The organism is [Mycoplasma] cavipharyngis, from assembly GCF_042984175.1.
Classification (GTDB): domain Bacteria; phylum Bacillota_I; class Bacilli_A; order Mycoplasmatales; family Mycoplasmoidaceae; genus Mycoplasma_N; species Mycoplasma_N cavipharyngis.
Window position 1 is genome coordinate 461372 of sequence record NZ_CP155569.1, and the last position, 115343, is coordinate 576714.

The window sequence follows — 115343 nt, forward strand, 5'->3', positions numbered from 1 at the left end:
ATTGTTCCTGATCTTCTAATTTTACGTAGTAAAAAAGAAGTCAATCAAGAATTAAAAGAAAAAATTGCCATTTCTTGTGACTTGTCAATCGATTCTATTTTTACTTGTTTAGATGTTATTAATATTTATTTAATTCCTGAATTATTGTATCAACAACAAATTGATAAAAAAATTTTTAGTTATTTTCAAATTAAACCAAAAATTAATGACAATAATTTAGAAGTGTGAATTAATTTCACTAAAAAAATTACTGCTAAAAAACAATATCAATGTCATTTAGCACTCGTTGGTAAATACACTAAATTAGTTGATGCTTACTTATCAATTATTGAATCATTCAAATTAGCTAGTTATGAACTAGAAATTGATTTAAAAATTGATTTAATTAATGCTGAAACATTAACTAATTCTGAAATAGTTCAAACTACTTTAGCGAAATATGATGCTGTTTGTGTTCCTTATGGTTTTGGTCATAGGGGTGTTGTTGGAAAAATTAATACGATTGAATATTGTCGGAAAAATAAAGTACCATTTCTAGGAATATGTTTAGGAATGCAATTAGCATGTATTGAATTTGCTCGTAATCAACTCAATTATCTTGATGCTGATTCGACTGAATTTAATTCTGAAACTAAACATCCGATTTTTCACCTTCAAAAAGATAAAGATGCTGAAATTAATTTAGGTGGGACATTACGTCTTGGTGCAGGTAATATTGAATTAAAAAAAGACAGTTTAGCTTTTAGAATTTATCAAAAACAATTAATTTCAGAACGGCATCGACATCGTTATGAATTCAATAATTTTTATTTAAAAGAATTTGAAGCAGCTGGTTTGATTTTTTCAGGAGTATCAGCAAACAATAAACAAGAAATTGTTGAACTAAAAGATCATCCTTTTTTTATTGCGTGTCAATATCATCCCGAATTTAATTCTAAGCCTTTAAAAGTTGGGCCCTTATTTAGTGCATTATTAAAATCAGCAAGAAAAAAACAGGTATAAACTTTGACAAATAATTTTCAAAAACCTCGTGGGACACAAGATTTATATGGTTTAAATTTAGTTAAACGTGATATTTTGATTAATTTACTTGAACAAATTGCTAGAAATTATGGTTTTGAAAAAATTGTCACTCCTACTTTTGAACATAAAAAAGTTTTTGTTCGTTCTTTAGGAGAAACTAGTGATTTAGTTAAAAAAGAATTTTTTGAATTATTATCACACAACTCAAAAGACCAATATGTTTTACGACCAGAAAATACTGCTAGTATTGTTCGTTTAGTTGCCAATGAAAAATTGTTAATGAAACATTCTTTACCATTAAGATTTTTTTATTATGGTTCAATGTTTCGTTATGAACGCCCTCAAGCTGGCAGATTACGTGAATTTAGTCAATTTGGCATTGAAGTTATTGGTACTAATTCATTTTTAGATGATATTGAACTAATTCAATTTTGTCAACAAATTATTAAAGAACTTAATTTATCTGATCATGTTGAATTAATAATTAATTATTTAGGTGATGAGCAAACTAAAATTGTTTGAAATGATCTTCTTAAAAAACATTTTGCTAACTATTATGATCAATTATCAGCAATTAATCAAGAACGAGTTAATACTAATCCATTACGAATTTTAGATGATAAGCATGATCAAGATTTAACATGTGTTAAAAATGCTCCAAATGTTTTTATGTGTTTGAGTAATGAACAAAAACAAACATTTAATCAAATTACTAATTGTTTAGAACAACTACAAATTAAATTTAGCATTAATCCTAATTTAGTGCGGGGTTTAGATTACTATACTGGATTGGTTTTTGAATATGTTTTTCATGGATCAGGACTTGAAGGTCAAAAAACGATTATAGGGGGTGGTCGTTATGCTAAATTATTATCTGAATTTAATGCTCCTGATCATGAAAGTATTGGTTTTGGATTAGGAATTGATCGTTTATTAGTGGCATTAAATTCATTAAATTGAAATCCAATAATTGATCAAAAAATCGATCTTTATTTAGCAACTTTAGTTGATCAAATTGATTGTCAATTATTAGAATTGATTGCTCAATTAAGAATTCATAAAATTAATGTTTTTACTAATTATAAAATTAAAAAACTTAATAAACATTTTAAGTTTTTTGATCATTTCAATAAACCATTATTATTAATTTATGGACCTAAAGAACAAGCTAATCAAACAATCATTTTCCAAAATCGTCAAAATTCATTTGAACAAAAATTTAATTTAAATCAAATTGAAGATATTGTTGTAGCAATTAATCAACAAAAACTTTTAAAAATAAAATAATTAATTAAAAAATCAAGCAAGATTTATGAATCCACTTTTAAAAAGACGAATTACGATTGCAAAAGCAGCAGAACAACACCAACTAAATCCAGAAGTAGTTTTAGCAGGGTTTATGAGAAAAATCCGTAAACTAGGCAAGTTATGTTTTGTTATTTTAGCTGATACTACTGGTGAAATTCAATTAGTTCTAAAAGATCATTTAGTTGCACAAGTATTACATTTAAATAAAGAATCAATCATTTGTGTCAAAGGTGTTTTTCAATTACGTAAAGATCAGGCTTCAGTAAAGAAAACATTTAGTTGTTATGAAGTTATTGTTAGTGCCATTGAAGTTATTAATGAGGCTAGAAAACAATTACCTTTTATTATTGATGATGTCATTCAGGCTAATGAAGATACATTATTAAGTTATCGTTATTTACATTTACGTAGTAGTTTGGCTGCTAATTATTTAATTCAAAGATCAAAAATTATTAATTTATTTCGAAATTTTTTATTAGAACAAAATTTTATTGAAGTTGAAACACCAATTTTAGGACGTTCAACTCCTGAAGGTGCACGTGATTATTTAGTACCAGTAAGAACTAAAAAAGCACCTAGAGGTTATGCTTTACCCCAATCACCCCAATTGTATAAACAGTTGTTAATGGTGGCAGGTTTTGAAAAATATTTTCAAATTGCTAAAAACTTTCGTGATGAAGATTTACGATCAGATCGTCAACCTGAATTTAGCCAACTAGATTTAGAAATGGCATACACTAACACTGAAAATTTTATGATTCTAATTGAAAAAATGATGGCTTATGTTTGAAAGCAATTTTTTCAAATTGATTTAATTACTCCTTTTCCTAGAATCAGTTATTTTGAAAGTATTGAAAAATATGGTAATGATAAACCTGATTTACGTTTTTCAACAATCATTAAAGTACATGATGATTTTTTTATAATTGATTGTTTCAATAAAATCAAAAACGACTTATCATGTCGTTCATTATTATTTGAAAATTTAGTACTTAATCAAATTCAACTTGAACAAATTAAAAAATGATTAAAAGATTTTTATCAAATTGATCATTTTTTTTGAGCAGTTAATGATAATAATGATCAAACTGGCAATTTATTCAATCAACAATATAGTGCCTGAATTGATCAAAACTTTAATCCATCAACTAATTTTGCAACTTTGTTAGTAATTGCTAATGATCAAAAAAATTTGCATCAAATTGCTGGTGCATTACGTAATTATGTGATTCAAAATTTTATTGATCAAAATCAATTAGATCCCAAATTTGTCTGAATTATTGATTGGCCATTGTTTGAATATAGTGAAACTGATCAGAAATGAGTTGCTGCACATAATCCATTTACTATGCCAGATCAAAAATCAATTGCAACATTTATCAATGATCCAGAAAATGCTAAAGCAGCATCATATGATTTAGTTTTAAATGGAATTGAATTAGGATCAGGATCATGTCGTATTACTGATCCAGATTTACAACAAAAAATGTTAGAATTTTTAGGTTTAGATTTAGATTCAGTGAACAAAAATTTTGGTTGATTTATTGAAGCATATCAATATGCTGCTCCGCCTCATCAAGGAATTGGTATTGGTTTAGATCGTTTATTACAAATTATGTTAAACGCCCAATCAATTCGTGATGTCATTGCCTTTCCTAAAAATAATAGTGGTCATGATCTAATGCAAAATGCTCCAGCAGTTTTTGAATCAGAACAATTAATGGCATTGAATTTAAAAAATAATAAAAATTAATAATGTGATGATAAGGTGATAAAAAATAATGATTTATAACCATAATTTAATTGAAGCAAAATGACGCAAATATTGAGATCAAAATCAAACATACCGTTTTGTTGATCAGTTAAATAATCCAAAATATTATGCTTTAGATATGTTCCCCTATCCTTCAGGAGCAGGATTACATGTTGGTCATTTAAAAGGTTATTTAGCAACAGAAATTTTATCTCGTTATAAAAAAGCTTTAGGTTTTAATGTTTTACACCCAATTGGTTGAGATGCTTTTGGTTTACCTGCTGAGCAATTTGCTCTAAAAACAGGAAATCATCCAGCTAGTTTTACTTTAAAAAATATTGATCATTTTCGCAAACAATTACAAATGGTTGGATTTGCTTTTGATTATCAAAAAGAAGTTTGTACAATTGATCCCAAATATTACAAAACTACACAATGAATTTTTCTTAAATTATTTGAACATGGATTAGCTGAAATTCAAGAAATTAATGTTAATTGATGTCCTGAATTAAAAATTGTTTTAGCTAATGAAGAAGTAATTATTAAAAATGGTCAAAGAGTTTCAGAACGTGGTGAACATCCAGTAATTTTTAAACCAATGAAACAATGAGTTTTAAAGATTACTCAATATGCTGATAAGTTATTAGAAACTTTAGATGATTTAGATTGACCTGAAGGCATTAAAGAACATCAAAAAAACTGGATTGGTCGTAAAGAAAAGTATACTTTTAATTTTGTTTTTAATGATAAAACGTTTGTAATTCATTTAGAATATGCTTCTAACTTCAATCAACTTGAAGGAATTTTAATTAATCAAAGTAGTTGAATTGCTCAAGATTTATTAACTAATAATGAAATAAAATCATTGATTGATGCTTATTTAACTGATCAAACAATACAAACACCTTTATTATTGCCAATCACAGTTAAAAGCATTGATTTTCAAAAAGAATTACCAGTTTTTTTATCAAAAAAATTAGATGATAAAAATCCTGAAATTTTACCTTACTTTCTTGATTTAGAAAATAAAATAGTTGATCAATCTTTAGAACAATTATTTTTAGAAAAAAATTTAAACCAAAAATGTCATAAAGTAGTAACTTATAAATTACGGGATTGAATTTTTAGTCGTCAGAGATATTGGGGTGAACCAATTCCAATCTATTTTGATGCTAATAATCAAGCATATCCTGATTATAATTTACCAGTTATTTTACCTGAATTAGAAAAAATTGAGCCATCTAATGATGGTCGATCACCACTAATTCACGCTACTGAATGATTAAACTTCAAACATAATAACCAAAATTATTATCGTGAAACTAATACGATGCCTAATTGAGCTGGATCATGTTGATATTATTTAGGATATATTTTAAAAAATGTTGTATCAAATGATTATTTAGATATTAATAGTGATCAAGCATTTCAATTAATGCAACGATGATTACCTGTTGATGTTTATGTTGGTGGTCAAGAACATGCAGTTTTACATTTATTATACGCAAGATTTTGACATCGTTTTTTATATGATTTAAAAATTGTACCAACAAAAGAACCATTTCAAAAATTAGTTAATCAAGGAATGATTTTAGGTCCTGATGGTCAAAAAATGTCTAAATCTAAAGGTAATGTCATTGCCCCAGATGAAATTATTGATTCTCATGGTGCTGATGCATTAAGATTATATGAATGTTTTATGGGCCCAGTATATCATTCAATGCCTTGAAGTGAATCTGGTTTAAATGCAATTCGCAAATGAGTTGATCGAGTATATTCAACATTTACTATTAATTTATCACAATGAACTCAAGTGAATGATGATGATCAACAAATGTTGCGCCTAGAAGCACAATTATTAAAAAATTTTGAATTATGTGCTGAAAGACTAAATTTTAATGTTGGAGTTAGTGAAATGATGATTTTCATTAATTATTTACATGATCATAAAATTTATTCATCATTAGCTCTAAAATCTTTTGTTCAAGTTTTAAGTCTTTATGCTCCTTTTTTAGCAGAAGAATTGTGACAAGTAGTATTAAAGCAACCACAATCAGTTTATTTAGCATCATGACCAAAATATGATCCTCAAATTTTAGTTGATGATCAAATTGAATTAGCAGTTACGATTAATAATAAATTTGTGACAACAATTAATGTGATTAACAATGCTTCAATTGACTTAGTTAAACAAAAAGTTTTTAGCGATCCTAAAATTCAAGCAAAAATTAAGCAAAAGTCATTAGTAAAAGAAGTTTATGTTCCTAATAAAATTTTTAATTTAACAATCAAATAAACAACAATTATGCAATTTAATAAATTTAGTATTAATGATTTTTTGTTTCAAGATCAAAAAATTATTTTAAATGAAAAAGGCAAACAAAAAATATCACGACCTAAAAAAATTACTGGTTCAAGAATTGGTGCAATATTAGGTGTTGATCCTTATACCACACCCTTTCAAGCATGGTGTCAAATGATGGGATTTTTTGAATCAACTCCTGATCCATTTTTTTTAAATGCAGGAATTATTATTGAACCGAAATTACGCTCATTTGTTGAAAAAAAATTAAATTGTAAATTTCGTTTTTATGAAGGTAAAGATGTTGGTTTTGATGTTTTTAAATCAAATCCGGTTTTTGGTGGAATGCCTGATGGTGAACCAATTGATCAAAAAACTAATAAAATTAATTATCATCAAAAATTACCGATGTTAGAAATTAAAACAACTTCTTTAGATGAATATTTTTGAACGACTGTAGAAAATGAATTAGCATTAGTTTATGAAAATGATTTACCTAAAATCAAATCAGTTGGCACACGTTTTAGTAAATGAGTTGATGACAAACATATTAAAATACCACTGAATTATTTATACCAATTAGGTTTATATTTATACTTGCGTAATCAAACTAAAGGTTTATTTTGTGTAGCTTTTTTATCAACACAAGATTATTTAAATCCTGAATCATTTAATTTAGAAAAAAGTTTAGTGCTTCTTGAAGAATTAGAAATTGATTTAAAGTCATTTCAAAAAGTAATTGATTATGCAATTAATTGGTATCAACAACATATTCTTAGTGGTATTAGTCCAAAAATGACTAATACTGATTTAGAGTGATTTAGTTTTGGTTATCCAGATATAAAGAAAAAATAAAACAGCAATTATGTTGCAAATCGATTTCCTTAAGAATTTTTTAGAAAAAATTCAACATTATAAAAAAATCGCTATCTTTTGTCATTGTCAACCTGATTTTGATGCGCTTGGATCTGCTTATGCACTTTATCAATGATTAACAGATAATTTTCATCAAAAAGAAACTAAACAAATTTTTTTAATGATTCCTAATGAAGTATTAAAAACTCAAGATGAAGCTTTATTTGCTAAAAATAATAAAGTTGCTAATAAAAAAGAATTAGTTGATGCTTTAGGAATTATTGTTGATACAGCGAATGAAAATCGTGTTTTAACAGCAATGCATGCTCATTGTGCTGAACTAATTGTGATTGATCATCATCCTCGTTCTGAATCTTTTAGTCAATTAGAATTAATTGATCCAACTTATCCAGCAACTTCACAAATGTTAGCTGAAATTTTTGAATATTTTGAATCAAAAAATAATTTTATTTTTTGTTCAACTGTAGCACAATATTTATATGCAGGTATTATTACTGATACTAATAATATGTTAAGCCCTACAGTATTACCATCAACTTTTGAAATAATGGGTAAATTAGTTTTACGTGGAATTAATCGTAATTTAATTCATGATACGATTTTCATGCAAAGTTTATTACAAAAAAAATTTAATGGTTATGTTTTAGATAAAATTCAAATTACTCATAATGGTTTAGCATATGTAATTATATCTAAAGATGCTAGTCGTAAATATATGATGGAAGACATTCCAACTGTTGTACAAATGTTGCAAAACATTAATGGAGTTCAAATTTGAACTAGTTTAATTTATGACTTTGAATTTAAAAAATGAAAAGCATCAATTAGATCACGTGATGTTCCCATTAATATTATTGCTCGTGAATTTGGTGGTGGTGGTCATTCTAAATCAGCTGCTACTGTTTTTGATAATATTCGTGACTTTTATAAATTATTAGCAAGAATTAATCAATATCTTTGTAAATTAGGCTACACTAATAGTTCAAAAAATGATGCTAATGTAAAAAGTTGACAATTAAAGTGGTATCAGAAATATTTATTTCCAATTGAAAAAAAATAAATTGTAATTATGAAATGATTGCAAGTTGAATTTGTTAATAAATTTATCACTTATTTTCATAAAGCGTTTTTTTTATTGACGATTAGTTTTCCAGTATACATTTTTCATTTTTATCAAAATATTTTTATTGATGCTCAAAAAAAAGTAGCAAGTAATTTTCAAATTCAAAAACACTTAAATTTTTCAATTAAATTTGATCTTATTCAACGTATTAAAAAAATTAATTGGTTTCATTTACTTGCTTTTTTTGGATCCTTAATTTTATTATTAGGTTTAATTGTTGTTCAATGAGATGGAATTATTTTTTTATGAATCACTTTAACATCATTATTAATTACTTGTTATTATTGATATCAAAAAATTGATCAATGATTAATTAATAAAAAAAATAAATTACAAAAGCAAATATTAGACATTAATTATTATAAAACTTATATTTTTTCTAGTGTTTATTTAATATTAACGATTTTAATTGCACTAATTTTATTAATTTTATTTTTTCAATTAAACAAGCAATCCAAATGAGAAATTGACAATATTATTTTTGATCATAGTTCAAGTTTACTAAGTTATGATGGTACTAATAATTTTGTTACAATTTCATCTTTTGATTTATCATCTTTTTTCTTAAAATTAGATGCACAATATGGTCATTTAGGCATTAATGTTGTTATTTTAATTAGTGCTATTTTAGTTGGTTTAACTTTTTGATGATTAGGCATTAGTAGTATTATTTTTTTATATCTTACTAAAACTTATCAACCATTAGTTTATTGATTAACATATCATTTAAATGATGTTACTACATGAGGTTTGCTAACTTCTTTTTTTCTTGGTTTTATTTTTGGAGTTACAATCTTTTTTTGATTAAAAAATTTTAAACCAATTGAACAAAAATTATTAACTAATTTTTATTGATTATTAACTACAAGCAATTTTGTTTTTAATTTAATTTTATGAGGTAAATCATATTTTTTTATTTATCATTGAATGTGATATTACATCATTATTGCTTTAGGATTATTTATAATTTTTCTTGTTTTAAATTTTTGGGTTTGATTTAAGAAAAAACAATTATTGATCATTGAACAAAAAATCACTTAGTTGAATAATACTTTCTTATTAAAATAAACAAGAATTTTAATTTTATCAATGTTAAGATTAAAATTATAAATGAAGACTAAGATCATTTTTAGTACTATTAATCATAATATTAGTTGCAATTTAGTGTTAATTTCAATAATTAAATTTATTAATAAGTCTTTTAATTTTGATAATATTAATCTAGTGATGAGTTTTTAAATAGTTCTGATTTTCAAAAAATTGTTGTTGCTGATCAAGTTTTTAAAAAATGCTTTAGGTAATAAATGATCAATTACTAAATCAGAAGCTGAAAAAAAATAAGAAAATCAATCATAACTTATAATAAATTACTGAAACAAAATAAGAAAAAACAATCATTTCAAAAAAATTAAATGAGTTGGTTTTTTAATAACAAGTTCACTAATTCTTAGTGCTTGTTCAAGTATTATCAACCCTAGAATTGATCTTAATGCTAATACTACTAATCAATTAGTTAATAATTTTAATTTAACTAATTTAAAGCAAAATAATTTAACAAAAGCAATTTTATTAGCTGATTTAAATAAAACACGAACTAAGTTAATTGATGTTATTGCTAATAAACTAAAATTCAATTGAGTTAAAGATTTTGCCCAAGACACAACAGTTGATCAAGGTAGTAGTTTATTTGCAACTCAAACAACAATTAAAAATTTTGTTGAAAAAGGTGAAGAAAGTTTTGATAATTCTTTAAAAAGTTATCAAAATGGTAATAGTTCTAATTGAGATCAATTATTTCAAAGAGTTATTAATCCTTTTGGTGGGACTAAAGATGGTTGAATTATTAATCATGTTGGACCTGCAGTTAATAAAAGTTTAGTTGAAGCAATTTTTAATCAGTTGTTTTTGAATTATAAAAAAACAGAAAATAATACTACAATTATTACTAAAACTGCTAGTGCAAGTGAAATTAATAATCCAAGTAATTTTAATAATTTTGTTTTTGAACCAAGTCAAGAAGATTTAGAAATTGGTAATCAAAAATATCAAAAAATGTTTGCTAATTTTCAAGCCTTTGTTTTTAATTATTGGTTTGAACATGAACGACCATTTTTAGGTTGAAATGTTGAATGAAAATATGGCACTTCAAGTATTAATAGTTTAACTAATATTTATAGTACTAATCAATTAGCTAAACAAGATGTTAATTTACCAACTGATCCTAATTATAACTTTCCTGCATTTGATATTGGTGATAGCAATACCACTCAAGGGATTTTACCATCTTTTAATCGTTGACAAACTGGAGTAAAAAGTGGTTCATTATTTAACAATCAAACTGGTGGACTTAGTTTAACTAGTGTTTTTAATGATAATAAACCTGATTCAACAGCTCTAACTTCTTGAAGAATTTATACTAATGAAGAAATCGCCAACATTAATGATGGTTATTTATCATCAGCAATTGTCCATCAGTACAATAAATTATTTGATACTAGTAGTACTGATAAAAGTGGAAATTCTAATCAATTAATTAATAAAATTGATTTAACTGGAAACAATAATTGAACTAGTAATAAATATGACAAAGATCCCTTAAATTTATTTTTAAAAAAAGATAGTAATCAAGTAGTTACTACTGCATCAACTCCTACTACAAATTCTGAACCTGGAATTAAAATTGATCAGCAAATTTTCAATCAACTAAATGATAAAAAAGATACTAGTTTTATTTATCCTTTAAGAGATATTGAAACTGAATCAAAAAATTCTAATCAAACATTTAGTAACAATAAACATTCTTATTGAACTGTTGCACGATCACAAACTGGTTTTAATGCACTTACAATTGATGGTGCTCCATTAATTGCTAAAGAAACTACTTTAGTAAATAAATTAGAAAAAGTTAAACAAAATTTATTATGACGTCAAGCAGCATTTAGTTTAAATCCACGCAAAGATGTTAATGCTGTTTTTGATCCTAATTTATTAGAAGTACTAAAAAAATATGCTGAAGATAATTTCAATCAAATTTTAGTTGCTTATACTCTTAGTCAAACAACTAATCCAAATACTAAGTTATCACAAAACACTAATAACGATTATTTTTTTAGTCAACAACAAAATTATTTAACTAATACAACAAAATATCAAACATTAATTGCTTTAGTGCAAGAATTAGAACAATTAAATCAAGGAATTAATAGTCAAAAAATTCTGATTGATTTTCGTAATAAATTAGCTCAAACAGTTTCTAGTTTAGCAACTAGACCGTTTCGTGATTCATCTAGTTCTAATGTTGTTAATAATCAACAACAATCTAATGATTTAAAACCACCATATGCTAATGGTTTAGCAACTCCATTAGCCTTTAAACGAAATTTAAATACAAATCAGGATGATCCAGTTTATCAACCATCAGACAAAAATAATCAATTGACTAAAAATAAGCAAACGAATCAAACTTATCAAAATGATGGTGATTATCCTGAAATTACTAAATTTTATAAGAGTGAAAAAATTAATACTAATGCTAAATATTTTGGAATTAATTTCTTATATCAAAATAGTAAAACAATTGCAACAAAAGTTGAAAATTGATTAAAAACTTTAAAAAATTCTAATGATGGTTTATTTTTCAATCAAGATTTGATTCATTTAGATAGTTTAGAATTTAATTATTTACTACAATCATTATTAGATGAGCAAGATAGTAATTTAAAAACTTACATTCAAAATTTGTATTTAGCAAATGAAATTAAATATGATTATCAAACTGATCGAATTGATTATGATTTTGAGAATAAAACCTCATTAGCAACTGATTTTTCTAGTGAAAAAGATAATTTAAAAACTGAAGTGGAAAATGCTATTGCTGAAACTGTTTATTCAGAAGCTTATTTAGGATCAGTTAATAACATTAATAATGGTCGGGATTTTATTGGTGGATATAAAATTGAAGAAGTTACTACACCTAAATCTCAACCAATGATGCCTATGGCTCAAGTAACTAATGATCCTAATCAAAATAACATTAAAAGTTATAATGACAAAGTTAAATCTTATTGAAAACAAATTTTATATTCCTTTAGTAATCAAGGTTGAGAACTAGGTTCAAACTATACTTCTAAATACATTAGAACACTATACACCATACAATGATTATTAGAAGATAATTATGCCAATTTACTTAATTATTTACAAAGTCAAATTGCTGCTAATAGTTATGGTGCAATTGTTTGAGCTCAAGAAAAATCATTAAATGAAGATGCTAAATCTGGTGAAGCAAAAACTAGTGGAACTAATAGTGTTAATAGTGAATTAGCAGATTTTGCAACTAATTTTCAGTTTAATCCAAATCCTAATAACGTTTTATCTAATCCTTATTTTAGTTATAACTTAAATGCACCAACAACTAGAGCATCTAATAGTAGTTTATTTAATTATGTAACTGCAAAAGCACCAACTCAAATTACTAATTCCAATACTGCTAACACAACAAGATTAAATGGTTTTTATGGTTTAGTATTAGATAATAAACCATTACCTAATACTCTACCACAAGTAGTTCAAGATGCTTTATTTAAAAACTTTGCTAAAGCTAATCCTGATGGTAATTTAAGTGCTTTTGATATTAATAATAGTTCTAATAAAGAAGTAATATCGCGTGGAAAGTTATTTGGTTCAGCCATTAATAGTAAAACTTCTAATGTTAGTTCAACTTTAAACTTTATTTTTGAATCAGTCAAAAACATTAGAACATTTAATGCTTTTAATCAGTTAGGGCAAAATTTAAGTAACTTGTTTCCTAAAATTGCTAATTACATTAATGATGTAATTAATACTAATCAAGTTAGTCAATTAGAACCTAAAAAAGATAGTAATGGTCAAGTAATTAATAACCAATTTCAAGATTCAAAAACATTGCCACCACTAAAAATTAATTTAAGTCAAAAAATTAAAGCCTTAACTAATGTTCTAAATGGTATAGAATATAAATTAGATCGAACTAATAATGATCGATTAATTGCTTCATTTAAGAGTATTTATGATCAAATTCAACCTAAAAAAGCTAATTTTAATTTAATTAATTCATCAGATTTAGAACGGTTTGTTGGAACATTACAAAATCCTGATAACCAAGATTCAATTTATACTAATTTAAAGTATTTTCTACCAAGTTCAAAAAATTCGCGAATCGGTTATGTTGCTTATGCATTTCAAATTAATAGTAATGATGTTAGTGATGTAACTAATTTTAGAAATTTTATTAAACTATTAGGTTTTGATGCTTTTATTAAAACTGTTGTTAATTTAGCGCGGTCTTCTGAAGTACAATCACTAGCTTTTGATAGTTTCATTTTAAGACCTAGTTTCAATCGTTTAGTTACAAAAGATGAACGAATTGTTAATCTATTAGGTTTAAGTTGAGCTACTTTAGAAAAAGATAAAAAATAAAAAGAGATTAAAAAACAAACAATGAATCAATTAGAACAATCAGTTTATGAAACAAGTTGTATTTTTTGTCAAATTATTAATAATCAAATCGCTGCTAAAAAATTATTTAATAGCGATCATGGTGTGTGTATTTTAGATGCTTTTCCTGCTGCTAATGGTCATTTATTAATTATTAGTAAAAATCATTTTGCTAATTTATTACTAACTCCAGATCAAGTTTTGTCAGATTTAATTATTTTAGCTAAAAAAGCTGCTGCAACTTTACAACAAGCATTTCCTGAAATTCAAGGTTTTAATTATGTGTGCAATCAAGAAGCAGTAGCAGGACAATCAGTTTTTCACACTCACATTCATGTTATTCCTAAGTATGATGTTGTTCATGGTTATATTTTCAAACATCATCATGATCAAACCAACAAAAACGATCTTGATCTTGTTTATCGCAAAATCTTATCAGTAATTAATCAATAAATTAGTTTCTGAATTTAATCAATCATTCTTAAAACAACAAAATTGATTTTTAAATTGATTTTTGTTGTTTTATTTTTTTAAGATTTAAATTATTTCAACTTTCAACATTAATTAATTTATTTTGCTTGATTGCTTTTTCCATAATATCAACTATTAAAAATTCAGCAGCAATCATAACACGAACATCGTTTTCACAATATTGTTTCATTAATTTGGCATTATGTTCTCAAAGTTGATTATTAATTCGGTTTAAATATCTTTGATTGCATAAATTTTGACAAATTGAACCATTGCGAACTTTTTCAATTTGATCATAACTAATTGCTTTTGCTTGAGTTAAAAATTGTTCTGAAATTAGGTTAATCACTTTTTTAATCGAATAATAACCTTTTAACTTTTGACATAAAATAGTTGTCTTACGATAATCAAAAAAATCAGCTAAATCAATTGTATTTTCAATGATATTAATTATTTTATTAAAATAAATTGGCTCATTAATAATTTTGGCCATTTCTTTTAAACGAGTGTTTTCAAATGATTTGTTATAAACAATGTATTTAGCGTTTTTATTAGGTTCAACATAAATTCGATCAATAATTTCTTTAAACATTGCTGTTTTTAGATTTAGTGGATCAAAAAGAATATTTTGACAATGTTCAATGCCACTATTATCAATGTTTTTAATAATCGAAACTTGATTAACAATTTGCTGGTATGGATATGTTTGTTCCATTATTGAAAATGGTAAACAAATTGATTCAAAATCATAATATACTTTATTTGGAAAACTTAAATATTCATAATATAAATTAGCAGCTTTTTTACTAACTAAATATGCTTGATCAATAGCATACTGATTATTTTGGAATAATTCTTCAAAAAATAAATTTTTGAAACGTTCGTTCACGGTTTTTAAGTCATTATCTTCTTTATTTAAAAAATTTATCGCATAATTAATAATACTTTTAGTTAAACTAAATGTACCACTAAAATTAGCTTCAGGGAAAAATGCAGTAACAATTTTTTTTCATAAAAGATTGTCATTAAACGGATTATCATCTAAATAACTAAAAATTAAATCAGAAGTAATTTGTGTTGTTTGATCTTCTGGAACTTTTAAATAATGATAAAAATCTATTGGAAGGTTTTTATCAATTTGATATCATTCACGACACTTTAAAACTGCTTGAGAATCAAAAAAACCAATAATTAAACTATTAACATAACTTTCTTTTTTATTAATCTTTTTATTTTTTATCTCTTGAGTAGTTTTTGTTTTTTTATTAGGGTTTTTATTGGCATTACTTTTTTTATAAACAGCATCATATTGACTTCATTGGTTTGTGATAAAAGCTTGATAGAAAAAAAGATCGTTATTAGTATAATCATAAAAATCAAGATCTTCATTTTCTAAAAAAGTTAAATTAAAATCACTTAATTGTAATTTCTTATTGAAAAAATTATTAATATTAATTAAATTCCGTTTACTTCAAGTTTTAATTTTAGTAAGATCAATTGGTTCATTTTTATTTTTCTTTACTGATTTAGCATCAAAACTATTACCAATTACTCTAATTGATCAATCTAATGGTTTAGCAGTAGAAATTTGAGCAGCAATTTCAGTTCAATCAAATGCTGATTTAGGTTGAAAATAAAAAATTTTTTTAGGATGATCGATCTGATCATAAAATTCAGTTTGATATTTAATGATTTTACTTAATTGATTATTAACTTTTTCAGCATAACATGTAGCACTTGTTAATAAAAATTGAACTTGTGGATCATTTGGTTTTTTAGGAACATTTTTAATTAAAGCATTTAAATAACAATCAACTTGAAATAATTGAGCATCACTAATAATTTTTTCAAAAAAAACAAAATCAAATAAGTTAAACAATTTTTGGGTTGTACCTAGTTTAGCTTCAATAACATAAATTTTATTGTTTTTTTTAATAATAGCAGTAGGATTTAAGCAAAAGTTTTGATAAATAATTTTTGGTTTAATATATAAAAATTCTTTTGCATTTAAATTTCTAGAATTTAAAAAAATTTTTGAAGATATTTCAGCACTTCTTTTACTATGATCAAAAATGCGAACAAAGGGAATTTTAAATTTTTCTGCTAAAAAATTTTTAAGATTTTCAATAATTAAACCATAAACAAGAAAATGATTTTTAATAAAATCAAAATTTGGTTCATTAATAATATTTAAAATAATATCAATCGTTTTTTGTTGTCTTGATTGACTTTTAGTTTTTTGATTGAAATTAACTGCTTCTTTTTCTAATAATTTAATAATTTCATTACTTTTATCATGATCAAACAATAATTCATAAATCGTTTCATCTAAATCTTCTTTAGTAAGATCAGTTTCACTAATTTCATCATCATCTTGATGTAATGAATCATTAATTATTAGATCTTGTTCAACAATAAAATTTTTTCTAATTGATTTTAAAATAGCATTAATTTCTTCATCAGTTTTAAACCAAAAACATTTTGGTATTTTTAAATTTTTTTTAAAATCAATTTTAGAGATTAATTTTTGATTCATAATTGCTAAATTTAGTGTTATTTTTAAAAATTGTTTTACCATTAATCAAATCTTTAATTGCTACAGGGTTTTTGTTAGGTAATTGAATTTTTTTTAATAGAATAACATTTTGATCACCTGTTGATACAGCGATGCCATTTTGATCAATGGCTAAAATTGTTCCTGGAACTTGATTAACTGGTTTTTGGTTTATAGAAATTGCTACTTGATGCACTTTTATACTAATATTTTGATAAATTGTTTTAGCAAGTGGTTTATTATATAATCCTCTAACTAAACAATCAATTTTTTTAGCTGGTTGGTTTCAGTCAATATAAGTTTGTTCAATTTGAATATTATAAGCAAAACTAACATCATTTTCATCTTGGACAATTTCATAATAATTTTCAATAATAATTTTTTCAAAATGTTTTTGTAATAATTGTTTAGTAGCAATATTGCATTTTAATAATAATGATTGATAAGTTTCATTAGGGTCGATATTAACCACTTCACTAGCAATTATATTTCCTGCATCCATTTTTTTAACCATCTTCATTAAACAAACACCAGTTGTTTGATAATCATTAATAATCGCTCATTGAATTGGTGCACCACCACGTAATTTTGGTAAAAGTGAACCGTGAATGTTTCAAGCACCTAGTGGACAAATTTTTAAAATTTTTTCAGGAATAAATTGACCATAAGCAGCAGTAATCATTAAATCAGGCTGCAAATCAATTATTGTTTGATAAACTTGATTAATTTTTTCTGGTTGTAAAATTGGAATATGATGCATTAGAGCCAATTTTTTTACTGGTGATAAAATAATCTTTTTTTTTCGATCAAAATGACGATCAGGTTGACAGATTACTAAAATTGGTTTATATTTTAAATCAATTAAAGCTTCTAAAGCATTAGCACCAAATTCGGGAGTACCTAAAAAAATGATTTTTTTCATTTGTGAATAATTCTGATTCTAAATTAGTTTAATTAATGTTAATCAATATTTAAAAAATTGTTATAATTATTTAAGATATTTAAAAAGTTGCCTAAGTGGCGAAACTGGCATACGCAGCAGACTCAAGATCTGCCGGTAGCAATACCATGGGGGTTCAAGTCCCTTCTTAGGCACCAAATTATTAAAATAAAAAGACACTATGTGATTAATGTTTGCATAGTGTCTTTTTTAATTTTTGTTATTGCTTATTCTTCAATTTCTTCAGAATCATCAACTTGAATTTCTTCATCAACTTCAAAAATTTGACTATTTAATGTTTCATCTTGATTATTTTGGTTATATTCTTCATAACCTTCTTCAAATAAATCATCTTTTTCATATAAAAACATTGTATTAGCAATTTTTTCTGCTTTTTCTAAAGTAATACTTTCTTTTAAACATCAAGTAGTTGGACCACAAACTAAAAAGCGCGCATCTTGACATAAATCAGCATAAAAAATGCCAATTCAATCTGCTACATTTTCATTTTTAAAATCAGTAGCTTTATTTCAAACTTTAGATCATAAGGTTTGGAAAGTAAAATTTTTTTGAAAAAAATGTTTACAAGCAATTTTATATGCTAAATCTGTTAACATTCTAGGATGTAATTCTTGTTTTAATTTTTTGTTATTTTTTTTGATTGGAGTTGAAGTTGTTGTTGGATTGTTTTTCATAATTTTTTATTAATAATTACAATTTTTCGATTTGTATATAATTCAAATTTTTTTAATTTTTTTAAATTGATTGGACTGCGTTCTAGAAAATCATTATACAATAAAATTAAATCTGAATCAATATTGTAGTTTAAAATTGGTTGTTTTTTATCATAAACGACTGTAGTTGAAGTGTTATCAAAAGATAAAAAAGCATTAGTATTTTGCTGATCTAAATTTAATTTTTTCATTATTTGGATTACATCTGCAAATTGATCTAATTTTAAAATTAAATATTGGTGTTCTGATTGACTAATATTACCATGTAATAAATTAGTTAGAGATTTTAAATCAGGATGTGATGCTTGACAAAATGAATCAAGAATGATATTAAAAGTTTCATCAGTTAATTTTAAGAATTGTTGATAATTAAATTGGTTTGGACTTTCAAGTAAATAAGGTTTTAACAACTGATAAAAATAAATAAAAGGTTGTAATTGAGGATCATCAATAATTGTTTGATAATTTTGTTTAAAAATTTTAATAATTAAACTAATTAAATTTTCATAAATTGTTGAATAACTATTAGTATACAATTCAGCATGCATTAGAAAACGGTTAATGAGAAAATCAGTAATTAAATAATTAGCTTTTTGATAAAAAGCAATTTTATTTAAAAATTGTTTTTTTTCTGCTAGTGAGTTGTTTTTTAAATGCTGATCACGGACAATAATTGATCATTTAATTAATAAATCAAATTTATTTTTACCATAATCAATTCCTGAAAAATATGAATCACGTAATAAATAATCCAAACGATCTGCATCTAATTGTGAAGATATTAAATCTTGAACTCATCTTAAATTAGGATCATCATTTTTTTTGTTAATAATTTTAATAATATGTTCAATATAAAAATCTTCATCTAAATGATCATTAATTGCTTTTTCAACAAGAATTTGATGAATTTGAGTTTCTTTAGAACGCAAAATTTTAGTTGCAAAAAACTCATGATTATAATTTGTGTATAATTCAAAAGCGTGTGAATGAGGTCCATGACCAACATCGTGCAATAATGCAGCAACTAATGCAATATTAATTGCTAATCGATCATGATCAGGGTCTAAAATTTTCCTTCGAATGAATTCTTGAATGAATTGGTTAGTAACATAATAAACACCTAATGAATGAGACAATCTGGTATGGGTTGCAGTTGGGAAATTATTAAAAGATAAACTTAATTGTAAGATTTTACCTAAACGTTGAATTTCTGGTGTATTAACTAATTGATAAATTCATAATTGGTTTTGATCAAAACTAATTTCATGATGAATTGCATCTTTAATAAAATAAAGTTTTTTCTTATTATTAATTTCCAAATGCAATTTTGAATAAAATCGTTTATTTGCCACTGTTTACTATATTTTGTCTAAAAATTCTAAAATACGAGTTAGACGTTGCTGACAACGATTAAAACCCATTAGTTTAATAACGCGAAATAATTCAGGACCATGATCTGAATAAGTTAATCCTAATCTTAAAACCATAAAAAAATCAGCACCCTTTTTATTAGTTTGAGCCATAATTTGTTTTAAATAAGCTCTTAAATTAGCCTGATCTCATTCATCATGATGAGATGGTAATAGTTTTAAACTAATTTCAAAAATATCACGATTTTTTAAAAAGTTGTCTTTATTTTGTTCTAAAATTCGCTCAACATTATCAGGTTCATTAAACAAATTTTTTGCTAATTGATTTAGTTCATTAGCATAACTAATTTGGTTTTTAAATAATAGAGCAATTTCATTTTTATTATCATTTAATTCACCTAAATCAATGTTAAAAAATGGACGCACAAAGTTTAAATAAAATTTTTCATCAATTTTTTTAAAATACTGTCCTGAAATTCACAATAATTTTTTATAGTCAAAAAATGATGGTGATTTTGATAATTTAGTTAAATCAAAATGAGTGATCATTTCTTGGATTGACATAATTTCTTGATTTTCAATTCCTGATCAACTCAACAATGCTAAAAAATTAACGACTGCTTCAGGTAAGAAACCATCATTTCTAAAGTTTTGAATAAATTGGTTAGTAGTGTGATCACGTTTTGATAATTTTTTACCATCTGCACCAACAATAATAGAAAGATGAGCAAATTTAGGCATTTGCTTCACTTTATCTAATGCTTGATAAGTAGAGATTTGATAAGGAGTATTAGACAAATGTTCTTCACCACGTAAAACGTGAGTAATTTGCATATCACAATCATCAACAACAACAGCAAAATTATAAGTGGGAATTTTATTAGTTCTTAAAATGACATAATCAGTTAGTGCTGATCCAGGAATTTTAATATGTCCATGAATCAAATCATCTCACTCATAATCAATACTATCATCAATTTTTAAACGAATTGTATAAGGAATATCTGCAGCTAGTTTTGCTTCAATTTCTGCTTGAGTTAAATTACGACAATATTTGTTATAACGCGGTGTTTGATTATTTGCTAATGCATTAGTACGGTGTTTTTCTAATTCTTCAGGATTACAAAAACATCTATAGGCCTTATTTTGTTCTAGTAATTGATAAGCAATTTTTTCATAAGTTAATAGTTTTTGTGATTGTAAATAAGGTCCTGTGTTTCCTGGATTACTAAATGATTCATCAGGAAAAATATTTAATCATTTTAAATTATCAAATTGAAAATGGATTGTATCTTCAATATTGCGATTTAAATCGGTATCTTCAATTCTTAAAATGAAATTGCCAATATTTTGTTTAGCAAATAAATAATTAAAAATTGCGGTTCTTGCTCCACCAACATGTAATTGTCCAGTTGGTGATGGTGCATAACGTGTTCTAACTTGCTTGATAGTTTCGCTCAAAATATCTCCATCTTCTTTGTTTATAATAACAAATTTTATTTTATAAAATTGATTATTATGATCAGAATTTAATAGTAAATAAAGATCAACACTTAAGATAATAAAATGATTATTATTAAATGTTGATTTAAGATTGAATACTAATTAATAAAATAACTAAACAAGAGAGATTTAGTTAATTCTTTCTTATTAATAAACTTATTAAATATTATTTTGAATCGACAAAATGCGGGTTTTTAATTTCAATTAAAGTTGATCCTAAACCACTTAAAAAGATTGAATTAAATTGAGTTTGTAATTTCGCTTTTTCTAAAAATAAATTAGGAGCAATTTTAAATATTGTGTTTTGATATTCATTGTACACTTCATATGGTTGATCATTAACAACAGCTTGAATTAATTTAGAAATATAATTATTTGCTAAAAACCGTTTTTGCACTTTATGAACTTCATGAACTTTATTAGCATCTAATTTAATGTTAGTTAAATGCAACTTCATTTCAGGTAATTTAATATTAGTAAAACCACTAACTTGATCACCGAAATTTTGCACTCGAGCAACTTTAAATCCTGTTAGAAAAAACGGAATATTACTATCTAATACTGTAGCAACATGTCTGAAATTGATTGGTAATTTAAATTTATCAGCATAATATTTAATTAATGCTGCAGCACACGCTGCCATTGAAGCCAATCCTGATCCTTGGGGAACATTTTTCTTAACAGTAATTTTTAGTTTAACATTAATAGAATGATACATTCCTAAATAAAGTGCTGCTTTGCTAATTAAATCATTTTGCACGGTTAATAATTGATTATCATGATCAAAGTATTTTACAATCAACTGATCACTTTTTTCTAAGTGTAATTCATCAAACAGATCAGAATTCAAAACAAAGATACTATCAAATAAAGTTTTTTGATAATTATGTTCGTACTTAAATGTCTTATAACCAAATGTAATGCGTGGATAAGCTTGTAGAATCATATTTTTTGCTAAAATTTTTCTTAATTATACGCTTGATATTATACAATAGATAAATTATAACCTGATTAAAAACTAAAAAGATAAGATTTTTAATCATGATTTAATCTTATTAAGAACAATTAATTATTTAATTTTTATTTGTCTTAAATTTTGTTCTTATAATACTAAAAATTTTTTAAATAATTTTCAATGTTTGATTCCATTGCTAAATCTATTAGTTAATGTAACACTTTTTTAATCCAATTTAAGCCAAAATAATCGTTTTTAGCATGTAAATCAAAGATTTTTTGCAATAAAAATTAGCAGTTATATAATCTAATTGCTAATTTATGCTATAATGAAACCCGATTATTTTAAAAATCATTTTTAATTTTTACAATATTTTTAAAATTATTGTTTTAATGTTATCAAATCTTAAATAAGTGGACATATTTTCTGAAAGGAATAAAATGCAAAAAAGGGATTATTATGAGGTTTTAGGAATTAGTCGTAATGCGACTGATGCTGAAATTAAAAAAGCCTTTCGAACTTTAGCGCGAAAGTATCATCCTGATATGAATAAAGAAAAAGGAGCAGAAGATCAATTTAAACAAATTAATGAGGCATATGAAGTCTTAAGTGATCCACAAAAGCGAAAAACTTATGATGATTTTGGTCATTCTGGATTAGAAAATTCAGGATTTCATGATGCTGGGTTTAATCCTTTTGACATTTTTAATCAGTTTTTTAGTCAACAAGGTGAAGCATTCTTTGTTAATGAAGAAGGCCCTGGTGGGGTTGATGATTTATTTGGTAATGTTTTTCGTAAAAATTTTAATAATTATCAAAATCGTACTAAAAACCCTAATGAAATTGAACAAGCAATTGAAATTAGTTTTGTTGAATCAATTAAGGGTACAAAACAAAATTTTCGTTATACCTATCAATCTGGTTGTGAATCATGTAAAAAAACTGGTGCTTTAGATGGTGATCCAAGATATATTGTTACTTGTAAAAAATGTAATGGTTTGGGCGAAGAAATTATCAAACGTAGAAGTTTGTTTGGAACAGTTTCTACTCGATCAACTTGTCATGAATGTCATGGTTTAGGTAAAATTCCTAGTAAAAAATGTCGTCATTGTAGTGGCAAAGGTTATAACAACTTGCACACAGAAATTGAATTAAATATTCCACCTGGAGTTGTTCCTGGTCAAGTTTTAATTTTTAAAAACACTCATAAAAACACTGAAGTGACTTTAAAAATTCAAATTTATGTATCTCATTCTAGTGTTTTTGAACGTCATGGGATGAATATTTACACTAAATTAATTCTAAATCCATTACAAGCGATGATTGGTGGTAATGTTAAAATTCCTTCACCATGAGGAATTAAAACAATTCGAATTAAACCAGGAATTAAAAATGGCGAACACTTAAAAATCGTTGGTGCAGGATGTCAAATTTTACGTAATAATAAAACAATAACTGGTGATTTAATTGGTGTTGTTGAATATACTGCACCACAAAAATTAAGTAATGATGAATTAAAAATTTTGAGTTCAATTAAAATTGAAGAACCTAAAGAAGCAAGTAATTGAATTAATAAGGCAATTAGTGAGTTAAAAAATTAAAATTATTATGAATACTTTTCAAGCAAAAAATAAAAAACATAAATTTCATCGCAATTCCCAAAATCAACATAATTCTAAAATGTCTGAAGAAATTAGTGAATTAAAAACAAAAATTCATAATTTAAAAACAAAATTAAAAGCAGTGGAATTAGAACAAATTCAAAAACTTAATAATCTTAATCAAACACTAGAAGTTCCAGATGATATTGATCAATGAACTAATCAACAACTAAAAGATAAATTAATTGATCTAATTCATGATAATGCAAAATTAAAATTAGCTAATCAAGAAATTTTAGATTTTCAAGAAGAAACATTAGCACGAATAAATCAACCTGAAGATTTTTTAAGTTCAAATAGTTCAAATGATCAAGATGATCATGATCATCAAGCAACAATTAATAAGCTAAAAAAAGAATTACATTTTAAAGAACAAGAGCACAAACGAATTTTAGATGAAAAAATTAGTGCGATTAAAAATGAATACATGCAAAAAAGCAATGATATTTTTTTAGCTAAAATTAAAGAGAAAGCTGAACAAGCTGAACAAGTTTTAAATGATAAAATTGCTGAATATCAAGCTAAATTTAAATCTGATTTAACTTATGCTAAACTTTATGCACTTGAAAAACATGCTAAAGATTTAGTTACGATCATTAACCAATTTGAAGCAGCATTATCTTTTAACTCTGAAGATCCAGCGATTAAAAATTATTTAATGGGTTTTAACATGTTTTTAGATATGTTTAAACAGTTATTAGAAGATGCTAAAATTAATAAAATTATTATAGAAGTTGGTCAGGTTTATGATCCTGAAATTATGGAAGCATTTGAAACAGTTGAATGTGAACCTGATGATGATAATAAGGTTATTAGTATTGTTGCTTCAGGATATAAATTACATGATCGAGTTATTAAACCAGTTTTAGTTAAAGTTGGTTCAAGTAAAATTAAAGATTAATTTTTTTAACTTAATCAAAACTGCTTGATTTAATTTTTAGTTAATCATTATTAATAATGGTATATAATGGTATTAAAATTAATTAAGATAATTATCTTAAAACCTTTTGAGAAAATAATTATATTTTCAATCTATGTCTCAAAACTATATTACTGTTGCTGATTTATATAAGGAATTTAGTGGTGAATTTTTAAATGCGACTGAAAGAAATGTCAAAAATAAAATTATCACTCCTAAAATGTATCAAGCAGGGTTAGAATTAAGTCAAATTTTTTTAAATTCTAAAATTAATTCATTAATTTATTGGGGTGAATTAGAAGCTGATTTTTTAAAAACATTAACTACTGAAGAACAAGTTAATCGACTTGTTAAAATTTTTCAAGCAGCACCGCCATTATTAATTATTAGTTGTGATTTTGAATTAATTGAAGTTTTATTACAAGCAAGTGATCAAACTAATAATTTAGTTCCAATTATTAAAAGTCAATTTAATTCATCATTAATTGCAACAACAATCAATCCATGATTAGCACGAAAATTAGCTAAAAATAATACAATTCATGGTGTTTTAGTCAATATTTTTGGTGAAGGAGTTTTAATTTTAGGTTCAGCTGGTATTGGTAAATCAGAATTAGCGATGGAACTAATTTTAAAAAATCACTTGTTTGTTGGTGATGATGCAATTGATATTAGTGTTGTTGGTAATGATCTTTGAGGCAAAGCAAATAAAGCAGTTGCTGATTTTATTGAAATTCGTGGTCTTGGAATTTTAGATGTCAAACGAATGTATGGTTTGCAACGGTTGCTAAAAAATTCTCGGATTAATTTAGTTGTTGAACTTAAAAAGGAAACTGAGTTAGTTAAAGAAAACATTCAATTAGAACGATTAGGTTCTAAATTAAACATGAAACCATTAATGGGGATTGAATTGCCCCATTACATTGTTCCAGTTAGTTATGGTCGTAAAATTAGTGATATTATTGAATCAGCTGTAATTGATTTTAAGTTAAAACATTATGAAAAATATCACGCTTTTACTGAATTTGAAAATCGCATTAGTGCAATTAATAGAGGAAAAGAGAAAGAAGATTAATTTTTATGGGCAATGGTTTTAATGGTATTAATGGCTCATCATTTGGTCTAATTGGTCACATTGGTTCACTACCTGTAACCATTTATGGTTTTTTGGTTGTTTCAGGATTTATTATTGCTGTTATTCTTTGTTCAATAAAATTAACTAAATTCTATCGGGTTTCATATGATCCTTTTTTAAAATTTGCTGTTATTGCCTTTCCATTAGGGATTGTTTCAGCAAGTATTTGATCATATGCAATTGGTAATTCTAATCAATGGTATGCAGGGTTTACAGGAACTGGAGGATTAGCAATTCAAGGTGGGGTTTTTATTGGCACACTTTTTGGGCTAATTTGATTTCCTTTAATTTTAAAAAAAGCTAAATATTGAATTAATGTTCCATTGGGTAAAGAAAAAGAAGTTGAAGCAGTACGTCGTGTTTCAACTTGAATCTTTTTTGATGCAATTGTACCAGTTGTTTTAATTGGTCAAGCAATTGGTCGTTGGGGTAATTTTTTTAATTATGAAGTTTTTGGCTTACAAGTTGGCAATCTTAATTATGCTGATGCTATTACTGCCATTGAAAATGGTAATACCAATCTTGTTCCACTAAATTGATTACGTGTTGTTATGCCTGGAGTTTGAAGTAATATGTGGATTTCAACCACAGCAGAAAATAGTGGTAGTTTTGCAAATCCAAGTAGTAATTGAGCTACTACAGCATTTTTACATCATCCATTATTTTTGTATGAATCATTTTTTAATATTATTGTTTTTAGTATTATTTACAATGGTTTTATTAACACAATTCCTAAATTTAAAGTTGGCATTATTGGTGGAGTAGCCATTTTTTATACTGGTTTATTTCGAACTGTAACAGAAAAATTACGTTTTAGTTCAGCTAGTGAAACATTTAGTTTTAATCAATCATTTGTTTTTTCAATTATTTTATTAATTATTGGACTTTTAGTAATTTTTTATGCCATTTTTGTTGCAGGAAGAAAAGACGTTCGTCATGTTCGTTGGTTTGAATATTTAATTGATTTTTTCAAATTACCATTTTATCGTTGAACTAATGTTAGATTATTAATGACTAAATATTCTAATTATCAAGATCAATTAATTGGTACTAGTTTAACTCAAAAAATCCATCATGATATTGAACGTTTAAAAAATAAAACGACAATTAAGTTAACTGATTATGTAGTAGGATACAATGAGTTAAAATATTATGGTTTTAACTACTTTAATTTTTTTGGTAGAAAAATTTGATTTGATAATTAGTAATTATCTTTTTTTAAAATTAATTAAAAATAATTTAAGTTGATATAAGGAATTATAAAATAAAGTGGCGATTCAAGATGGATTAAAAAATAATCCTAATTTGTTTGATTTTTTAATTATTGGTGCAGGACCAGCAGGATTGACTGCAGCAATTTATGGTGCACGTGCAGGAATGAAATGTGGTTTTATTGAAAAAGATGCACCTGGTGGGAAAATGGTGAAAACTAATAGTTTAGAAAATTATCCTGCGTTTGAAACAATTGAAGGTACTGATCTTTCATTAAAAATGATGAATCATGCTTTAGCTAATGAAGTTAGTTATTTGTATGGTAATGTAACTAAAGTAGTATCAATTAAACCTTATTGAGCAGTTTATACTGAAAATGATAAGATATATTATGCTAAAACAGTTTTTATTGCTACAGGGATGATTGAACGTAAAATCGGCATTCCTAATGAATCAGAATATTATGGTCGGGGCGTATCATATTGTGCAGTTTGTGATGCTGCATTATATAAGGGTAAAGATGTAGCAGTTATTGGTGGAGGTAATTCAGCTGTTGAAGAAGCAATTTATTTATCTAATGTTGTTGCTAATGTTCATATAATTCATCGTCGTGATCAATTTCGTGCTGATGCTAAAATTGTTAATAACATGAAAAAAATTGCTAACATTAAAATTCATACCCCATTTATTCCTACTAGAATTGAAGTTAATAACAATTCAGTATCTGGTGTTAAAATCCAAAATGTTAATTCTCAAAATGAATTAATTATTCCTGTATCTTGTGTTTTTCCATATATTGGTTTAAATCCAGTGACTGATTTTGTAAAAGACTTAGATATTATTGGATCTGATGGTTTTATTGTTGTTAATCAAAAAATGGCGACTAAATATCCCGGTTTGTATGCTGGGGGTGATGTGATTCAAAAAAGTTTACGTCAAGTTGCAACAGCAATTAATGATGGTGCAATTGCTGCAATTGAAGCTAAAAACTATATTGCTAATGATTTTATTGATGCCTAGTTTTTAAGTTATTATTAAAACAATCTCACATAAATTCTTAATTTGTGATTAATTTAATTCAATTGATAAATAATAAATATAAGGATTTTGTTGAAAATATGACTTTTAATGAACGTGTTAAAATTGAAATTATCAATCAAAATTATGATCAAAACCAATTTGAAGTAATTGCTGCATTTTTTTTATACAATAATTATCTTATTTTCAAAATTCATGAAAATAATAAACCTTTTTTAGAAATCAAAAGTTATTTTAAGCCAGTATTAAATTTTTTAGCTGAGCATTTTCAAAAGTTTTACAAAATTAATTTTGAACTAATTATTCCTGAAAATAATAAGCAAATATTTCGTTTAATTATTTCTGATTTTGAAAATGTTGCTTGATTAAATGAAATTGAGTTACATTGTTGAAAATTAAGTAAAAATAAAAATTATTATCAAGCAATTTTAATTGGAATTTTTTTAGCTAGTGGTGTTGTTTGTGATATTGAAAATAAATCCTATCACACTGAAATTCGTTTAACTGATTCATTTATTGAAAAACTATTAGTCAAAATTTTAAAGCGAATTAGAACTAATATTAATTACAAAATTTCTCATTATCAAAAACAGAGCAAATTGTATTTAAAACAAGCAGAAAGTATTTCAGATTTTCTTAAATATTTGAATGCAATTGAGCAAATGATGTATTTTGAAGAACAAAAAATTCTAAAAGATCATTTAAACCAACAACAACGTTTAAATAATTTAGATGTTGCTAATTTATCAAAAGTAGTTCAAGCAGCAATGGATCAAATAGCTTGTATTAAAAAAATTCAAAACCATCAAAAATATTTAGAATTAGATCACAATATTCAAAAATTTATGCAAATTAGATTAGAAAACCCTGAATTAAGTTTAAAGGATTTATCTTATTTGCTAACATCAAAATATCAGATTCAGTTAACTAAATCAGGTTTGAACCATTTAGTTAGAAAAATTAAAAAAATTGCTGCTACACTTTAAAACTATTAATATTATTAAATGATATATTAATCCTAACATTATTATCTTGTTAGGATTTTTTTATTGTCAATTAAGTATTTTAAATTGTTTCAATAAACATTTTACAAAAAAATGTAATTTAATTTTTAAAGACTTGTTTTTAGCATTAAAAAAGTTTAATTTTGCTAAGAAAATTGTCATTTTTACTTAATTTTTCTATTTTTTTATCCAAAATCACAATTTTTACTTAATTTTAGAATGATTTTTTTCTAAAAATTAATATAATTTCTTATGTTAATTTTCTACTTATTGTTTTATCTAAAAAAAATTATTTTTAGTGATAGATAAAATAGAAAATGATTAACGTGATTATTTTATATTAAGGTATCAAATGAATTATTGAGAAAATAAAATTGGATTTAAAAATAATGATTCAGTTGAAACAAAAATGTTTAGTGCTAAAAAAAGCAATTTTTTTACTAAATTATTTGGTCAAAAAAAGTTATCTGCCAATTTTAATTCAATTAGTTTAAATAATAATGATTTAAACCAAGACAATGAACTAATAGAAAATCAAAAAATTGAAATTGTTAGTGAACAGACAATCGATTCTAATAATCTAGATGATGCTAGTTCTGATTTATTAAGTGATCAAACTAATACTAATCAATCAATGATTGCTGATCCATTATTAGAAAATGAATTAAATTTAAATCAAGATCCAGTTGTAGTTGATTCAGTTGAAGATGTTAGTGTACGAAAAAATAAAACAATCTTTATTTATGATGATTTAAGTCCTTCAAAAAACCTTCATTGAATTATTAATCATAAATTTATTAATCGTTTTCGTAATGATTGAATTAAATTTGATGCAATTAAGTTTAAAGATTTTTTGAAACTTTTAAGTTTTCAAAATGATGCTCTAATCAATTTTTTCTTTTTGAATTTTGATCGAGAAAAAACAATTTATTTATCAAAATTACATGCTGTAGAAGCTTTAGATTTTGTTATTAATCAATATAATTTGTTTCAATTAGAAAATTCGATTACTAATAAAATGATAACATCCAATCGTGTTGAAATTCCTTTACTTGATCAAAATCATCCTGAATTAGTAACTTTAGCATCAAAATTTTATGAGTCAGAACAATTGAACCAATTTGCTAAAAATACGATTCTTTACTTTTTAAAACAAAAGATTATGAATCAAAAACAAGTGAATGATTTAATTTATTTACTAAATGATCAACGTCATACTAAATTAAGTTTTTTAGATGCAGTAGTTTTAGTATTAAATAATAAAACTTTAAGTTTTCGCAATCAACCAATTCAAAAATCATATGCCAATAATTTTTTACGTTCTAGAATTGTTGCTAAAAGAGTTGTTTTTCAAGATAGGAAAGTTTAATAATGAATCAAAACGATAATAATCATAATGAACAATTATTTAAACAGATGTTAAATCAAACGAGTAAAAAATATTATGACATTCATGATTTAGATCTGATGTTTAAAAACGATCTAACTAATAATGCTTATCAAAATGTGATTAGTATTAAAAACAATTGAAGACTTTATGCTGAAAGATTTGAAGAAATTGCTGCATCTTTACCAACATCATCTAATCTTTATGGGATTAATTCAGTTGAATTTTTAAAAAATTCGAAAATTTATCCAATTTTTTCAATGCAAAATTGACCTGAGCATAAGATTAGTAAAATTAATAGTCATGTTCAAGGTCCATTATTAAGATATTCTAATTTAGAAGTATCAACATTATCTAAAGTTTTATGTTTAACTAAAAAAGAAAATATTGGTGTAAGATTTCAATCAATTAATAATCAAATAGTAGTTGATCAAATGACTAATCATCATTCATTAATTAAATCAAGAGCTAAACCACTAACTTATTATGTTGATTTACCATTAACAATTCAATCGATTAAAGGAAGTAAAAATAATTAATTTTATGAACCGTAAAAATAAGAAAAATAATTTAACTAAATCAGTAAAAGCCGAATTACAAAAAAAGATCATTGAAGCATCATTAAATGGCACAGTTGCTGTTAATGAAGTTGATTTAAAAGCATTAGGATTAATTTTTGGTAAAAAAAATTCAATTGTTTGTCTATTTGATGATGTTCTTTTTGTATGTTATAAAATCTTCAATAATGTAACTAACAAATTTGAATATGTTTTTCATCGTAAATTGGATAAAGATAGCAAACCTCATGAAATTTCATTAATTGATGCTAGTCAAGCTAAAAAAATCGGTTTACATGAAGGCATTAAGCAAGTGAAAATTGGTAATGAAATTCTTCAAGTTCACTATGTTAATGCTGATAGTTTTCCTGAAAAATTTAAAAACTTTGCCCTAAAAGAAAAAGATCCGAAAATTAGTGATGAAAAATTTTTGAGTCATTTTGTTGATTCAGCAGCTGTTGATCGTAAACTAAACCAATTTTTTGCTAGTTTACGTGAATATAAAAACCAAACTACAGTTCCTGCTCTAACTTCAAAAATGGGTTTGACTGATCAAGCAGATTTTGCAACAGTTACTGATGAACTAAAAAAACCACAATCTGATAGTTTTGTTGATATCACTAATTTATCTCAAGCAGAAAAAATTGTGATTGATGGAATTAATTATTCAGATGCTTTCAATATTTCTCAAGTTGAAAAAACAGGTTATCACTACTTGAGTGATCATGAATTAATTTCTGTTGATGAACCAAAATTTGATCAAAGTGAAATTTCATTCCATTTCCAAAATATTTTTCGTGATGTTGATAATTTTTGAGATAAATTAGTGAAATTCTATAATGTTAATGCAACTGATTTAGAAAGTAAACTAAACAATTTAAAAAATTTAAATGTTGATACTAAAATTTTTGATCAAGAACAACTAAATTTAGATACTACTGTTAAATCTAACATAACTACTCAAGATTTTTTACAACGAGAAGAATATTTAACTAAAGAAAAAGAGTTGTTAACTGACAAAATTCATTCTTTAAAAGTTATTTTAGAAGAAAATGGTGTACCATTTGAAGAAAGTTCTGAATATAACGAATTATTAAAACAACAAGAAACTAATGAAGCAAATTTAACTAAACTACAAGAAGATAAATTAGCAATTGAATCTGAAGTTAATGCTGCTAAAGAAAAATATCATAACTTTATTCCACGTAATTATACTCGTGTTCGTGGTACTGAAGATGCACTAAAACGTTATGAAGATTTTGTTCTAAAAAAATTAAAAAGTTTTGATGAACAATTAAATGATATTGAATATAAAAAACGTGAATTTGAATCATTGTTACACAAAGCTGTTGAAAACGTTCATTCAGCACGTAAGTTTAAAATTGCTTTTGATCATGAACTATTAGTTAAAGATGGTCTTGAATCTAAAAACGCTTTATTAATTGCTCAAAAACAACAAGAACATTTAAAAGATTTAGCTGAAAAAGGTCGAATTCATGAAAATACTTCATTAGTACAATCACAAATTGAATTTCATGAAAGTAAAATTAATAATTCAATCGCTACTTTAAATGAATATCAATTAGTTGATAATTATGAAGAAAAAGTTCGTAATTTACATGAAAAACAAATAAGTTTAAAAAAACAACAAAGTGATTTAAACGAAATTTTGCTAGCTGCTAAAATTAAATTATTAAAACGGCAAAAATTAATTGCAAAAGAAAATGAACGTCGAAAAAATTCTTTATTAGCATTAGAAAATGAAATTTATCGTTTAGCTAAAGATTTAAATTTAGAAATTCGTGATAATTTTGAATGTGTTTGAAAATTATGGAATGAAAAAGGAATTTCTGAAATTAATGAAATTTTTATTAAAAAAATTGAATTATTAAGTCAAGTTTCTGATGTTGTTGCTGCTCAAATTGATCGTTTGTCAATTAGTCAAATGCAATCTTTAGAAATCGCTAAAGAAAACCAAGAAGATTGACAACGCGTTTATGATGAAGTAATTAAAGAATATGATCAAAAAGGTTATCGTTTAGAAGTACCAAAAATTGATGAATTCAGCTTAATGGATCAAAGTAATGTTAATAAAGATAAATTTATTCATATTGAATTATCACCATTAGTAGAAAAAATTGTTAATTTAAAATACGAATCTAGTTTACCTGAAGAATATGAAAAAATTGCTTCTGATAGTTACTTCAAAACAACTCTTTTAGGTCTTGATCCTAAAACTAAAGATGATAGTGAATATTTAGTAATTGATCAATTACACGAAAATGATCCTTTAACTCCTGAACAAGAAGCACGTTTAAAAGAAGAAAATTTACGCAAACAACAAATTGCAGAAGAAGAAGCACAACAACAATTACTAGAAATGCAACAACGTGAACAAGCAGAAAAAGAATTAGCTGCTGATATTGCAAGAGTTCAAGAACAACAAGCAATGTTAGATGAAATTCACGCTAAAGAAATGCAATTATTAGAAGAAAAATTACGTCAAGAAGAAGCTGATGCTCTAAATTTAGCTCAAGCACGTAATGAAATTAATTCTGAAATTATTAGTCAGTCTAAAAAAGAAATGTTTAATTTTGCTAAAGATTTAATTACTATTAAACATGTTCATTTACGCAATAAAAAATTAATTATTTCTGAACACAAAAATTTAGATGATGTTGAAAGTTCTGAACCTGATAATTTTGAATTTGTAACTAAACCTGATGATTTAGACTTCCAAACAACTCAAGAAATTTTAGAATTAAAAACATTTGATGAAGCTAGTGAAACTGTTAGTGATAATGAAAAACCATTATTAGAAGATGTTGAATTAACACTACCAGTAGATAGTGATTCTGAAACAGTTGATCAAGAATTAAGTCAAAGTAATGATGCTATTACTGTTGATTTAGTTAGTGAAACTACAGCAAACTTAGATTCTGATTTAATAAATTCTGATCAAGCATCATCTTCTGCTGAAGAAATGTCAGAATTTGAATCTCTAGTTAAATCTGAAGATAAATATCATGCTGATGAATTATTAATGGATCATGAAATGAAAATTCCTGATGATTCAGAATCAAACGATTCATTAGATCAAGAAGTTATTTTTGATGAAAGCATGTCAACTCAAGTTAATGATTTGTTAGTAGATGATAATCAAAACAATCATAATGTAACTCAAGATTTTCAAAAATCTGATTTTACTATTTATGATCATGACTTAGAAAGTGGGATTATGAATGATAATCTTGATTTAGTAAAAACTGATGATTTAGAAGGAGGTGAACAAATGATGGAAGTAGATCATAAATCAAAAATTGATTTATCAATTATTAAAAGACGAATTATGCATTTAGAAAATGAGATTCAATCATTATCTCGTTTTACTGAACGCAATGAAACCCGTTTAGAAAAAGCAATTCAATTACGTGATGAACTAAAACGCCAATTTGATGAACAAATGGAAATTGCTAAATTAGAATTTGATCATTCTCGTGAAGAATTTAATAGTTATTTAAAAACTGAAATTGATGAAATTGATAATGAAGAAATTGAAGAAGCAATTGATGAATCACAATTGAATCATGATTTCTTATTAGATAATAATGCTTCAAATGATCAATTAGCAGATAATTTAGTAGTTGATAAACAATTTGAAGAATCAGAAAACCAATCTTCAACTTATTTTGATAATGCTGATGATAGTTCTAATATTGATTCTACTCAATTGAATGAAACTAATTTTTTCAATGATCAAGATCAAAATCATCCTTCAGAAGATGATGATTTAGCAAACCAACAATTTGATTTAAGTGATAATTATGTTGATCCTAATGATCAATTAATTAGTGAAACTACAGTTGAATCAGATGATCAAAGTGATCAAAATCTATCTGATCAAGCTGGTGATCATGAAATTAGTGATGATAGTTTTGAAATGGATGTTGATAGTCATGAAATGAATGAAGATGAAGCAATTACTGAACTAAAACCAATTAATTCAGTTAATGATGATTTAAGTGAAGATAATGAAACTCATGAATTAGATCAATTAAGTCAAGAACCAACTAAAGATAAAAAAGATGGTTTCTTTAGTCGCTTAAAAAACATGTTCACTAAACGCAAATAATTAATAACTATTTTGCAATAATTTTTAATAACTAATTTAAAATAATACTACGTGTTGTTTTTAAATAATTAATTTCTATTACAAATTAATTCAAGTTAGAACAAATTAATAATCGTTATTTTGTTAAAAGATCAATTCAAAATAATTAAAATTAAGAAGGGAAGAATTATGGCACGAAGAGATCAATTAACTAATCGTGGACCTTTGTCAGGTAATAATCGTTCAAAAGCTTTAAACATTACTAAACGGAAATGAAATTTAAACTTACAAAACGTTACTATTGTTGATTCTAATGGCAAAACTTTAAAACTAAGAATTTCAACAAAAACCTTACGAACTTTAAAAAAGAATAGTCAATTAAATTAATATTTTTTAACAGTTTAATATATTTAAAACCAATATCAAAACTGATATTGGTTTTTTTATTAATTGAACAATAATTTTACTAATCAAAAGATAAAATTTTGATCTTATAAACACTGAAGTAATCATTTAGAAATTAAAATCGATCGTTTGAAATTAAAATAATCTCTTTTAAAATTAACTTGATTTTAGAGATTGATGATAAATAAGGGTTATGAAACAAATTAATTCCAATCAAGAATCAAAAAAACCAGCCATTGTAATTAAAAATTTATATGTTAAATTTAATCAAAAAATCATTTTAGAAAACTTAAATTTAGAAATTTATGAAAATAGTTTAACAAGTTTATTAGGTTCAAGTGGTGTTGGTAAAACTACTTTAATTAATGCTATGATTGGCTTATTAAAACCTCATCAAGGAACAGTTTCATACACCAATCCTAGTTGAAAATCGAATTTAGGTTTTGTTTTTCAAGATGCTTTGTTATATGATGAAATTAGTGTTTATAAAAACATTTATTTATCAATTAAAAATTCTTATGATTGAAACGCTAGTAAAAAACTAGCACTAATCAAAAATTTTTTTGATCAAAAAACAGCAAAACAAGATAGTAAAAATGATGATCAAAAATTAAATTATTTAAACAAAATTTATCAAAAATTAATCAATGCTTATAATAATTATCAACCATTAATGAAAATCAAATGATTGTTATTGTTACTAAAACTGAGTGTTTGAAGAGTTTGGGGAATAAAAGATTTAATTGATTTTGTACAAAAAATTAATTTAAAAAAATTTATTAAACAAGAAATTATTAATTTAGCTGAAAATTTAAAAATTAGTCATATTTTAAAAAATCGTGCTAATGAAATTTCAGGTGGTCAGAAACAACGGGTTGCTATTGCTAAAGCATTAATTAAAAATAGTAAAATTATTTTTATGGATGAACCTTTCTCTTCATTAGATGCTGATACAAAAACACAAGCTCGTGATTGGTTACGTGAAACACAAAAAAAATACCAATTAACAATTTTAATGGTAACTCATGACCAACATGATGCTGTTTTGATTTCTGATTATATTATTTATTTATCTAATCGTCAAATTCAACAATATGATCATCCACATGTTTTTTTTGAAAAACCATATAATTTAGAAATTGCTGAATTTATTGGATATCCCAAAATTAATTTTTTAAAAGAAGTAAATGGGATTAAACATTATCTTCGTCCAAAAGAAATCAAATTAAAATTAAACAAAAATGGTAAATATAAAATTACTAATATTATTAATACTGGTAATTATATTATTTATGAAATTGCTCATTTAATTAATAATTTACAATTACGTGTTTTTTCTAATGATTCACATTATCATCTTAATGATATAGTTGATATTAACTATGCTTCTAATGCAATAATTAAATTTAATCAGCAAGGAATTAATTTATCATATGTTGAAAAAGTCATCTAATTTCAATTTTTGAGCATCTGATTGACAAAATCAAAAACGATTAAAATCAAAATCACAAAAATGAATTAATCAACATTTAAAAATTAATAAAAACCAAATTAAAATTTTGCTTTCAATGTTACCATTAGTTTTAATTGTTGCAATTTTTTTAATTACCCCATTTATTACTAATATTTTTGAATCTTTTAAAATTACTACAGTTAATGATCGAGTCAATTATACTTTAGGAATCAAAAACTTTCAAGATGTGATTAATGATCCAGAATTTCATGCTGCATTTTATTATTCCAACATTATTTTATTTGTTGGATTACCAATTGGTTTTGTTTTAAGTTTTATTTTATCTTTATTAATTAATACGATTTTAAATCGAATTTTTAATAACTTAATTGTTATTACTTTATTTTCTCAATTTTTTATTTCTAGTTTTGCAATTGGTATTGCTTTTGTTTATTTATTTGATGCTGAAAAAGCAGCATTTAATCAAATTTTTAAAACTAATTTCAATTTTACTGATGGTAATAATAATTTAATTGTTTTAATTTTATTTCATGTTTGAAGAATATTACCATTTAATACTATCATTCTTTTATTTCATTTCACATCACAAAAACGCAAATATCATTCATTAATTAGTATTGATAAATTAACATTTACTGATAAAGTCATTAATGTTTTTTTTCAAAAAATTCGTCCAGTACTATTTTTACTAATATACATTAATGTGTTACAAGCTTTATTATTGAATCCTTTTGCTATTTATGATCAGAATACATTACAAAATAATAATATTTTTACTTTTTCATATTATATTTACTATTATTTGAAACTGTTTCAAATCCCATTATTTGATCGTGCTGGTGCTGCTTCAATTCTTGTACTTTCCTATTTAGTATTAATTAGTTTAGTTATTATTACTTTTTATTTACTAATATCACACCATCAAAAAATGATTAATATTTGACAATGATCAATTAATTGATTAATTAATCTTAAAAAGAAATATTTAAAAAATTAGTGATGAAATCTTTTTTCAATAAATGTCATTTATTTTTTATGACTACTATTAAATCATTTTTATTTAATAAAATCGCTCATTGATTTTCTGATCAAGTAATTGGTTCTATCATTAGTATTAAAAATAATTTTATTACTAGTCCTTGAAAATGTTGCTATTCATTTTTTAGTCTAATGATACGTTTAAGTTTAATTATTGGTGTTGTTTTACTAATTGTTTCACCAGTCTATTTTTTAATTATTGTTGCCTTATTTAGTAATAACCAAGCAATTAGTGTTAATCAAAGCATTGTTCCTGATGGGTTTAACATTAATAATTTTCTTGTTGCCATTCAAGAAAATCAAAATCAATTTTTAAGAGCTTTTGGTTGAACGATTTTATTTGCTTTTTTAGCTAGTTTACTAAAAGCATTTGTTTTAATTACTGGTGGATTTGGATTAAGTTTAATGCAATCTAAAACCCGATTAATTATTTGCATAATTTTGATGTTTTTAATGTCAATTCCTGAAGTAGTTTTATACACTGGGCTTTATCGTAATACAATTGCATGAAACTTAAAAGAATCAGTAATTTTTTTACCAATTTCTGTTCCTCTAGTTTTTTCTTATTTTTCCTTAATTTATTTTCGCAACGCATTTTTATCAATTAATCTTAAATTTAATAAAATGACAATTATTGATCGTTTAACAATTATTGAAAAAATTCGTTATATGTATTTTCCTAAATTAAAATTTGCTTTAATTATTTCATTAATTTTTAGTATGATTAGTGCTTGAAATAGTTTTTTATGACCAAACATTATTTTAAGTGGAACTGAAATTGTGGTTTTAGGGCAATGATTTAGAAGTCTTGGTTTTATTCCTCAAGGTCAGTTACAAAATTTAATGGCAGTTGGTGCTACGATTACAATGATTATTCCACTAATTTTTTATTGGATTAGTGCCAAATGAGTTAATCGTAGTTTTTTTAAACCAATAAAACAATAATTTAATCAAAAATTTATTTTTTAGTTATTTTGATCTATTCCCCTAACTGATTAATCAGATATATATATATATATATATATAAAATTTAAAAAATTATTATTTTGCTACAATAATCCCGTTTTTGATTTCTAGCAAATCAAAAAAGTAATTGATTTAATCAAGAAGAAAAATATGGTATCTAAAAAGATCAAAAATTTTGTTAAATTTAAATTAAGTTTTTTAAGTTTATCAATTATGAGTTTAGCTGTAATTGCATGTAGTAGTAATAGTAATAATCCAGTTTTATTATCAGTTCCTGAAAATAAAAATTCCCAATTAAATACTGCATTAAGTCCATTAGTAGATTTGTATAATCAACAACAAAGTAGTCAAGCAGATTTTTTACCAGTGAAGTTATTAACAACAGAAGATACAAAATATAAAAATGATACTGAATTATTAAAAGGCACTGTTGATCAAATTACTAAAAAAAGTAATGAATTACCTTCATTAATTTTAAGTTCCTACACTTCATTAATAACATCAACACCAGAAATTAATAAACATAAAAAATTGTTAGATATTTCAGATGTTGTTAAACCAAGTGATTTTATTCCAGGAATTGCACCATTATACGCACTTATTGGTCATATTCCAAGCCTTCCTTCAATCCCTACTCCTGATGCACCTCCTAGTCCTTCTGGTGTTGGGGGTATTCCTGGTGTTGGTAGTGAAGGTGTTGGTGGTGTTACAATTCCTGGTGTTGGAAACATTCCTGGCGTTGGAAGTCTTCCTAGTGTTCCTGGTATTAGTGAAATTACTGATCAAACCCGCTTGTATGCTTTACCGTTTTTTCTTGGTGCTGGTAAAACATTTAATGCAAGTAGTCCTGATATATATTCATTAATTCCTATTACTGTTGATTCTAAAAAAGATGCAGCAGTTAAAAAATTTTTAAATTGGCTTTATAAAGGTGAAGTTACTATTGATAATAAAAAAATTAAAGTACCTAAGTACATTCAAGATAAATATCAATACTATCTTCCTTTAAAAGATAGTTTACCTACTTTATCTGCATAAAAATAATAAAATTGGTTTATTTAAAAATTTTTAATATATTAAATCAAACAAATTAATTAATTTTTATAAAAAAAAGAAAAACGGGTTTTAAAAGCCCGTTTTTTTATTGAACCAAATTGTTGATATTTTTTTGAACAAATTAAATAATAATATTTTTTAATTACTGATTTATTTCTCTAATTAATTAATCAAATATATAATTAAACTATTGTTCTAAATTGATTTATTATCAATTTAGTTTTTTTAATTTTTTTAAATTAAAACATTAAATTATTCAATAGAGAAAAAAATGAGATCAAAAAAAATTAAAAATTTTATTAAATTTAAGTTAACTTTTATAAGTTTATCAATTATCAGTTTAACTGTAATTGCATGTAGTAGTAATACTAATACTAATCAAGTGTTATTTTCAATTGCTCAAGATAAATATTATCCTTTAAATATTGCTTTACAACCATTAATACCTTTATACAATCAACAACAAAGTAATCAAGCAAATTTCTTACCAGTTAAGTTATTAGCAACAGAAGAGACACAACATAAAAGTGAATTTAGTTTATTAAATGATACTATTAATAAAATCACTGCACAAAGTAATGATTTACCATCATTAATTTTAAATTCTTCAACTTCTGCAGCAACAATTAATAGTTATGGCAAATTATTAGATGTGTCTGATGTTCTAAAACCATCTGATTTTGCTAATGAAATAATGCCATTATATACAAATGTTGCTGGTAGTAATAATCATAATCGTTTGTATGCTTTACCATTCAATTTATCATCAACTGAATCATTGGCCATTAATTTTCCTGTTCTAAAATTTTTAGTTGATCAAGCTGTTTTTAATGGCGCAACACTACAAAGTAGTGTCAATGATCCAACTAATCAAACCGAATCAATTATTGCTAAATTAAACAAAATAGATTCAGAAAAAAACAAAATCAAAATTGCTAAAACTGTTTGAAATCGTTTTGAATATCAAATTAAAAACTCACAAAGTGAATCAACTAATGATCAAAACAATTCATTAAAAAATTACATAATTACTGATAGCACTTTTATTAATTATGATTCCTTAACTGAATTTAGTGAAAAAATAAGTGCTATTTTAAAACTTAAAGCTAATACAACAGTTCAAGCTGCTGATAAATATGCTAATATCTTATCAATTGATTATGCATTAAATGTTTTTAAACGTCGATTATGAGAAGAAACTGGATCTACAATTAATGATTATGTATGATCATATAAAAATAATCCAGTAAAAAACAGTAATAATATTGTTAATTATACGATTTTAGAGCAAACAAAAGATGGAGTAAAAGCTCAACAATTTATTAAAGCATTTAATCAGTTTGTTCAACATACTAAAGCTGCAGATTCTACTAAAAAACTTCGTAATGTTTTTTATACAAAACAAAATGTTAATTTAGAAGGTGATTGAGCATCATGATTATTAAGAACATTTAATACAGCAATTGCAATTGCTCCTAATGTTGGTTTACGTCAATCTGTGCAATCTCAATTAAGTGGAACCTTTTTTGCAAGTGAAAAAGTTAATAATAAACTACAACTTAATAAAAATCTTTTTGATCGTTTTGCAAAATATCAAGAAGATGTTGTTTGATATGATCAATATACTAAAACAGTACCTAAAGCAAATTCAGATCAAAAATTACAAACTTATATTGCTGGAGGATCATCTTTAGTTCCAATTAGTATTAATTCTAAAAAAGATGCTGCATTAAAAAATTTTTTAACATGACTTTATAAGGGTGATGTTGTTATTGATAATAAAACTATTAAAGTATCTGATTATATTCAAGAAAAATCTAGTTATTTTATTCCTTTAGTTGAAACTTTTGGTACTGAAGCAGCAATAAATAAAGAAATTGCTAAATTAGAAACCAAAGTTGAAGCAGCTCAAAAAAATAATAGTGATGATCAGTACATATTAAATACTTTAATTTTATCTATTAAAGATTATTTATCTTTTATAAAAGCCCAAAAAGAGCCACCTTATAAAAATAATACTAAACAAGTTTTGTTTAATCCAGCAGGTGATATTAATACTGTAAAAATTAATAGTGATATTGATGCTGCAATTAAAAATCTATCTGTTCCAAATCAACCACAAATTAATGGTGATCAATTATTTCAAAATTTAGTTGCTAAAAAAGGTTCATTAATTAATTAATTAATTTAATCTACAAATAAAAAAATTAATTGCTAATTAAACAATAAAATTTTAAATTTCAATAATAAGAAAACGGATTTGAATTCCGTTTTTTTATTGAATTAATTTGAGAATATTTCTTACTCTCATCAACTTCCAAGCCAACAAAACTAATGCCAAAATGAGTATAAATCCATTGTCTTGCTGCATCTTCATCTTCAGGAACAAACTGGTTAGGGTGGTTGGGTTGATCATTAAAATCAGCCACAATCTTTCTTGTTGGACTAACTGGACTAGAACCACCCATCCCCTGCTGACTTTTACCCCCAGCCACAAACTCCACTTTCTGCTGCTTAAACCCTTTTAATGTAATATCATCAAGCTCTACCTTCTGATTAAACTGGTCTTTAACATCAAAAGATAAGGTGACTGACTGAGCATTTTCATTCACTGATTTAACATTAATGACATTAACTTGTTGACTAATAAAATTTTTAACATAAGCTGAAGTGTCTGCTCACTCACCTAAATGGTTTTTAAGTACTTGAGAAGTGATCGTACTTGCAAAATAGTTTTTTAACTTATTACTTGTCTTAACATCAAAAGTTCTGGTGGTGGAAGAAGAAGAAGAAGATCCACCATTCTTAGGATCCAGCTTATACTCAATATTTTGAACTAAATTAAAATCATAACTATAGTTTCAGTTTTGTAAGGGCGCACGAATCACTAGTTTAATTTTGTTGTAGTAGAATTTGGTGGTGGTGTTATTACCAACAGTATACTTCAACAAGCCTTTATCAACCCCTAATGGGTGGATCGAAGATAGTTTTGTTGTGTTTGAACCATTGGCAACTGTTCAATTGCCTGCACCCACTCTTCCATTATAATAGGGTAGTTGACCAATTAGTTGGGTTAGTGGTTGTGTGCCATTGTTAATGGTAGACCCACCCCCTTGATTACCATTATTATTAGGCACCCCATTACTCTCACCTGGTGAATAACTAGCAATCACACTTTCATCAGTTGGCAAACTCAAATCATAATCAAGCCCATTAGCATTCGCATAAAAACTCGTTCAGTCAACATCTTTTCATTCAGCTGGAGTTATTTCTTTCCCATCTCCATACAACTTAAATTCTAGTTTTTGTGGGTGAGTTCTACCACTTAGTCTACCATTATTAGACCCTCATGAGTTTTGGTTGTTACCATTTTGCGGTAATGTTCGTGTGAGTAAATAAGGAATAAAGGAGTTGAATGATTGATAGGCATCATCATCACTAAAGTTGGAAGTACCAACTTGTTTGTATTTGTCATTGGAGGGGGAAGAACTTCCCCCTACCATACCACCCCCGTTTCCTGTGGAGGGGGAAGTAGGGTTCGACCCTACCAGACCAGTCCCATTTGAACCTCCAGTAGAACCCCCAAACCCTGGTAACACCAACCTACTAGAATCAGACTCATCCACATGAAAATCAAACGCATAAGTACTAGTTTGTCCTTTAGATAACACTTCATTATCACTTAGTTGATTAAACCAGTGAGCATAAATCCAGCGATCAAGTGCAGCTGTGGCTCATAACTTGTATGAGTTATAGGCGGCTTGATTTGTTCCAAAAAGTTTCAACTGATCAATGTTAGCATTTGTATCAATCCCATCAGAAACATCAGCCACTTGATAAGCAAAATCACGGTTAATGCCCCCTAAATAAGTGTGGCTGAAAAAGGGGTTATCTTTGCCATCACTAGTTAAACTATATAAATTCGCTCCAACTCAAATTCGGCGAAAATAAGGGTTGAAGTCAGTGGAAGAAGATCCAATTTGGTTGTTTCATGGAAAGATGGGTTTAGCCATCACATTTGTTGGGTTGTTTTTGATCATAATTGATTTAGGGTTGGTCCCTGTAGGTTGTGGCATGGCACCCCCACTATTTGACCCCCCACCAAACCCATACATAATATTCCCTGTGGGACCTTCCCGCTCGTTTGAAGAAACCGTCAACTTCGGTCATAAATACCAGCTGTCTGATGGTTTTTGCTGTGGTCAAAAATCAAGCAACTGGTTGTTAGCAAAACTAATTTTAGGTAAAGTTTGATTGACATCTGCTAGACCAATTCGTTGGATGAAGTTGTTAGCAAGACCCATATTATCAAGATTAAACATGTTTGGCTTCTCATTAACACTTTTCGTACTATAATATCGAACCCAATTCGCTGGATTGGGTCCAGGTCCGTGACCAGCATTATAAAACCCTTGTTGATCTCCTGCCACCTTCATTAATGATAAATGATAAAACCAGAACTGCAAGTAAGGTAGAGGTTTAATCCCTAATGGAGGAACATATTTGAGTTTGTTACTACTAAAATTAATATTAGTAAATAAGTTGGGAGATACGGAAATGGCTTCAATTTGATTATGACTAAAGTCAATATTATTAATGTCTTTAGTGATCATTAAGCGAACTGAACCAAAGTTGAGGCCTAAAGAACGGTTAGCATTATTACTTCCTTGGATGAGACCATTTTGGTCAGTAGTAATGCCACTTGCTGAGTCATACATCATGGGAGTGGAACTGTTGTTGGCATTCATATTTGTGCTTGGACTTACCTGATTAACATACACTCCTCCTTCCTTATTATTAAAATAAAAGTCGTCAGATGAGATGGCGGCAAGGAAGGTGGAGTAGTCAGAAATGGTTTTGTTAGAATTGTTAGCAATGGTTCCAGAAGAACCAGGGGTTCCACTCCCACTACTAGTGGTAGTAGTAGGCAAATGCATATACATTTTGCCTGGAAGTGTCTCTTCCAACCACTTCTTGATGGCTGTGACTTCAGGTCTTGCTTTAACATCACTCGCATCATAAGTGTAGGGTTCTTCAGTAGAAGAAGCAGAAGAAGAAGAAGAAGAAGAAGAAGAAGAACCAGAAGCAGACCCACCTTGGTTCTGACTACCACCCTCATCCCCTTCCCATCAGTTCACAAACTTTTTAAGTACTGATAATAATCGTATTTGTTGGAAGCAGAAGAAGCAGACCCCCCACCCCCCTGCTGCTTATTCATCTGTTTAATCTCTTCCTCACTCAAATACCCCGTGTTTTTCTGATTCATCCCATAACTACTAAAATTACCAATTACCTTAATTTGATTATGAGAAGCACTAATAGTTTTTAGTGCTGGAAAATTAGTAAAATTAACATTAGGAAAATAGTGTAATTGATTATCATCAACTTTAAGTGTACCAATCCCATCATATAAAATGTGATAATTAACTTTTTGAGTAATTGGATCAGGTTTAACACTTGCAACAAGATTGTAAATGCCAAGACCCCAGCGAATATAAGGATTAAAAATTTCAGCAATACTAGTTAAGTTGTTATTTGATAAGTCTAAAGTTAAGTTGGGTTGGTTTAAAATATTTGGAAAAAATAATTAATATTTTTTAAATTAAAAATTATATTTAATTTTCCTAAATTATCTTTTATTAATCAAGCATTAGTTTTTTATTGTTAATGCTAAAATAAAAATAATAATATTTTTTATTTATGTTTTCATTTAGTTTTTTGAAATCGTTTTTAACTAATTAATTGAAAAAAAGATTTTTTTTATTAATAATGAAATTGAAAAAGTTTTCAAAAAACAATTCAATATTTTTTAATAAAAAATCAAATTTAATTTTTCTAAATTATCCTTTATCAATTAAACAGTAAATTAATCAAATTATTTATTGTTAATATTTAAAATAAAATCATTTAAATTTTTATTTATTTTTTGAAATTTTCTTAATTAACTAAATGAAAAAAAGGTTTTTTTATTAATATGAAATTGAAAAAAAGTTTAAAAAAACAAATTTTTTTATCAGCAACACTAGGGTTAATTTCTACTAGTGTGTTATCTGCATGTGCACCTAATTACAATGGCTTAGTTCGTTCTAAAACGAATATAACATCTAATCGAACTAATATTCAACCTAATCAATCATTATTACCAAACTTTCCTTCTTTGAATAATGATAATAATTCAAATAGTAGTGATACTAATGACAATAATAGCAGTTCATTAGATGATATTTTAAATAGTAGTGATGAAACTAAGTTAAATTTTTCTAACAATTTTTATCAAACAACTAAATTTCAAAGATCATCTGATATTGACTCTAGATTTCAAGGATTTGATTCTGATTTAAATCCTGAATATATTTTAAATGCTCCAAAATATAAAGATATTATTACTAGTTTAACTAAAGAGCAAATTAGAAATGATATTTTAGATAACTTAAAATATTTAGTTTTAACTAATAGTAAAATTAAAATTGATTTTACTAATTTAAAACTTGATTTTCAGCTTGAAAAACCTAATGATAATTTATTAATTAAAAACTTTAAATTAGTTTTTAGTCTATACAACCAAAATAATCAATTATTAAATTTATTTAATAGTGTGATGATTCCTGCTTTTGCACTAACTCAAGTAGTGATTCAATTTAATCAAGCACAAATTAATCCCAACTTGAAGAAAAATAATGCTTCAGATGGTAAAATTGATCAATTTTTTTCAGCCTGAACTGTTGATAGTAATGAAAATGATATTAGTGCTAAATTAAATAATTTAAAAGTTGTAGTTGGTGATAATAACAACCAAATTTTACAATCAAGTTCAGTTCAATCAAACTTAAGTTTTGTTGAACAAACATTGCATCATTTAGATTTTATTTTTGCTCGTAGTTTTGCTTTAAACACTTATTACACACGATTAACTACTGGCTTTGATTTTGCTAAATTAAATCAAGAAACAACTAAAAATATTAGCAACTTAACTTCTCAAGAAATTAAAGCCGATTTAAATCATAGTGAAATTAATTTAACAAAAATTTATTATGTTAATTTAGTTAAAGATATTTACAACATTCTAAAATATTTTTCAATTAAAAATGTTTCTCAAAATGATGGTAAAACTTATTCATTAATTGATTTAATTTATAATGAAACAACTTTAGCAGGAAGAAAAAAAATATTATCAGGTTTTGGCATTCCATTAACAGCAATTAATTTAATTGCAAGTATTTTTGATCAAAGTGATAAACCTAGTTTGAATGATATTTATGCTTTTATTGAAGCTTTTGTTGATCATAATTTAGCTAGTTTTATTTATGATCATCTAAAAATTCGTTTAGACTGAATTCAAGATCCAGTGATTAATAATGAAATTCCTAATCAACCTAGAGTTTCTTTAAAATACATTAAAACAGTTGAATTGGATCATGATTTAACTATTGAATTAAATACTAAAAAACAAGTCACTGCTAAACCAGATAGTAGTAATGGATCAACTACAAATGATTCAACAACTGAAAATAATGAACAAAAACCAGAACGAAAATATGATGTTAGCAAAGTATTAAATTTAAAAGTAATTTTAGGTGCATTTGGTTTTAATTTAAGTGATAATAAAAACCCTTTAAATTCAATTATCACAAGTGTTGCTAGTGATTTGGATTTAAGTAACTTAAACATTCCTAAAGGAACAAAAATTAGTACAACTTATGAAGTGGAAAATGGTAATTTATCACTTTATATGGCAAAAACATTTGATCATAAAATTGCTAATAATTACACTTTAGGATGACAAGTTGATCAAGTCCATTCTTCAACTGATTTATCAGGATTATATCAATTTTTAATTCCATTTTTTAGCAAGTTAAACGCTGTGCAAACTACTATTAGCAATGCAAATGTTTTTGCTGCGGAAGGTATTTTAAAATTAGTTGACAAAGTTAAAAAATTTGATATAAAAGCATTGTTTGAAATATTAACTTATTTTTATGTGCCTAATTCACAATCAAGAAATACTAAATCTAAAAATTGAATCACTAAAGAAGGTTTGAGTGAAACCGAATTGCAAAATCGTGTTGAACGTCCTGTTGAAAAATTTTTACGTTTACTATTAGCAAAAAAATTTGAATTTTCTAATTCACAAATTACTGCTTTAGTTTCTAATGCTTTTTATGATTTACCTAAAACAATTAATAATCAACCACTTTATGCTGAAATTAGTTCAAGTACTCAAGATAATTTAATTACATCTGATTTAGATAATGATCAAGATTTAGACAATGATCAAGATCCAGTTGTTAAAACTAGAACTAAAAGAGAGGTTGCAGATTTAACAGATTCTCTCGATTCAGCAACAGATACAAATTTAACAGATTCAAATAATACCATTTCTTCAAGTTATACTTCAAATGATCAATTAAACTTAGATCAATTAGTAACCAATGCTCAACCAGGAATTTTATTGGATGATATTTCAAATGAATCACATCAAAACCAAACTAATTTACAACTAATTTGAAAATTAGGTGATCAAAAATCTTTAGCTGATAATTATCAAAATTTTTATTCAAACACTACAGCAAGTATCAATGGTACAACTCGTAATAATGAATATGAAAAAATTATTAAAACCATTACTAATGATAAAGATGTTATTGATCCAACAAATAATGAAACAAAGCCTGATTTATTAAGCAAATTTGAAACTGCTGCGATTACAAGTTATACTAATCCACTAAATTCTTATTTAAAACCATACGTATCAATTTTTCAATTGCCATTGTTTAGTGTTTTCAATGAAATTTTGCAAGGAACTTTTGCTCAAGGACATGCGTTAGATTTTTCTAAGAGTGTTAAAAATGCATTAAAAAATTTAATTAATACAGTTGTTTCATTAAATCCTTATTTAGTTTCAACAAACTATCCTCTAAATCCTGATCAAATTGGTGTCTTAAAAAATAATAAATATAGTACCGAATTAGAAGATCGTCAAACTAGTGTAAGTAAATTTATTGCTCCTAAAACTGATTTTAGTAAAGTGAAATTTCCTGATAAATGTACAATTATTGATGAAAATCCAACATTTAGATTCTTTAAATCTTTTCTTGGTTGCAAATAATCAAACAATAATATAAATCAATAAACACTTCCTTAATATTAAGTTAGTTAGGAAGTGTTTTTTATTTTTTAATTATTGACTTAAATGAAATTAATCAATATCCACATTTTGCAATTATTATTTCAAAACAAAAACAACACAACTTTAAAATTAGTTGTATTGTTTTGAAGTGATTATTAATAATTAATTTTATTTAGAATTTGAACTTGTAATAATCGTTTTATTATCATTTACTAATTTTTCAAATAATTGTTGACCATTAATATTTTTAGGTATAGTTGCAGTTAGTTGCTGAATTATTATATCAATTTGATTTTCTAAATTGGAAGTATTAACATCACCTGCTGCATTATATAAAACATGTTTATTTGTATCTTTATATGGTAATGCATCTTGAGCTTCTAAAAGTTGTAAATAATCTTTAGATGATAATGCTAAACTATCATATATATACTGATCTTCAGTTTTTGCTGTTTTAGATTTGTCTTCAAATTTTTGAATTTGTTTTTTAACTAATTCTTTAGATCCAAAAGTTTCTGCTAAAGGAATAATATAACTTGATTTCTCTTGCAGATATTCAGATACTCTAACTTTAGTATTATTTTTAAGAATAACTTCACCTTTATAAAGCCATTTTAAAAAGTTTTTAAGTGCAGCATCTTTTTTAGAATTAATACTAATAGGAACTAAAGAAGATCCACCAGCAATATAAGTTTGTAAATTTTGCATTGAATTTTCAATTTTAGGTTCAGTACTAGTATATTGATTAAATCAAAAAACATCTTCATTATATTTACCATAACTATTAAAAATAGCATCACTAGGATTATTATTTTTATCAAGTGCAAAATATTTTCTAGTCAAATCAGACTGAACTGAATATCTAATGCCAACATTAGGAGCAATTGCAAAAGCACTTTCAAATTGTCTTACTAAATAAGCTGATCAATCATTATGACCATTTCGTGTTCTTGTTGTGTAATAAATACCACGAAGTTTATTTTTAGTATCAGCAGTACCGTTATTTTTTATAAATTCATTAAAGGCTTCAATGAATTGTTTTGCTTTATTAGTATCTTTATTTTCTTTTAAAAAAGTATAATCAACAACATTAGTTGTTTTCTGACTAGGATTATTTTTATAAGATCATACATAACTGTTAATATTTGATCCAGTTTTTTCTCATAATCTTCGATTAAAAATATTATATCCATAATCAACTGATATTATGTTTGCATATTTATCTTCTTTTATAACATTAACATTTGAATTAGGTTTTAATATTTTGATGATTTTTTGAGAAAAATCTTTTAATGAATCATAATTAGTAAAAGTTTTATCAGTAATCGTATAATTGTTTAAAGAATTATTGATACTTAAATTTGAATTATTTTGTGGATTTTTAACATTATATTGGAAACGGTTTCAAATTGTTTTTGCAATTTTGATTTTGTTTTTTTCTGATGTTATTTTGTTTAATTTAGCAACAATTGATTGTGATTGATTAGTTGAATCATTGATAGTATTTTCTAATTTAGCACCATTGAAAATAGTTTGGTCAACTAAAAATTTTAGAACAGGAAGATTAATTGCTAATGATTCAGTTGATGATACATCAAAAGGTAAAGCATACAAACGATTATGGTCATTATTTCCTGCGATTGTTGTATATAATGGTCTTAATCCTGCTGCAAAATCAGTGGGTTTTAGAACATCAGATACGTCTAATAATTTGCCATAACTATTAATTGTTGCTGCAGAAGTTGAAGAATTTAAAATTAGTGATGGGATCGTATTAGAATTTGCATCAATTTCACGAATTGTACCATTCAATAAATCAAATTCTCGATCAAATTTATTAGTTTCACTAGTAATTAATTCTACTGGTAAAAAATTATTTGTGTTTTTTTGCTGTTCATTATATAAAGGTATAATTTCATCTAAAGCAAAAATTAAAGGAAATATTTTTGTTTGTGATGTGGCAAATATTATTTTATTAGCAAAGTTATTACTCCCACATGAAATTACTGCTAAATTTAAAACTAATAGACTTAAAAAAGTAAATTTAAATTTTAAAAATTTTCTAATTTTTTTAGAAATCATTTTTATTCTTTCATTTGAATAATTTAATTAATCGGTTAATTAAATCTAATAAATTTCTTAATTATTTTTTTAAAAAAAGTGATGTTAATTTTAACTATTTATTTTTTATTTAAACTAATTGATTTCTTTTGATATTCGCTTAATTTTCGCGCAAAATAGGAATTAGTTTTTTTTAAATTATAAACTAAATATAAAACTGCAGCTAAAGTATAAAAACTAATGCCAATATTAACAATGCTAGAAAAGAAAAAATATGAAGTACTGTTATTAAAAGTTCATAATTTAGAATTTTGATTTCACCATTCAGTTTTACTTGTAATTAAATTAAAAGTAATTAATATTACTAATAAAAATGTTAAAAAAAACGTAGTAAAAATAAAACCAAAATTATGAACTAAATAATTGTATTTGTGCAACTCATTACTAATTTTATTAGGTAAATATTTTCTTTCTTTTAATACAAAGAAAAAAACAATTTCAACAAAAACTAAAATTATTGGTAAAAAGAATACTAATATTAAAAAAATTAACCGCATTGAAATAATAACAGTTTGATTCATAAGATTTATCTATCTTTTATTCTTGATTAGCTAAAATTAATTTGAATTGTTCTAATTCTTGACTATATTGTTCTAATTTATTTTTTTCTAAACTAATCTTTTCACTAGTTGCTTTATTTAAAAAATCATTATTAGCTAAAATTCTTTTAGAACGACTTACTTCATATTCTAATTTATTAATTTTCATTTTTAAAAAACTTTGATAAGATTGGCACTCATGAGCATCACAATAAATTTCCACAGTATATTGTTTAATTGCAAAAGCAATTTTATTTTTAGTTATTTTATTATCAACTTGATCAGTTAAATGTTCAATTTTAATCATAGCAAATAAATCTGCTACAGCTGCAATTTCAGTAACTAATTGTTTATGATCAGTTGCTTTAATACTAAATTTTCACACCGTATTAGGATTTTTTAATTGATTGCGAATGTTTCTAACTGTTTGAATTAATTCAAAAAATCATTGATGTTTTAGTTGATAAAATTGTGGTTTAATAATTTTTTGACAATAAAACTGATTATTTGATTGATGAATTTGATCATAAATTGCTTCAGTAATAAAAGGTAATAATGGATTTAGTAACACTAAAATATAGTTTCAAATATAAGCAATAAATTTTTGACTATTATTACTTAATATTTTAGGATGAATGAATTTAATAAATTCAATAAACCAATTACAAAAATCGTTTCAAACAAAATCAGTAATTTTTTTACTAATTAAATTAAATTGTAATTCTTGATAATGATGTTCTATTTTTTGATTTAATTCACTAATTTGACTATAAATTCATTTCTCAGATCAATTTAATTGATTAAGATCAAAATCAAATTTAGTTAAATCAATTTTTTTATGTTTTAAGAAATTAAAAGCATTTCAAAATTTATTAATAAAAACTGAAGCATTTTTTAATTTATCTTCATGATAAATTAAATCTTCACCACTATTAGTATTTTGAATGAAAAATAATCGCAATGCATCAGCACCATATTTAGTAATTAATTGCTGTGGATCAATTCCATTATTTAATGATTTAGACATTTTTTTATTAAATTGATCACGCACTAAACCATGTAAATAAACTTTTTTAAAAGGCATTTTTTGACTAAAAACACTAGCAAACATCATCATTCTTGAAACTCAAAAAAATAAAATGTCAACTCCAGTAACTAAAACTGATGTTGGAAAAAATGATTTTAATTTTGAATTTTCATTTTTATAAGTTTCTGTTGTAATTAATGGCCATAGTCCTGAAGAATATCATGTATCAAGAACATCTAAATCTTGAACTCAATTACCAGAATCATCAGGTGGAATTGTACTATTAACAACTTCTTTTGTTATTTTATGATAAAAAATCGGAATTTGAATACCTCATGTTAATTGTCGCGAAATACATCAATCTTCCATATTATTTAAATAATGTAAAATTTGTTTTAAATAATTATTAGGAATAAATTGCAATTGTTGACGGTTTTGTTTTAATAAATCTTGTGTTTGTTGAGCAATAATAGAAGTTTTTAGAAACCATTGTTTTGATAACATTGGTTCAACTACAACATCAGTTCGATCTGAATAACCAATATTATTAACATATGGTTTAATTTGAACTAGATTTTTCTTTTGTAATTTTTCAATTAATTTAATACGACATTCATTTTTATCAATTCCAGCAAATTCTTGACAATTTTCTAACATTTTATTATCAAGACCAATACATTTAATTAATGGTAAATGATGTTTTAAACCAATTTGATAATCATTAAAATCATGAGCAGGAGTGCATTTCATTACTCCTGTAGCAAAATTAGGATCAACATATGAATCAACAATTAATTTTAGTTTTTCTTGATTAGCAGGATTAATAAATTCTAAGTTAAGATAAGATAGATAGCGTTGATCATTAGGATTAATTACTAAACAAACATCAGCAAACATAGTTTCAGGTCTTGTTGTTGCTACAGTTAATTTAATCGTTGGATCTGAAGCACATAAATAATCAACATAATAAATATAACTATCAACTTGTTTGTAAACAATTTCAATATCAGAAATGGCTGTTTGCAATTGTGGATCTCAATTAACTAATCTTTCAGCTTGATAAATTAAGTTTTTTTGAAATAAAACTCTAAAAGAATCTAAAACTACTTCTATAGAATGTTGATCTAAAGTAAAACGTTCATAATTAGTACTAAGACAAAAGCCCATTTTTGCTCATTGTTCACGAATAGTATTAGCATGACTATCTTTTCATTGTCAAATCATGTCATTAAATTGATTACGACTTAAACAGTTTTTATCAATTTTTTTGCTTTTTAATTCTTTTTCAAATTTTGTTTGAGTAGCAATTCCAGCATGATCCATACCAGAAAATCATGCAACTTGATAATCATTTAACTTGTGATAGCGAATTAACATATCTTGTAATGTGCCATCTCAAGCATGACCTAAATGTAAAATTCCTGTTACATTAGGTGGTGGTAAAACAATAGAGAAAAATTTTTGATCGTTTGAATCAATCTTTCCTATTGCTAAATCTTTTCAGGAAGTTGGAATATTAGCTTCAATAATTTGGGGTTGATAGGCATTAGTTTTATTCATAAACTATTTTTTAGTTCAGACTTTCATAATATTTAATAATTTAATTGTCTGCTCTTTTTTCTTAGCGCTGACTAATAAAATTTTACTTAATGGTAAATTCATTTTATTAACAAATAAGTTTAATTGTTTTTGTTGTTGACTGTATGATAATTTATCAATTTTATTTAAAACTAATAAGTAATTATCAAATTTGGTTATCAAATAATTTTTAACTTCAAGATCTTGCTTACTTAAAACATTAATATCACAAACATGAATTACTGAAATTAGTTGTGCTCGATTATTAATGTATTGATCAATAATTGTTGTTAATTGTTCTCTTTTTTCACTATTAACTTTTGCATAACCATAACCTGGTAAATCAATTAATCAAAATGATTCAAAATCATAAAAATTAGTTGTTTGGGTTCTACCTGGAGTTTTAGAAATATATGCAATATTACTTTTTGCTAAAGCATTAATAATTGAAGACTTACCAACGTTTGATCTACCAATCAAACAACATTCAAATAAATCATGATGAGGATATTGTTCTACTTCAGTTACAGCAATAATAAAACGAGCCACTTTTGCTTTTTCTCAATTTTCAATTTTCTAATAAAAAGTTAATTATGATTGATTTTTAAATTGATTCATAATTTGTTTAATTTGTTTTTCACTAGGTTTACGTCCCATTTGAGCATACATACTACGAATTTGTTTTTCAGTAATTGGTGGATTTTCACGTAATTGTTTTTTAAAAATCCGCATTGCCAAATACCAACCTAAAGCTAAACCAACAATTAAAGCAAAAAAAATCCCTAATCCTGCACCCAAACCAACTGCTAAATCAAATTGGCTTTGAGTGTAAGTGTTAGCAACATTTTCAACTGCTTGTTCTAAAATGGTTACTAATGTCATAATCTTCACGTATTTTCTTTTTTTGATATTAATAATATTGATAATAAAAACTAAATTAAATTTTAATCTATTTAATTTTAAAATTTTAATGGATAAACAAATTTTTCTGTTTCATTATCACTAGAAGAATGTAAATTTTTTAGTGCTACTAATACTTCTTGATAACATTGATCAATTTGTTGGTTTTCAATTAAGTTTCAAAAATAATGAAACTTTTCTTTACCCCAATCTTCTAATCGTTTTGGTTCTAAATGATCTGCTAAAAAAATAATTTTAGTAGCAATTTCAGGATTATTTTCAATTGGTATTGTATGTTGAGCAACAGCACTTAAAATTCGGTTATTATTAATGAAATATTTATTTTTTAATCATCAAGCTGCTACAGGTCCATGTAAAACTTGATAACTTGGTCACCATTTAATTTTTAATTGGTTTCTAGCAATATCAATTAAATCACGTGGTTTAAATTCTTTGCATAAATCATGATATAAACCAGCAATATAAACATCAGCTACTAAACGTTGTTTTTCACTTTGATCTCAATGATTAGCAATTTGATTATAAATTTGCGTAATTTTAATCGCTGTTTTAGCTACAGTTAAACAATGTTGATAACGCTTTTCACTTAAATTTTCTTTTAATCTTGCATGGGCAAAAACACCATATTGATTAATGTATTCTAAAACTTTAGGATGTAAATTTTCGATTTGTGGTTTTAGTCCTAATGAAGTTTTATGATTTAAATAATTAACATCATTTAAATACAAAATTTTTTGGTGTGCTCAATAACCAAAATTAATTTCTGGTTGATTAGGGTTTTTATAACAAATAATTTGTGCAATCGCTACAATTTTAGCAACATTAAAAATTTCAGTAAAAGTTGTAAGTGTTTCAATATCAACTAATAAAAATAATTCAGCATCAGGATGTAAATTTTGAAAATATTCTAATGTATCATAACAATTAGATTTTTCTTTTTGTAACAATTCATATGAACTAATGCGAAAAACTGGTTTATAAAAATGAGGAATTGCTAAACGACACATATGTAATCGTTCTTGATCAGTTGATAAATGTTTTTTACCATATGGACCATAATAACTAGGCACTAAATATACAATATCAGCATTAGTAGCAATTGCTGCTTCATTAGCAATATGAATATTAAAATTGCTAATTGGATCAAATGGGTGAGTGTAAATAATAATTTTTTGTGACATTTTAATTTAATGGTTTTCTATTAATAAATTGATTAATTTTAACTGTTTCTGGTAAATAAAAATTAATTGTAATTAATTGCTTAGGATTAAAATCAATTCATCCTAAATCATCAATAACAAAATGGGTTTTTTCACTAATTTTAAATTGATGCTTAATTCATTTTACTGCTTGATCATTATTTGGGCAATATTTTTTATGATTAGGAAAATTATTTAGTTGTTCTAATTGAAATTTATTACTTTTAATGTGACTAATTTTTAAACAATTAGGGCCATAAAAGACTAAACTCATTTTTTGATCAACATTATCATCATTAGTTTCAATCATTAATTCCACAACTAAATAATTTTCTCAAAAATAAACTCGTGATCGATCAATTTGAAAAATTCTTTTGTTTCATGAGCTTTCTTGTAATAATTTAATTGTTTGATGATCTAATCAATTAAAAATCCCTTGATCACGTTTAAAACCAGGCGAATCGATTAATTTTTGTTGCTTGATTTTATTAACTAAAAAACCTTTGGTTGTATTTAAAAAACTACCAACAGAATTTAAGGAATTATGACCTAATTTTTTCATTACTTGATTGACAATTAAAGATTTACCAACTCCAGACATCCCAACAAAACAAATTTGAAAATATTTATTTGCAATTGCTAATAATTGATTGATACCAACTTTATTTTTCGCTGATAAAAAAATAATTTCAAACTGACAATTAAATTTTTTTAAAGTTGTAATTCAAGCAAATTCCAGTGCCTTTTTTTGTCAAAAATCTAACAATTCAATTTTATTAAGACAAATTAAAATTTTAGAAGAAATTAAAAATTTTTCTAGATTATCTAATACTGCTAAATTATAAATATCACTAACAATAACAGTGAGAAATTTTTTTGATTTTCTAAGAGCTAATTTAAAATTAGTTCATTTTTTTAAAAAATCCTGATCTGCTAAAGGATCAATTGCACTAGGTTTTTGATAATGTTTTAGACGATAACAACTTTGACATAAATTAATTTCAGTAATTTTCTTAGGAGTATAACCCAAACTGTCTTGATTATTATTTAAATAACTACCACAACCCTTACATTTTTTAATATTGTCATTAATTTTAGCATTAGAAAATTTCATCATTAGTTCCTATAATTATTTTTGATAAATCATTTTCATTAACAATATTTTTTTTCTGTAAATATCAGTAAATATAATTTTCAATTCAATATTTAAAACTATTTTTTTTAGTAATTTGATTTACTGGTAAATCAAATAAAGAAGTTACTAAAATGCTTTTTGTACCTAAAATATTAGCAGTTCAAATATCAGTAATAAATTGATCGCCAATAATAACTGTTTGTTCACTAACAATATGATATTTTTTTAAAAGATTACGAATTTTTCACGAAAATGGTTTATTTGCTAATCAAATATAATCATCAATATCATTAACATCACGACAAAAATTAACAACGCGTTTTTTGCGATTATTAGAAGCAACAATAACAATCATATTTTTACTTTTTAATTTCCTAATAAATTTTAATGCATAACTAGTTGGTCTTTTAGCAAAAAATGGTACTAATGTATTATCTAAATCAATAATTACTAAGCGAATTCGATTACCAACTAATCAATCAACATTAATTTGTGATAAATTAGAAACAAAAATATTAGGACGAAAATAATCAAATCAATTTAAAAAAAATTTTCGTAATGAAAAATTATCAAATCAATTTTTAAAATAATTTAGTAATTTTTTCTTGATCATAAGTTTCATAAATTAACTTTTCAGCAAATAAAGTTTCTTTTCAAAGATCATTAAAATGAGATATTGCACTTGTTTTCTTATCTTTTAATAAATCATTAAGATTAACTAAACTAATTTTTTCTTGATGGTCACTAATTCAAATTTGATCATGATCACTAACAAAAAAAGCGCTTTTTAAATTAGGATGATTCAAACCTAAAGAAAAACCAATTTGTGCTAATTTATTTAACTGTTTTTTGTTATTAAATGCAATTTTTTTAATTCCAGCTTCAAATCATAAAAATAAAAAAAGATTTTTATTACTTGGTACTTCTAAAACACTAATAATTTGATCATCATTTTTTAATTTAATTGCTTTTTGACCCATTGAATTACGTGATAAGCAATTAATTTGATTTAATAATACATGAGTACCCATACCATTTTTAGTTAAAAATAATACTGAAGCTAAATTTTGTTGAATTAAAGTTGCAGCAACTAAAGTATCGTTTGAATTTAGTTTAATGACACTAATTGATCGATTAGAATTTTTGATTTTAATAAAATCATTAATTAAAATTCGTTTAGTTAGTCCATATTTTGTTGTTAGTAACACCATTTTATGATCAGTATTGCACTGATGATCAAGCACAAGCAGATCAACAATTTTTTCATCTAAATCAATTTTTAAGTATTGGTTGATACTAATAGGTAAACTACTTAATTTTTTAACTTCGATTTTAGCAACATTTAAAATAAATACATTACCTAAATTAGTAAAAATTAGTAGTGCATCTTTATTATTGATTGTTTGAAAATCACGATAAAAATCATTTGGTTTAATTTTATTATTTTTTAAATCAGATAATTCAACTTTTTTCTGATCAATAATTTTTAGTTCTTGATTTTTTGTTCAACAATAATATAAGGGTTTATCAACAATTAAAGCTTCTTGATCAAATTCTAAATTTAGTCAATTTTGACATAATTGCGATTGTCGTTTCAAACCAAAATTTTGATTAAATTCTAAAAATAATTGTTTTAAATGATGATTAAACTGTTCTTTAGAATTTAATAAATTTTCAATTGTTGCTAAATTTTGTGTTAATTGTTGATGTTCTAATTTTAGTTCAGAAACATCATCAGCACTTAAACGGTATAAACGTAATTGTACAATTGCTTCTGATTGATTTGGGCTAAAACAATATTTTGCTTCTAATTTAGCTTTAGCATCAGCTTTATTACTACTACGGCGAATCAAATTAATAATTTCATCAGTAATTGATAATGCTTTAATTAAGCCTAATAAAATTTCGATTCGTTTTTTAATTTGATCAACATCAAATAAAAAAGCTTTTTTAACTACATTTTCAACATGAACTAAAAAAGCATTTAATAATTGTTTAATATTCATTAATTTTGGTTTACGATTATCAATAACAACAAAATTGATATTATAACTAATTCGTAAATCAGTGTTTTTATACAAATAATTAACAATTGTTTTAATATCAGCCTTTAAATCAACATCTAAAACAATTGATAAACCATTTTGATCAGATTCATCACGTACTTCAAGCACATTAGATAACTGGTTGTTTCAAATTAAATCATCAATTTGCTTAACAATATTAGCCTTATTAGTTTCAAAAGGAATATCTGAAAAAATAATTTGTTGCATTTTTGGTGTTTGTTCAATACTATAATTAGCATGAAGAAAAAATTTACCCCTACCTGTTTGATAGGCTTCTTTAATGCCATTACCAATTTCAATTGTTCCTTTAGTAGGAAAATCAGGAGCAGGTAATAATTTTAAAATTTGCTCAATTGATAAATCATTATTATCAATTAATTTTAATAACACTTGACATAATTCAGAAGGATTAAAAGGTGGGATGTTAGTTGCATATCCAGCAGCAATTCCTGAGCTACCATTAATTAATAAATTAAAAAATAAGGCTGGTAGAACTGTTGGTTCTTTTTGAGTATCATCAAAATTATTAACAAAATCAACTGTTTTTTTCTCAATGTTTTTTAACATTCATTCACTAACTGCACCTAATCGAATTTCAGTATAACGTGAAGCAGCAGCAGGATCACCATCAATTGAACCAACATTACCATGCATTTCTAATAATTGTAAATTAGATTTTCATGGTTGAGCCATTCGCACAATTGCTTCATAAATTGAAGCATCACCATGAGGATGAAAATTCCCCATAACTTCACCAACTAAATTAGTTGATTTTTTATGTGGTTTATTATGAGTTAAATTTTTTAGATGAGCAACATATAAAATGCGTCTTTGCACTGGTTTTAAACCATCGCGTAAATCAGGTAAAGCTCGATCTTGAATGATATATTTTGCATATCTTCCAAAAACTTCAGAAATAATTTCATCTAAAGATCGATGAATGAATGATTCATTATGAGAACTAGTTTTTTTATTGTTCATACAAATCATCCTCAACAATAAAGTTGATGTTTTCATTAATTCATGTTTTACGAATTGTGACATCATTACCCATTAATGTCATAATTCTTCGTTCTACTAAAGAAATATTATCCATTGTAATAGCAATTAATTGTCTTGTTTTAGGATTCATTGTTGTTTCTCACAATTGCTCAGGTTGCATTTCACCAAGTCCTTTAAACCTTTTAATTTCAATTTTTTCATATTGTTTTTTTAATTGCTTAATTTCATGGTTAGTTCAAACATAAAATGGTTTTTTAGATTTAGTTGTAGTTACCATATACAATGGTGGATTTGCTAAGTAAACATGATGGTTTTCAATTAATGGCTTCATATAACGATAAAATAAAGTTAATAATAATGATTGAATGTGTGCACCATCATTATCAGCATCAGTCATAATAATAATTTTGCCATAATTTAAATTTTTTAAATTAACATCTTTACCAAAACCAATTCCTAAAGCATTAATAATCGCTGTAATTTCTTCATTGTTTAATAAATCAATTAATTTTGATTTTTCAACATTAATAATTTTTCCTTTTAAAGGTAAAATTGCTTGATTATATTTTGAACGACAATTTTTAGCAGATCCACCAGCTGAATCACCCTCAACTAAAAAAATTTCATTTTCACTTGCTTTTTTTGATTGGGCTGGAGTTAGTTTACCTGCTAACATGCGACTGTTTTTAGCAGTTTTAATTTTACGAATTTCTTCACGTGCTTTTCTTGCTGCTAAACGTGATTCTTGAGATAGTATTGCTTTTTTAATAATTGCTTCAGCAGCAATTTTATGATCTTTTAATCATTTACTAATTTGACTTAAAACAACTTTATAAACTGCTGTTTTAGCTTCTGGAGTGAATAATTTAGTTTTAGTTTGCCCTTCATAAACAATTAAATTTTCAGGAATTTTAACAGCAATTACTGCAGCAATCCCTTCAAGCACATCACTAGTTTCTAAATCATTTTTTGATTTTAATAATTTATTTTTTTTAGCATAATCATTAATTGCTTCACTTAATGCTTGTTTAAAACCTTGCTCATGACTTCCACCATATTTGTTTTTAACTGAATTAGCAAAAGCAACAATACTATCATTAATTTCATCAGTATATTGTCAAGCAATTTGAACATCAATTTTATCTTCTAAACCTGCTAAAACACAAACTGGTGTAATTGCTTTCTTATTTTCATTCATAAATTTAACATAACCTGCTAAACCTTCATTAGCATTAAAAACATGCGTTTGATTATTCAGATCAGTAAAACGAATTACTAAATTTTTGAATAAAAATGATGTTTCTCTTAGACGTTCAATAATCATACTTGATTTAAATTCACAAATTAGAAAAATACTAGGATCAGGTTTGAAATAAACTTTTGTTCCTTGTTTATTAGTTTTACCAATTTTTTTTAGTGGTTGAACAATTTTACCACCATGTTTAAAATGTGATTGATATAAAACTTGATCACGAGCAACTTCAACATATAAAAATTCACTTAAAGCATTAACTACAGATGAGCCAACACCATGCAATCCACCAGACACTTGATAAGCATTATTACCAAATTTACCTCCAGCATGCAACGTTGTAAAAACTGTATCTACTGTTGATAATTTAGTTGTTTGATTGATTCCAACAGGAATTCCTCTGCCATTATCTTGAATCATTACTGAATGATCGGGAAATAGTTGAATTAAAATCGTATCAGCATAACCAGCAATAACTTCATCAATGCTATTGTCAAAAATTTCTCAAATTAAATGATGTAAACCATCTTGATTAGTTGAACCAATATACATTCCAGGACGTTTACGAACGGCTGCTAAACCTTCTAGAACTTTAATACTATCATCTGAATATAAATTATTGTTTTTAAGTTTCATTAATTATATGTTTCCTTATGATGTAGACAGTTTATTAATTATTAATCTAATATTAGATAAAAAAACACCACTACAAAATTGGTAATGGTGTTTTCAATTGCAAAATTAACTTAATTTCACTATTTACTATCTTTAATTAATTGATAATTATTTTCTTTAATTTTATTAAAAGCATTATTTTCTTCGCGATTAATTTCATCAAGATCAATATCTTCTGTTTCAGAATATAAATTATGATAAGTATTAACTTTCTTTAATTCTTCAATATCTTGATCATCTAAAACAATATTTTTGGCTTTAACATATTCATCAATTTCACTTTTAGTTCTAGCACAAATAATTGGCTCAATATCAAAATGCATTAAATAGGCTAATAAAATTTGGGGAATTGTTGCTTGATATTTTTTAGCAATTGCAATAATTCGCTTATCCTTTAAGTTAGCTGTTAAATCACCTAATGGAGCATAAGCTTGAATTTTAATATTTTTTGCTTTGCAAAAATTGATTCGATCCCAACGCATATTATTCACTGATAATTCGATTCGATTAGTTTCAGGCAAATATCGAGTTATTTCTTCTAATTTTAGAATTAAATCTTTATCAAAATTTGATACACCAATTGATTTCACATTACGAATTCGTTTGCAATCTACTAACTGTTTTCACGCATTAATGGTCATTTTTGTATCACAATGAGGACGATGCAATAAATAAGAATCAATTTCTTGAATATCACCTAATTTTTGTAATGAATTTTTTAGTGATTTATTAATTCCACCACGATATTGATTAGGTCAAATTTTTGATTGTAATTCCATTTTTAAACTAAAACGTTTGTATTTTAATTCAATTTCTTTAATGGCTAATCCAATCGCAGCTTCATTACCATAACGTCATGCACTATCAATAAAGTCATATCCAGCACTTTGAGCATTTTTAATTAATTCTGCCAAAATTTTAGGATCACGTAAATTTTTAGTACCTAAGCCAAGTTTTTTGTTATTCATTTAGGTTCCTTAAAAATATAAAAATAAGAATATGCTAAATTATAACATATAAACGGTTTTGTTTTAAAATTGTTTTTTTCTCTTTTTAAAATTAATTATGATATAATGCCAAACTTTTTAATAAAAATTTTGCTTGTAATTTAAAGTAATTGAAAAGATTAGAATGCAAAAGATGATAATTAGTTTTTTTTAATTAAATTTATTTAGATTGAGAAATTAAACAACAATTTTATTAAGCTAAAAACGATAGTTAAAAATCCTGCTATAATAAATAAACTTATTGCGAAATTTTATTGAAAAATTAATAATTAATTTTTAACTGACAGTTTATGTATCAAAAACGTGATTATGCTGCTAATTATTTTCTAAAAACTGAAAAGATTATTAAACAATTTAATCCTAATGCAATTGTTACTTTACAGTTTTTTCAAAGATATGATGATACTCTTTTAGGTGGCATCAATGAAGTATTGGCATTATTGCAAACTGAAACTGATACAACTAAATATTCAATTAAATATTTACCTGAAGGTTCAATCATTAATTCATGTGAAGTTGTTTTAGAATTAGAAGGTCATTATCAACATTTTGGTGTTTTTGAAGGTATGATTGATGGAATTTTAGCTCGTGCTACATCAATTGCTACTAATGCTTATCATTGTTTAAAAGCCGCTAAGCAAAAAACAGTGATTTTTATGGGCGATCGATCTGATCATTATATTAATCAAGAACGTGATGGTCTTGCAGTGGAATTGGCTGGTATTAAAATGCATTCAACTAATGCTGGTGCTCAAGGAAATGATCAAATCGTTTTTGGATCAATTCCTCATATTTTAATTCAAAATTTTGAAGGTGATTTATTAACTGTAATGCAACATTATCATCAGTTATTTCCTGAAGATCAAGATTTAATTGCATTAGTTGATTTTAATAATGATGTTATTAGTGATTCTTTAAAAGTGCTAAATTACTTTGGAACAAAACTAAAAGGAGTTAGAGTTGATACTTCAAAAACAATTCAAGATAAAATGTTTAATCAAAATGATCATGAATATGGTGTTACACCTAATCAAATTAAAAAATTACGACAAGCATTAGATGCAAATAATGGTAAACATGTCAAAATCATTGTTTCTTCTGGATTTAATCCTGAAAAAATTGCTTATTTTGAACAACAACAAACTCCTGTAGATGCTTATGGTGTTGGTGAATATATTATGCAAATTAGAAATTATTTTAGTGCTGATGCTACTAAAATTAATGGCAAGGAACTAGCTAAAGTTGGCAGAAAATATCAATTTAATCCCAAATTACAAAAATTTCAAAAATAAAAAAAATGGCAAGCGAATTGGTATTTTTGGTGGCTCATTTAATCCAGTTCATAAAGCTCATATTAAAATTGCTCAATTATCAATTATTAAATTAAACTTAGATCAGCTAATTTTTGTTCCCGCATTTAAAAACCCTGACAAAATTAATCATAATTATGTTTTAGGATCTGATCGAAAAAAAATGTTGGAATTAGTTCTTTGTGAAAAATGTCAAATTTCTGAATATGAATTAAATGCCCATACAGTTAATTACACCTATCAAACAATTGATTATTTTAAAAAAACTTATCCTAATGATCAATTATTTTTTATTATTGGATCTGATAATTTAGAACATTTAGATCAGTGAGAAGGAATTGATCAAATTGTAGCACAAGCTAAAATTGTTTGTTATCAAAGAAGTGAAAAAATTAATGATTTAAATCAAAAAAAATTAAATGTTGCAATTATTTCAGATAAGATTTTTCATGAATCTTCAACTGGTTATCGTTCAGGAATTTTTGATTATTTAGATCCTAAGGTTTTAGCATATATTGGTGAAAATTATTTGTACTTATATGAATTGTTAAATCAACACTTAAAACAAAACCCAGTTTTAGCAAAATGTTTTAATTATCTTGTTGCTTACATTAAACAACAACTTTATTATTATGATCATAAAGATTATTTGTTTGTTGCACCTAATGAAAATTATCACCAAATTTATCAATGGTGCAATAACATTCCTAAAACAAAAGATATTAATCACAACATTAGTTCAAAAAATCTTTTATTATTAAAAAAACATTTAGACTTAATTAATCGTTTACCAATTTTAATTAGTATTATTTTTATTGGTTTGAATCAAAGTGATTTAATTAGTCAAAATTTTGTTTACTGTTTAAAAACAATAATTGCTTGATCAGAAAAATATTATTTAAATCAAGCAACTTTAAATTGATTAAAAGCAATCGCTATAAATGGCATTAGAACTGAAAAAGATAAAATTTTTGCTTGATTAATTATTGATGGATTTAAGCAATATTGAAATGAATTGAAATCGCATACAAACAAATCGCTATTGCATTAGCTAAGTTATGTGATTTGTCAACATTAACTGGTTCTAACATAATTCTTGGGCTTAAGTTAATTTTTTCTGCTAATTTAGTTAAACCAAAAGTTTCTGAACCAAAAACTAAAAATAAATTTTGGTTTTTTAATTGGGGGTTATTTTTTAAATATTGTTGTAATCCTTGAGCATTATTTTTACTAAAAAATAATATGGCATTGTAAGGATCATCTTTAATTAAACGATAAAAATCTTCTCATGAATTATACTCATGAATTTTTATTTTTTCAATACAACCCATTGTCGCTCGAATTAATTCTTGATTTTTAAAATGACAAGCATCATTTTTAAAATAACGCATATTACCAATTCAACCATAAGGTCGGATTAAAAATAATTCTGCTTGAAAAATATAAGCAATGCGAATAATATTACCCATATTAGCAGCATTTTCTGGACAATAAACAACAATATTTAACATAAAAATTATTTAATTTTAAAAATTTAATCTCAATTGAATCGATCTTAATTTAGTGTTTTTGCTTAATAATTAATTAAAAAAATCTAATAAAAATTATTTATTTAAAATTAATTATAAAATAAATTAAACTAGATGTTTTCAAGATTTCACATTCAACTTCATAAAATTTAAATTTTATAACATCATCAACATCAAAAAATTTTAATTATTAAAATGAAAAATATTAAATTTACTCAAGAATTAATTGAAAAAAGAATTAATCAAGTTAAAAGAAAACTAATTAAAAATAAAAATGCTTTTAAAATTGATTTAATTATTAAATACTTAACTAATTATCAAGAATATGGTCATGTTGTTGCCATTGCTGGTTTAGCTGAAACTGGTAAAACGAAATTATTAGCTGATTTATTCACTTTAACTAATAATGGTTTAATATTTCCTGAATTGCAAAAAGAGAATAATTTTAAATTATCATTTAATAAAAAAACAAAACTAAAAAATTTTTTCTTAGATACTAATGTTTTTTATTTTAAAAACATTAAACAAGCAACAATTAAAGAAATTATTCAAGATATTAATCAAAATTTACGTAATAATTTAATTATTAATAACTTTGGTAGTTGAAAACATTTTAAATGATTAAAGGAATGATTAAATTTTAGAAAAATTGTTAAAATCAACCGTAAAATTATTAGTTTAGAAAAAGCGATTAGTGCTTCAAGAAATTTAGAACAAAATAAATTAATTTGACCAATCCTAACCACACTAACAACAATGGGGACATCAATTGGTACTCCACTTTTGTCACTAGCATTATTACGTCAAGATGTAATTATCAATTTATTAGGATCTCATTCTTATTTAGCAATTCTTATTTTTAGTATTTTATTAATTACAATTGGAATATTTTCAGTTATTTCTTATTTAATTAGTAATATTTATATTAATCGAACTTCTAATATTACATCTGATTATTTATTGTTTTATCAAAAATTGTTAGAAAAAAATTTTAACTTATTAAAAGATCAAAATAATAAATTTAGTTTTTCTTTTAAAAAATTGCGCAATAAAGTTAATATTAAAACTAAATTTAATTATTTTTATGATGGCATTAATAAAAATAGTCCTGATTATAAAACAATTATGAATTTATTGCAAATTATGCAAGCAATGAATAATAATATTTTTTTCACAGTAACATTTGAAAAAACATTTGAACATAAACAAATTTTTGACAATAGTTGAAATGATCAAACTAAATGTTTAGTTTGAACATCTGAAAACTTCAAAAATAGTACTAACAATCGTTTATTAATTCAGTTTATTTTAAAAAACTTAAGTGTTATTTTAAAAATTGATGCTTTTGATCTTTATCGTAAAAATCAAGAATTTACAGAAACAATTTTCATGTTATTAGAATATGTTGATAATGATACAAAAATTATTAATTTTCTAACATTATGTAAATTGTATTATCGTGGTTTAGAAAATTTTATGCAACATAAATTTGGTTTAGAATATTTCTATCAAACTTTACCTTTAATCATTTTAAAAGCGATTAATAATTTAGTCTTTAATGAAGTGTATTATCGCACCACAAATCATTTTAGTATTGATTTTAGTGATAATAATTCTTATGTCTTTCCATACAATCACTTAAAATTAAATAAAATTTTGAATGATAATTGAAAAAAATTTGGTGCTAATTCAATTATTTTTCAATGAAATAAATTTTTTGATAACCATTCATTTATTGACATTTTAAATAATTATAAGGCTTCATTAGAAAATAGTTTAAAATTTAGTCATAAAATTAGTAAAACAATTGCTGTTTTATTAAAGCAAAGAGAATATCATAAAACTGATATTAAAGAAAAAAGTCAATATTGAAAGGCGATATTGTATACTAATGATTTAGCAGAAAATTTAATTTGAATTAAATTTGAAAATATTAATATTTTAACTCCAAATGAATCAGAAAATTTAAACTTATTTGATCAAATTTATCAAATTAAAAATAAATCATATACACTAAAAGCTAAGTATATTATTATGGAATTTCATGATTATTATTTTACTTTGCAAAAAAGTTTGAATGATTATGAATTATTACACTTTTTTTAATAAAAAGAATGATCATTTTAAAATTTAAGAGAAATAATTATGCGAATTGTTGCAATTGATGTTGGTGCTCATAAAATTGGAATTGCGATTACTGATTTAAATCAACAAATTATCACTCCCTTAGAAACGATTAAATTAAATCAGTTTAATGGCAAAAAATTATTTGCAGAATTTCAAAAAATTGTTAGTAGTTACTGATCAGAAATTGACACGATTGTTATTGGTTATCCTAATCATCTTGATAAAAAAAAACGAATTTTAATCTCAAATACGTCAATCAGTGCTTAAGAATTTTTCGCGCATGAACCGATTGAAAAGTAGTAACTCAATCAGAAATTTATTCTACTCAATGAACTGAAGCAACAATGCGTGACTTAAATTATTTTCAAAAAAAAATTAAAAATCAATCTGATAGTTTTGCTGCAGCAAAAATTTTGCATGATTTTTTATTAACTCAAAATCAAGATGCAATTATTAGTTTTGTTTAATTAAATTTTTAATAATAATTGATTCAGATTGATTTTTAATTTCAATCATTTTTTGATTAGCATAATTTGATCAAAATTTTTTTATTGTTAATACATTCAAATGATATTTTTCTAAAAAATCAAGATCATTAATAATTACTAATGATAACTTTTGTGTCCTAATGATTCAATTGATAATTGATCTTAAATTTAATGACTGAAAATTTTGTGATAATAAAGAATTAATTCATGTATGAGTAAAATATTTTGATTTTAACCAATTTTGCTGATTTTGAAAAAAATCAAGTAAAACAGAATTAAAAATGAAAATTTGTATCTTTTTTTGCTGATAAATAATAATTAATAATAAACTAATAATCAAACTTGTACCATAAGAGCAAAAAATAAAATTTTGCTTACAAATACTATTGATATATTCAATAACTAATTGGCTTAAAATCGGATAAGTTAAATTATGATCTAATAATTTAATTTCATAAATCGGATGATCATCAAAAATTGTGCGATGCACTAAATTATCTACTTGACTAGCACAATCAAATAAAACAAAAACAGGTTGATATTTACTGTTTTGATTAAAAATTTCAACTTGATAAAATCAGTCAAAAAATTTTGCTTTAATAATGATTGAGTTCATAATAATTAGTTTATTCAAAAATATACTTTTTATCTAAAAACCAAAAATGATTTAATTTAAATGTTTGATTTTTTAGCGCAATTAATTCTTTTGATCATTTTTTTGGTTGAAAAACTAATTCTGATGCAATTAATGCTGGAGTCATAAACAATTTATTTAAGTGATTAACACTGTATTTGCGATCACCACAAATCGGATGATTTATTTGACTTAAATGAACTCTAACTTGATGGTATCTTCCTGTATGAATAATGATTTTTAATAATGCTTGTTGTTTAAAGTTTTTAACTAAAAATACTGATGAATGAGCAAATTTACTATTAGTGAAATTTTGATTAACAACATAAGATTTTTTATTATTTACATTTTTAACTAAATAATTTTTAATTTCTTGTTGTGAATTACTAAATTGATTTCACACTAATGCGTGATATGTTTTAATGATTTCTTGTTTTTTAAAAAGTTGAATTAATTGTTGATAAGTTTGATAATTTTTTGCACCAATCAACAATCCAGTTGTATTTTGATCTAAACGATGAACAAATACTGGTTTAAATTGATCACTAATTAAATTGTAATGACAATGTTTTAATAAGCGATTATTCATATTATCATAATAATGATTAGTTGTTGCTTGAACTGGAACTTTAATTGGTTTATTAACAATAATAAGATTTTGATCTTCAAAAATAACATCTAATTGAGGTAAATTTTCTAATTGTTCAATGCTAAAATTACTACTTTGAGTTTCATTAATACTAGCTAAACCATAATAACTAATTAGATCATTAACTTTTAAATGATAATTAATTGTGGTTCTTTTATGATTAACTAAAATGTTTTTTTGTTGAATCATTTTATACAAAAAAACTTTAGTTCATTGTGGTTGTAATCGTTTCATTAATTTATCTAAACGATAATTAATAAAATCGGGTTTAACACGATATTCCATTCAAGTTAAATGCTTAGTTTTAATTTGCTTCATAATCATATTGTTCAAAATAATTTAATGGCAAACGTTGATATAAAATTGGTGTAATATTTTGGTCAATAACTAAATTTTTTCAATTATTTTGATTCAATAACCAATCAATTGTTAAATCTTTTTGATCGATTCCTAAAATTAATTTGGCTTTTTGACTACTATCTTTTAAAACAGGTTGATAAGCAAAAGTAGTAACTACTGCTAATTTATATAAAACAAATAATAAACTTTGTAATTTTTGATTTTCATTTTTTCTTACTAAATCTCATGGTTTTAATGTTTCAATTAGCTTATTACCATCAATAATTAACTTACTAATATTTTCAATAATAATTTTTAAATTATCATTTTCAACTAAATTAGTTAAATTTTTTAAAAAATCATCAATCATTTGATTCAATCAAGCAACTTCAGGTGAAAAAACAATTTGATCAAAATCTGGTACTTGATAATTATAATATTTTTTAAACATCCCAACAATTCGTGAAATTAAATTACCATACAAATTAACTAAATGAGTATTGTAATTACTAATCAAATCATGATAACTAAAATTATTATCTTCAGCTAAATTAAAAGATAATAAGTAATGTCTAATTCCATCATGAGAAAAATGATTAGCTAAAAAAATTGGATCAATTGTATTTTTTAATGATTTTGACATTTTTTTATGATTCATTAAAATTCAACCATGAGCAATTAATTTATTAAATAATCTTAAGTTTAAACATTTTAGAATAATTGGTCAATAAATTGCATGAAAACGTGAAATTTCTTTTGCTGTTACATGAATGATTTTAGTTGTTGGATCATTTCAATATTTTTGAAATAATTGATCATCATCACTTAAATATCCTAATGCACTAAGATAATTACATAAAGCATCAATTCAAACATAAATTACATGTTCAGGATCAGATAGCACACTAATCCCTCAATTTAGTTTAGTTCGTGAAACTGATAAATCTTCTAAATTATTATTAATAAAATTATTTAGTAATTCTTTTTTACGACTATTAGGAAATAAAAAATCAACTTGATGATAATAATCTTGTAATCAATGTTGAAATTGACTAATTTTTAAAAAATAAGATGGTTCATTTCGTTCAATTAATTGATGACCATGTTCACAAGTTAAAATATCATCATTTTTTAAAGCTTGACTTGGTGTATAATTTTCTTCACAAGAAATACAATATCAACCCTTTCAAGTATCTAAATAAATTAAATTTAAATTTTGTAATTTTTGAAAAATTTTTTGCACAATTTTTTGGTGTTTATGATCAGTTGTGCGAATAAACTGATCATAATTTAAATCCATTTGTTTTCATAATTTTTTAAAAACAGCAACATATTGATTAACATAAGTTAGTGGATCTAAATTAGCTTGTGCTGCTGCTTGAACAATTTTTTGACCATGTTCATCAGTTCCTGTTAGAAAATAAGCATCATAACCAATTAATGAATAATAGTCTTTTAATGCTGAAGCAAAATATGTTGAGTATAAATGACCAATATGAGGTTGATCTGATGGATAGTAAATTGGAGTGGTAATATAAACTTTTGGCATGATTTAAATTAAACTATTTTTTCCTTTTTCAAAATGAAATAAAATTAATTTTTGTTTTTTGATGATAATTTTCAGTAATTTCATGTTGAGTAATAAAATACTTATATTTTTTAGAATTTAATCCTTGTTCGACTTTTAAAGTGATATTTTCTTTTTGATAAATATGATTTAATTTTAATTCTGGAGTTTTAAAATATTGAATAAAAAAATCATGAGCCCGCATTTTATCATGAACAACAAAATTAATTTTATTAGCTAATTTTAATGATTTAATAATATTTACTGCTAAACATTTCTGATCAATCACCCAATCAATTTCATTAATTTGTAAAATATCTTGTGAATCATCATTTTCATCATGAATTTCACCAACTAATTCTTCTAAAATATCTTCAATCGTGATAACACCTAACATTTTTTTACTATTAGGTTTAGCAATTACTACAGCAATATGACTGTGTAATTTTTGCATTTGTCTTAATGCATCATCTAGTTTGGTATTAGCAACTAAAAATATTGTTTCACTAATCGCTTCACTAATTTTAATTTCATTAATGTTTTTAGTTGATCCATCTTCATTTACTAATAATTTTAATAATAATTTGTAATTCAGTGTCCCATAAACTTGATCATGTTTATCTAAAATAATAATTCTTGTATACTGATGATCATAATATATTTTCAGCAAATCAGTAATCGTATCATTTTTATAAGCAAAAATTGCATTATGGGTCATAAAATTGCTAACATTTTTTTCATCTAGTTCTAATGCTGATGAAACTAGTTCTGCTTCATGTTGATCAATCACTTTTTCTTCATAAGCAACATCAGTTAAATTATCAATCATTTCTCTTGATACTTGATCACTATTTTTATAATTACGAAAAATTAAACCAAAAAAATAGGTAATTGGAAAACAAACTAATCATAAAAAAAATGCCACATAACTAGTTTTAATTAAAAATTGAATGCTTTTGACTTTAACTAAATTTTTAGGACAAAAATCACCAAAAAAAACTAATAAAAAAGTTATTAGAATAATTGAAATAATTGATGATGTTGTTGCATTACCAATAATTTCATTTAAAAAATTATTACTAAAAGTCGCTGCAGCAATTGCTAAAACATTATTAATTAATAAGGTCATAGCACTAGTAATTGCATAATGAGCTAAAAACAAATTAACAATTTTAATTGACAATTTTAATTTTTGATTTTCATATTTTTTTAAAAATAAACGTCATTGGACACCATTAACTGCAGTACAAGAAGTTTCTAATGCTGAAACAAAACCTGATGCTACAATAAATAAAATAATGACAATAACATAAATAATAATTCTGATCGTATCAGACATAAATTCCTTTTAAGGTTTGAATTTAATAATAAATTTTTTTAAGAAATAATCCACTAGCTGGTAATTTGTAAATAGCACTACCTTTTTTAGGATTTGATAACTTATCAATCACAAATGATCAACTAATTTTATTAGTAGCATATTTTAGAGCAACACCTAATAGCATTCTTACCATATAACGCATAAAACCAGAACCATTAATTAAAATTTTAATTTGTTTTTTAGTTTCTTGTAATTTAATAAAATTAATTGTTCGAATGGTATTTTGTTTTTGATCAGTATTAGTAAAAGAATAAAAATCATGAGTTCCTAAAAACAAATTAAGACATTGTTTTAGTTTATCAATATCAATTACTTGATCACAATAATAACTAAGATGAACTTGAGTTAAATCAAATTTTTTTTGAATGATATAAAGATAAGTTTTTGATTTAACTGATAATTGAGCATGAAAATCATTTTTGACTTTACTAACAGCAATAATATAAATATCTTCACTTACATTTTTAATTAAATAATGATAAATTGTTGTTGCAGTAATGTGATGATAATTGATTACTCTAAATGAACAAACTTGATGTAAAGCATGCGCTTTAGCATCAGTTCGACCTGAAGCAATTAATTTAATTTTTGCTTGAAACAAATAAGATAATATTTTTTCAAGTTCAGCTTGAACTGTACGAAGTGGTGCAGGTTGAATTGCATAACCTGAAAATAGAACACCATGATAACTTAGATCAATTTTAAAAGTTTCTCATTGATCAACTGATTTTAGATTCATATAAAAAATCTTTTTTAATGTCCTAATACAATTAAATAATCACTAGATCCAAAAGAATCAAAAACAAATTTATGAACTGTTAGATAATATGAAATTGTGAAAAAAATGATAATAATTCCAAAAATAATTAATTCTTTAAAATCAACAACAAAAATTCGATAACGACTTCTTCGATATCTTGGATTATATGATCTTGCTGTCATTGCATTAGCTAAATCATCAGCTTTAATAAAAGCAATTGTGAATAGTGGGACTATTAGTGAAATTAATGATTGGATTTTTTCAATGAAATTACCATTTTTAAAATCAATCCCCCTACTTGCTTGAGCATTCATAATTCGAAATGATTCACTAATTAATGAAGGAATAAATCTTAAAGAAATAGAAATAATCATGGCAATTTCATTAACTGGTAAACGTAATAATTTTAATGGTCGTAATAAATTTTCAAATGCATAAGTTAGTTCAATGGTTGAAGTTGCTGAAGTTAGAATTGCTGAAGAAATGATGACGATAAATAATTTATTAGCAACATAAAAAGAAGATAATCAAGCATATTCAGTTAAACCATATGACTTAATAAAAAAACCAATTGATTCGTTTCTAGCAATATTATTAATTCTTAGTTCATCTAATGTAAATCCAGGAAAACGTTCTAATATTTTATTTTCAGTAATATAAGTTTTAATAATATTTTCAATTTGATTAGTATTGCCCTTAAAAATTAATGGAAAGTTTTGATCAAGATCACTAACAACAAATCCACCATAAATTTTCCCTGTTCAAACATGATTATTATCTAATTGAATTTGACTATTTACTGGCAAAATTCTTGCTAGTGCTAAATCAGTTTGATTAACAAATAAAGGGGTTTTTTGTGTAACCCAATTAATAAAAAAGATAATGCTAAACATGAAAATATAAACAAAAATTAACAGATAAAAATTTTTAAATGATAATTTTGCTAAAAAATAGGCAAAACCAATGGCAACCAATAAAAGAATTTGGATTAAAAAATCATTTCTTAAAAAAGTTAAAATCGCAATTAATAAGAAAAATATTACTTTAACTAAAGGGTTCAAACGATGAATCGGTGAATCTTTTTTAACATAGTTATTCATTAGTTAGTATGCCCTTTTTGTGTTAATGATTTGAGAAATAAACTTAGCTAATTGATTTACTGTTCTAGGCTCCATTTGTCATAATTGTTCAAACTTGCGATTTTTTTGAGTTAGTAAATTAATTGATTCAACAATTTTTGGTAAAACAATGTTTAATTTTTTTAAAAGTTTTAAATTTTGAAAAAATTCAAATGTTGGAGCATGATAAACAATTTCACTTTTATCTAAAAGAATAACATGATCAGCCATTTCTAAAACATGATTCATATTATGACTAATAACAATTAATGTTTTATTTTGTTTTTGTAAATTTAAAATCATTTCAATTGTCTTTTTTTCAGAATATGGATCAAGTCCAACTGTTGGTTCATCAAAAATAATAATTTCAGGATCAATTGACAAAATTCCAGCTAATGCTACTTTACGTTTTTGTCCTCCTGATAAATTAAAGGGATTGGAATTAAAAAATTCTTCTTTAATCCCCATATCTAATAAAGCAGTTACTGATCGTTCAATAATTTTATTTTTAGGTACACCTAAAATTTTAGGACCAAATGCTACATCTTTTAAAACAGTTTCTTTAAATAACTGATTTTCTGGATTTTGCATTGTACTACCAATTTTTAAACGAATTTTTTTATACTTACGAATTTTTTTTTGATAAAAAAGAATTTTATTATTATCACTTAAGAAAATATTGCCATAAGAACTTTTTAATAAACCATTAAAATGATTTACTAATGTTGTTTTTCCTGAACCAGAATTACCAATAATGCAATAAATTTTATTTTTTTTAAAAGTAAAATTAATGTCTTTTAAAACTTGATTTTTATAGTGTTGAAAATCAGTAAAAAAAGCATTTAAGTTTTGCACAACAATCGCATCATCTGGACCAATTTGAAAGTTTTTACTAAACTTAACTGCTTCATGATATTTCTGATGATAATTTTTAATGAAATAAATTAAATTATGGTATTTAAATTGAGTTCACAAATTTTTTAAACGAGATTCATTTAGTTCTTTAGGTGAAGCTTGAATCTTTTTAATTTGTTCTAATTTAATTTCAAAAAATCTTTTTGTTGGTGTCATTTAGTTATTAACCTAATTTTAATGATGCAATTAATTGTGATAAATCAGTAGTAAATTTAGTATTAATACCTTGTTTTTTTAATTCATGACTCAAATCAATTACAAAAGGTAATTCTAAATTTGTTTTTAATAAAAAATCTAAATCTTGAAATAAATCATTGGGATGACGACAATCTAATAAAATACCATTTTTAAGAATAATTGTCTGATCACAATTAATTACTTCTTCCATATCATGAGTAATTGAAATCACTGTTTTATGATAATTACGACTTAAATCAACCATTAATTGTTTCACTTCTTCTTTTGAAAAAGTATCAAGCATTGACGTTGCTTCATCAAAAATGACAATATCAGGATTGATTGCTAAAATTGAAGCAATCGCTACTTTTTGCTTTTGCCCTCCTGATAATTCATAAGCATTTTTACCCAACAAATCTTCAATTTTCATAAATTGGGTAATTAATTGAATAATTTTAGCAATAGTTTCACGAGGTACTTTACGATTTTCTAAACCAAAAGCAATATCATCTTCTGCACTTAAACCAATAAATTGATTATCAGGATTTTGAAAAATTAATCCCATATAATTTAAAATTTCTTTTAAAGTTGCTGCAGTAAGAATTTTCTCAGCAATTTCTACTGTCCCTGACCATGGTTTTAAAAGACCCATTAAAATTTTTGATAAAGTTGATTTTCCTGAACCATTATGACCAATTAGACAAACATATTTACCTTTTTCAATTGTAAAACTAATATCTTTAATAATTTGTTTATTTTGAACATAACCAAAATTAATTTGAGTTAATTTAACAGCATAATTATTATTAGTTGGTTTTTGCTTTAAAGTTAAGTTCATACCTATTTTAAGATCCAGAAGATAAATTGAAAAAAAAGAATAATAAATTCAGTTTTTCATTATACCATAAAATTAATCAATTTATTTTTATGGTATAATGAGACAATTTTTAATTCAATTAAGTTTCAAGGTATAAAAGATTTAGATCAATAATTTTTTTTAATTGCAAATAAATTGCTAAAAATGCTTCAAAATGAATCATCACTGTTAAATATTGTTGAGATTCATTTTGAGCAAACGATGTTCAATATCCAGAAATTAAATGTAATGGTTTTTTATTATATTGGTTTAGAAAAATAGTATAACTATTTTCTGGTTTTTTTTGTTTTGCTTCTAAAAATGTTTCTTGATCTCAAATTAATAAATCCTTCACAATTAAAATTTGTTGTTCACGATTTAAACTTTTTCAATTAATTTGATATTGTTGTTTTGTTAAACTATTTTTTGCAACAAATTTATAACGATTTAAATATTTATCATGAAAATCTAACCACCAATCTTCAATATGATCATTTTTAGCATTTCAAAATTGAATAAATGCACTTCATAAGTCATTAATAAAACCAAACAAATCATCAATCGGATACTTAATTTCACTACAATGAAATTTGAGAATGAAAGATTGATTGATAATTACATCTTCACTTAAATTAGCATTTTTATTAATTACATAATTGAAACTAAACAAACCATGATTAAATTTTTGATTTCATTGATTTCAAAATTGATTTAAGTAAATATCATGATTATCAATTAATTGCATTTGTTGCTGATTATATAAATTACTAAAATAAATTCGCTCTAAAATTTTTGTGTAATTATCACGAAAATTAATTTTAATTAATGGTTGACTAATTTTAATTAATGATTTTTTAATGACAAAAAAATTATTAAAAAACTGTTTTAGTTTTTGTTCAGATTTAATTAATTCGACTTTATTAACTAAATTTTTTTTTGATTGATATTTCATAAATATCATTTTTTATTTTTCTTTTCGCAAATAAGGAAAGAAAATAACGTTTTTAATCGTATTTTGACTAGTAAATAACATAACTAAACGATCAATGCCAATGCCTAATCCTCCTGTTGGCACTAAACCATATTCTAGTGCATCAATAAATTCATGATCAATTTCTGAAGCTTCGTCATTACCTAGTTTAGCTTCTTGAATTTGTTTTTCAAATCGTTCTAATTGATCAATTGGATCATTTAGTTCAGCAAAACCATTAGCAAATTCTTTACAACCAATAAATAATTCAAAACGTAAAGTTAATTCAGGATTTTTAGGATCAATTTTAGCTAATGGGGATACATCTTTGTGATAACCATAAACAAAAGTTGGTTGAATTAAACTACTTTCACATAATTCTTCGAATAATAATGTAAAAATATGACCAATTGTTTTTTGGTGTGGTTTAAGACTAATATGATATTTTTCAGCTAATTTTAATGCTTGATCTAAATTGATTTTATCTGCAAAAAAATCAACTCCTGTTGCTTGTTTTACAAGTTGATTCATACTAACTTTACTAAATGGTTGTGATAGATCAATTTGATAATTATTTCATTGAATTTGTTGGATGTTCATTTGTTGACTAACATAATTAAAAATTGCTTCACAACGTTGCATTGTCTGTTCCATACCTTCAAAAGCAGTATACATTTCTAAACTAGTAAATTCTGGATTATGAGTTGCATCAACACCTTCATTGCGAAAACAACGCCCAATTTCAAATACTTTATCAAAGCCTGATACAATTAATTTTTTTAGTGGTAATTCTAATGCAATTCGTAAATAAAAGTTTTGATCTAAAATATTATGTTTAGTAATAAATGGTCTAGCAGCAGCCCCACCATTACTTAAATTTAAAAAAGGTGTTTCTACTTCTAAATAATTTTGACTAATTAAATATTGGCGAATTAAATTAATAATTTGTGATCTTTTTTGAAATGTTACTAAAACTTGATCATTAACAATAGCATCTAAATAACGTTTGCGTAAGCGAATTTCTGAATCTTTTAAACCATGATATTTTTCAGGTAAAGGGTGAAGACATTTAGCAATAATTTGAAATTGATGAACATTTAAAGTTAAATGATTCATTTTAGTAAAAAACAAATTACCTATAACTCATAAGACATCACCAATATCAACAAAATTTTTGAAATTGCTAATTATTGTTGGATCAAGTTTTTTCTGATTAAAATAAATTTGTAATTGTTGATTATCACTTTTTAAAACTAAAAAAGTTTGGCGAATTGCCATCACTCTACCAGTAAGAGTTAATGGTTCAATTTGTTTTAATAAATCTAATTGATTTTGTTGATAATTATCATTAATTTGTTTAATGGTCGTATTAGTTGTAATTGATTCAATCATATAAGGATTTAAATTTTGATCAATTAAAGCTTTTAATTTAGTACGACGGATTAATTCTTGATCACTATAAACACGATTCATATTAAGTTTTATTTCTAATAATTTTAATTTCTTGTTTGTTATTTAATGATTGTTCTAAAGAAAGATCATCAGCATAATTAATTTCTGAATTATATGGCAAACCAAATCCTAAACGATAAATTTTTATTGTTGAATTAATGAGATGAATGCTTTTAGCTAATTCATGTGCAGTTAATTGACCATCAATTGTAGGATTAGTTGCAATAATAATTTCCACAGAATTTTCACTTGCAATTTTTTTAAGTCAAACAATTAATTTATCAATTTTTAAATGCGATTGGTTCTCTCTTTTTTTAATTGATAATTCTTGATCTAAAATGTAATAAAGACCATGATAAATTTTAGCATTTTCAATTTTAAAAGCTTCAAATAAAGAAGTGACAATACAAATTTGATATTGATTTCGTTTTGGATTAGAACAATATTGACATAAATTAGTTTGATCTATTTCCATTAAAAAATTACATTGAGTGCAAAAAGTTAATTTTTGTTTTAGTTGATAAATTTTTTTAACTAAATTATCAATTTCAGTATTATCTTTTTTGAGTAGATCAAAAGCAATTTTTTGAGCACTTTTATTGGTAATTGTAGAAATTGTTTTTAAAGCATCAATTAAGTCATCAATTATTTTATTAAACACGGTTAAAATAAATTTTGTTTTGGCATTAATTGTTGTTCTAATTCTTCTTTAGCAGCGATAATATTTTTAACAACTTGATTAATTGCATCAACAACTGTTTCTTCTAAAAATTCTTTATCTTCTAATAAACTAGAATTAATTTCTAATTTAACAATTTCTAATGATCCTTTAATTTCGATCTTAATATGATTAGTTCCAAAAGTTTGTTCAAAAGTTTGTGCTTCAAATTTTGTCATTTCATTTTCTAGTTTTTGTTGTGCTTTTTTAGCTTCATCCATCATTCGTTTTAGCATTCGTGGATCTTTCATAAAAATTCCTTAACTTTCATCTTTATTTTTTTTAATTATTGCTTCAATATGAGGTTTAATATGCAAATCTTTTAAAATTTTATCGTAAATTTTTTCACCATTTTTGCTCCTAAATTCAACTACTTCTAAAGGTTCTTGACTATTTTTCATTTTTGCTCAATTGGTAAATTGATCTTTATGAATACTAGTTCAATAAAAATTAGTTTGAAAATAATTATTTAATAAATTAATGTATTTATGATCTAATAATAATTCATTAAAGTAACGTGAAAAAGTTAAATTTTCAAAATTAAACATCGCAGTAGTTCTTGAAGCCAAAACTTTAGTTTTATTTTTAACTAAATGATCCAAAACTTCTTTTAATCACACATCATTTTCTTCATCAAGATTTAATGATCCTTCAATCTGCTCAATTTTTTCTTTTAATAATTCAGTTTTATTTTTATCTGCTTTTTTAAAAGTTCATAAAATTAAATTTTGATGACTATTAAATTTATTTTGATTTATTGCTTGATCAGATGCAACCATTGATTCAGGTTCAATTGCTAAATCTTTAATTAAAAGATCATTATTTGTATTTTTTAATTGATTAAAAATTTCTTTTTGATTAACAAACTTTGTTCTTGTTTTAAATAAATCAAAATTATGAACATATTGATTATTAAACGATTTTTCTTCTTTTAATTCTAATGATTGATTTTCTTCTTTGACTAAATCAACTAATAATGAACTTTGTTGTTGTTGCTTATTTTTTTGATTAACTTTTAGATGATCATAATCAATTTGTGAATTTTGTTTAATTGTTAATTTAGATGTTGAAAGAGATTCAGTAGGATTAGATTGATTGAAACTATTAAATAATTTCATTAAAGCGATTTTAATGAACAATAAATTGTTTTTGTCTTTTTTTAAATTAATTTCTGCTTGCTCTAAAATGTTAATTCAATTACTTAAAGGAATTTGCTGATAATTTAGTTTTTCTACTTCTGTCAAATTAAGATTAATTAAATATTTAACGTTTTTAGTTGATTGATAAACTCATAAATCAATTAATAAGGCATTAATTTCATTAATCAAATTATGTAATTGATAACCTTCATAATATAAGTTTTCAATTAATTGCAATGCTTTTTCAACATCAGCTGCAAATAAATATTCTAAAAGTTCTAATTTAATTGACTGATCAACTAAAAATAAAGCTTCTTGAACTTTTGATAAAGTAATTTTACGATTACTAAAAATAATAATTTGACTTAATAAACTTAAACAATCACGTAATGATCCATTAGCTAAAGTGGCAATTTTTTTTGCTGCAGTTAATTCAATTTCACATTTTTCTAAATGACATATTCTTTCTACTTCACTAACAAGTAATTTCTGTTCCATTAGAAAAAAATAATGTTTCATGCATCTTGATTGAATTGTTGGAATAATTTTATTAAATTCTGTAGTAGAAAATAAAAACAAAACATGTTTTGGGGGTTCTTCAACAATTTTTAATAATGCATTTCAAGCATTAGTAGTCAACATATGAGCTTCATCAATAATAAAAACTTTAATTTTTAAATCTGCTGGTAAATAATAAGCATTTTCTACTAATTGACGAATATGATCAACACCATTATTCGATGCACCATCTAATTCAATTAAATCAGGAGTTTGCAATAAATTGATTTTAGTACAATTAATACAATTATTGCAAATATCATCCTTAAATTCTAAACAATTAACTGCTTTAGCAAAAATCCGCGCACAAGAAGTTTTTCCAGTTCCTCTTGGGCCTGAAAAAATGTGAGCATGACTAATTTCTTTATTTTTAATCGAATTAATTAAAACTTGTTTAACAATTTTCTGCCCAACTAAATCATTAAAAGATATTGGTCGGTATTTGTTATATAAATTTGTATTAACATTAGATTTCATAAAAGATAAATTATTGGTTATTTTTTAAATATGGCGCTAAATATTGAGCAGTATATGATGAACTTTGAGCACGACAAATTTGTTCAGGAGTTCCAGTAATAATAATTTCACCACCAAAATCACCACCATCAGGACCTAAATCAATAATATGATCTGCCATTTTAATTAATTCTAAATTATGTTCAATCACAATTACTGTATCACCATGATCAACAATTCTATTTAAAATGCGAATTAAATAGCCAATATCATGAACATGTAATCCAGTTGTTGGTTCATCTAAAACATATAAAGCATTACCAAATGATTTTTTTTGTAAATGCTTTGCTAATTTAATTCTTTGTGCTTCACCACCTGATAAAAAATTAGCATTAGTACCTAATTTTAAATAACCAATTCCAACATCAACCATTAATTGTAATTTTTCACGAATGTTAGGAATATTTTCAAAAAAACTTAAAGCTTCAAGAATTGTCATATCTAAAACATCAAATATTGATTTACCACGATATTTAATATCAAGTGTTTCATCATTATATTTTTTTCCCTTACATTCATCACAAGTAATATAAACATCAGGTAAAAAATGCATTTCAATTTTAATCTCACCATCACCTTCACAACGTTCACATCGCCCACCTTTAACATTAAAAGAAAATCGTCCTTTTAAATAGTTACGCGCTTTAGATTCAGGTAATAGAGCATATAAATCGCGAATTTCATTAAAAACACCAACATAAGTTGCAGGATTACTTCTTGGTGTTCGACCAATTGGATCTTGAGAAATTTTAATAATTTTTTCAATGTTTTGATAACCACTAATACTTTTATAAGCCATAGGTGTATCAAATTGATTGAATAATTTTTGATTAATTGCTTTAATTAAAACTTCATTAATTAAAGTTGACTTGCCACTACCTGAAACACCAGTAACTACAATTAATTTACCTAATGGAAAATCAATGTTAATTGATTTTAAATTATTACCACAAGCACCGCGTAATTTAATTGTTTGTCCTGATCCAGAACGACGGAATTTTGGTACAGCAATTTCCATTTTTTTTGATAAATATTTACCAGTAATTGACTCAGAATTGTTCATTACTCCTTCAGGTTTATCTGCAGCAACAACTTTACCACCATAAGTTCCAGCACCTGGACCAATATCAATTAGATAATCAGATGCTAACATCGTTTCTTCATCATGTTCAACAACAATAATCGTATTTCCTAAATCGCGCATTTTTTTCAATGTTTTAATTAATCGATAATTATCACGTTGATGTAAACCAATTGATGGTTCATCTAAAACATATAAAACTCCAGTTAATGATGAGCCAAGTTGGGATGCTAAACGAATTCGTTGTAATTCTCCACCTGATAAAGAAGAAGCATTACGTGATAAGTTTAAATAACCTAATCCTACATCTAATAAGAAATTTAAACGATCAATAATTTCTTTTAAAACTAATTTGCCAACTAATTTTTGTTCATCACTTAACTTCAGATTTTTAAGAAAATTAATACAATTTTCAATATCTAAATTAATAACATCAATAATATTTTTCTGATCTAATAAAACACTTAATGCTTGAATTGATAATTTTTTACCTTGACATTTCTTACATCTTTGCTCTGACATATAACGAGTATAGTAGTCTCGAGATGATTCAGATTGTGTTTCTAGATGACGACGTTTAATTAATTCACCAATTCCTTCAATTCGTTCAAATGATTTATAAGTTTTATTGTTAGCTGAAATTAAATTAATACTAATTGGTTGATCACTACCATTTAAAATTCAATTAATGGCTTTTTGATCTAATTCATTAATTGGAGTGTATAAACTAATTTGATAAAACTTAAGAAGATGTTCAAATCTTTGTCAATCTAATGAACTTGTATTAACAGTATTTTTAAAATAATCAATCCCACCATCAATAATCGCTAAATCAGGTCGTAAAAAAATTTTTGCAGGATCAGGCTCATAAGTAAATCCTAATCCATTACATTCACTACAAGCTCCAATGGGATTATTAAAAGAAAATAATCGTGGTTCAAGTTCAGGAATTGAAAAACCACATTTTTTACATGAATGATTTTGAGAAAATGTTAAATATTGGATTTCATCAGTTTCAGGCAAAATTGCTTGAACATCAACTAAACCATTACTTTCTTTTGCTGCTAATTCTACAGCAGCATAAAGCCGTGAATTAGTTTCTTTATCATGACGTAAAATAATTCGATCAATAATAATATCAACGTTATGACGGTTATTTTTATTTAATTTAATTTCATCATCTAATGAAAGTACTAAACCATCAACCATAATCCGTAAATATCCTTGATGTTTTAGTTTTTCAATTTTATTTTTAAATGTTCCTTTCTCTTTTCTTGCTACTGGTGATAAAATTTGCAATTTGGTATTTTCTTCAAGTTCCATAATTTTTTCGCAAATTTTTCTAATTGTCATTGTTTCAATAACACCATGTTTATTAGGGCAAGTAGGAACACCAATTCTTGCAAACAATAATCTTAAATAATCATAAATTTCAATTACTGTTCCTACAGTTGATCTAGGATTATGACTAGTTGATTTTTGATCAATTGAAATAGCAGGTGATAAACCTTCAATTGAATCAACATCAGGTTTTTCAACATTACCTAAAAATTGTCTAGCATAAGATGATAAAGAATTTAAATAACGTCTTTGTCCTTCAGCATAAATCGTATCAAATGCTAAAGAAGACTTACCACTACCAGATAAACCTGTAACAACTACTAATTGGTTTTTAGGAATTGCTAAATCAAGATTTTTTAAATTATGTTCTCTTGCTCCTTTAATAATAATATGGCTTAAAGAAGTGATTGTTTTATTCAAATTAATTTACTCCTTTTCCTGAGCGATTTTACTTAAATATTTAGAAAGTGCCATAATTTTTTTGCGATTTTGTTTAACATACTCGCTTTTTTGTGGATTTTGATCATCAATCAAACTTTGAAACAAATTGATATACTTTGAAAATCCTTTTATGGCTTCAACCGTTTCAGAAAATGATTCGGCTTTATAAGTTAGATCTTCAACAATATAATCAATTTTTTTAATAACATTAGACATGCGACGCATTGTTGAAAAAATGATAATAATCGTAATAATCGATACCACGACTAAAATACCGATTAAAATTTGCAGTCACAGGGGCATAAAATTTCCGATCTGATTGCTTATTTTTTGAGTTAATATTACTTATTTTTTAAGTTAATAATAATTAAGATATTGATAAATTTTAAACAAAAAAGCTCATTTAATTAATTTTTAATCTTTTTAAAATCAGATTTTTATTATTTTAATTAATGAATTTTAATCAAAATAATTTTTTCAATTAATTTGTTTGCAATTATATTTGTTAAATCAAAATATAATTTATAATAACGTTGTATTTATTGGATTCAAACTTTAAATATTAATCACAACTTGAAAGAGAATTAATGATTATTCCTAAAAATATAATCTTAAAGCGTTTTTTTCAGTCCCTAGTTTTAGGTATTATTAGCCCAATTGTGTTAGCTGCTTGTGCAAATAGTCAAAGATATATAAATACTGATGTTGCTAATATTAAAACATATGCTGATTCACAAAATCAAATTTTTGAACAAGCTAAAAAAGATAAGAAAATTAAAAATAGCCCAATTACACTAATTACTGATAGTGGGATTGTTACTGATAATTCTTTTAATCAATCATTATGAGAAGCAATTAGTCGAGTTTCAGTTCAAGCAGGTATTAACAATAGTGGTTATCAAGAAACTACAAAATCTAATGATTTACCCCAACAATATAATTTAGCATTAAATGATAAAAAAATTTGGGTTTTAAGTGGTTTTGGACAACAAGAAAAATTCAAAGAATGACTTAAAGTTCCAGCAAATAAAAAAAGTTTTGTTGAGAAAAAAATTGTTGTTTTAGCAATCGATTGAGATTTTAAAGATAATAATACTGAATTCATGCCTCAAGGCCAAGGAATTAGTTTAAATTATAAAACTGAACAGTCTGCTTTTATTGTTGGATATGCAACAGCAGCATATTTAGCAGCAAAATATCATAATGAAGAAACAAAACGAGTTGTTTCTGGTTTTGGTGGTGGTAACTTCTATGGTGTAACTAGTTTCTTATCAGGATGATTAGCAGGGATTGGCTATTGAAACCACAATAATACTGATATTAACGATCCAGCTTTTACTAATGCTAAAAACAAAAAAGTTAAGTTTAATCAAGACACCATTATTTTAGATACTGGTTTTAGTGAAACTACTGCTGTAAAACAAAAAGTGACAGCTTTAGTTAAAGAAAAAACACCACAAGTTGTTTTACCTGTTGCAGGAACTTTAACTGGAACTACTTTAAATGCTATTAGAGATTCTCAAACTGTCATTGGTGTTGATAGTAATCAAGCTTTGGCTTTTCCTGCTTTTAAAAACAAATTTTTCACTTCAATTGAAAAACGAGTTGGTTTAACTGCATACAGAGTATTATCAGCATTATTGAGAGATGATTTAGATAGTGAATTTTTAAAACAAGATGCAAGTAATAAATTTGTTCTAACAGGGGCAACAAATGCTGCAAACCTTCATTTATTCAAAGGATTTAATGATCGATTTGTTGATTATTCTCCTTCACAATTAGCTAATGCAAATGATCGTACTTTAGCTGAAAAAGCTTTAGAATTAGGTAAAAAAGTTTTTGAAGAAAAAACTAAAAACAATTCTAGTTCAAATAGTACAACTAATATTGAACCTGCAGGAGTTATGATAAGTAAAGAACATCCTGCATTAAAAATTCCTGATATGAGCGATCCAAGTAAAAATCAAGAATATTTAGATAAATATATTAAAGAGTATATTAATAATACAACGACTACAAAATCTAATAAATAAGTTTTACTAATTTAAAAAATTTTTTACTAAATTAAATAAAAATAACACAAATTGTTAATTATTTTAGCAATCTGTGTTATTTTATTGTTAATAATATACAACAAAGTTAAAAATGGTTTAAAAAGTAAGTAATAACTAATTATTTAGTAACTTTATTAATTAAATTTATTACCATTTTTTAAAATTTAAATAAAAATGGTAATTTTTATCTTGAATTTTTAGTTTTTATTTAGTTAAAATTTTACATACGACTTTGATTTATTTGTATTAAATCAAGAATCAATATTAAATTTTTATTTATTTATTAACTATTTTATTAGGGAACAAATATTCGTGAATTCCAACCAGTATATCATTGTTAAAAAGCCAATTAATTTTGATTGTCCAATTGTGATTAACTCATTTGTTGATTTTGATGCCATTCTTAGTAAATGATCTAATAAACTTCAAAGTGATGATCTAATTTTTATTAGTAAAAAAACTTTATTTTTAAAAATTTTTGAAGAATTAGAAACTAAATCTTTTATTGATGCTACGATTGAATATATTAAAACTCGCTATATGGTTGCATTTAATAGTCCAAGAATTGATCATGACGAATTAAGTGTTGAAAAATGAAAAGAAAATATTATCATTCATGAATTTATGAAAGATTTTGATATTAAAATCAATGATCAAGTAATTCATTTTTTTGATATGATTATGCCTAACACTGAATCACTTGGATTACAATCATATTTAATTAGAAAAGAATTTCAAAATTTTTTGTTAAAAAAATTTAAACATGTTTTCAATTACACTTCTTTAATTAATTATTTAAATTATAAAAATGGTCGAATTTCATTAGATGTCAATCTAAAAGGCTTTAGATTTTGAAGTAAAATTGAATGATGATTAGAAAGTCATAATTTAAATTTTTTAGGTAAATCATTTACTAAAAACTTATTAGATCATTTGTGAAAAAATGTCAAAACTAAATATTTATCTAAAGAACGTTTAGTAGTTTTTGCTAAAGAATGATACCAAAATAGTTTTGATACTCTAAAATTGAAAAAAACTGATTTAACTAATATTAGTGAAACTACTTTTTGAGAAATTTTAGAAATGAAAATTTTACAAACATGTGATAATGAGTTTATTGATAATTATCAAACGCTTTTTCAAGAAATTTTAGAAAATGAAGTTGATGATCATAAACCTACTAAATTTTCTGATTTAATTTATGATGTTGCTAAACAACTAATTGATAATCATTTATTTTATCAAATAATTGAATCTGATCATTTTTTAGATCGATTATCAAGTCAAACCAAAACTATCAACAATCTTCATTAAGTAAAATTAATTAAACTAAAAAATTAGCTTTTTGTTTGATTTATTTAATTTAAATAATTTTTATAAATCTAAAAATTCAATAATTGCTTCTTTAGTTAAATTATCATTATTAATCAATTTTTCTAGTTTTTCTTGATCAAAAAAAGCTAGTGCAACTTTAGACATTAAATCCATTTGTTGGTTTGATTTTAAAGCTAAAGCAACAACAAACTTTACTTTTTGATTATCAATAATAATAGTATCTTTAAGTTCAATGAAAATTACACTATCTTGTTTAACATATTTCAAACCAGAAAATTGTGCATGAACTAAAAATAAATAATTACCTAAAGCCACTGAAGCTTCAGCATCACGAGCTTTAATTGATGCTAAATATTCTTTGCTAACACAATTAGATTGATAGAAAACATTAAAAACAAAATTAAATATTTGGTCTTTATTAACTAAATTTGCTTTTAAATAAATTTTATCTTTTGTTAGTAACATAATTTAATAATTTTTCTTTTAAAATTAATCAGTCATCAGATTGAAAATTAGTAATTTCTCTTAATTTTTGAAAATTTTTGTTTAGTAATCAATTATGTATTTCTTGTGCTTGAAGATCATCATGATTTTCACAAATTAAAATATTAAAATAAATTGTAATTAATTCAGTTTTATCTAACTGATATTTATTGAATAATTGATAAATTAAATAAAATCTTTCGTTTGCTGATAATTTTAAAATTGGATTACGAATCACTCTTTGATTATGATCAGGAATTTTATTTGTACCAAATCTTTTTAAATTATTTTCAACATAATTAATTAATGTTTTTTGATCAAAACAATCATATTCTTTACTAAGAATAAAAACTAGTTTTTGTGCAAATTTTTTAACAAACAAATTAATATCAGAATCATTAACAGATTGATAAATATATTGATAATGTTTGTTATAACCTAAAAAAGCAATAACAGCATGTAAGAAATTAACAAAAAATAATTTTCTTAAAATATATCCATCTAAATTATCAACATTATTAATTCCTGACAAATTTAAACCTTGATTTTTATCAGCAATAATTTCAAAATATTTTTCACAATAAACTGTTGTTGATAATTTTTGTTCAGTTGGTGATAAATTAATTACAATCCGATCAACACTAACATCAATAAAAGATAAGTTATCATTATTGATTTTTAAAATTTCTTGAAAATAACTTGAAATTTTAAAACCATTTTCAAAACAGATAATTTTAACTTTTTTCTTAAAATTAACTAATTGAAAAATTGGAACTAAACTTTTTAAATTATTAGAACCAATTGATGTTGAAATAAAATCAGCATTTTCTAATAATTGGATAACTTTTTCTTTTTCAGACAATAAAACAAAGTCAAAATTAGTTATTTTAACAATTTCATTAGTATCAAGATAATTAATTTGATATTGTTGATTTTGCAATAATTGTTCTTGTAATTTTTGTGAAACATCAATAAAAGTAGTATTAATGTTATTTAATTGGTATAAATAACCAATTAATCCTCTACCAATATTACCTGCTCCAAAGTGAACTGCTTTAAATTGATTCATTTTTAATTATTTTAATTATTTCTAAGTAAGCATTTTTATTAAGAAATTGATCAACAGTATAAACTTGAGCATCAGGAACTTTTGCTCTAACACGATCTGCTAAAGCAGTAATCGTAACAACAAATTTTTCATTAGTTAAATTAGCAATTGATTGATTAACAACATTAATTTTTTTAACTGCATTATCTTTTAATAATTTACGAAAAATTGTTGCACCCATCACTGATGAACCCATACCAGCATCACATGCAAAAGTAATTAAATTTAAATTAATTTTCTGAGTAGTACTTAATTTTTGCACTTTTGGTAATTCAACAACATTACTTAAATCAGATCGATGATTTTTATTTTTAATTTTTTTAATAATATCATTAAAAAATAAAATAAATCAACTTAATAAAGCAGAAGTAATTGCTGATAAAACAATCGCTAAAGTATATCCAATAACATCATTTGCTGTTTTATTAATTTGAATATAACCAGCAATAATTGATCCTGGAGAAACTGGAGCATTAGCACCAACATTAAAAATTTGTAAAACAGAATCACCAATAACACCACCACCAATAGCAGCTAAAATTAAAATTGGGCGCAATAACACAAAAGGGAAATAAACTTCATGAATCCCACCAAATAAATGAATTGGTACTGATGATAGTGCTTGTGAAGAAAGATTTTTATTCTTTTTACGCATTAAAATACTAAAAGCTAATAAAATTCCTAAACCTGGTCCAGGATTAGATTCTAATAAAAATAAAATACTTTTACCATTACTTGAAACTTCTGCTATTCCTAGTGGAGTGAAAACACCATGATTAATTGCATTATTTAAAAACAAAACTTTAGCGGGTTCAATGAAAATTGCTGCTAAAGGATACAATTTATACTGTTGCATTGCTTCAACAATTGTTTTTAGACCAACTTGAAGATAACCAATTCCATAAATTGATGTATAAAAAACTGGAAATAATAAACCAAATCCTAAAAATCCTAAATAGAAATTATTAACTAACATTTCAAATCCTGGTTTAATTTTATGGATTCAAAATTTTTCTGTATGTTTTAGAATTAAAGCAGATAAAGGACCAAAAATCATTGTTGCTAAAATCATTGGTGCAGCACCACTAGTAATACTAACAAACGTTGTACTTTGTCCTGCAGCAACTGCAGCAATACTAACTAGTGCAGCAATTGCACCCCCACGCATATCATAAATTTTTTTACCACCTAAAAAAGCAATAATAATAGGAATAACATAAGTAATTCCTATACCAACCATAGAAGCCAATAATTTATTAGGCGCTCAACCTTTATCAACAAAAAAAGATGTTAATAATCCTCACGCAATAAAAATCCCAATGATTGGTAAAATCATTGAAGAAAGCAAAGTTCCTAGTGATTGGATTTTTAATTTAATTTTTGATAAAGTTAATTTAAATCGTTGCGCCTTTATTTGTGTAGATGAAGACATATTTATTTTTAAATTAATTTTTAATTAAAATGATTTTGATATATAAGATAAAGAAGATAAAAATTAATTTTTAAAACTCGATTTTTAATATTTTTTTAAAATTAAAATTATCTAATAATCTTAAAATTTTTTTATGTTTAATCAATAAACATAATCAAAACCAACTAACATAATTAATTATAATTTAAAATTATGATAATATTTTTTTATTGGTCATTTTTGATCCAAACTCCTAATTAATCACAACTTTTTAATTGAATTATTAAATTTTAATAATTGATTAAAAGTTTTTATTTTTAATAACAAAAAATTTAATAGGCGATTATAAACAAAAATAATTGAATATGAATTTGATTTTTTAAATTTTGATATTTTGTTAACGTTTTGATAATTTGTCTTATTATTTTTATTAATATTTTTTTTAAAAGTATCACTCAAAAACAAAATTAATCAAGTTAATAATCCTGAAATAATTGCTGAAATAATAATTGCTAAAATAAGACCAATAATATTGTTTGTTGTTGTTTTATTAATTTCTTCATAAAGAATAAAAATTGATTTAAAAGAAATAAAATTTTTAATCCCAACATTTAAAAGTTCTAAAATAATATTACCAAAAATTCCACCAATAATAGCAGCAATAATTAAAAATGGTTTAAACAAAAGATAAATGGAGTAGATTTGTTCAATTCCAATCATAAAATACATTAATGTCAATACACCATTTAATTTTGCTGATTCTTTTTGATCGTTCAATTTTTTGTTTAATTTTTTGTTTTTCGTTTTATTTTTGTTTTTAGATGCATTTTTATATTTCAAATAGAACAAAATTGTTAAAGTAAGTAAGATGCCTAAACCTGGTCCAGGATTAGAATCTAATATGAATAAAATGCTTTGGTTAGAAGTTTTAACTTCTTCTGTTCCTAAAGGAATAAAAACATCATGACGAATGATATTAATTAAAAATAAAATTTTAGCTGTTTCAACAAAAATCGCAATTCATGAATAAAGTTTATTTTTGATCATTATTTCAACAATTGTTTTTAATCATATTTGAATATATCCAATAAAATAAATTGACATATAAAAAACTACAAAAGATAATATTGCAGCTAAAAAAATAAAATAAAAATTAATAATTATTTTCTTGGATGCAAATTTAATCATCAAAAATTTTTCAGTATATTTTAAAGTTAAAACAGATAAAGAACCAAAAATAATTGTCGCTAAAATCATTGGTGTTTTAACACCAGTGATAGCAATAAATATTGGATTTTGTCCTGCAACAATAGTAATAACGCTAATTAAAATAGTAAAAATAATACCACGTGTATCATATATTTTTTTACCAATAAAACAAGCAATAGAAATAGGTATTATATAGTTATTAAATATCTCAATAAATGTTTCCATTGAAATATTAATTAAATTTTCTATTTCAATAATGTTAAAAAAATATAAAACAAAAAATATTAAAATAGCAGTTGCAACTAATAAATACAATATTAAAGCAATAATGTACATTAATGTCTCAATATTATCGACAATTAATTTGAATCGATTTTTTAAAGATGAATATTTATTATTTTTTGAATTATTAGAAGACTTCATTTTTAAAAATTGTTAATTAATAATAAATTTTGATCAACACTAATCACTAACAATAATTACTTTAACATTTTTTATATTAATTAATAAAATAATGTTAATTTAATCTAATTTTTTATTTTCTAGATGAATTAGCATTAATTTTATCTAAATTAAATAAAGCTTAATTTAATAACAAAAAGTTTTTTAAATGAATCTTAATAATCAATAATCTGAATTTAAACTCTTAATTATTTTTAAAAGTGTACTTTTATCAACATTCAAATGAATCAACATGACTTAATTTTTATCTTTTTTCAAAAAGATAATTAAAATTTTTATGAACTAATAAATCCCCTTATTCTCATCAGCTGGTAAACTAATCGTTCAAGTTACAGTTCCAGCTAAATTGTTAGCTAATAAGCTAAAGGCGGCTTGTTTTTCCATTTCGGTTTTTTGATTTCACACAGCATTGTTAGTTGTCACTGCATTCAAATCTAGTAAATCAGCTGCTGTAACTGCACTTGCAGGTTTTTTGATTAACTCACGAAATTTTTTCTTCTGCTCATCAGAAGTGTAAGCATCAACATTGAAGAGTTTAGAAGAAGTTTGATTAGTTGTACCACTCACACTACTTCCAATAAAACTAGTACTTAGTTTTTTCAATCCTTGATACACAAACGTTTTTGACTTTCATTTGCTTGGAAACTCTAAACTATTATTATTGCTAAACTTAAATGAAGGAACATTAACTTGAAAACTAATAGTTCCAGAAGTTGCATCTTTAGTTAAGTTAGTAATATACTGTTGATTAACATGGTGTAAATCACTATGATTACCATTAATAATGTCTGCTGTTGTTTTAGATGAATCAGCTAATAAATTACCTAAGTAGTTGGTTTTAAGGGTGTTGGCGATTGCGTTTGCATCAACTGAATCATACCCATCTAACTTATCCTTAATCATCTCTTTAATCGATTTAGGTGCAGGCAGAAGGATTGTGTTTGATTCTGTTTGATCATTTTGGTTTTGCTGCTTAGTCTTAGCCATATCCACATCAGTTCAAGTGCCTGTTTGATCTTCCACCTGCAACTGCCCCTTAACAAAGCCAGTCACAGTTTGATTAATATTTTGATCAATTGTTCGTGTTTCATTTTTAGTTGCTTGAACTTCATGATTTTTAGGCAACAACCTTCCATTTGCAGAATATCCTGGCAGATACACTTTAAACTGATACTTTAGTGTACCACTAGTATCATCAAAGTCTAATTGCACTTTAGTGCGATCTAGTTGTTGTAAATAAACTTGATCAAATTGTTTGCTTGATTTTCAAAACTGGTTTTGTCCAGTTAAAATATTTTCAGCACTAATAACTTGAGCAAATTTGTTTTTGTATTGGCTTAGGTTGAGGTTATTGTTAGTGTTAGTCCCTGCTGGACTCTTCACTTCTTTAGCTAAATTTCCCTCATTCTGCAACTCACTCTCTACCTGATTCACGACATAAAAATAGCTCGTATAACTATATAACCCATTAGTATTAGTATAAGCTGATTTGTATGGGGTATTCTCACCTTGTTTAATCCCAAAACTACTGTTTGTATTAATATTTGTCAATCATAAGTTAGGTGCAAGTCCAAAAAGTGCTGAATTGTTGTTGTTAGTGAAAAATGATTTTAAACCTGGTACTTGTTGTCCAGAAGTTGGACTTAATGGATTAGTACTACTAGTCAAATTAATTAATATCATTTTATTATTCACTCCAGTAGTATTGTTTAAAGTTTGCCCACTAGGACTTAAACTAATTGTTTGATTGACATTATCAGTAGTAGTTGCATCATAAAAAACATTGCCATCATATACAGGTGTGTATGCTGATCTACGGTGAGATCTAGCAAAGCTTTTAGCACTTACTAAGTAAGTTCGAAATGGTTTATAGCGGGTTCAGTGGATGGGGTGGTTTGCTCCGGCTGATTTGTCATTTCCAGTGAAAAAACTGGAGCTTCAATTCCCACTAAATTGTCTCACCCCCCATCAGCCATGAGGGTCTTGTCCGTTTTTTCCACTAATAAAATCACTAATGTTGGGGGGGATGGTGTTATTGCCAGATGAATCTTTAAACTTCTTAAAATCACTTGCTTTAGGTACGGTTCATTTGATGCCTTGACTATTATCTGATCCGTTTTTACTCGTACCCGCATAAGGATTTGGTTGTCCCTGTTGGTTCCCTCCATTACTAGTCATCTGGACATTATTATCCCACATGTTCCCTTCAGTCCCATCAACCCTACTATCCTCCTTCTGCTCAAACAACCCATAACCATTAAATGATCTTACAGAATAAACACTATAAGTGTTTCAAATGTAGCTTGTTCCTGGTAAATATTGTTTAGTTTGTCCAATTTGATTAATTCAAGGATAAATACTATCAGGTTCAGGAACTAGTAGTTCAGCATTGTTATTGTCTGAGAAGGGGGTTTTGTCTTTTTGTTTTTCATATTTTTCAATAATCATCTTTTGATCCATATGATATTTTGATTTTTGAAAATCCTCTAATCCAACAAACAAGTTGACACTTTTAGTTTGAGGAGCAATAATTGCATTTGGATCATAATTCACATTGCTTTGACTAAAAATCATGGGCGCAACTAAATGGTTGTTAGCAAAGTTGAAGTAGGGTTGATTGCCTCCAGAGTCAGCCATCATGTTGTTATTAAGACCATTATTAAAAGTAACATTACTATCAAACGTGTTATTACTATCTGGCACATCATTAAAATTACCAAAAGTTAGCCCTCTAATTGGAAAAGGCATTGACCTTCATCTAGCTACTTGCTCATCTGTGTATTTTCAAGATTTGCTGTTGCCACTCCCTGTTTTCTCACTTGTAGCATACACATTAATTCCATATGGGCCACGAATGCTTGGATCTTGGATTGGAAGTAGTCCTTCAGTATTACTTGTTTGCTGCAACGAATATCATGGAATGCCATACACTCCTAGTGGATCATTGTCTGTTCCAATTCCTAATAAGTTGTTAGCAAGATCAAAGTAGGCGAGCTTAATTTTTAAGTAGTATCTAGGGATTTGTTGAATTTGGTTGTTGTTTAAGGAGAAGTATCTTGGAACATCTTGATGAATTGGGTTGGTGTATTGTGCTAGTGCTTGGGATTTGGTGACATTAGAAGATGCCCTAGTTGTTTGATCTTTAGAAGAATTTGGGTTAGGATCTTGACACATCTCTGTGTCACTCTCATTACTTGCATTTGCACACCAATCAAACGGATCAAGTACATATGAACTAACATCAATCATTTGCTTTAAATGAGCATTATTAGCACTAATTTTATATAGTTTTGGGAAATTGGTTTTTTCAAACTTGATGGTGTACTTACTAAAATCATTGTTAGATAAATCAATTGTGTGTAAGGATTCTCATTTCAGAACGGGATTAAAAATTGAATCAAGGTTACTTAAGCTTAAGTTGGATAAATCAAGACTAGTGATTTTAGCTAATTGGGTTTTAGCAAAACTGGAATTGACTCCTAAAGAATAATTTTGATCAGGATTAGCTTGTTTTAGAGCATTAACAACTTGATTGGCAATTAGGGGGTTGTTGAAAATTGAGATGATTGGTTTGGCGTCTGTATCTGAGTCAGGCCAAGTTGGTTGGGCGGAAGAAGTGGTTGTTTGAGCTTGAGTGGGGGAGGGTGCTTACCTGAAAATGCATCAACAGTTAAATTAGTAATTTTCAAACTAGTATTTTTAGGTAATAACTTAGCTGTAACCAAATCCTCACTTGTTTGATCTTTACTTCATGTCTGACTATTAGTTCCACCTTGCTGCTTAATCCCCCCTGTCTGTGAATCCACCACCCCTTTTTTTAAGATCACAAGTGGGTGCAACTTCTTAATATCAAGCTGATAATCATAAGCTGATAAGGATTTGTTAGCCTGATCAGGCTTAATCTCATAATCAAACACATTAAAGGTGTTAATGCTAATGTTCTCATTAATGTTGACAAAACCATTAGTTGAGCTACCACTAATTTGGATGCTAAAGCTTAGTTTACCTTTTAAATGGTCAATAATGATGTTTGATACATAATCAGCCTTATTTTTTAAATAGTCTAATAAGAAGACTTGATTAGAAGCAACTAAGGGATCAACTGAGTCTGGAATAACTGAAGAGGTGGTGAGAGAATTGGAAGCAGTATTGTTGCTTGTGGGTTGACCACCATTACTTCCCATAATTTGATTTCTCTTATTCTCATCAACTTCCAAGCCAACAAAACTAATGCCAAAATGAGTATAAATCCATTGTCTTGCTGCACTTTCATCTTCAGGAACAAAGGTGTTAGGATAATTATTCTGATCAGAATTAAAATCAGCCACAATCTTTCTTGTTGGATTAACTGAACTAGCAGAATTAGAACCACCCATCCCCTGCTGCTTACCCCCAGCCACAAACTCCACTTTCTGCTGCTTAAACCCACTTAATGTAATATCAACAAGCTTTACCTTCTGATTAAACTGGTCTTTAACATCAAAAGATAAGGTGACTGATTGAGCATTTTCATCTACTGATTTAACATTAATGACATTAACTTGTTGACTAATAAAATTTTTAACATAAGCTGAAGTGTCAGCTCACTCACTTAAATGGTTTTTTAAGATTTCAGAAGTAATCGTACTTGCAAAATAGTTTTTGAGATTAGTTGTTGTCTTAACATCAAAAGTTCTGGTGGTGGAAGAAGAAGAAGATCCACCATTCTTAGGATCCAATCTATACTCAATATTTTGAACTAAATTAAAATCATAACTATAGTTTCAGTTTTGTAATGGTGCACGAATCACTAGTTTAATTTTGTTGTAGTAGAAGGAAGGATCAGTTGAACTACTATTAGACCCACTAGGAGAATATTTCAATATCTTCTTATCAACCCCTAATGGGTGGATCGAAGATAGTTTTGTTGTTGTACTTGAACCATTGGCAACTGTTCAATTGCCTGCACCCACTCTTCCATTATAATAGGGTAGTTGACCAATTAGTTGGGTTAGTGGTTGTGTGCCATTGTTAATGGTAGACCCACCCCCTTGATTACCATTATTATTAGGCACCCCATTACTCTCACCTGGTGAATAACTCATTATCATGTTATCCCCATTCTCAGGCAAACTCAAATCATAATCAAGCCCATTAGCATTCGCATAAAAACTCGTTCAGTCAACATCTTTTCATTCATTTGGAGTTATTTCTTTCCCATCTCCATACAACTTAAATTCTAGTTTTTGTGGGTGAGTTCTACCACTTAGTCTACCATTATTAGACCCTCATGAGTTTTGGTTGTTACCATTTTGGGGTAATGTTCGTGTGAGTAAATAAGGAATAAAGGAGTTGAATGATTGATAGGCATCATCATCACTAAAGTTGGAAGTACCAACTTGTTTGTATTTGTCATTGGAGGGGGAAGAACTTCCCCCTACCATACCACCCCCGTTTCCTGTGGAGGGGGAAGAACTCGACCCTACCAGACCAGTCCCATTTGAACCTCCAGTAGAACCCCCAAACCCTGGTAACACCAACCTACTAGAATCAGACTCATCCACATGAAAATCAAACGCATAAGTACTAGTTTGTCCTTTAGATAACACTTCATTATCACTTAGTTGATTAAACCAGTGAGCATAAATCCAGCGATCAAGTGCAGCTGTGGCTCATAACTTGTATGAGTTATAGGCAGGGTTTCCATCAGTGTTTTTCAACCCATCAATGTTAGCACCATCAAACGTATCAACCACATCAGCCACTTGATAAGCAAAATCACGGTTAATGCCGCCTAAATAAGTGTGGCTGAAAAAGGGTGTTTTATCTCCTCCAGTAACCAATCCCGCTAAATTCGCTCCAACTCATATTCGTCTGAAATAAGGGTTGAAGGAAGTATTGTCTGAAGGAGCTCCAATTTGGTTGTTTCATGGAAAGATGGGTTTGCCCATCACATTTGTTGGGTTGTTTTTGATCATAATGGTTTTAGGGTTAGTCCCTGTGGGTTGTGGCATGGCAGTCCCTCCAGAACCACCCCCACTTCCACTTCCCCCACCAAACCCATACATAATATTCCCTTCTGGACCTTCCCGATCGTTTGCACCAACCGTCAACTTCGGTCACAAATACCAGCTGTCAGTTTGTTTTTGTTGTGGTCAAAAATCAAGCAACTGGTTGTTAGCAAAACTAATTTTAGGTAAAGTTTGATTGACATCTGCTAAACCCACTCATTGGATTTTGTCGTTGGCAAGACCTTCACTACCAAGACCAAACCCAGCTGGCTTCTCATTCACCATCCCCGTACTATAATACTTATTCCAATTCGCTGGATTTGGTCCAGGTCCGTGCAAGGTGTCATAAAACCCTTGTTGATCTCCTGCCACCTTCATTAATGATAAATGATAAAACCAGAACTGCAAGTAAGGTAGAGGTTTAATCCCTAATGGAGGAACATATTTGAGCCTATTACTACTAAAATTGATATTAGTAAATAAGTTGGGAGATACAGGGATTACTTCAATTTGATTATGACTAAAGTCAATATTATTAATGTCTTTAGTGATCATTAAGCGAGTGGAACCAAAGTTGAGGCCTTTGGAACGGTTGGAAATGAGACCAGTGGCATCTGTAGTAATGCCACTTGATGAGTCATACATCATGGGAGAAGAACTGTTGTTGGCATTCATATTTGTGCTTGGACTTACCTGATTAACATACACTCCTCCTTCCTTATTATTAAAATAAAAGTCGTCAGATGAGATGGCAGCAAGGAAGGTGGAGTAGTCAGAAATTTGTTTTGTGGAATTGTTAGCAATGGAACCAGAACCAGGGGTTCCAGAACTACCACCACTAGTACTCGAACCTTGAGGCAAATGCATATACATTTTGCCTGGAAGTGTCTCTTCCAACCACTTGCTAATGGCTGTGACTTCAGCCCGATTCATTACATCACTCGCATCATAAGTGTAGGGGTTTTCAGAAGAAGAAGAAGAACCAGAAGCAGACCCACCTTGGTTCTGACTATCATCAGTAGAACCCAACCCACTACCACTACTTCACAAACTTTTTAAGTACTGATAATAATCGTATTTGTCTTTAGTGGAAGAAGCAGAAGCAACAGAAGAAGCAGAACCAGAACCCCCCTGGTTCATATTCATATTTGCAATCTCACTATCAGACAAATACCCCGTATTTTTCTGATTCATCCCATAACTACTAAAATTACCAATCACCCTAATTTGATTATGAGAAGCACTAATAGTTTTAAGTGCTGGAAAATTAGTAAAATTAACATTAGGAAAATAGTGTAATTGATTATCATCAACTTTAAGTGTAGCAATCCCATCATATAAAATGTGATAATTAACTTTTTTGCTAATTGGATCAAATAGTTAAAAAAATTTTGAAAAAATGATTTAAAAAATAAAAAATTCACCATTTTTCAATCAAAAATTAATTTAGTTTTTCTAAATTATCCTTATATAATTAAACAGTAAATTAATCAAGTTTTTTTGTTGATGCTAAAATAAATCACCAACAATTTTCATTTTTGAAATTGTTTTTAAGTAATTAAATTTAAAAAAGGTTTTTATTAATATGAAATTGAATAATATAAAATTGAAACAAGGCTTAAAAAAACAAATCTTTTTAACAGCAACACTAGGATTAATTTCTAGTGTTGCTTTATCTGCTTGTGCGCCTAATTACAATAATTTAGGTCGTTCTCAAACTAATTCAACATCTAATAATAGTAGTAGCAATAAAAATAATGATTCATTAGATGCTTTTCTAACTACTAATAATGAAACTAAATTAGATTTTTCAACTAATTTTTATCAAACTACAAAATTTCAAAAATCATCTGATATTGACTCTAGATTTCAAGGTTTTGATTCTGATTTAAATCCTGAATATATTTTGAATGCTCCAAAATATAAAACTATTATTACTAGTTTAAATCAACAACAGATTAGAAATGATATTTTAGATAACTTAAAATATTTAGTTTTAAATGATAGTAAAATTAAAATTGATTTTACTAATTTAAAACTTGATTTTGATCTTGGAAAATATGGTGATAATTTATTAATTAAAAACTTTAAATTAGTTTTTAATTTATACAACCAACACAATCGCTTATTTACTTTATTCAACAATGTAATGATTCCTGCTCGCGCACTAACTCAAGTAGTAATTCAGTTTAATCAAGCACACATTAATCCTAACTTGAAAAAAAATAATGCTTCAGATGGTAAAATTGATCAATTTTTTTCAGCTTGAACTGTTGATAGTAATGACAATAATATTAGTGCTAAATTAAATAATTTAAAAATTGTTTTTGGTGATAATAAAAACAAAACTTTACAAACAGATTCAACTCAATCTCATTTGAGTTTAGTTGAACAATCATGCAATCATTTAGACTTTATTTTTACTCGCAGTTTTGCTTTAAATACTTATTACACACGATTAACTACTGGTTTTGATTTGACTAAATTAAATCAAGAAACAACTAAAAATATTAGTAACTTAACTTCTGAAGAAATTAAGGCGGATTTAAATCATAGTGAAATTAATCTAAATAAAATTTATTATGTTAATTTAATTAAAGATGCTTATAACATTTTAAAATATTTTTCAATTAGAAATGTTTCTCAAAATGATGGTAAAGTTTATTCCTTAATTGATCTAATTTATAATGAAACAACTTTAGCAGGAAGAAAAAAATTATTATCAGGTTTTGGCATTCCATTAACAGTAATTAATTTAATTGCAGCCATTTTTGATAATAATAATCGACCTGAGTTAAAAGATATTTATGATTTTATTGAAACTCTTATTGAACAAGATTTACCTAGTTTTATTTGTAAACATCTAAAAATTCGCTTAGACTGAATTAAAGAACCAGAAATTGATAATAGTATTCCTAATCAACCTAAACTATCTCTAAAATATATTAAAACAGTTGAATTTGATCATGATTTAACTATTGAATTAAATACTAAAAATCCAGTTAATAAATCAACTGATGAAACAGATAATAACTCAAAACCAAAACGAAAATATGATGTTAGTAAACTATTAAATTTAAAAGCGATTTTAAGTGTTTTTGGTCTTAATGCAAATGACAATAGCAATCCTTTAAGTAAAATTATTGGAAGTATTGCTACTAATTTGGACTTAAATCGCTTACATATTCCTAAAAATACAAAAATTAGTACAACTTATGAAGTGAATGATGGTAATTTATCACTTTATATGGCAAAAACATTTGATCATAAAATTGCTCATAATTATACTTTAGGTTGACAAGTTGATCAAGTTCATTCTTCAACTGATTTATCAGGACTATATCAATTTTTAATCCCCTTTTTTAGCAAGTTAAATGCTGTGCAAACTAGTATTGATAATACTGATATTTTTTCTGCAAGCAAAATTTTGAGTTTAGTTAACAAAGTTAAACAATTTGATCTTAATGCTTTATTTGAAATATTAACTTATTTTTATGTGCCTTATAAACAAACAAGTAAATATAGGAGGAATAAAACAAAAAATTGAATTACTAAAGAAGGTTTAACTGAAGAAGATATAAAAAATCGAATTGAACGTCCTGTTGAAAAATTTTTACGTTTATTTTTAACAAAAAAATTTGAATTTTTTAATTCACATATTACTGCTTTAGTTTCTAATGCATTTTATGATTTACCTAAAACAATTAATCATCAACCACTTTATGCTAAAAACAATTTAAGCACTAAAGATAATTTGACTGTTACTGGCTTAGATCAAAATCAAACAATTAAAACTAGAACAAAAAGAGCAGTTATTAACCAAATTAATAATCAATTAGCAACAACCACAACTTTAGCAAATTCAAATGACACGATTTCTTCTAGTTATGTTTCAAATGATGATTTAAATTTACACCAATTAATAACTAGTGCTAAACCAGGAATTTTATTAAATACTAATTCAAATAAATCTAATTCAAATCAAACTAATTTACAATTAATTTGAAAATTAAGTGATCAAAAATCTTTAGCTGATAATTATCAAAATTTCTATTCCAAAACAACAGCAACTATTAAAGGTGCAGCTTGTAATCATCAGTATGATCAAATTATTAAAAATATTAATAATGATAATGATGTTATTGACACAACAAAAAATCAAACCAAACTTGATTTATTAGACAAATTTAAAACTGTTGCAATTGACAATTACACTAATCCACTAAATCCTCATTTAAAACCATACGTATCAATTTTTAAATTACCATTATTTAGTGTTTTCAATGAAATTTTACAAGGTGATTTTGCTCAAAAACATACATTAGAACTTTCTAAAAGTGTTAAAAATACACTAAAAGGATTAATTAATACAGTTGTTTCACTAAATCCTTATTTAGTTTCAACAAAATATCCTCTAAATCCTGATCAAATTGGTGTCTTAAAAAATAATAAATATAGTACTGAATTAGAAGATCGTCAAACTAGTGTAACTAAATTTATTGCTCCTAAAACTAATTTTAGTAAAGTTAAATTTCCTAGTACATGTACAATTATTGATGAAACAATAACAGATGCTTTTACTAAATATTTAGCTAAAGCCTCCTATGGTTGTAAATAATAAAATAATAATAATAATAATAATAATAATATAAAACAATAAAACACTTCCTTGTTAATTTAATTTAAGGAAGTGTTTTTTATTAGTTAAATAATTATTAATAAATTAATAATAAATAATATTTGATGGATTATCTTCAATATTTTAATTTAAAACTATTAATTATTTTTAAATTTAATTTTTATTAATTTTATTTTATATCTAATAATGTTTTTAAAAATGAAATATTATTTGTAATTCATTTTTTAATTAATTGATTGTTATTAGATTGATATAGCATTTGATATTGATCTTTATTATTTTTAAATAAATCAGAAGCAATATTAGCAATTCATTCTTTAATTTTGACATCAATATTATTACTTTTAAAAATCAAATTTAAATTTTTTATTTTAATTTTTTGATTAATTAAATCAAAATCAGTTTTCTTCTCGTTATCACTATCTAAATCGATTAATGATTGAACAAATTTAATAACATATTGGTTAAAATTTTTTTTAATATTTTTTAATAAATAATTATTTAAAGCTTGATTTTTTTCAAAAAAACTAGCAAACCGATCTAATTCAGAATTTTGATTAGAATTTTTTTGAATTTCTAAATATCGATTTTTTATTAAATCTTGAATTGCAAAAAGAAAATTAGTTAATGATTTTTGATTTAAGTTTTTAGCATTTAAAAAGTTAAACGAACCATTTAGTTGATTTGCTTTAATAATTCCATCACCAAAAGAAGTTAAATTATCATTTAAATTAAAATACAAATCATTAAAAAATTCAAGATTATGATTCAATCAATTAAATAATTTTTTCAATTTATTAGCCAAATAATTATTAAATTGATCTTCATTTTCAAGACCAATTCATTGACTTAGAGCTTTTTGATAAAATAAATAACCAATATTTTGTTCAACAAGTAATGATAGAGATGAAAAATGATTTGCATTTTTTCAAATTTGATTTAAGTCATAATCATTTTCTAAATCTTGATTTTGAAAAGTAGTAGCATTTTTAAGATCACCAGCAACATTTTGCACTAAAGCTTTTTCAGATTGATTATTTTTAAAAAAAGGTTCAAAATAATCAAGATCATGATTTAAATAACTTTCATTTCAGAAAGGATTTAATTTTAATCAATGATATAAAGTGGTTTTAGTTGATCTTTTTAAATTTAAACTTAACTTTAAAAAAATATCTTGTGCAATTTTTTTCTGACCATAAATCGTTGGATGAATGTCAAATAAATTATTAGCATATTTTCTAGCATTAGCATTTCAATTAATCTGATCTTCAACATGAATTCAATTAACATTATTTTTGATTGCAACTGATTTAATAATTGATTTATTTAATATTTCTAAAATTAATCTTGCAAGTGGTTGATTGCTTAAAAAATTTTTTATTGTTGAATCATTAATTTCATTTTTTGCTAATTGATCAAATCCATCACTTAATCTTAATAATGGTAAGGGATAATCTGTTAAAACTATTTTGGCATTTGGATTCAAACTTTTAATTTGTGTAATTAATTCTGAATAATTTTGATTAATATTTTTAATTGTTTTAGACAATTTATTGGTTTGAATATTAATATCACTAACTAAAAGATCAACAAAATGATAAGCATTAGTTAAATCATTAGCAGCTAATGAAATAGTAATTAAATTAGCTTCTTTAATTTTCTTAATTATTTTAGGAAAATGATTTAATCTAAAATCTGAAAAATAATTTGGTAAACGATTTTTAAATGGACTATTGTACTCAAGATTTACTTTTTGGATTTGTTGAAATAATAGCACTCGTTTTGCTAAAGGATATTTTTCTGGAGTTTTTCCTAAAAAGTGTAATCAATCACTAATTTGTGATCCTGATACTGCTAAATTTGTAAAATCTTCTAAAATTAATGATGAACTTTTATTAATATAATTAGCTAAAAAAGCAGGATAACTTCAACCACGAACTTTTTTGTTTTTTATATCAAAATCACCACTAGTTTCAACTCCACCAAGATCAGCATTATATCCAGCAGCAATTGAATCACCAATAGCTAAATATTTGACTTTATCAATTCGATTTGAACCAAAAATTGCTGCACAACTATTTAAAGAAATGGTTGCTAGAATACTTAATGGTCCAATAATTAAATAAAATTTTTTCTTAATAATCGATTTAATTTTTAATAACACAAATATAAATGAATCATACCTTAATCTATTAATTCTAATTTTAGCATTGAATCAATCTAACAATTAATTTTAGTTACAAAAATCTTTTGTTTAAATATTAAATTAATCAATTATTAATTATTCATTTTAATATCTTCTTCTAGATTAATTTAATTTAGCTTTTTGACTTAAATCTAATAAAACAAATTCTTTATTATGCGCCTTTCAATCTAATGCATATTTTTTTTCTTTAACAAATTTATCATTAATAATTTGTTGGGATAAAAAATTTTCAATATTAGTTTGAATAAATCTTTTAATTGGTCTAGCACCATAATTAATATCATAACTTTGTTCAATGATTTTACGAACACATTCACTTGTATAAGTTAGAAAATAATGATCTTTTTTTAATCTTTGCACTAATTCATTCATGAATTTTTGCACAATACTTAACATAATTTTTGATTCTAATTTGTTAAAGACAACAATTTCATCTAAACGATTAATAAATTCAGGTCGTAAATAACGTTTCATTTCAACTAATGCTTGATCTTTTTGATCATCTAAAATGAATTTAGCACCAATATTAGAAGTCATAATTAAAATTGTATTTTTAAAATTAATTAATCTGCCTTGTCCATCTTTAATTTCACCATGATCTAAAATTTGTAATAATAAATTTAGCACATCTGAATGAGCTTTTTCAATCTCATCTAATAGCACTACTGAATAAGGTGTGCGTCTAATTGCTTCAGTTAAAACTCCTGCTTGTTCAAAACCAACATATCCAGGAGGAGCACCAATTAATTTAGAAATTGCATGTTTTTCCATATATTCAGACATATCAATTCGAATCATTTTTCGTTTACTATCAAACAATGCTAATGCTAAAGCGCGAGCTACTTCTGTTTTACCAACTCCTGTTGGGCCTAGAAATAAAAAAGAACCAATGGGTTTATTAGGATCATTAATTCCTACTCGACCTCTTAAAACAGCATTAGTTACTAATTCAATCGCATTATTTTGTCCCTTAATTTCTTTTTGTAAAATATCTTTTAAATGTAAAAGTTTTTCTTTTTCAGATTCAACAATTTTATTTAAAGGAATGCCAATAGCATCAGAAATAACTGCGGCAACTTCATCTTGTGTTACTTTATCTTTAACTAATTTAGAAGTATTTTGCAAATGATCTTCAATCACTTTAGTAGCTTTTTCTAAATTAGGTAAACTAACATATAATAATTTTGATGCTTCTTCAAAACGCGCTTCCATTTGTAATCGTTCAATTGATGATTTCACCCGATCAATTTGTTCTTTATTTTTTTGTAATTCACTTTGTAATTTTTTTTCATGAATTCATTTTTGGTGAATAATTTTTTGTTTATTTTTTGTTTCATCTAATTTTTGATCAACTTCAATTAAACGTTCTTTACTATTTTGATTATCTTCTTGAGCTAATGCTGCTCTTTCAGTTTCTAAATGAATAATTTCACGATTTAAAACATCTAATTCTTTAGGTTGAGAATACATATCAGTTTTAATTCTAGCTGCTGCTTCATCAATTAAATCAATTGCCTTATCAGGTAACATTCTATCTGTAATATAACGATCTGATAAATTAACAGCAGCAACAATTGCTGAATCTAAAATCTTAACACCATGAAATAATTCCCAACGTTCTTTTAAACCACGCATAATTGTCATTGTTTCGTTTTTTGATGGTTCATTAACTAAAATTTTTTGCATTCTACGTTCTAATGCCCCATCTTTTTCAATGTAATTACGATATTCATTTAAAGTTGTTGCACCAATAATTTTAAAATCACCTCGAGCCATTGCTGGTTTTAAAATATTAGCAGCATCCATAGCACCACTTGTTCTTCCTGCGCCAACTAATTGATGAATTTCATCAATGAATAAAATGATTTTGCCATTAGAATCTTGTACAGCTTTAATAATCGAATTCATTCGTTCTTCAAATTGTCCTTGCATTGATGCGCCTGAAATAATGTTAGATAAGGAAATTTCATAAATTTCTTTGTCTAATAAATTAGTTGGCACATCTTTAGCAACAATCCGTTGCACAAAACCTTCAACAATTGCTGTTTTACCAACACCAGGTTCACCAATTAAAATCGGGTTGTTTTTTGATTTTCGTGAAAGAATTTCAATTAATCTTCTAATTTCATTTTCTCGACCAATTACAGGATCAATTTTGTTATTAATAACTTCTTTATTTAAATTACGCCCAAATTGTTCTAATGGTGGTAAATCATTATTTTTTTTAAATGTTAAATTCATAAATTCTACTCCTTAATTGAATCAATAATTATCACTGATTATAACATAAAATTAGCAGTCTAAATATAAGACTGCTAATGAAATCACAATTTAATTATTTAGGCTAATTTTTTTTGCAAACAACTTGATTTTTCCAATCTTTTTAAAGCAAAATTGTTGATAAAAACGATTATTAATGCAATAAAAAATTATCAGTTTTATATATAAAAAACTGATAATAATGATATTTTTTGATAATTTTTTTAAGTTAAGATATAAAAATCATTGACTTAATCTTAATATAAAGGTAATAATAAAATATGATTGATTAGAGTATATGTTAAATAAAAATCATTAATCATATTTGAAGCAATATTTTCAGCAACTTTTTTAATATCAATATTAAAACCAAATTTAGTCCAATAAATCATGAATGATCCTCTTAGATTAAAACAAATATGAACCATATCCTTAACTTTATTAACTGTATAAGGACAATTAATTAGTTTGTTTGTTTCTAAATAACGTTGCATTGCTAATGGAGTAAACATTTGCAAAAAACGTTGTCAATGATCACTTTCAGGACTAAAAACACTATTAAACTGGGAATTTTCAGTTTGAACTGCAATGGCGCCATAAGATTTATTTAAACAAACATGATTATAAAAATTTGGTCTGTAATTTAAAACAAAATTTAAATCTTGAAAAACATCATCATTTTTAAAACGGCTTTGAATACAACCTAAAACTTGATTAACAACTAATTGTTTTCTAGCTTTTTTTGCATCAGTATCAACATCTTCACTTCACATAATCGCTTGAACTGCAATCTCAACACCATTAAGATCAAAAACATATAATTTAGAATACAAATCAATTTCACGTGTTACTATTGCTGAATAATCAACTTTTCTATCTTTTTCTTTTTCTGTTCAGGTAATAATTCTAGTCACTTTAAAAAAGTCATCATAATCAACTAATCGCTCATCTGCAGCAGAAATTAATTTTAAATTAGGATCTAAATTATGAGCAACCATTTCCAACATTTTTGGAACATCAATTTGTTCAGTTAAAATTCTACTAAGTTTTTTACGTTTTGATTTTATACAAGAAAATATAATTAATCCACTAAGAGTAAAAATTGCAGCTACAATTAAAAAAGCATACTTATAATTAATATTCAGAACAATAAAAAGAATAATAAATAAAACTGCAATAGAAAATGAGATTCCGCTTACTAAATATCCATATCATTTGGTTCAAAAAGGACTATAATTAACAGACTTAAAAGTTTCTTCTAATACGTTTTGAAGTTTTTCATAAATCTTTTTTTGATCGACTGAAAAAGTATTTTGGTTAACTTTAGATTCATGAACTTGTTGAATTTTAAAAGGTTGATTCATATTTTATTCTTCTAAAAACTAACATCAACATCTTGTTTTGCTTCAATAGAAGCAGCAAAATATGGAAAAGTAGTTAAATTCATATTTTCAGCAATTAAACTATATGGAAATGTAAAAATTAAAGCATTAAATTGACGCACTTGAATATTATATAATCTTCTAGCTGCTGCTAGTTCTTGTTCTAAGTAATAACTTGTTTTCATTAATTCTTGAACTGCAGTAATTGATTGTAATTGCGGATAATTTTCTGAAACAGCAAAAATTCTTGAAAATAAACTGTTCATTTCATTTTCAGCATCAACTGAACTAGCACGTAAATTGGTTTGTCTTAATTTAGTCACTTCTGTAAGAATGCTTTTTTCATATTGAACATAACTTTTTGTTGCTTCAACAAATTTAACTAAAGTTGAACGACGGTTATTAAGTTGAACATCAATTTGAGCAGTCACTTCATTTACTTGAATTTGCATTTGTCTTAATCTGTTGCCTGCTGAAACACTAAAAAATAAATAAATAATTGCAGGAATGATTAAAAGAAAACTGAAATATAAAAGTACTCTTAAGCCTCCTGGAGCTTGTGCATTTTGAATCCGATTATCTGGTGTTGGCGAAAAACCAGCTTCAGTTCTTTCTTGATTTACATTAACTAAATTGGACATTAATTGATCTTTCTATATATCGATATTATTTTGTTTTTATCAACCATTTCCAATTATAAACAATAGAATTAGAAAACTAAATATTTATTCAAATCAAATAATTAAATTTTTATTTTTTAGATTAATTTAATTAATATTTGTTCAAAAAAATTAATATAAAGGTAACAATAATATTTGATTAAGTAAACTATAAGTAATATACATATCTTTAGTCATTTTATTACTTAAGTTTTCAGCAATAACTTGCATTTCAGGACTTAAACCTAATTTAATATCAAAAGTTAAAAATAATCCTTCTAAATTAAAACAAACATGTAAAGTATCATTAACTTTACTAACTGTATGTGGAAATTTAATGTTTTTGTTACTATCTAAAAACCGTTCCATTGTTAATGGAGTAAACATTTGTAAAAAACGTTGTCAATTATTACTTTTAGGATTAAAGGTTTGATTAAATTGAGGATTTTCAGTTTCAGTAGTTTGAAGATTTGATAAACAACTATAACTAAAATGATTAGGTTGATGTGTTAGAACAAAATTTAAATCTTGAAACACAGTATCATTTTTAAATTGAATTTGCATACAACCTAAAACTTGTTTTCTAGCCAATTGTGCTTGTGCTTCAACATCTCTTGAATAAACTTCTTCACTTCACATAATTCCTTGAATAATGATTTTAAAATCATCATATTCAAAAGTAAAAAGTTTAGAATAAGATTCGATTTTACGTCTTACTCTAGCTGTTCTAGGATAAGATCTTTTAGTTCTAGTATCATAATGTAATCAAGTAATAATTCGTGTTAATTTAAAAAAACGATCATAATCTTTAAGTTTTTCATCAACTGCTGAAACTAATTTAAATTTTGGATCTAAATTATTAATTATCATTTTAAAAATTTTGATCTCATCAATTTTAGAAGTTAAAATTGCATCAAAATTAGAACGTGTTATTGAAGTTTTAACAGCAATACCAACAGCTATTAATCCAACAATAACTCCTAAAATTATTAAAGCAATGCTAGAAGAATTAATGATTCCAAAAACAATTAGAATAATTCCGGGAATGGCTAAAACAGCAGCTAAAATATAAGCAAATCCTGTTACTCAAAACGAATCATTCAGACCAGTTTCTTTAGCAGCATTTTCTAATGAATTGTAAATGTCCTGATAAACTTTTTTTTGATCAACATTAAAAGTATTATGATTGATTTTTGATTCATGAACTCGTTGAATTTTAAAAGGTCTAGATCTATCCATAATTTAAATTGATCAACTATTTCATAAAACTAAGTTTTTGATTAATTTCTCTTAAAACTAAATTTTTTTTAGTTTTTCATTCATGTTCTAAGATTTTGAAAATTCTATAATCTCGTGCTTCAAAAAATTCTTGATCATCTAAATCATGTTGTCGTTCAATCATATCAAATTTAGTGTTTCAATCTTCGATTTTGATCCCTAATACAACTATTTTAGTTTGTGGATCAATAACAACAATATCAATGTTTTTATTACCTACTTCATAATTTGCTTCAACTTCTAAATTTAGACTTTGTGCTATTTTATGAATTTCTTCAAAAACTTCTTTAAATAAATCATTAATTCCATCTTCAATTCATTTATCTGATTTAATTCCAACACGATGCTCATAACGTTCTAGAAAAGCTAAAAAGTTGCGAAAAACATTTAAGTTTTCATTATATGAATCTTTAATGTTGGCTGATGATAAAGATTTTAGTACAATCATTTTCTTTTTAGCCCTAGTGATCGCTACATTTAAACGATTCTTACCACCTCTTTGAGTTAATGGACCAAAATTAGATCTAATTGGTTTTCCACTTAAACCATATTTACCATAACTAATCGAAAGAATTACTAAATCAGCTTCAGTACCTTGAACATTTTCAAGATTAATAACACCAATATGACCATCAAGATATTTTTTAGTAATTTCTTCACCCACTTGTTTAGCATCAATTAATATTTCACTAATATAGTTAGCTTGAACTCGATTGAAAGTAATTACTAAAACAGATGGATATTGATCTAAGTTTAATTTTGTTAATAATTTAATGACACAAGTTGCTTCTTTAATATTTAAACCATCTTCAAAATGACCATTAACTTCAATAATTTCTAATGATCTTGTTCCATAAGTACCATTTTTAGAAGCATAATTTAATTTTTTATCATAAATATATTGACTAGGAAATTCAATTAATTCTTTAGTTTCAGAACGATAATGGTTTTGTAACATAAAAACATTTCATGATGAAGATATAGCACGATCTAATAATGATTCTTCAACATCTAAATCATCAACATCATATTCATCTTCACTATCAAAATTACTTGATGAGAAAAAATTACTTGGTAATAATTGTTTATCATCACCAGCAACAATATTAATTTTAGAACGATAAAGAATGGGATAAGCTCGTTCTAAAAACATCTGACTAGCCTCATCATAAATTCCATAATCAAAATAATTTTTGATTAATGGTACACAAATTGCTGCTGCTTCTGGTCGAGATACTCAAATTGGAATTAAGTTTTTAATCGTAGAAGCATATTTACTTAAATAAGCATAAATTGCAGGTCTTCGTTTTAATTTAGCAACATTAATTGCTTTAATTAGTAATTTTTTATCTTCTGGATTTAAATTAGTTAATTTTTTTAAAATCACTTCTCTAATTGAAATCATTAAAGGTTCTGCAAATTTAGACCAATCTAATTTATTAAAATCATTAATATATTCTTGAAATAAAATATTACCAACAAAATTAGGATATTGACTTTCAAAAATTGGTTTTAAATGAAGAATTTTCTTTAAATTTCTCCATCGATGAATATTCATTTGATGTTCATGATAAAGTTGAAAAAAACTAAAATCAAAAAACGTTAATTTTTGATTAACAAATGATAAATTTTGATCATTAACTATATTATCATCAAAAAAATTGATAATCGAAATTGGATGAAATAATTCATGGTTTTCAACAATATAATTAAAATCTTGATATTTAGTTAAATTAAGATCATTTAATTTTTCTAAATTTTTAATAAGAATTTGATCTTCATTGCTTAATTTATGAGTATAAAACATTTTAGATAAAGGTTTTTTATTAATTACAACTAATTCTTGTTTGAATTTATCTAAAATAAATTTTTTATCACGATCATTTGCTTTTTTAAATGCTAAAACAAACTGATTAACTAAAGGAAGATGATTACTAAATTGATTAAAAAATTGCTCATTAATTAAATTAATAATTTCTTTTTTGATTTGTTTGAAATTTTTAACATCGTTATAAAATAAAAAAGGATCATTTCTTAAAATTTCTTGATATTGTTTTTTTGATCCTAAATAATTTTTTAAAAAGTAAGCATTGGCTTTAATTTTACTTAAATTATTATGATTGGCTTCTAAAAGTTTTTGATCAAAAATTTTTCTAATATTAAAAATTCTTGCTAAAAAATTTTGAAGTTTAATTTCACTGTCAATATTATTAATTTTACAAGAGTGAATAAATCGTTCTAAAAGTTTGAAAAATTGAATTTCATCATTATTGAAAAAACTAATTCCCTCTTTAAATTTTGTTAATAAATTTGATTTTTTAATTTTTTCAAGTGCACTAAAACCACCAAAATTAGAAAATATTTTTCAGTATTTTAAAAAACTAGTTTTCTCAACTGAAAAATTTTTAAATTCATTCAGTTTATTTAAAAGATTTTTAAAATTTCTAATTTTTTCAAAATTTTGTTGATAAAACAATGTAATTTGCTTTTTTTTGCTATTTTCAATGTAAGCATTAGCACTATCTACTTTTCAACTATCGCCAATAAATTCAGCTAAATTAACAATCGAATCATAAAACTTGCTCTTATTTTTAGTGTCATAAACTGACAACATGAAAATTGATAATTTTTTTAATCTTTTTGAAAGAACTTCTAGAGCAGCTACTTTTTCAGAAACCATTAAAACTGTTTTATCATTCATTAATAAGTTAATGATGATATTAGCAATAACTTCAGATTTTCCTGTTCCTGGTGGGCCGTGAATAATTGTATTATTAGAAATTGATGATCTAACTGCATATTT

At 25.3% G+C, this 115343-nt stretch carries 80 protein-coding genes and 1 tRNA gene (2 of these 81 running past the window's edge); 34 read left to right on the forward strand and 47 right to left on the reverse strand.

What is annotated here, in order from left to right:
- The 7 genes in view from MCAV_RS01915 to MCAV_RS01945 are tightly spaced (at most 28 nt apart) and all read left to right on the forward strand, a layout consistent with a single transcriptional unit that may run on beyond the window.
- Window positions 1-1002, forward strand: partial view of a CTP synthase gene (locus MCAV_RS01915; RefSeq protein ID WP_391592201.1) — the 3' portion only. 615 nt of this gene lie to the left of the window's left edge; the window shows 1002 of its 1617 coding nt (coding positions 616-1617); its start codon lies off the left edge, out of view; its stop codon occupies window positions 1000-1002.
- A 3-nt stretch (window positions 1003-1005) separates the two neighbouring features.
- On the forward strand, window positions 1006-2310 hold the full coding sequence (gene hisS, locus MCAV_RS01920; RefSeq protein ID WP_391592202.1) for a histidine--tRNA ligase: 1305 nt from the start codon (window positions 1006-1008) through the stop codon (window positions 2308-2310).
- 25 nt (window positions 2311-2335) lie between these two features.
- A complete protein-coding gene (aspS, locus tag MCAV_RS01925) occupies window positions 2336-4084 on the forward strand; it encodes an aspartate--tRNA ligase (protein ID WP_391592203.1) in 1749 nt (582 codons plus the stop codon).
- A 28-nt stretch (window positions 4085-4112) separates the two neighbouring features.
- Window positions 4113-6380, forward strand: a complete 2268-nt coding sequence (locus MCAV_RS01930; RefSeq protein WP_391592204.1) for a class I tRNA ligase family protein — start codon at window positions 4113-4115, stop codon at window positions 6378-6380.
- Between the two features lie 9 nt (window positions 6381-6389).
- Complete coding sequence (locus tag MCAV_RS01935) at window positions 6390-7241, forward strand: MPN551 family DNA-binding protein (protein WP_391592205.1); 852 nt, start codon at window positions 6390-6392, stop codon at window positions 7239-7241.
- Between the two features lie 10 nt (window positions 7242-7251).
- Complete coding sequence (locus MCAV_RS01940; RefSeq protein ID WP_391592206.1) at window positions 7252-8322, forward strand: bifunctional oligoribonuclease/PAP phosphatase NrnA; 1071 nt, start codon at window positions 7252-7254, stop codon at window positions 8320-8322.
- Window positions 8323-8331: 9 nt separating this feature from the next.
- Window positions 8332-9426, forward strand: coding sequence for a hypothetical protein (locus tag MCAV_RS01945; protein ID WP_391592207.1), 1095 nt, complete (start codon window positions 8332-8334; stop codon window positions 9424-9426).
- A gap of 326 nt (window positions 9427-9752) precedes the next feature.
- Here the strand turns inward: MCAV_RS01945 and MCAV_RS01950 are convergent, their stop codons facing one another.
- Complete coding sequence (locus MCAV_RS01950; RefSeq protein WP_391592208.1) at window positions 9753-10019, reverse strand: hypothetical protein; 267 nt, start codon at window positions 10017-10019, stop codon at window positions 9753-9755.
- Here MCAV_RS01950 and MCAV_RS01955 point away from each other — a divergent pair.
- Complete coding sequence (locus tag MCAV_RS01955; protein ID WP_391592244.1) at window positions 9997-13842, forward strand: DUF3713 domain-containing protein; 3846 nt, start codon at window positions 9997-9999, stop codon at window positions 13840-13842. The two genes, MCAV_RS01950 and MCAV_RS01955, sit on opposite strands and share 23 nt — an antisense overlap.
- A 21-nt stretch (window positions 13843-13863) precedes the next feature.
- Complete coding sequence (locus tag MCAV_RS01960; RefSeq protein ID WP_391592209.1) at window positions 13864-14313, forward strand: HIT family protein; 450 nt, start codon at window positions 13864-13866, stop codon at window positions 14311-14313.
- 49 nt (window positions 14314-14362) lie between these two features.
- On the opposite strand, the gene MCAV_RS01965 is transcribed toward MCAV_RS01960, so the two are convergent.
- Window positions 14363-16909, reverse strand: a complete 2547-nt coding sequence (locus tag MCAV_RS01965; protein WP_391592210.1) for a DUF2779 domain-containing protein — start codon at window positions 16907-16909, stop codon at window positions 14363-14365.
- Window positions 16845-17807, reverse strand: a complete 963-nt coding sequence (gene fmt / locus MCAV_RS01970; protein WP_391592211.1) for a methionyl-tRNA formyltransferase — start codon at window positions 17805-17807, stop codon at window positions 16845-16847. The genes MCAV_RS01965 and fmt overlap by 65 nt, the downstream gene beginning before the upstream one ends.
- 89 nt (window positions 17808-17896) lie before the next feature.
- Here fmt and MCAV_RS01975 point away from each other — a divergent pair.
- A tRNA-Leu gene (locus tag MCAV_RS01975) sits at window positions 17897-17983 on the forward strand.
- Window positions 17984-18052: 69 nt separating this feature from the next.
- Here the strand turns inward: MCAV_RS01975 and rpoE are convergent.
- From rpoE to MCAV_RS01995, 4 genes are all read right to left on the reverse strand, one after another.
- Entirely contained in the window at window positions 18053-18520 is a 468-nt protein-coding gene (gene rpoE / locus MCAV_RS01980; RefSeq protein WP_391592212.1) for a DNA-directed RNA polymerase subunit delta, read from the reverse strand.
- A complete protein-coding gene (locus MCAV_RS01985) occupies window positions 18463-19911 on the reverse strand; it encodes an HD domain-containing protein (protein WP_391592213.1) in 1449 nt (482 codons plus the stop codon). Before MCAV_RS01985 ends, rpoE begins: the two co-directional genes overlap by 58 nt.
- A 6-nt stretch (window positions 19912-19917) precedes the next feature.
- The gene (gene gltX / locus MCAV_RS01990; RefSeq protein WP_391592214.1) at window positions 19918-21390 is read right to left on the reverse strand and encodes a glutamate--tRNA ligase; all 1473 of its coding nucleotides are present in this window, start codon (window positions 21388-21390) and stop codon (window positions 19918-19920) included.
- A gap of 208 nt (window positions 21391-21598) precedes the next feature.
- The gene (locus MCAV_RS01995) at window positions 21599-22378 is read right to left on the reverse strand and encodes a hypothetical protein (protein WP_391592215.1); all 780 of its coding nucleotides are present in this window, start codon (window positions 22376-22378) and stop codon (window positions 21599-21601) included.
- Between the two features lie 449 nt (window positions 22379-22827).
- Here MCAV_RS01995 and MCAV_RS02000 point away from each other — a divergent pair, with 449 nt between their 5' ends.
- From MCAV_RS02000 to MCAV_RS02070, 15 genes are all read left to right on the forward strand, one after another.
- Window positions 22828-23988 (forward strand): DnaJ domain-containing protein, encoded by a 1161-nt coding sequence (locus MCAV_RS02000; RefSeq protein ID WP_391592216.1) that lies wholly within the window; start codon window positions 22828-22830, stop codon window positions 23986-23988.
- Window positions 23989-23995: 7 nt separating this feature from the next.
- Window positions 23996-24949 carry a nucleotide exchange factor GrpE gene (gene grpE / locus MCAV_RS02005; RefSeq protein WP_391592217.1) on the forward strand — a complete coding sequence of 318 codons (954 nt, stop codon included), beginning with the start codon at window positions 23996-23998 and terminating at the stop codon, window positions 24947-24949.
- Window positions 24950-25082: 133 nt separating this feature from the next.
- A complete protein-coding gene (hprK, locus tag MCAV_RS02010) occupies window positions 25083-26042 on the forward strand; it encodes an HPr(Ser) kinase/phosphatase (RefSeq protein ID WP_391592218.1) in 960 nt (319 codons plus the stop codon).
- A 5-nt stretch (window positions 26043-26047) separates the two neighbouring features.
- The gene (lgt, locus tag MCAV_RS02015) at window positions 26048-27307 is read left to right on the forward strand and encodes a prolipoprotein diacylglyceryl transferase (protein ID WP_391592219.1); all 1260 of its coding nucleotides are present in this window, start codon (window positions 26048-26050) and stop codon (window positions 27305-27307) included.
- Window positions 27308-27371: 64 nt separating this feature from the next.
- Window positions 27372-28334 (forward strand): thioredoxin-disulfide reductase, encoded by a 963-nt coding sequence (gene trxB, locus MCAV_RS02020; RefSeq protein WP_391592220.1) that lies wholly within the window; start codon window positions 27372-27374, stop codon window positions 28332-28334.
- Between the two features lie 98 nt (window positions 28335-28432).
- The gene (whiA, locus tag MCAV_RS02025; protein ID WP_391592221.1) at window positions 28433-29338 is read left to right on the forward strand and encodes a DNA-binding protein WhiA; all 906 of its coding nucleotides are present in this window, start codon (window positions 28433-28435) and stop codon (window positions 29336-29338) included.
- 370 nt (window positions 29339-29708) lie between these two features.
- Entirely contained in the window at window positions 29709-30725 is a 1017-nt protein-coding gene (locus MCAV_RS02030) for a hypothetical protein (RefSeq protein WP_391592222.1), read from the forward strand.
- Between the two features lie 2 nt (window positions 30726-30727).
- Complete coding sequence (locus tag MCAV_RS02035; RefSeq protein ID WP_391592223.1) at window positions 30728-31282, forward strand: hypothetical protein; 555 nt, start codon at window positions 30728-30730, stop codon at window positions 31280-31282.
- Window positions 31283-31286: 4 nt separating this feature from the next.
- The gene (locus MCAV_RS02040) at window positions 31287-35432 is read left to right on the forward strand and encodes a cell envelope integrity protein TolA (protein WP_391592224.1); all 4146 of its coding nucleotides are present in this window, start codon (window positions 31287-31289) and stop codon (window positions 35430-35432) included.
- Between the two features lie 168 nt (window positions 35433-35600).
- Entirely contained in the window at window positions 35601-35798 is a 198-nt protein-coding gene (rpmB, locus tag MCAV_RS02045; RefSeq protein WP_391592225.1) for a 50S ribosomal protein L28, read from the forward strand.
- A 211-nt stretch (window positions 35799-36009) separates the two neighbouring features.
- Complete coding sequence (locus tag MCAV_RS02050; protein ID WP_391592226.1) at window positions 36010-37269, forward strand: ATP-binding cassette domain-containing protein; 1260 nt, start codon at window positions 36010-36012, stop codon at window positions 37267-37269.
- On the forward strand, window positions 37250-38287 hold the full coding sequence (locus MCAV_RS02055) for a carbohydrate ABC transporter permease (protein WP_391592227.1): 1038 nt from the start codon (window positions 37250-37252) through the stop codon (window positions 38285-38287). Before MCAV_RS02050 ends, MCAV_RS02055 begins: the two co-directional genes overlap by 20 nt.
- A 2-nt stretch (window positions 38288-38289) precedes the next feature.
- A complete protein-coding gene (locus MCAV_RS02060; RefSeq protein WP_391592228.1) occupies window positions 38290-39273 on the forward strand; it encodes a hypothetical protein in 984 nt (327 codons plus the stop codon).
- Between the two features lie 171 nt (window positions 39274-39444).
- Window positions 39445-40332, forward strand: coding sequence for a hypothetical protein (locus MCAV_RS02065; protein ID WP_391592229.1), 888 nt, complete (start codon window positions 39445-39447; stop codon window positions 40330-40332).
- 289 nt (window positions 40333-40621) lie between these two features.
- Complete coding sequence (locus MCAV_RS02070) at window positions 40622-42532, forward strand: P68 family surface lipoprotein (RefSeq protein WP_391592230.1); 1911 nt, start codon at window positions 40622-40624, stop codon at window positions 42530-42532.
- 25 nt (window positions 42533-42557) lie between these two features.
- Here MCAV_RS02070 and MCAV_RS02075 read toward each other — a convergent pair whose 3' ends face one another.
- A complete protein-coding gene (locus MCAV_RS02075; protein ID WP_391592231.1) occupies window positions 42558-45488 on the reverse strand; it encodes a hypothetical protein in 2931 nt (976 codons plus the stop codon).
- Window positions 45489-46324: 836 nt separating this feature from the next.
- On the opposite strand from MCAV_RS02075, the gene MCAV_RS02080 reads away from it, so the two are divergent.
- Window positions 46325-49456 (forward strand): hypothetical protein, encoded by a 3132-nt coding sequence (locus MCAV_RS02080; RefSeq protein WP_391592232.1) that lies wholly within the window; start codon window positions 46325-46327, stop codon window positions 49454-49456.
- 189 nt (window positions 49457-49645) lie between these two features.
- Here the strand turns inward: MCAV_RS02080 and MCAV_RS02085 are convergent, their stop codons facing one another.
- The 11 genes from MCAV_RS02085 to MCAV_RS02135 all read right to left on the reverse strand — a co-directional run bounded on the left by MCAV_RS02085 (window position 49646) and on the right by MCAV_RS02135 (window position 63960).
- Window positions 49646-51559, reverse strand: coding sequence for a P68 family surface lipoprotein (locus tag MCAV_RS02085; RefSeq protein WP_391592233.1), 1914 nt, complete (start codon window positions 51557-51559; stop codon window positions 49646-49648).
- A gap of 98 nt (window positions 51560-51657) precedes the next feature.
- The gene (locus MCAV_RS02090) at window positions 51658-52119 is read right to left on the reverse strand and encodes a hypothetical protein (protein WP_391592234.1); all 462 of its coding nucleotides are present in this window, start codon (window positions 52117-52119) and stop codon (window positions 51658-51660) included.
- Between the two features lie 16 nt (window positions 52120-52135).
- Window positions 52136-54724 (reverse strand): valine--tRNA ligase, encoded by a 2589-nt coding sequence (locus MCAV_RS02095; RefSeq protein ID WP_391592235.1) that lies wholly within the window; start codon window positions 54722-54724, stop codon window positions 52136-52138.
- A 3-nt stretch (window positions 54725-54727) separates the two neighbouring features.
- On the reverse strand, window positions 54728-55291 hold the full coding sequence (yihA, locus tag MCAV_RS02100) for a ribosome biogenesis GTP-binding protein YihA/YsxC (RefSeq protein WP_391592236.1): 564 nt from the start codon (window positions 55289-55291) through the stop codon (window positions 54728-54730).
- 42 nt (window positions 55292-55333) lie between these two features.
- Window positions 55334-55552 (reverse strand): YneF family protein, encoded by a 219-nt coding sequence (locus MCAV_RS02105; RefSeq protein WP_391592245.1) that lies wholly within the window; start codon window positions 55550-55552, stop codon window positions 55334-55336.
- A gap of 149 nt (window positions 55553-55701) precedes the next feature.
- Window positions 55702-56844 carry a bis(5'-nucleosyl)-tetraphosphatase (symmetrical) YqeK gene (gene yqeK / locus MCAV_RS02110; RefSeq protein WP_391592237.1) on the reverse strand — a complete coding sequence of 381 codons (1143 nt, stop codon included), beginning with the start codon at window positions 56842-56844 and terminating at the stop codon, window positions 55702-55704.
- A gap of 1 nt (window position 56845) precedes the next feature.
- A complete protein-coding gene (rsgA, locus tag MCAV_RS02115; protein ID WP_391591482.1) occupies window positions 56846-57976 on the reverse strand; it encodes a GTPase RsgA in 1131 nt (376 codons plus the stop codon).
- A complete protein-coding gene (locus MCAV_RS02120; protein WP_391591483.1) occupies window positions 57963-58610 on the reverse strand; it encodes a YqeG family HAD IIIA-type phosphatase in 648 nt (215 codons plus the stop codon). The genes rsgA and MCAV_RS02120 overlap by 14 nt, the downstream gene beginning before the upstream one ends.
- Window positions 58579-61044 carry a DNA topoisomerase (ATP-hydrolyzing) gene (locus MCAV_RS02125; protein ID WP_391591484.1) on the reverse strand — a complete coding sequence of 822 codons (2466 nt, stop codon included), beginning with the start codon at window positions 61042-61044 and terminating at the stop codon, window positions 58579-58581. The genes MCAV_RS02120 and MCAV_RS02125 overlap by 32 nt, the downstream gene beginning before the upstream one ends.
- Entirely contained in the window at window positions 61034-62953 is a 1920-nt protein-coding gene (locus tag MCAV_RS02130) for a type IIA DNA topoisomerase subunit B (RefSeq protein WP_391591485.1), read from the reverse strand. The genes MCAV_RS02125 and MCAV_RS02130 overlap by 11 nt, the downstream gene beginning before the upstream one ends.
- Before the next feature lie 119 nt (window positions 62954-63072).
- Entirely contained in the window at window positions 63073-63960 is an 888-nt protein-coding gene (locus MCAV_RS02135) for an aldo/keto reductase family protein (RefSeq protein WP_391591486.1), read from the reverse strand.
- 329 nt (window positions 63961-64289) lie between these two features.
- Between MCAV_RS02135 and MCAV_RS02140 the strand changes: the two genes are divergently transcribed.
- Both MCAV_RS02140 and nadD read left to right on the forward strand, forming a co-directional pair.
- Window positions 64290-65291, forward strand: coding sequence for a nicotinate phosphoribosyltransferase (locus MCAV_RS02140; protein WP_391591487.1), 1002 nt, complete (start codon window positions 64290-64292; stop codon window positions 65289-65291).
- The gene (gene nadD, locus MCAV_RS02145; protein WP_391591488.1) at window positions 65242-66360 is read left to right on the forward strand and encodes a nicotinate (nicotinamide) nucleotide adenylyltransferase; all 1119 of its coding nucleotides are present in this window, start codon (window positions 65242-65244) and stop codon (window positions 66358-66360) included. Before MCAV_RS02140 ends, nadD begins: the two co-directional genes overlap by 50 nt.
- Here nadD and MCAV_RS02150 read toward each other — a convergent pair.
- A complete protein-coding gene (locus tag MCAV_RS02150) occupies window positions 66305-66820 on the reverse strand; it encodes a TrmH family RNA methyltransferase (RefSeq protein ID WP_391591489.1) in 516 nt (171 codons plus the stop codon). The genes nadD and MCAV_RS02150 overlap by 56 nt on opposite strands.
- A gap of 213 nt (window positions 66821-67033) precedes the next feature.
- Here MCAV_RS02150 and MCAV_RS02155 point away from each other — a divergent pair, with 213 nt between their 5' ends.
- The 3 genes from MCAV_RS02155 to MCAV_RS02165 all read left to right on the forward strand — a co-directional run bounded on the left by MCAV_RS02155 (window position 67034) and on the right by MCAV_RS02165 (window position 69432).
- Window positions 67034-68944 carry a hypothetical protein gene (locus MCAV_RS02155; RefSeq protein ID WP_391591490.1) on the forward strand — a complete coding sequence of 637 codons (1911 nt, stop codon included), beginning with the start codon at window positions 67034-67036 and terminating at the stop codon, window positions 68942-68944.
- A gap of 39 nt (window positions 68945-68983) precedes the next feature.
- Entirely contained in the window at window positions 68984-69232 is a 249-nt protein-coding gene (gene ruvX, locus MCAV_RS02160; RefSeq protein ID WP_391591491.1) for a Holliday junction resolvase RuvX, read from the forward strand.
- Between the two features lie 77 nt (window positions 69233-69309).
- Window positions 69310-69432 carry a hypothetical protein gene (locus MCAV_RS02165; protein ID WP_391591492.1) on the forward strand — a complete coding sequence of 41 codons (123 nt, stop codon included), beginning with the start codon at window positions 69310-69312 and terminating at the stop codon, window positions 69430-69432.
- On the opposite strand, the gene MCAV_RS02170 is transcribed toward MCAV_RS02165, so the two are convergent.
- From MCAV_RS02170 to MCAV_RS02240, 15 genes are all read right to left on the reverse strand, one after another.
- Complete coding sequence (locus tag MCAV_RS02170) at window positions 69419-70069, reverse strand: hypothetical protein (protein WP_391591493.1); 651 nt, start codon at window positions 70067-70069, stop codon at window positions 69419-69421. The genes MCAV_RS02165 and MCAV_RS02170 overlap by 14 nt on opposite strands.
- 10 nt (window positions 70070-70079) lie before the next feature.
- Entirely contained in the window at window positions 70080-71054 is a 975-nt protein-coding gene (locus tag MCAV_RS02175) for an RluA family pseudouridine synthase (protein ID WP_391591494.1), read from the reverse strand.
- Window positions 71041-72624, reverse strand: coding sequence for a methionine--tRNA ligase (gene metG, locus MCAV_RS02180; protein ID WP_391591495.1), 1584 nt, complete (start codon window positions 72622-72624; stop codon window positions 71041-71043). The genes MCAV_RS02175 and metG overlap by 14 nt, the downstream gene beginning before the upstream one ends.
- 13 nt (window positions 72625-72637) lie before the next feature.
- Window positions 72638-73981, reverse strand: a complete 1344-nt coding sequence (locus MCAV_RS02185) for a CNNM domain-containing protein (RefSeq protein WP_391591496.1) — start codon at window positions 73979-73981, stop codon at window positions 72638-72640.
- 22 nt (window positions 73982-74003) lie between these two features.
- A complete protein-coding gene (truA, locus tag MCAV_RS02190; protein WP_391591497.1) occupies window positions 74004-74762 on the reverse strand; it encodes a tRNA pseudouridine(38-40) synthase TruA in 759 nt (252 codons plus the stop codon).
- Between the two features lie 14 nt (window positions 74763-74776).
- Window positions 74777-75883 carry an energy-coupling factor transporter transmembrane component T family protein gene (locus MCAV_RS02195; protein ID WP_391591498.1) on the reverse strand — a complete coding sequence of 369 codons (1107 nt, stop codon included), beginning with the start codon at window positions 75881-75883 and terminating at the stop codon, window positions 74777-74779.
- 3 nt (window positions 75884-75886) lie between these two features.
- A complete protein-coding gene (locus MCAV_RS02200; protein ID WP_391591499.1) occupies window positions 75887-76972 on the reverse strand; it encodes an ATP-binding cassette domain-containing protein in 1086 nt (361 codons plus the stop codon).
- A gap of 7 nt (window positions 76973-76979) precedes the next feature.
- Entirely contained in the window at window positions 76980-77831 is an 852-nt protein-coding gene (locus tag MCAV_RS02205; protein ID WP_391591500.1) for an ATP-binding cassette domain-containing protein, read from the reverse strand.
- 118 nt (window positions 77832-77949) lie between these two features.
- Window positions 77950-78801 carry a hypothetical protein gene (locus tag MCAV_RS02210; RefSeq protein WP_391591501.1) on the reverse strand — a complete coding sequence of 284 codons (852 nt, stop codon included), beginning with the start codon at window positions 78799-78801 and terminating at the stop codon, window positions 77950-77952.
- 12 nt (window positions 78802-78813) lie between these two features.
- Window positions 78814-80292, reverse strand: a complete 1479-nt coding sequence (lysS, locus tag MCAV_RS02215; protein ID WP_391591502.1) for a lysine--tRNA ligase — start codon at window positions 80290-80292, stop codon at window positions 78814-78816.
- A 1-nt stretch (window position 80293) separates the two neighbouring features.
- On the reverse strand, window positions 80294-80932 hold the full coding sequence (locus tag MCAV_RS02220) for a toprim domain-containing protein (RefSeq protein ID WP_391591503.1): 639 nt from the start codon (window positions 80930-80932) through the stop codon (window positions 80294-80296).
- Window positions 80933-80934: 2 nt separating this feature from the next.
- Complete coding sequence (locus tag MCAV_RS02225; RefSeq protein WP_391591504.1) at window positions 80935-81240, reverse strand: YbaB/EbfC family nucleoid-associated protein; 306 nt, start codon at window positions 81238-81240, stop codon at window positions 80935-80937.
- 9 nt (window positions 81241-81249) lie between these two features.
- Window positions 81250-83163 (reverse strand): DNA polymerase III subunit gamma/tau, encoded by a 1914-nt coding sequence (dnaX, locus tag MCAV_RS02230; protein WP_391591505.1) that lies wholly within the window; start codon window positions 83161-83163, stop codon window positions 81250-81252.
- Between the two features lie 10 nt (window positions 83164-83173).
- Complete coding sequence (gene uvrA / locus MCAV_RS02235) at window positions 83174-86044, reverse strand: excinuclease ABC subunit UvrA (RefSeq protein WP_391591506.1); 2871 nt, start codon at window positions 86042-86044, stop codon at window positions 83174-83176.
- A gap of 6 nt (window positions 86045-86050) precedes the next feature.
- On the reverse strand, window positions 86051-86368 hold the full coding sequence (locus MCAV_RS02240; RefSeq protein ID WP_391591507.1) for a hypothetical protein: 318 nt from the start codon (window positions 86366-86368) through the stop codon (window positions 86051-86053).
- 284 nt (window positions 86369-86652) lie between these two features.
- Between MCAV_RS02240 and MCAV_RS02245 the strand changes: the two genes are divergently transcribed.
- Entirely contained in the window at window positions 86653-88098 is a 1446-nt protein-coding gene (locus MCAV_RS02245; RefSeq protein WP_391591508.1) for a BMP family ABC transporter substrate-binding protein, read from the forward strand.
- 333 nt (window positions 88099-88431) lie between these two features.
- Window positions 88432-89433, forward strand: coding sequence for a hypothetical protein (locus MCAV_RS02250; RefSeq protein ID WP_391591509.1), 1002 nt, complete (start codon window positions 88432-88434; stop codon window positions 89431-89433).
- Between the two features lie 60 nt (window positions 89434-89493).
- On the opposite strand, the gene MCAV_RS02255 is transcribed toward MCAV_RS02250, so the two are convergent.
- The 6 genes from MCAV_RS02255 to MCAV_RS02280 form a co-directional block, all read right to left on the reverse strand.
- Window positions 89494-89919, reverse strand: a complete 426-nt coding sequence (locus MCAV_RS02255) for a PTS sugar transporter subunit IIA (RefSeq protein WP_391591510.1) — start codon at window positions 89917-89919, stop codon at window positions 89494-89496.
- Window positions 89900-91006: a mannitol-1-phosphate 5-dehydrogenase gene (locus MCAV_RS02260; protein ID WP_391591511.1), complete on the reverse strand. Its 1107-nt coding sequence runs from the start codon at window positions 91004-91006 to the stop codon at window positions 89900-89902. Before MCAV_RS02260 ends, MCAV_RS02255 begins: the two co-directional genes overlap by 20 nt.
- A complete protein-coding gene (locus MCAV_RS02265) occupies window positions 90993-92477 on the reverse strand; it encodes a PTS transporter subunit EIIC (protein WP_391591512.1) in 1485 nt (494 codons plus the stop codon). Before MCAV_RS02265 ends, MCAV_RS02260 begins: the two co-directional genes overlap by 14 nt.
- Before the next feature lie 177 nt (window positions 92478-92654).
- Window positions 92655-94088, reverse strand: coding sequence for a hypothetical protein (locus MCAV_RS02270; protein ID WP_391591513.1), 1434 nt, complete (start codon window positions 94086-94088; stop codon window positions 92655-92657).
- Window positions 94089-94409: 321 nt separating this feature from the next.
- A complete protein-coding gene (locus MCAV_RS02275; RefSeq protein WP_391591514.1) occupies window positions 94410-97376 on the reverse strand; it encodes a hypothetical protein in 2967 nt (988 codons plus the stop codon).
- 290 nt (window positions 97377-97666) lie between these two features.
- A complete protein-coding gene (locus MCAV_RS02280) occupies window positions 97667-101311 on the reverse strand; it encodes a hypothetical protein (protein WP_391591515.1) in 3645 nt (1214 codons plus the stop codon).
- 391 nt (window positions 101312-101702) lie between these two features.
- Between MCAV_RS02280 and MCAV_RS02285 the strand changes: the two genes are divergently transcribed.
- Window positions 101703-104735, forward strand: a complete 3033-nt coding sequence (locus tag MCAV_RS02285; RefSeq protein ID WP_391591516.1) for a hypothetical protein — start codon at window positions 101703-101705, stop codon at window positions 104733-104735.
- Between the two features lie 190 nt (window positions 104736-104925).
- Here the strand turns inward: MCAV_RS02285 and MCAV_RS02290 are convergent, their stop codons facing one another.
- The 6 genes from MCAV_RS02290 to MCAV_RS02315 all read right to left on the reverse strand — a co-directional run.
- On the reverse strand, window positions 104926-106920 hold the full coding sequence (locus MCAV_RS02290; protein ID WP_391591517.1) for an SGNH/GDSL hydrolase family protein: 1995 nt from the start codon (window positions 106918-106920) through the stop codon (window positions 104926-104928).
- Between the two features lie 144 nt (window positions 106921-107064).
- On the reverse strand, window positions 107065-109203 hold the full coding sequence (locus MCAV_RS02295) for an ATP-dependent Clp protease ATP-binding subunit (RefSeq protein ID WP_391591518.1): 2139 nt from the start codon (window positions 109201-109203) through the stop codon (window positions 107065-107067).
- Between the two features lie 275 nt (window positions 109204-109478).
- On the reverse strand, window positions 109479-110585 hold the full coding sequence (locus MCAV_RS02300; RefSeq protein ID WP_391591519.1) for a hypothetical protein: 1107 nt from the start codon (window positions 110583-110585) through the stop codon (window positions 109479-109481).
- 11 nt (window positions 110586-110596) lie between these two features.
- The gene (locus tag MCAV_RS02305; RefSeq protein ID WP_391591520.1) at window positions 110597-111244 is read right to left on the reverse strand and encodes a LemA family protein; all 648 of its coding nucleotides are present in this window, start codon (window positions 111242-111244) and stop codon (window positions 110597-110599) included.
- A gap of 150 nt (window positions 111245-111394) precedes the next feature.
- A complete protein-coding gene (locus MCAV_RS02310) occupies window positions 111395-112501 on the reverse strand; it encodes a DUF3137 domain-containing protein (protein WP_391591521.1) in 1107 nt (368 codons plus the stop codon).
- 16 nt (window positions 112502-112517) lie between these two features.
- Window positions 112518-115343, reverse strand: the 3' portion of a protein-coding gene (locus MCAV_RS02315; protein ID WP_391591522.1) for an AAA domain-containing protein. The gene runs 987 nt beyond the window's last position; 2826 of the gene's 3813 nt are visible here — the last part of the coding sequence; the start codon falls outside the window, past its right edge; its stop codon occupies window positions 112518-112520.